This is a genomic window from Roseivirga sp. AWQ4_251 (assembly GCF_056158225.1).
The window spans coordinates 343256-458598 of sequence record NZ_JBSWSW010000001.1 but is presented as its reverse complement, the minus strand read 5'-3'; the positions used below and the strand labels follow the sequence as shown (position 1 = coordinate 458598).

Sequence of the window (115343 nt, the reverse complement as noted above, 5' to 3'; positions counted from 1 at the left end):
AAGAAGGAAGAATTTCTGACATCCAAGTAACACGTGGTATCGGAGGAGGATGTGATGAAGAAGCCAAAAGGGTTCTTGAAATGTCTCCAAGATGGGAACCAGGTAAACAAAGAGGTAGAGCCGTTAAATCTAGAATGGCTATTAGAATTGTATTCAGATTGAAATAATATTTATAAGGCCTGTTCATTCAGGCCTTTATTTGGTCTTATTTAACTAAAAATATAGTTATTACTTCAAGTACCTCCTTAAGCGCTATGCGCTTTTTTAACTAATCTTATAACTAAAACAATAGTTTATGGAAGCCAAAAAAACAAACTTCGCTAATATTCAGAATAAAAGATTTCTATTCTTAGGCATAGGCCTTACTTTCAGTTTAGGTTTAGCCCTATTGGCATTTGAATGGAAAACTTATGACCCTACTGGCATCAAAGATTTGGGATCTTATATTTCAGACTTTGATGAAGAATTTGACATCCCTCCTACTGTTATCGATCCCCCTAAGCCACCAGTAATTTCACAGCCAAAATTGATTGAAATACCTGATGATGTAGAAATTGATGAGGAAATCCCCTTCGAAATAGATGTAGAAACATCAGAAGAAATGATTGTGGACGAAATTATATTAGAGAATGATGAAACCGCTGAAGAAACACATGATGAGATCGTTTTTGCTGAAGAGCAAGCTTCTTTTCCTGGCGGTAGAGAAGCATGGAATAAATATTTGAAAAAGAACCTAAACTACCCTAGACAAGCGGTTAGAATGGGCGTACAAGGCTACGTGTATCTTTCCTTTGTCGTAAATAAGGAAGGTAAAATTTCAGATGTTCAAGCAACCCGTAAAATTGGAGGCGGTTGCGATGAGGAAGCCATTCGCGTATTAGAATCATCTCCTAATTGGAACCCAGGACTGCAAAGAGGTAGACCTGTAAAATCTAGAATGGCGATTCGCGTTCAATTTACCCTGAAGTAGCTCTATTTTTTTGAACTGTGTAACTAAAAAAATAGTCAATCATGAAAAATAAAAAGAAACCTTCAGTTGATGAACATAACAAGTATAGCCTCTTTCTTGCTTTGGGGCTTTGTATAAGCTTAGGACTTTCCCTGTTCGCTTTTAAGTTCAAAACCTATAATGGTTTAGATAATTTAGTTGTCGAACCATCGGTTTGGGAAAAGACAGATATCGAGATCGTTCCTATTACCATACAAAAACCATCACCTCCACCTCCTGTTCAGTATAAGATTATCAGTATACCAGACGATGAAGAGCCCGAAATTGAATTTACAACCATCTGTTCCTTTTATGAAGACGACATTCTCAGTGACGTTGACTTTGAACCCATTAAACCTGAAGAAACAGAAACACCTTTTATTGTTACTGAAGAGCCAGCTACATTTCCCGGTGGTAATTCAGCGTGGAGTAAATTCCTAAAGAAGAATCTTCATTATCCCAGATTCGCTCAAAAGAATCAAATTGAAGGAAGAGTTTTCTTAAGCTTTATAGTAGACGCTGATGGCAATATTTCAGATATTAAGGTTATGCGTGGTATAGGTGGTGGTTGTGATGAAGAGGCAGAGCGCGTTCTTGCAATGAGCCCTAAATGGAATGCAGGTAAACAACGTGGTAGCCCTGTTAAAGCCCCTATGTCCATTTCAATCGTATTTAAACTTAAATGAAAAAGGGAGGTTAAAACCTCCCTTCCTTATATCACATTCAGTAATTGTTCTTTGATCTTTTCCAGCTCATCCTTCATACAAACTACATGACGCTGCATTGGCGCATAATTGGCTTTGGAACCAATCGTGTTAATCTCCCTTCCAATTTCCTGAGAAATGAAATTTAACTTTTTTCCTTGTGAATTCTCTTCCTCTAGTATCTCAAGGAAGTAATCGAGATGCGCTTTCAGTCTAACGAATTCTTCACTCACATCAAGCTTCTCTAAATAATAGATCATCTCTTGTTCAAAACGATTTACATCAAATTGATCGGAATTCAGCAACTCATTTTGGTGGTTTCTAATTCTTTCTTTGATCGCAGTGACTCTTTCACCTTCAATGCCTTTAATATCATTTAAGTAACCACCTATATTGGCAATATAAGCCTGAAGTTCCGATTGAAGCTTAGCGCCTTCCTGCTCCCTAAACTCATTGCAATGATCGATAGCAGCCTGAACGTTAGATTTAGTCAAATCCCATTGTTTGTTCAGAACATCTTCATTGAAGCCAGAACCAAGCATCACATCAGGGCTATGTAACGCCAATCTGAACAAGTCGTCTGTTTTAGCATCTACTTGACCAGCCAACGCTTCATACTCTTTGTAATAAGCCTTAAAAAGCTCATGATTCACCTCTTGTTTTGACGCATTTACGTCATCACTCGAAAGCTCTATGTTGACAGCCACTTTCCCTCTTACCAACCCTGCATTCAGCATGTTTCTGATCTCGAGTTCCTTTTCCTGCAACTGCTTTGGCAAGCGTATTTGAGCATCAAGAAACTTTGAATTCAATGAGCGAATTTCAACACTCACCTGCATATCTTCTGTTTGAGCCTTTGAAAGGCCATATCCCGTCATTGATTTGAGCATGTGCTTCGAATTTAAATGCCCGTGAAGTTAGGCATTTCATCATTAACATTACTAGAAATCGTGGCCAATAGAAAGCTGAAGCCTAGGGTTTTGGAACTCATAATCTCGAATTGGCCAAACCACATCAATTCTAGAGAAGAAACCGAACAACATGGTGCGCGTTCCTACTCCTAAACTTTGAAGCCAAGGATTACTGAAGTTGTTAATTACAGCTTTGAAAGGAGAACCATCCGGCTGAATCTCCTCTGTATTCAAATTATTCTGTCTATTAAATGGAGATAAGTCATCCCATGCGGAACCTATATCATAGAACCCTAAAAATTGTAGGTTCTTCACGAAATTAGATTTGGTGTTTCCTGATGCAAGAAACTGATTCACAGGCAACCTTAATTCCGCTGAGAAAGTCATTGTATTCCTACCTCTGAATGTATTGTAGTCGTAGCCTCTCAAATTGGTGAATTGGTTGAACAGGATGTCGCTGTTGTCATACAAAGTTTGGAATCTCAACGGATTATCATCTCCAGGAGAAGAATTGGTTTTATTCAACACCCAATTATCTACACCACCCAACAAATAGCGCTTAGGAGAATTTCCAGCATATCTTCCATAGAAGAACCTTCCTGCCAAATACACCCCTGTGGAAACCCTGAAGTAATGCCTAACATCTAATTCCAAATTATTGAAACTTTCAGCGTATTGGCTCAACTTGATATGGCTTTCGTAGCTAAGTTTAGCCCGTGTTCCTTCGTGAATATTAGTTCCTCCAACAATACTGTTATCATATACCAAACTTGCATTGAAGCCTGCGTAATTGGCAGCTTTTTCAGCAATTGCACCTGGTGTAGGATTCACAATCAACACAGGGTTTGAATCTATATATCTAGTTTGGCTAAAGAATGGAGAAAGTTCTATTCTAAAATTTGGAGTTCCAGCCACAGCCGCTCCCACTTCAAACCTATTTAGGTTATAACGTTGAGCATCTCCGCTACCATTATTACTCTGCCTTACAATTGACTTTCTATAATATTTGGTATGCAAGTCAATTCTTTCTTTTAGGTAATCATATTGTAGGAAAGCATCGAAACCGCTACTGAAATTATAGGGCACTAAAACCCCACCTTTAAATCTGTGATTCTCCAATAAGTCATTCATTTGAACCTCAATAAGCTGTGAGAAAGACCTGATTTCGTCAATCACAAAGCTGGTAACCACGTTATCTGTCTGGAATTTCGGAGCATAAGCCAGCGGTCCCTGCAAAGCGTTTTCAACATTTCTATTCTGATAAATGCTCAAAAAAGATTGTTGTTGCTGAGGTGCCTGACTTTCCTCGGTTTCAAACTTATAATCTTTAGAATCTACCTTAGATTCGTTTTTAAAGACATAATTTTCGGTATTGATAGCTCCCTCTTTTAGCGAATCCAATTCCTGCGCTTTAATGGTAGTCTGTTCAATAGGCTGAACTTTTGCAGTATCTACCACGCCCTCTTTAATCAATCTTTTCCTTCGTATTTCCGCTAAAATCTTTGCGGTTTCTTGTGCTCTTCTTGGAGTTACAGGTGTAAATGCCTGCTGTAGATAGGCCATGCTTTCCAAATAGATTACATCATGTCCTTCTTTTAGCGAAACAAAAGCGATCTGATTGTTCTTCAAATCCAAAGAGAAACTCTTCATTCCAACATTGTAATTGCTGAGCTGATTGCTTACACTATCTCTTTGATGATATCTGTATAGATTATTAATACCCTGCTGATCGCTTAGGAAATAAATATAACCATCGCCTCCACCCATTGGCTGAGACTCCACGGCCAGCGCATTAGTAAGCTTATCGAATGTGCTATCTACAACATCTAAATCGTAAGTGAATAAATTGAATTGGTTCACGTTAGCATCTTTCATTTCTGAAGGTCCAGCAACATAAACACTGTCCGTTGGGCGGTTTGAAGTGAATACCACCACGTTGGATTCAGGCATAAAACTGATGTCTCTATCATCGAAATTATCATTGCTTATGCGCCTTACCACACCTCTGTTTACCTGAAAAAGATAAGCATCACTAACTCCATTTAAGGAACCTGTTAGCACTGCCAATCGGCCACCCTCTTTAAATTCAAAGCTTTGAATTTGCGCTACAGTTGGAATATATAGCACCTGCTCGCCTCGGCTTCCTAACCTTTTTATCGTTACCATATTCCTTCCATATTCATTGGAAACAATACCGAGCGTAAACTCATCGACCCAGCTGAGTAGAGGATAATTGTAATTGACCTCTTGGTCTAACAACTTAAGACCTTTTTTGTAGATAACCTTTTCTTGCTTGTTCTCTAGGTTGATTACACGCACTTCGATTTTGCCCATATCCATAACGGAATAGGCCAGAAATGTACCTTCACGATTGAACTTCACATGCCCAATCTGCTCCATTCGAGAAAGTTGGGTTGAAATCACCTTGTCATCTGGCGGAGTAACATAACTCTGAAGAATAGCTTGGTTTTGTTGAGTGTAGAATGCCCTCCACTCTTTTAAGAACTGGCCAAAAGGAACGCCTAAAGTCTTTGCTATACTTGCTTCTTCATCTCGAATAATTCGAGCCAAATTCAAAATATTGGAAACACTTCGTTGCCCGTAACGCTGAACAATGAAATTCCAAATCGATTCACCTAACAAGGTATTCGTTTCCTTATTGAACTTGTTGAATTTAATCTCTTGGCCTTCCTTTGAACTGATCAACTCGCGGGCAACATCATCCGAATCCTTGCTCCATCCATAGGCTACATAGGAAGAAATTCCTCGGGTAAACCAAACAGGAATGGGACTGCTAAAAGAAGACTGAAACATTTCGGCTATATTTCCTCCGAAGAGCATTTCTTCAATCAACATTTCAGACACACTGAAAATCAATTTATCATTAAACGAAGTGAAATCACCTGAGTAGGCAACTTCAACCTGAGACTTTACAAAGTTGGTTTGACCACCAACACTGAAATCTTGAGCTTTTAAGCCCACGTTGCTTTGTTGCTTATCGGCAATGGAATTATAAAGGAAAATTCGAATTTTAGAATAAGGAAAATACCCTACAATTTCTGTTACTCTGCTAAATTCTAACTCCAAAAATTCGATCGTCTTCTTTGCAAGGTTTTCACCCCCATCGTAGTAATAAACCTGAAAATTGTTGGTTTCGTAATACTGCCAGTTAAAGTATTTGTACTGAATTCTGTTCTTCCCAAACTCTTCTCTAGAAACCTGAGCATGGGCCTGTGAAGTAAGGCCTAGCAGACCAATAATGAATAAGCAAAAAACAGAGGTTAATCGTAGAGTACTCAGCATATAGTTTCTTTACAGAAAAGACTTTTAAGTTAACGAAAAAAAACGCTCAATATTGACCTCGGCATCCAAGGAATTGCCATTAATCAAATGATTGGTCATTTGGTTGGCATAAAAAGGAATTAACGACACTCCTTTGGTGCCAAATCCATTGAAAGCCAACAACTGACTTTCCTTAGGATGTTGACCTATAATCGGCCTTCTATCTTTTGTTGCCGGCCTTACTCCGGCTAGCTGATCTACAATTTCGTATGGAAATTTAACCAACTCCTTCAACTTAGCATTTAACACACTTTTCGCACCTTCGGTTGGAATTTCATCCAAATTTTGATGATCATAAGTGGCGCCCACTTTACACAAACCGTGCTTTTGAGGAATTACGAAAACTCCTCGGTTGTGGATTACTTCTAATTCTTCCTCAGTTTTGATAATCAACAGTTCACCCTTTACAGGCCTTAACGGAATCCAATTGAAGTATTGTTGTTCAAGCGCTTTATGACCATTACAAAAGATCACAGCTTTGGCTTTCATTCCTTTGTAGGTGACGTCCGTTTTGGATAACGTTAACTCATCCGCGTCAAATAATTCACGAGAAAGGTATTTCTTCTTTTGAAGCCACTCTGCTGATGCCTTCAGCAAAGCAGAGGTGTCTAAAAAGCCAGACTGATTGAGTAGAAGACCACCAAAATCGTCATTTACCTGACTTCCATAAGCAGATCGATTGTGGACTGACTTCAAAAACTGACCATAATCGATATCAGCGCTTTTGCCCATCCATTCATTTAATTCTTCAGCAGAAATAAATGGCCTATAAATCGGAATATCATTGATGAACGAACCATCGATTCGGCTTTCAAAATCAGGGTAATAACTAGTTAAGTAGCCGAAAAGCTCTTCAGCTTTCCATGTTTTAACCATTACACGGCCTGTAACTGGATTGTAAAGGCCGCCTGCAATTTTAGAACAGTTAGAAAGTGCTGGATCATCATAAACCATCACCGAACAACCCGCGCTAATCAAATGATCGGCCAAGATACTTCCTGCCAATCCCTGCCCCACAATAATGTAATCCACAGCCATGGTTCGAATTTAAACCAACATTTTTTGAATAATGGCTATTATTAAATGAAATTTGGCAAAAAGCACTTTACATGATTCAAATCAAACCCTTCACCTTCAACCCATTTATGGAAAACACTTATGTGTTGTTTGATGAAAGCAAAAAAGCGGTAATTATAGACCCAGGTTGCTACGAAAATCACGAACAACAAGAGTTGGTGAAATTTATTGAAAGTGAAGATTTAAATGTTCAGTTGCTACTCAATACACATGGCCATATTGACCATGTTTTAGGAAACAGTTTTGTGAAAGATCGTTTTGGCGTTGAATTTTGGATTGGTGAACATGACTTGGATACGCTTAGGTCAGTCAAAGCTTATGCGCCAAGCTATGGCTTTCAGCAATATCATGAGGCTGAACCCGATCATTTTCTGAAAGAAGGAGACACGGTAAGTTTTGGCAATAGCACTTTAAAAGTTTGGTTTACGCCAGGTCATGCACCTGGGCATATTGTTTTTGTGAATGAAGAAGAAAACATCTGCATCGGTGGCGATGTTCTTTTTCAAGCCAGCATAGGCCGAACTGATTTACCGGGAGGTGATTTCGACACATTGATTGACAGCATTCATAACAAGCTATTTCAGTTTAGTGATGAAATGACCGTTTTCCCAGGTCATGGCGGCCCAACAACGATTGGAGAAGAAAAAATATCGAACCCTTTTTGCGCAATAGCCAGATAAATGCAACAAATTAAAAAAGCAATTCCGAACCTTTTTACCCTAGGCAATTTAGCCTGCGGAGCCATTGGCATTATTCTTTCTTTTCAGGGGGAAATTGAAACGGCATGCTACCTTATCTGGCTTGCAGCAGGTTTCGATTTTCTGGATGGCTTTTTAGCGAGAATGCTTAAAGCTCAGTCTGAAATTGGCAAACAGCTCGATTCGCTAGCCGATTTAATCACTTTTGGGCTTTTACCTTCCATGCTCTATTACCATATGCTGAAAGGCCATATTGAAACTCCATTAGAGTTTTCAGGGATTTTAATTGCTCTTTTTTCTGCCCTCAGATTGGCTAAATTCAACATAGACGAAAACCAAAAAACGAGTTTCACAGGCCTTACCACTACAGCAAACGGCCTTTTCACAAGTACACTTCCTGTAATTATAATAGGTGATAGCTTTTTAAGCGAATTCTTCGCCAATCCCAATGTAATTTTGGTTTGTGCAGTGATATTCTCATTGCTTATGGTTGCGCCAATTACTCTGCTATCTTTCAAATTCTCTAATTTTAGATTTGCGGAAAACTGGTCTCGCTTTCTACTCATCATCTTAAGCATTGCACTCATTGCCATTTTACAGACTGCGGCTGTGCCAGTTATCATTGTGGTTTATATATTGCTGTCCGTTGTCGATAATACGGTAAATAAGAAAGCTTCATAAAAAACGTTGAGCATTTGATCATGTGCCGTTTTTCACTATCCAAACTTATTTTTATTCCTGTCGCATTTTTCGTCTTAAATGCGTTGAGCTTTGCTCAAGAATCAAGCGTTTTGAGCAGCGGGCAATGGGTTAAAATGAAGTTCACCGAAAGTGGAATTTATAAAATAGATCGTTCTACTTTATCAGAAATGGGTTTCGATGTGAGTTCCATCGACCCGAGAAACATAGGCATCTTCGGAAACCGAGGCGGCATGTTGCCACAGCCCCTTTCCATTGAACGCGAAACAGATTTACACGAAAACCCAGCCGTGGTTAAAGGGGAAGAAGATGGTGTTTTCAATGCAGAAGACTACATTTTATTTTACGTTGACAATCCCAATGAATTGACTTTCAATCCCCAATTGAACCTCTATGATTGGACAAAAAACCTTTATTCAGAAGAAATCTATTACTTCATTACCATCAAAAATGAAGACGGATTAAGAATTGCAAATGGCTTGAATTTGGGCAGTAACCTACCCAAAATTACACTCTACGATCAACTGATTGCTCATGAAAAAGACATCGAAAACATTCTGACTTCTGGAAGAGAATGGTTTGGCGAGAGTTTTATTGATCAAAATCCAATCAGCTTCAACTTCGATATCAGATCCCCAGCTCCAAACCAAGAAATCGGATTTCAGATCAAGGCAATGTCCGAAGCTTACGTAAACACTTCAATTGAAGTAAAAGCAGAAGATCAGGTTTTGGGCGAGCTACAGATGATCAATATCCCCAATGCCAGATATGGAGTAAAAGCCAACGAGCAAACCAGAAATTTCAAGCTTTCAACGAATCAAATTGCGGATCAAACCTTCAATTTACAGTTTGAATATGACAACGCGGGCCAATCAACAGCCTTGGCCAGATTGAATTCGTTCGTCATTTCAATTCCCTCAGAACTTTCATTCACCAATGCTCAAACTCCCTTCAATAGCCGATATGCAACTGCGGGAACCAGCACTTTTAGCATAAAAAACACAAATACTGAAATGTTGATTTGGGATGTTTCCAACCCCGTAGAAGCAGTAAATATCCCTTATCAAACCAACGGAACTGTCGCTACGTTTGGCGCCTTTACAGATCAAATCCATGAATACATCATGTTCGATGCAGGTTCAGCGAATAGCGTTCAGGATTTTGAGTCCATCAATAACCAAGATTTACATGGAATTGCTGTGCCCGACTTGGTAATTGTTTCTGCTCCAGAATTTTTATCAGAAGCCGAAAGGTTAGCTGATTTCCGAAGGAATCATGACGGTTTAACTGTAGTTGTTACTTCTCCTCAAGAAATTTACAATGAGTTTTCTTCAGGCAGGCAAGACATAACAGCCATCCGCGATTTCATGCATTATTTAAAGTCCAAAAGCGACAAACTGAAATATCTCTTACTCTTTGGCAAAGGATCTTACGACTATAAAGACAGAATTGAAGAAAACACGAATTTTGTCCCCACCTACGAATCGAGAAATTCAATCCACCCACTTTCTACATATTCCTCAGACGATTATTATGGCTTTTTAGAAGAAACCGAAGGCGAGTGGAAAGAGAGTTCTTCGGGAGATCATACTTTAGATATTGGCATTGGCCGAATTCCGAGCACAACCATTGAGCAAGCAAAAACTGCGGTAGATAAAATCATTTCTTACCAAACCGCAATTAAAAGCATCGGTGACTGGCGAAGAAGAATTGTGTTTGTTGCCGATGATGGCGACAACAACTTACATCAAAGAGATGCCGATAAGCTTGCCACTTTGGTAGATACTTCTTACGCTGATTTTAATGTTCGAAAAATATACTTGGATGATTACGAACAATTGAGAAATCCAAACGGAGAAACTTCTCCTGCTGCCCAAAAGGCCCTGTTAGACGCTGTTGAAAAAGGAGTTTTGATCTTGAATTTCACAGGACATGGTGCGGAAACGGATTGGATGCAGGAGCAAGTTCTTACTGAAGAAACCATTCAAGAATGGGAAAATCTTGACAAGCTGCCTTTAGTGGTCACAGCTACTTGCGAATTTGGAAGAAATGATGACCCAGCTATTTTTTCTGGCGCAGAAAGGCTTTTACTAAAGTCAGATGGAGGAGCCATTGCAATGGTCACGACAGCCCGTCCGGTTTTCTCTTCTTCAAATTACAACCTCAATCAGGCTCTATATGAAAGCGTACTGGAAAAACCAGAGGGAAAATTCCAGCGCTTGGGAGATGTGATTCGCTACACCAAAAACAATGCGCTTAACGGAGCCAACAATCGAAATTTCATTCTATTGGGCGATCCCAGCATGCGACTGAGTTACCCTAAAAATGAAATTGTAATTACGTCCTTAAACGGGAATATTCCCGATGGAAAAACAGACACTCTAAAAGCGCTTCAAAAGGTTAGAATTATAGGTCAAATTGAGTTTGAGGGCCAGCTACTTCAAAACTTCAATGGCGAATTAAACTTTAGCCTTTACGACAAACTCACTGAGCAACAAACTTTAGGCACAAGCGGTGATCCTTTTTACTTTAAAGAAAGAAGCAGTCTCCTTTTCAATGGAAAAGCTCGCGTAAGAAATGGTCAGTTTAGGGTAGAATTCGTAGTTCCGAAAAACATTAACTACCAATACGGGCAGGGCAAAATGAGCTTATATGCCTATGAGAAAAACAGCTTGGAAGATGCCTTTGGTGCAAAAATAGACTTCACTTTAGGTGGAACAGCGGAAAACATTGATGGAGACAATCTACCTCCACGCATCAATGCCTTTATGAACGATTCAACTGCCATTTCTCCTTTCATCGTGAAAAAAGATGCCAATCTTCTGCTTAAACTCTGGGATGAGAGCGGAATCAATATTTCGCAAAGCGGCATTGGCCAATTTCTTTCTGCTACTTTAAACGACAGCATTACCTACAACCTGAACGATTATTTTGAAGCCGCAATTGATGATTTCACCCACGGGGAAGTTCTATTTCCACTGAGAAACTTACCTCTGGGGCACAACCAGATAGAAGTAAAAGTTTGGGACAACCATAATAATTTGGCAAAAAGTATAGTTGAATTTGAAGTGACGGGAGAAAATTCTACCATAATCACAGAAATAAATTCGTATCCAAACCCGTTGGTAGATCAGACCGCGTTTAAAATCGCTCATAACTGCGCAGGTGAAGCGTTGGAAATCGTGGTTGACATTATCAATGCCAGAGGTGAAAAGGTAACATCGATTTATTCTGATATAGAAAATGCCTCGAACACCGAAAGTTTGAACTGGGACGGAACCAATAATGTAGGCGCAAAATTGACCAAAGGCATCTATGTTTACAATGTTACTTTAAGGTCGAAAAACAGCGGTAAAACGCACACAAAGCGCAAAAAACTTATTATTTCATATTAGCTTTATAATAGTATCTTTGAAAAAAATTTCCATGAAACCCAACTTTAGGATAGCCATCATCCTGGTGTTAGCCATTACTTTTTCAGTTCCTACATTCGCACAAAACTCAGGTGTGATTTCAGGACAAGACACTACCCGAAACGTAATTACAACCGCGGTACCTTTTTTAACAATTGCCCCTGATCCAATTTCTGGCGCAATGGGAGACGTGGGAGCAGCCACCGAACCCAATTCGAATGCTATTCACTGGAACCCAGCAAAGCTTGCTTACATGAATAAAAACATGGGTTTTGCGGCATCTTATACGCCTTGGCTGAGCAAATATGTAGACGACATGTCTATTTCTTACCTTTCTGCATACAAAAAGGTAGACGACACTCAAGCCTTCGGTATTGCCATGACCTATTTCGATTTAGGCGATATTCAATTAACGGATGGAACCGGAAAGAACCTTCAGATTATCAATCCTAAAGAATTTGCCTTTGCAGGTACTTACTCTAGAAAATTGAGCAATCAATTGAGCATTGGTGTCACAGGAAAGTTCATCAACTCCAATCTTTCTGGCAATATCACTACTAGCCCAGGCTCTGACCCTAAACCAGGCACCAGTATTGCAGCCGATATTGGCTTATATTACAGAAATGAGCTTACCTTTTTAGGCAAACAAAGTAGAGTTTCTTACGGAGCGATTATATCGAATATCGGTTCGAAAATATCTTACAACTCTGCCGATGAAGAAGATTTTATACCCACGAATTTAAGGTTAGGTGCCGCCATGGCAAGCTTCCTAGATCCTTATAACAAATTCACATTCGCAGTTGACCTAAACAAGCTGATGGTGCCAACACCGCAGCCCGATGGCAGCCATAGAGACAAGTCTTTGATCTCAGGAATTTTCGGCTCATTTGCCGATGCTCCAGGTGGTTTTTCAGAAGAACTTCAGGAATTTATGCTGTCGGTAGGGACCGAATATGAATATCGCGAAACTTTTGCTGTTAGAGCAGGTTATTTCACGGAGAACCAGAAAAAAGGTAACCGAAAATACTTTACTATGGGGGTAGGCTTCAACTACAAAGACATTGGAGTTGACTTTGCTTACCTTGTTCCAACATTGCAAGAACACCCATTGGCGGAAACCCTCCGATTTGGCCTCAGATACAATCTGGATAAAAAAGGACAGTAAAATTACCTCATGATAGATAGAAAAGTAGCTCCGGCTTTTAAGCCTGTTCAGCTGGTACATATACCCGAAATCGAACGCGCTGAACTCTCCAATGGAAGAAAAGTATTTTTCAGAAACGATCCTTCTGTTGAAGTTTTTAAAGTCGAACTATCTCTTCAAAGCGGAAGCTGGTTTTCGAAACATTACAGCTACATTTCCTTAGCACTAAAAATGCTCAATGAAGGAACTGTTTCTAAAAATGCTCAACAATTAGCCGAAGCAGTAGATTTTGTAGGCAGCTTTTCTGAATTCACTCCCGGTTTCGATCAAAGCAATATATCATTCTATGGGCTCTCTCGGTTTTTCGAAGAGAATATCAATTTATTGGCTGAAATCATTTACGAACCTCGTTTCGATCAAAGCCAGTTTGATTTACTTAAAAACAAGGAGTTAGAACGATTGAAGCTAAACCTTGAAAAAGGGAGTTACCTTTCTTCGGTTTCACTACGAAATATGCTTTTCGGGTCTAATCACCCTTACGGAAAGTTCAATACCATTGAAGATTTTGAGAAAGTTGACCTAAACGAAATCAAAGTATTCTTCTCAACACATTTCTGCGATTTCGATATTCTAATTACAGGAAAGCTGCCTGATAACTTTATGGATTTGCTAGAAGCCAAATTTGGCCATGGCCCTATTCTTAAAGTTGAAGAAGGGACATTTACCCCTCAAGCCAGTACCGAAAAACACAGAGAAGATAGAAAAGCTGCTTTTATTCAAAGTAGTATTAAAATGGGTAAAAGGCTATTCAGCAGAAACCACCCAGACTACATGAAGTTCGCTGTAATGAACGAGCTCTTTGGTGGGTTCTTCGGGTCGAGGCTCATGAAAAACATTCGTGAAGAGAAGGGTTTTACCTATGGAATTTACTCTCATCTCTATTCATTAAACCACGAAGGTTACTTTTCCATTGGAACGGATGTGAATGGAGAGAATGAACAAGAAACCTTGGATGAGATTTACAAAGAAATCAAGGTCCTTCAAAGCCAAACCATTGACGCTAACGAGCTTGAAACGGTAAAGAACTATATGGCAGGTTCTTTTGCTGGTTCCTTAAATTCTCCTTTTGCGGTCATGGATAAGTTCAAGGCGGTGTATTACCAAGGACTTAGCATGGATTTCTACAACAATTATTTACCAACCATGTATGCTGTTACCGCAGAGGAATTAAAAGAAATGGCAATCCAATATTTACAACCCGACAGCTTCCATATCAGTATTGCCGGCCCGGTTAAATAAAAACTTCTATAAAAGAAAATAAGCCCTGAAACTTAGTTTCAGGGCTTATTTTTGAATGACATCTAAGTATAGAATTAACTATTACTCGTATCTCAACGATTCCACAGGGTTTCTTCTGGCAGCATTAATCACTTTACCCGAGATAGAAAATAAGGTAATAAGAAGAATCGCTACAATCGGTACCAGGGCGCTCAAAAGCCCAGGATTCACATGGTAAGTCCAAATACTACTCATCAGCGAGTTGGAAACATAAATTCCGACTATCCCTCCTATTACTGACGCAATAGCCACAATAATCAAAAACGGCTTATTAATTAGAGTCGTAATTTTGGTAATGGAAGCCCCCAACACTTTTCTGATGCCAATCTCTTTGGTTCGGCTTTGAATATTAATAGAAACCAACGTAAACAAGCCTATAGCAGAAAGTACCACAGCGATTACCGCTAAGAATAAGAACATGTTTACAATATTTTTATTCACATCACGAGCTTCTCCAAGCACATTGATTTCGTGCATATAAACTCGGGAAGGCCGATCAGGGATTACTTGAGTCCAAGTAGATTCCATAAAATCAAACGCATTACCTAATTGCTTTTCATCAACTTTTGCAATTACCATAGCCAACTGTTGATCATCCCTCAAGCGAATCATCATAGGATCAATAGGCACCCAAAGGCCGAAGGTGTAAAAATCCTTCACCATACCTACCACTGTATATCGAATGGAATCACTTACAGTAACATGTTGCCCAATTGGTTCAGTCCAACCGAAACGCGCAGCCATCTTCTGATTAATAATAATACCATTATGCTGATCAGTTTCTTGGTTTTGAGCCGTAAAAGATCTTCCATCAATTACCTCAAGCCCCATCGTTTCCACATAATTAAGCCCAACGTCCATCATATCCACCATGCCTTCATCGCTATCGGTCTTTACCGTTCCTTCATAGGTATTCCATCCTACATGGCCATTCGTAAGGCTCACTTCCTGAATCATCGGATTCGACTGAATGGCCGAACGAATTCTATTAGCTTCATTCGCACTGTTGGTTTGCACCATCAGAATCCCCTCTTTGTCATAGCCTAAATCCAAACTCTCCTGATAACTGGAATTCTGTAAAAAGGTAAAACCGAAAACTAGAGCCATTACAGAAATCAACATTTGAAAGCCTAGAAGAATTTTGGAAAGAATGCTTGACGAACCCACTCTCAAAGTCCCTCTTAAAATGGCCACTGGTCTGTATTTACTAACAAAAATAGCGGGATAGCCACCAGCCAATAGTGCTGTGAGAAGCAACGTAGCCACAAGAAAGACAATCATTCCTGGGTTATCTAGAAGTGTAACTTTAACATCTACAGTTGGCCACATTCCATTGTATTTAGGTACCAACCATAACGAAAACAAAAAGCCCATACCTAAAGCCAGCAGACAAAGCACCAAGTTTTCACCTAAAAACTGAAACGCCAATTGTCCGCGCGAACCACCAACCGTTTTTCTAATCCCGATTTCCTTTAGCCTTTTGTTCGACATGGCTATGGCAGTATTCGTAAAATTGAAACAAGCCAGTAGTAAAATGAGCACAGCCATTACATTAGGCGCTAAAATATGCGCTGGATGCAGTGCTTCGTTCCCCAAATTCGTTGAGTTGATATCTCTTTGGTTAAAAGCGACATCTTTCATGGGTTGCAACCAAAAACCGCTGGCTTGATAATCCTTTCTAGATTCCGCCTGAACTTTTGCATATTTCTGAAGCAATGCCGGTGCAGTTTCTACAATCGAAGGGTCTTTGCTTTGAATGAACAAACCATCCGCAAAGCGTTTCCAATCGCCTTTTTCAGCTCCAAAGTTTCTGTAGAAGTTTTCGAAATCTGCCAGAAGCTGAAATTGCAAAGAGCTTTTCAGTCCTGGTTCTTCAAAAACGCCTCCTACAGTCAACAGAAGATTGGGTTGGCCGGAACGTACCAATTCTACGGTTTCACCAACCGCATTTTCTTTTCCAAAAACTGAAATGGCCGTTTTATCCGAAATGAGAACTGTAGACATTTCGTGGTAACTGTCAGCATTTCCATGTAGCATAGGGAAAGTGAACATTTCCAGAAAATCTGGATCAACGAAAGCCATGGTTCGGTTAAACACATTGTTATCCTGCTTCATGGTAATCCCAGTTCGTTCAAAGCGGCTAACCTTTTCAGCACTAGGGATTTCTGATTTAATGATAGGCCCTAGTGGCATAGGCACAACCCCTAAGGGCACTTCCGAACCATTTTGGTCTATGCGGACAGAAACTTCGTAGAGCTCATCAAAATTTTGATGTTGCCTATCGAAAGTGGTAGAGAATTGGTAGTTGAGAAAGGCGATGATGCAACAAGAAAGTGCGAGCCCCAAACCTACAATGTTGATAAAAACAAATACTTTGCTTTTAAGCAGGCTCCTGACGGTAACCTTCAAAAAATTCTTAAACATGATTTTGACCTTTTGTTTTGAGTGATTGAATTGAAAGACAGACGAAAAAGAAGTTTAAAGGGTTGCTTGAGTTTCAAATTTTCTTCTCTAAACAACTGAAGCACAGCACGATTCAGAAAAGGCATAAGCTTTAGCTTTCAGTCAGCGTTTTTGACAGGTAATTGTTACTTTTGCCAAAAAAACAGACATCCCTATGGAATTGAAAAAAGTAGCCCTTAACGACCTCCACGAAAAGCTTGGAGCAAAGATGGTCCCTTTTGCGGGATTCAATATGCCAGTTCGTTATTCTTCAGACCTTGAAGAACATAAAACGGTTAGAAATGGAGTTGGCGTTTTTGATGTTTCACACATGGGTGAATTTGTTTTGCAGGGTGCCGATGCACTTGATTTGATCCAACGTGTTACCAGTAACGATGCTTCAAAATTAGTGGACGGTCAGGCGCAATATTCTTGTTTACCTAATGAAGATGGCGGAATTGTAGACGACCTTTTGGTTTACAGATTCAATGAAGAAAAATACATGTTAGTGGTAAATGCCTCTAATATTGAAAAAGACTGGAATTGGATCAGCAAGTACAACACCAAAGGTGTAGATATGCGCGATGTATCTGACAACCACTCTCTTTTTGCAGTTCAAGGACCAAAAGCCACAGAGGTATTGCAGAAGCTTACGTCTGTAAACCTTTCTGAAATTAAGTTTTACACCTTCGTTGTTGGCCCAATGGCTGGCGTGGAACATGTAATCATTTCAGCTACAGGATACACCGGAGCTGGTGGTTTTGAAATCTATGTTCATAACGATTACGCTGAACAAGTTTGGAACGCCATATTCGAAGCAGGCGAAGAGTTCGATATTAAACCTATCGGCTTAGGAGCAAGAGATACACTTCGTTTGGAAATGGGCTACTGCTTATATGGCAACGATATTACCGATGAAACTTCTCCTTTAGAAGCCGGATTGGGTTGGGTAACCAAATTCACTAAGGATTTCACCAATAGTGAAAATCTTAAAAAGCAAAAAGAAGAAGGGGTAAGCCGCAAACTAATTGCCTTCAAAATGATTGACAAAGGCATTCCTAGAAGTCATTATGAATTATTGGATGCTGATGAAAAGCAGATTGGCGAAGTAACCTCGGGCACCATGTCTCCTTCTTTAGGTTATGGCATTGGGTTGGGCTATGTAACCACTGAAAACGCCAAAACTGGAACAGAAATATTTGTGGCTGTTCGTAATAGAAAACTTAAGGCTGAAGTTGTTAAACTTCCATTCTTTCAAAAATAAAACTCACTAGCTCTGTTTGAATTTTATTTTCAAGCAGAGCTATTTTCATTCCGCGTTAGCGGTAAATAGTCAATTCCTCAAAATGCAAATAGACGTTTGTTATACTCCCGACCTTATCCATCAGTATGATGTTAAGGGAAAAACGGTGGTTGTTATCGATATTCTCAGAGCTACTTCGTGTATGGTGGCTGGTTTAGGCTCAGGTGTAGCATCTATTACTCCTGTGGCTACGGTTGAAGAGTGCGAAGCCTTAGGACAAGCCGGTTATATAATGGCTGGAGAAAGAGGCGGAGAAAAACTCCCTCAGTTCAATCTTGGCAATTCGCCTTTCGATTATATGCAGCCCGAAATGAAGGGCAAAAAAATAGCAACTACAACTACAAATGGCACTCGGGCTATCGAGCTTTCTAGAGAAGCCGATGAAGTGCTAATTGGAGCATTTCTCAACCTAAGTGCTGTAGTTAAGCATTTAGCCAAGTCAGAAAAAGATGTGCTTTTATTTTGTGCAGGTTGGAAAGGCCGTTACAATTTGGAAGACAGCCTTTTTGCGGGAGCGGTTTGTCACGCTCTAAAACAAGATGCAGAATTTGAAAGCGATTCCGCTATCAGTTCTTTCTATTTATACCAGAGCATGGCTTCGGATATAGGCTACTACATTAACAGAAGTAATCACGCAGCCCGATTGGCCAAATTCAACATTCACAAGGATATTGAATATTGTTCTCGTGTAAACGAATTCAACGTTTTACCCAAACTACAAGGCAAAGAGTTGGTAATTTAAAATTCAGAAAAGACATAAAACAAAAGGAGCGGCTTAATCATAAACCGCTCCTTTTTTATTTATACGTTATTAACTAAAGTTCTTATGCTGAATGGCTCAATGCCGGTTCTGCGTTTTGTTTTGGTGCTGGCGCGAAATCTTCTGGATCTAAATCCACTTGAACTTCTGCATTTTTCAACACCGATTTCAAACGGTTACTCTTCTCTCTTAAGCCATAAACCCATTTGTTCAATGGTTGGAAGATTTTTGGGAGATCCGTTCTGAACACATCGCAGAATAATACTACACGAGTTTCATTGGTTTTGTTCCAAACTGCATGCTGAAAAGTATCATCGAAAAGAACTTCTTCTCCTTCTTTCCAATCATAGCGTTTTCCACCGTTCACAATGTAGCACTCGCCCTCCTTAGGAATGATCAGCCCCAAATGGTAGCGCCAAACACCTTTATAAAATCCGTTATGCGGTGGAATATGTTTTCTTGGACCAATGATAGAGAACATAGCCGTTGTAATGCCTGGAACTTGCTTCAACAAAGCAGCTGTTTTTGGCGCCTTTTCGCAGTTTCCATCTTGCCAATTGTCGTAGGCTTTGAACATGAAAACTCTCCATGCTGAACTATCCTTGTCAGAAATAAAACGCTGAATTTTATCTACTTCGTGAAACTTCGGAATGCTGTTTTCATTTTTCAGCACCTCCACAAGCTCTTCTTGAATCACATGCCAATTGTCTTTTAAAATTTGATGTTGAGGAAAGTATTCGTCCAAATCTACCATTGGCGGATTTCGCTTAAACAACCTCAAAACAAGAGAAAAGGTGATGGCAATGAGACTGGGCTCTAAAAAATAGAGCACCACATTTAATAGTAAAAAGGCTAAAACGATTATGCCTAGAATCTTTAAAACAATCATAATTGGGCAATCAGAAAGGGCTTTTAATAGTTCCTTCCTTTGGTTTAAAAGTTAGAATTAATGACACTTCAATACTTAAAAAGGTTGATATACCAAGGCAATCGATCCCAGTTTGGCCTTGCTATTCAACATATTACTTACCCCTTTTTGTAGAACTGATCAGTTTTAAAAACGTTCAAAAAAATTTAAGAATTTAACTTTTCATTATTCTTATGACGATCCTTATCTCGAGAAGTTTTCTCAGCCATTCGCTTATTCCAAGCTTCTTGCAAATCCACACCAGTTTGATTGGCCAAGCATACCACCACGAACATCACATCAGCTAATTCCTCACCCAAATCCTTCGATTTATCAGACTCCTTTTCTGACTGTTCTCCGTATCGTCTTGCTATAATTCGCGCCACTTCACCCACCTCTTCGGTAAGTTGAGCCATATTGGTAAGCTCATTAAAATAGCGCACTCCAAATTCCTTGATCCAGTCGTCTACTTCCTTTTGAACGGCTGTTATTCCTTTTGATTGTTCAGTCATTATTTTTTGTCTTTAGTGTCTATAATTATGGTCACAGGGCCATCATTTATGAGCGCCACTTTCATGTCTGCTCCAAATTCTCCACAGCCTATATTTTTGCCCAAATCTTCAGTTAATTTAGTTTTAAAAGCTTCATACAAAGGTATAGCGATATCGGGTTTAGCTGCTTTGATATATGAAGGTCGATTTCCCTTTTTTGTACTCGCGTGAAGTGTAAATTGACTTATCACCAAAGCTTCTCCATTTACTTCCAGAAGGCTTTTGTTCATCACCCCGTTTTCATCTTCAAAAATTCGCATGTTGACAATCTTCCTGCTCAACCAATCTATATCCTCTTGATTATCGGCCTCTTCTATTCCCACCAGAATCATTACTCCTTTTTGAATGGCAGCTTTTACAACACCATTAATGGTAACCGATGACTCCGAAACTCTTTGTATTACAGCAATCATAGGGTGCAAAAAACCTTATTATTGAAATAGGATTCAAGTAATTTGGCTAAATTTCAAACTATGCGAATTAGGTTATTTTGGCTTCCCATTATTTGTATTGTCGCTGTAGGGGTCTTCTTCTTTTATCAAAATCAACAGCCAAACCTGACTTATGCTTTTGCTCCGAAATTCGATGGAAATGACTACACCCTCATTTACAATTATTTCTATGAGCCTCAGCAAGAAAATTATGACGTACCTTTTCCTTTCAATGGAAGGATTTTAGTGCCATGGCTCGCTGCCAAACTTGGATCAGGAGATGTCATTCAGGATTTTCAAAACATCAATTTAGGCTTCACGCTTTTATCCGTAGTCATGCTTTTTTTGCTCTGGAGACAATTAGGGTTTGATCTGAAATGGGTTATTGCTGGCTTTTTATGGCTGCTTTTTCATTGGAGTGGACTCATCAAACTCAATGCTTTCGACCCAATAACCGTTGATTTACCGCTTTACCTTTTTCAAGCCTTATTGCTCTGGCTGGTTTTAAAAAGAAAGTTCTGGTGGCTTCTCCTTCTCAGCCCCATCGCAACAGCTCAAAAAGAATCATTTTTAGCCTTGTTAATTGTGCTTTGTTGCTATGCATTTTGGCATAACAGAAAAACCGAAGAAGGCTATTACCAAATGCTTCCTTTGCTGCTTGCTCTTGCATTTAGCTTCACTACAAAATGGGTAGTTAACCATTATTTTCCTCCCCTAGAAACGGGTAAAGGAGCCGTAATTACCTTGCTGTATCATGCCAAAGAAGTGGTTTTACATCCGCTGAAAATTTGTCGGTGGATACTTGCTGCATTTGTTGCGTTTGGCCCAAGTTTGTTTTTAGCTGCCAGACATTACGCAAAAACAAATCGCTACGACAACAAACGAAACCTCCTTCTTCTTTTTAGTTTGACTTATTTAGTTTTTGGCATTTTGGCTGGTGGAGACATGACCCGCATTATCTTTTTAGGATTCCCATTTATCGCGACTTGGATCATGTTTGAGATGAAAGAAACTTCCAAAAAGAACTTCTGGCTGATTGTTGTTTTCTCGCTGCCCATCATGATGTTACATGCAAAAATCCCAAACCCAGCTTTTCAATGGGATGCTTGGCAAAACTGGTATCCTGAGTTCGCTTCTTTTCAAACACTTTTGATTATCGGGATCTATTGGGTCATCTCAGTTGGGCTTTCAGTCTTTAACCTCAAAAAAATGGGTTAATAAATTCATTAAGACAAATCAAAAATATTAACAACACCACAATCTGATCTAGTTTTTTTATTAAAAATCAGATTTCATCTTAATCCTTTTAAGGAATAAATATCTCCCCAGAATTATAACATTGATTAACAAAAAGAGGGATAAAGTACATTGGAGATAATACAACAAAGTATTTACATAAGAAGGTTCGCTAGAAAGATATTCCCTAACCCTTTCTAATGCCACCATGCTTCTCTTCATAAGATGTATTCTGAATAGACCAGCCAAAGATAAAAAAGCAACTACTAAAGCATAAACCCACCCCTTAAAGCGAACTAGTATTTGATATATAAGTGATAGTAAGGCTAAAAAGAAATAAAAAAGGCCTACCGCAAAAGTACCCCAATCAATCACAAAATAAGTATCATAAAACTGCAAATCTATGCTATTAACTGATACACCATTAAAATTCAAATAACCTATTGCAGCAAATAGAAAGGCTAAAAGAACAGGCCATAATTTCTCCAACTTGAATACCATTTACATCTTTCTCATAATCTCAAACTCATAGAAATAACAGCCCTTATCTTGTTGACGAGCCACTTTTAGCATGGCATCAACCACTTTATCGGCATGAATTGGATGGTATTTTTTCAAAGGGCCTACAAAAGGAATGATTCGGGTAATGAACTGAGCGAATTTTTCTCCTGGACGATTCTCCTTTCTATCTCCCCTCAGTAGCGAAGGCTTAAAAATGTAAATCGTACGATAATCCAGAAAAGAAACTTTGTCTTCTAATTCTCCCTTTACCCGATTATAAAAATACCGTGACTTTAAATCAGCCCCCATGGCCGACACTAAAAAAAACCGGCTTGCACCTTCTCTTAAAGCCTTTTTAGCAAGCTCGTAAGGATAAGTAAAATCGACTTTGTAAAAGGCTTCTTTAGAGCCTGCGTTTTTCATAGTAGTACCCAAACAACAGAAAACATCATCTGCTTTTGGGAAATTCAAGGTTTCACTGAGTTGATCGAAATCAATTATTAACTCTGAAAGCTTTTCGTGCTGAATGCCAAGTGGCTTTCTGACCAAAGCCACTACCTGACCGTAGTTTTTGTTGTTGAGAAGTTGTTGAGTTAATGACCGACCAATCAACCCGCTTGCACCGGCAATGATTGCTGTTTTGTTTTCCATACATCTAAAATAGCCAAAAAATCATTCTGCAAAGCAATGCCCTTATTTTTCGCGTACCACAAATGCATGTACTCAACAAACTCTTTCCCAGTGAGTTGCTGACTTTTTTTATTCTCCAAAAATTCAGATTGAATGAAAGATGGCCTTGGTCCCCAATCGCCTAAAACAGATAAATCCCATGCATTGATGGCTACAATTTTAGGAATAGACCTCCCTCCATTGGTAAGAAACTGATCGATTACCTCAGGGTGTTCATCTCTCAGCAATACTTTCAATTCAATGTTAGGATTGATAGCTGCCATTTTTTCAATGAAAGGTAAGTTTTGAGCTGCATCGCCACACCAGCCTTCGGTTATGATAAGCCAAATCATGGGCTTATTTACCTCCAAAAGTTTTTCTTGAAGTTCAGGATTTATCTTTCCAATCTTCTCCCACTTACGCATTCGCTTATCGTTCAAGCGTGCATAATTCAACTTCGATTCCGACTGATCTAAACCAGTGGTTTTTCCTTCAGCCATGAGCGCATCTAACAGTTCGCGGTATTGCGCGTAGCTCATAGCACTTTGAATCAACTCGGGGGTAATGACTTTATTTTGCATAATTTTCTACTCTCCAGCAGAAAAACCAAAGCCTATTTAGAAACGTTCGAATCTTCCCACTTTTTATAGTTCTGAAGGTCTTTCTGAAAACATTTCCCCAACCAAACTAGAATAGTAGTATCGTCTATAAGACCCGCAACAGGAATAAAATCAGGTATTGCATCAATAGGCGTTAAAAAATAGAGCAACCCCGCCACAAACATAATGAGTGTTTGCCAAGGCGTATCAGGGTAAACACCTTTGACCGTATTTGAAACCATCCGGACAAGAAGAGAAACATACTCTACCAATTTCGACTTCAAGGAATCATCCTTATCGGTCAAATCCATTTTCTCTTTGGTTTTATGAAGCACTTCTTTCAGCCTTTGATTGTCGTTGACAATCTTGGCAGCCTTCTGCTTCATTTTTCCAAATACTTTCTTTTCTCTTTCGTTAGGTTCTTCAGTTCTGCTCATAAAATCTTAAAATACCTGTCTGATTTCGTTCTTCACAAAAGATAAGGTTTCTCCCACAGGATCGGCATTCAGCGTTATCATTTTATCGAAAATACGTTGCGCCAAATCGATGGAATTGTTTTCTGGAGTCATTTCTTGCGCTGCTTCTTGTACAATGGCAATAATCGCATTTACAGAGCCTCTCACGCGTCCCCAAGCCTCATCTGTCATATAAACCTGCTGAGAAAGGTTATGGTTAAATTCTTCTCGAATTTCTGTTAAAAGAATTTGCTGAAACTCATAGGCGCTCAGCGATGGATCGCTTAACCTTAGCAACATATTATTGGGTGAAATGCGCTCTAAAAGCAAGCAAATTCGCTCGTAGGCCTGCAATCTGGTGGGCAAAACAGTCTCAATATTTTTTGCTTTCAATTGAATTAACTGAGCGTCAAATTGTTTCTGCAAAAAACTTCTCACTATTAAATACACCGCATAAAGCACTAGGCCAGCAGGTAAAAGAATTTGAATAAAGTCGATTAAGTGTTCCATAAGTAAGCTGTGGAAGAACAACGCATTGATTCTTCAAAATTGTGAGTGAAAATAAAGAGAATCTTTCCCAATGCCATTCATGAAGTAAAAAAAGCTCTCCCATTTTCATTTTTGGCATTTTATGGAACAAGATGTTTTCTCTTTAAGTTTGCATGTATAAAATCAGCATATGTCCATGATTCTTGAACCCGTTAGCATAACCCCAAAAGCCATTGAAGAAGTAAAAAACATTATGGCGAACAAGAGTATTCCTGAAGGATACGGTTTAAGAATTGGGGTTAAGGGCGGAACTGGCTGCGGAGGTTTGGGTTATATGCTAGGTTTTGACCAACCCAAAGAAGGTGACATCACCTATCAGGTGGACGGTGTTACAGTTCACGTAGAAAAACGACAAACCATGTACCTTTTGGGGCTTGAAGTGGATTTTTATGAAGGAGCCGATGCGAGAGGCTTTACTTTTGTAAATCCAGAACAGGAAAAGGCAGAAGAAAGTTAAGGCAAGGAAGTTTCATCAGAAACTGTAAGTAAGTAATTGGAAAGCCAATCGTTGAGATTCATGTCTAATACCATATGAATACGATCGTCCGTTCCGTTGTTCACCACGCTGTGTGGATCAGACAATCGTAAGTACCAGCACTCACCTTCCTTCATAATTACCCTTGTTCCGTTAAGGTAGAATTCCACTTTATCGTTGGTAATTACCGGTATATGCAAGCGAACAATCCCTTCTTCTTCGTCCAAATCATAGTCCCTGTGTTCTTTAATCACAGAACCCGCTCCTAACTTCATCAGTCGAACACTGGTAATATAGGTTTCGAAAGTCCCGATTACTTCTTTAAAATATGGGCAAGCATCTAAAAAATACGTATCGACAAATTCTTTGACCGTTGGGTTAGAATAAATCATTTGAACAGGATGTGTAGCTCCTTTAGGGCCTCTTAAAGGTAAAGCCGACCAGTCTCCTTCATAAAGATTTGAACCAAAATGATCGGTCCAGACCTTTTCTAAATTTGAAAAATCATGATGTAAACGGGCTACATCAAAGTTGAACGGAAGCTTTATTTTTTCTGGTAACATTGCCATGAATTTAAACTTCTGGCTTACATTAAGAAACTATATTTGCCGAAAATTTTTGAAGATGTCCCGCTTTGATTTAGTTATAGCTACCTGCGATGCTTACGAAAACCCAACCAATATCACACCTTACGTGCAGAACATTCTCACCGAAGACGGGTTGGTGCAGAAAGCTTTTGAAGCCAAAGGGCTAAAAGTAGGCCGAAAGTCATAGAGTAATTCTGATTTTGATTGGGCCAGCACTAAAGCGGTTTTAATCAGAACCACCTGGGATTATTTTGATAAGTATGCCGCATGGCAAAAATGGTTAGATCATGTTTCAGAGGTAAGCCAGCTATTCAATCCGATTGATTTGGTTCGGTGGAACATGGACAAACACTATTTGGGCGACTTACAACAAAGAGGCATTAACATTCCTGAAACGCTTTACATAGAAACAGGAAGTAAAACCACGCTCGAAAAACTTCACCAGCAAACAGGATGGAAGGAAACCATTTTGAAGCCTTGTGTTTCAGGAGCAGCTCGCTACACTTATAGATTGACTTCTGAAAACCTTAGTGCGCATGAAGAAACATTTCAAAAATTGATTGCACAAGAAGCTTTTATGCTGCAGCCTTTTCAAAAGAATGTGGTTGAGAAGGGTGAAATATCACTGATGGTGATGGGAGGAACCTATACGCATGCTGTTCTCAAAATAGCCAAACCGGGAGATTTTCGGGTGCAAGATGATTTTGGAGGAACCGTACACGATTATGAGCCTTCGAAAGAAGAAAGGGAATTTGCTGAAAAGGCCGTGGCAGCTTGTCATCCTGCTCCTCTCTACGCCCGAGTAGACATTATTCGAGATAATGAAAATCAACTGGCTGTTATCGAATTAGAGATGATAGAGCCTGAATTGTGGTTCAGATTAAAGCCTGAAGCAGCTGAAGTTCTCGCAAACGCCATTCACCACTCCTTTTCAAAATAAGATTTTCACAAGCTAATCTTATACATTATATTGTTCTTTTAACTAAGAACATGAAAAATATCATCTCTATAGGTATGCCAGGCGGCCCTGAAATACTGTTCATCCTTTTCACACTTATGATCTTCGGAATCATCCCATTATTTATTGCTTATAGAATAGGCTATAACCAAGGCAGAAAAGCTGAGAAAATAAGACAGATGGAAGAAAGGCTGGGGCAACAATTATAATTGTCGCAGTTATTTTTTCAACTGCGACATAATCATATTTCTGTAGGTCATTAAAGCCGAAAGAGTTTCATCCAAATTCGCTTTGAAAGCAGCTTCATCTTTAGGCTCTAAGTCCAAAGTAGTTTGAAAAACATTTCGGTAATAATCGGCCCAAGTATCCAAAACATCTCTTTCGTCTTTTACATCCGCCCCTTCTGAAAGTGCCTTTTTGCTCAAATTAAGTTCGGCTTGTAATCTCATTGTAGCAGCCATTGAAGCTTGATAGAGCACATACTGAGATAGCATATCGTGATTTTCAGTCAACATCAATGAAATCATCATTGCACCAATTCCAACGTTATTGAGCGTTTCAGGCGACACTTTATCGATTCTATCTTGATCGGTATGGTAAAACTGATCGGTAAAATGCCAAAGCAACACACCAGGAATATTCCCTTGTAAGAAAGGTACGTGATCGCTTCCGCCTTCAAAAGGATTGTACTTTACTACCCAATCTCTTCTTTCGCCAATTTCTTCAAAAACCTTAATGCTTAGGTCATTGAAATAGTGAGGCTTTAAATCCTCTTTTTTCAAAGGTCTTCCGCCCCACTCCGTATGTTTTTCATTTCCTCTGGTCCAAATCGCTCCTGGATCAGGCATTTTTTCAATCAAAAAAGTACCTCCAGTTAAATCCGTATTCTGACCTACCATATCCAAACTCATTCCCCATTTAATATCCTTGGCGCGCTCCTTGTCTTCCTGAACATATCTTCTGGTTGACACGATTTCATCTCCGAACAAATAGGTTATTGTGCGTTCTGGATTGGCCTTTCCAGCCCTTATTAAACGAGCGGTAGCAGAGGCCACTTCACCCAAAGTACCAACCCCACTCGCATTGTCGTTTGCCCCAGGTTCTTGAACATGTGCACTGAATACAAAACGCTCTTCAGGATGTTTACTACCTTTAATTTCGGCCACTAAAGTCAATTCTTCTGAAGGGTAAACCTTGGTGTTCAAATCAACTTTCACCTTGTTTTTGCCAGAAGCTAAATACTGCTTCATGGTTTGGAAAGCCTTATATGACATCAGAATTCCGAACGCTTTTTTCTCTTCGTCAGAAGGTACTCCGCTAAATGAAATTGAATTTTGATTTTTTTCTGGTTGGTTGAAATCGGGAATGCGATAAGCCAAAACCCCTGCCGCATTTTTTTGCTGAACGGCCATTCTGAAAAGTTGCCCAACGCTTGCTTCTGCCATCACCACTTTTCCTTCTACATCAATCCCTTCTAAGGCATCGCGCCCAAACTCTTTGATGTAAACCACCTCAAATTCCTTTTCCCCATTTGTGGGGTAAGAACCTGAAGCTATCATGTTGAAGTTGGTTTTGAGGTTCAAAACTTCTGTTCCATCGGCCAGAGACAAACTTCCTGCAAACGGCTCCCAAGTAGGTCGCTCCATTTCTCGGGTTTCAATTCTGTAAGTCATGCGATCGGAAGCCGAAGCTTCAGATTCTAACACATAGCCATTTCTTTTCAGATTTTCTTCCACAAAGCGAATGCTGTTGTTGAACCCTTCATTGCCTGCTAATCTCCAGAATTGCTGAACATAGGCCACGGTTTCGTATGCCGATTTAGCATCAAATTCCGATTCAGCATTTTGGTAATATGGTTCAAGGAAATTGTTAAACTGAAAAGCTTGCGCTTGAAAAGCAAAGGCCATAATGATGGCCAAAACTGCAAAAAGTCGTTTCATAAAATTAAGAGTGTCTTAAACGAATCCCCAATATTCGAGCTTGCGGTAAATTTCTAAGCAAATCCATGCATCCGTAGCTGCGTAGCTCACTTGCTTTGGGCTTAATTCAACAACCTCCCAATTAGAAGTTTGTGCAGATTTGGAAATTCTGATATCCAAGATCATACCTGCTAAATTTCTAGCCCCAATGTTTTGCGCACCTAGCTCGACAAATTTCTTATTTAAATCTAAAAATCCCCTGTGAATAAAAGGGTTCAAATTATTCAGGAGGTTAAAATCGTCATCGAGGCCAATACCCACCTTTGTGTAGTTTTCATCTTCCATAAAGGATACGATGGATGGAAGAAGTCCCGTTTCCATAATCCTTAACAGATATACCTTTTCAACCGTGGCTATTTGAATAAGCGAAATTTGCCTGATTTGCCCTTTTTTAAAAGTAGGTCTCGCCTCTGTGTCAAACCCCACAACATTAAATTGTGAGATTTCACTCATGGCTTCGTTGATAGCATTTTCAGTATTTGCAATAACGACTTTGCCCTCATAGCCTGAGAGCGGCAATTTCATCAGCTCGTCTTTGCTGATCGATTTAGGAAATATCATTCTACAACTTCAGGTTCTAACGCCTCTGGCTTAATTCTTCTAATCTTGATATTCAGGTATGCAAATATGATGGTCATTATTGGGCTAATGATATTGAAGAAGGCATATGGCAAATAAGCGCCAGTGGCCACTCCCAAAACATTAGAATGATAAGCTCCGCAGGTGTTCCAAGGTACCAATACGGAAGTCACCGTTCCTGAATCTTCTAGAGTTCTGGAAAGGTTTTCTGGAGCCAAGCCCTTTCTTCTATAAATATCGGCATACATTCTTCCTGGAACTACAATGGCCAAATATTGATCGGATGCTGTAGCATTAAAGAAAATTGTAGTTAATGCTGTAGATGTCACGGTTGACCCCGTTGATTTTACTTTAGAAATTACAGCCTCTGCAATGCGCTTCAACAAACCACTTGATTCCATTACCCCGCCAAAAATCATGGCAGAAACAATCAACCAAACCGTACCCAACATACCGGCCATTCCGCCTGAACTCAAAAGCTCATCTACAATCTCATTTCCAGTTACAATACTGATGTCACCATATAGCGACTTCATAATTCCTACAAAGGTTATTTCCCAACCAGCACCTTCCCAATCAGCCACACTTTGAACAACTTCAGGCTGAAAAACAAGTGCAAAAACGGCTCCCAATAATGCTCCGATTAAAATCGCAGGTACTGCAGGCATTTTCTTCACAATCATTACAATCACCGCAATCGGAACCAAAAACAACCATCCGTTAATATTGAATTTAGAGCTTATCGCAGTTAAAATGGTTTCGGTCTCAATAGCCGCCCCATCTCCAGAAGCAGTAAACCCTAGGATCAAGAACAGAATTAAAGCAATACTGATAGAAGGTACGGTAGTGTAAACCATATACCTTATATGAGTAAACAAATCTGTACCCGCCATAGCTGGCGCTAGATTAGTAGTGTCTGAAAGTGGAGACATTTTATCTCCGAAATAAGCACCTGAAAGCACTGCTCCTGCTACCATTCCTTCATTCAAACCCAATGCTTGACCAATACCTATCAATGCAATTCCCACAGTAGCGGCTGTGGTCCATGAACTACCAGTGGCCATGGAAACAATAGAGCAAATGATGCAAGCCGCAAAAAGAAATATGGTGGGATTCAAGATTTGGAGCCCGTAATAAATCATTGCGGGAACAATTCCGCTCAACAGCCATGTACCGGCCAATGAACCTATCAGCAATAAAATGATGATAGAGGCCATCGCTGAACTGATACTTTTTACAATACCATTCTGAATGGTTTCCCAATTATAGCCCAATCTCATCGCCACCAGCGTTGCTACACCAGCAGAAAGAATAAGAATTATTTGATTTGAGCCATCTAGGGCTGCGTCACCAAAAATTCGAACATTAATAAATAAGGCTATTACTAAAAAGATAATCGGGATAAAAGCCTGAAAAAGAGTAGGCTTTTTATAGGTTTTCGTCATAGTACTTTTGAAGTCAGGATTTGAAGATAAGAAGATTTATTTTATTCGAGCAGCAAGCCCGCTAATCGCTGACCTACTTTGCTTCCAATGGCGACTCCCATGCCACCTAATCTAACACCTAAAACGATATGCTGACTATGTCTTTTGACAATCGGCTGTTTGGTTTTTCCGAATGCCATAATACCAGCCCAAGACATATCAATTTCGGCCTTTTTACCGGGAAGAATCAAAGTTTCCAAATCCGATTTCAACTTGTTTAATATCAGATCTCGAACCTCAAATTCAGTACTTTCTTCGCCAGCAATATCCAGATTTCGGCCTCCACCAAAAATCACTCTGTCTTCAAAATTTCTGAAATAATAATAACCTTCATCATAATGAAAAGTACCTTTAAAAGGTAGTTCTTGAATAGGTTTGGTTACTAAAACTACGCCACGCCCAGGGTTCAACTCCGTTTCGGGTAAAAGCTTTCGGGTAAAGGCATTGCTACAAATAGCCAGTTTTTTTGCTTTGAATTGAACTCCATTCGCAGTTTGAATTTCAATGCCATTAGATTTTTCTTCGAAAGAAAGAACTTCAGTATTGGTAAATACTTTAATGCCTAATTGTTGAGCATAAGCCTCCAAAGACTTCATCATTTTACCCGTATCGATCTGCGATTCCAACGGATTAAAAATCAAAGCCTTGGTTTTATCCTGATCAAAACCAAATTGGCCAATCAGGTCTGTTCTATCATGATAAATCTTTTGATTGAATAAAGGCTCAAGCAAATCGTTAACACGGCCCAATTGATGTAATGCTGCCAAATCCTTTTCAAAGAGCAATTCATAACCACCAAAGTTTTTGAAGCCAATATTCTCATCGCCCAACCTTTCACGAAGCAAGGCCAATCCACTCCATCGGAACTCAACCAGATCACGAACTTCTTCATCAGACATGAGACTTAAATCAGTCAAAATCTCCGTAAGGCTTCCAAAACAGGCGAATCCGGCATTTTTTGTACTTGCTCCCGAAGGAAAAATCCCCCTTTCTAAAATCGCGACTTTTGCATCAGGTTCCTTTTCCTTTATAGAAATGGCCGTAGAAAGACCAACAATTCCTCCACCAATAATGAGGCAGTCGTAAGCCAAAAAAGACTGCCTTTCCCAAAAACTCAACATCTACATTCTTTTTAAAGAAACTTGGCTAAATTAATTCAAAAAAACAGAATCATGTTCGATCCTACCCTTCTCCTCGAAAAAGCGAAGCATTCAAAGCGCCATCTTTCTCTTCTCAATTTTGGTTTATTAAGACTTATCCCTTTCAATAAAGCTCACGGAATTAAAATCGTGGAAATAAAAGATCGAAGCATCAAAACCATTTATCCTTACAAACGCATGAACCTTAACCACATTCGAGGACTCCATGCTTGCGGACTTGCTACCGTTTCTGAATTCACTACAGGAACTGTTCTACTTTCAGCGCTTGATTCTCAGAAGTACAGAATTATCATGCAGAAAATGGAAATGGAATACCATTATCAGGGAAAAATGGATGCCTTTGCTTACTTCGAAGTAACGGAAGAGTGGCTTACAGAAACCGTAATAGAACCGTTGAAAACTAATGATTCTGTAATTGTAAACTGCGAAGTAAAAACACACGACAAAGATGGCAACCACCTTACCACAGGGCACATTTTTTGGCAAATAAAGGATTGGTCGAAAGTAAAAACCAAAGCCTAACCAACAGCAAAAAGTATTTAACAGAGGTTGATGTTGAATGTAAATTCAGTACAAAGCATCAACCATGATTTTTTTAATCCAATTTAAACGCTGGGATATGTTTTGGTTGCGTGAAAAAAGGAAAGCCTGAATTCGGTACCGGGGCAGAACAGATAATCTTATAATAAAGATATGGACATTATTAGAGTGCCTATGTTCCTTGAACATATACAAGGCTTTGTAGAGACTTTTACAATTGAAATCGTTCCCACAGAAAGCCGAGGTTAAATACAACTTATTTGGGGTCAAACCCTTTTCTCAATAGACTTTATTATTGAAGAATGATACAATAAAAAATATCAAAATTTTATACATACTCTTTTTTGTTATTCACATATAGTTACATGTTGAGAATTAGAAAAACATCGATTCCATTACTTTAAACGCACTTTTTGACCATTTATGAACCTTGGATTTGAAGCTTGAACTTTGTTAATTTCGTATGAATTCGATACCAAAATAGTTTCGAGCAACTAAAACAACCTAAACACGAGTTTGTATGCGCCTTGACGTGAATTCTATTTTCGCGAGAGTTTTCACTATTAGTAAAAAAAGCCTGCAGTATAAAGCTAGCCGCAGGGATTTTTACGAAGGGCAAAACTATTTATCGAATCAAACAAGAGTCCTCAACCTTACAGATAACCTAAGGAACACCACCGAGATCAGAACCGAAAAAGATATTCGGTTCTATGGTCTCAAATTCGGCAGCAGTAAAAAGGAAGCCCTAAAACATTTAGGCAAGCCAAACTATACCTCATCCCAAAAGTCTATCCTTAATAACCACAAAGTGCTTTTTTACAGGCTTACTTTAAGCAAAGTGAAATGCATTTTACAACTACACTTTCTGGACGATGATTTCTTTCTTGGCGTGATTGAAGCAAGAACGAATACCAGTCAAGTGAGTAGGGAAATCACTGACCTAATCAGAAAAAAATATGAGATTGACAATCCGAACTGGCAAGGCCTTATTCGAGATAAAGACAATCATTCTATTGAAGTTTCTGAGGGTATGATTCAAAGGATTGTTTACCAGTCGGGCATGCCCGAGCATATGGAAAAAATCGCTGAGCGCGTAGAAAGACTTAAGCAGATTAAAGAAAAACACGGCCTTATTAGGCATGAGGTTATTCTTGAAATGATCTGACGATTCCCTTACACCTAAACACTACTCATAAAGACCAGCCTCACCTCTGGTCTTTTTTTATTTTCCATTTTGGCAAATCACGGCAAGCCTTTATCTTTAACTTTTCCTCAAAACGATTTTTCATGAAATCCAAAGAACGCAGAAGTACGCATTGTAACAACTGCGACAGCAAACTAGAAGAGCATTATAATTTTTGCCCTGTTTGTGGCCAATCCAACACCGACAATAATGTCACTTTTTGGGTGTTGATAAGAGAATTTATGGACAACTACTTGGGTATTGAATCAAAAATGGCTCATAGTATTATGCCCTTCCTTTGTAGGCCTGGCAAATTGACCAACCGTTTTCAGGAAGGTAAAATCAAGCATTTCATTCATCCTGTTCGGTTATACCTAGTTCTCAGTGTATTTTACTTTTTTGTGATTTCCTTTTTGCTTGACTTCGACTTAGCAGATTTAGGTAATAACGACTTCACCATACCTGCTACCGCAGACATCACTGATTTGAAAAATGACGAGCGATTACAATCCTTTTCTGACTCATTAAAAATTGCCAGCTTAAGTGATAGTTTGGTGTCTCAATTTCCGGAAGTAAAAGAATTCAACAATCTCTATGATTCTCTGGTTTCTAAATACGGAAAAGCCGATATAAACTCTCTGAATGTGAAAATCAACCTTTTTGAGCTTGCTAAAAAAGATGACGAACCATTTTTCGATAGAGTTCATCGATATGCCAGAGACAAACGACTTACCGATGATCAATTTTTGGATTCTTTAACTCAAGGTGGCAATTGGGAAATTGGCTTATTCAATGAAGGCGGTAGCGAACAAGAACATTTAAAAAGTCAGATTAGAAGAGTTTTCGAAGACGAAAAAGGCTTTCGAGGTTTCGTTCTTGGAAACTTACCTTTAATGATGTTCTTATTGATTCCTCTTTTCGCGGCAATTTTGAAGTTGATTTATGTGAGAAGAGAACACCTGTACATTAAACACATTGTGCATGCTTTACACATTCATTCCTTTGCTTATTTAGTATATGGTTTGGGACTGCTGATTATGTTCAAACTGATTACAGAAAGTAATTTCCCGTCATGGAACATTGAATTGGCAAGAATTCTAATAGGTGTCGCTTTCTTTGTTGGGGTAAGTACCTATGTTTATATATCATTTTTGAATGTATACAAACAAGGTTGGTTCAAAACCTTGATCAAATTCAATATTGTTGGATTCATTTATAGCATTTTGCTACAGATGTTCTTCTATACTGAATTAGCAATAAGCTTCTGGTACTTTTAATGAATTGCTTTTAGCGCTTTCAAATTTGCCTCAATAATCCTATCGGCCAATTCTTCCGTAATGGCTTCTGAAATGAATAATGATTCGAACTGAGAAGGCGCCAAATAGATACCTTGATTAAGCATTTCTCTGAAATACTTACCAAATAAAGCTGTGTCACAAGTTTTGGCCGATTCGAAATCAACTACTTCTTGATCTGTAAAGAAAAAACTCACCATAGATCCGATTCTATTCATCGTGTAATTCAAACCCAGTTCGTCAAGATTTTCCTGAAAACCAGCCTCAATTCTCTCCGTTATGGAAGCCAACTTATTATATAAGTCAGGTTTCGCACAAATTTGCTTCAGCATAGCCAAACCAGCCGCCATTGCAACAGGATTACCAGAAAGTGTTCCTGCCTGATAAACAGGTCCCATTGGAGACACAAAATCCATGATTTCTTGTTTACCGCCATAAGCACCTACAGGCATTCCTCCGCCAATGATCTTGCCTAGCGTGGTTAAATCTGGCTGAATTCCATAATGACCTTGCGCTCCAGCTTTAGACAAGCGAAAACCAGTCATTACTTCATCAAATATCAAAACTACACCATGCTGATCACACAGTGTTCTTAAACCTTCTAAATAACCTTCTTTCGGAAGAATACAGCCCATATTACCCGCAACAGGCTCAATGATTAAAGCAGCAACCTGATCGCCAGCTTCGGCTAACAAATCTTCTACTTTTTGTAGATCATTATAGGGCAAAGTAATGGTATCGGCAGCGGTGCCTTTGGTTACACCTGGACTATCTGGGTCGCCCATCGTCATTGCTCCTGAACCTGCGGCTATCAAAAATGAATCGCCATGACCATGGTAGCAACCTTCAAATTTGATGATCTTATCTCGGCCAGTATAACCTCTAGCCAAGCGAATAGCCGACATGGTTGCCTCCGTTCCCGAATTCACCATTCTCACCTTTTCCACAGACGGAACCATCTCGCAAATCAGGTTTGCCACTTCTACTTCAATGCCTGTTGGTGCTCCAAAAGACAAAGAATTCTTTATAGCTTCAGATACCGCCTTTTCAATTCCCTCATTTCCGTGGCCCAAAATCATTGGCCCCCAAGAGTTAATCAGCTCGATATATGCATTATCATCTTCATCGTACATGAATGCACCCTTCGCCTTTTTGATGAAGAGAGGATTTCCTCCTACAGCTTTAAAAGCCCTTACAGGGGAGTTTACACCACCTGGAATATGTTTTTTAGCTTGATCAAAAAGATTTTGACTGCGTTCAGTATTGAGCATGATTGTAATTAATTATCTGAAATTCGAATTTTAGAATCGGTCATTTTTAGGATTGGGATAAACCGATTATCGTTGGTAAAGCGGTAGTTAAACCCATCGGTGAGTTCACCTTCTTCTTTACCTTTTGACTTTAAAGCCAACTGAAAATACTTGCCATATTTATGGAGCAAACGCCCATAAGTAACCATAATATCATAACCCGTATAAACCCCAGCCAAACGTTCTTCCCTTCTTGGAGAGGAAGCGTATTTAGCTAAGAAACGTTCTCTAAACTCTTGAACACTGGGCTTATCATAATCTATCCAATTGGAACCCGTGAAAACCGCATCCACCCTTTCCAACTGTTCAAATAGAATGGACTGTTCAGCGGTCAACCAACGAGAAGAACCGATGTAATAAATGGTATCAGGTCTGGCATCTATGCCACTAATAGCACTCGCTGAAAGAGTTGGCACATCAGAAGCCACAAAAATATGACCTATGCTATCGGTCAATATTCCGAGTACTTTTTCTTTGAAGTCGGTATCTTCGTAGATTTTCCAATCTTCAACACCAGCTTCTAAAAGAGAATCCATTTCATCGATCATTCCAACAACAATGGCAGAATCCTTATCGATTTCAACTTCTTCAACTAGCATCTGCTGAATTCTAACCGATTCATTTGGCCTCACCATCTCATAAATTACTACTTCGAAAGAATCCTTTTGAATCAGTTTTCTATATAATTCTGCTCGCACTCTATCCAACTCAGAAGAATAGAATATGGCTGCTTTCTTATTTTTAGTGAAGTGCTTTTTAGTATACTCGGCAGCGCTGATTGCCAAAGACTCGTTACTTGGATAATAAAGGAAAGCGAAAGGATTATCGATAAGAATTTCGCTATTAGAAGAAATAGGATTCAGCATATTCACCTTATTCTCCTTGGCATATTTGGCAACTTCAGAAGTTGGCCCGGCATAAACAGGTCCAACAATAAAGTCCAAACCTTTCAACTTTTGATCTTCCAGAATCTGTTTTGTTACCGCAGCATTCACTTTGGTATCGAAACTCATTAGGTTGATATTAATACCTTCCTCAGCCAACTTTTCGACTCCCAACTCCATGCCTTCCAAAAACTTGATAGGCCAATCGTTCATCACCCTAACTAAACTGGCTGAATCATTTTGGTATTGAAATGGAAAGAAAAGACCAACATTGTATACATCCTTTTTTGGAGAAAACTCGATACCCGCTAAGTCTGGCTCGGGAAAAACTTCATAGTCTGCAATTAATTGCTGAATCAAAGCATGATTTTGATATGCCACTGGGACTTTTAAAAGTTCAGTCAAAAGTCTTTTTGCTACGAGCGTATCTTCTTGCTCCAAAAGCAAATCTTTAAGCTCTACCGTATCAGCAACAGATGCCAAATAAGACTTCTTCAAATCAACAATGTCATTTGTAAATGATTGATCATTGATTCCCTTTAAAACATCAAAACCATCGGAAGCTAAACCTTCTTCAAAATTGATTTTAGCAATCCAAAAATCGAGTTCTTCCTTAATCTGCCAGTCAGGATATTTGGTTTTTATGGTTTCAAATACCCTTTTAGCCTCTCTTGCATCGCCTGATTTAAATGCACTGACACCATAATAGAAGTTAGCAAAACGAACCAAATCGTTGTCTTCGTTCAAAGACATTATTGGCTTGAATTGCCCCATGGCTAGAGCATATTGCTCATTATCAAACAAGGATTTAGCCTTATTAAATTCGGTTTTGGTGCCTTGCCCTAAGGCCGACACAGAAAAAATCACCAGACAAAACAGGCTAAAAACTGCTCGGTTTATTAATGTCATATTTGTTATTCCCATTCAATGGTGGCTGGGGGTTTAGAGCTGATATCATAAACTACCCTGTTCACACCTTTTACCTGGTTTATAATTTGGTTAGAAACATCTTGTAAAAACTCGTATGGCAAGTTGCACCAGTCCGCTGTCATTCCATCTACGCTGGTTACGGCTCTCAAAGCAACAACTTTCTCATAAGTTCGCTCATCGCCCATAACGCCCACAGACTGAATTGGCAATAACATGGCTCCTGCCTGCCAAACATCATCATAAAGACCGTTAGCCTTTAATCCATTAATGAAAATAGCATCTACTTCTTGAAGAATGGCTACTTTCTCGGCTGTGACATCCCCTAAAATCCTTATACCAAGTCCTGGCCCAGGGAAAGGATGACGTCCCAAAATACTTTGATCAATACCCAAGGTTTTTCCAACAGTTCTAACCTCATCTTTGAAAAGTGTATTCAAAGGCTCAACAACTTTTAGGTTCATCTTCTCAGGCAAACCTCCAACGTTGTGGTGCGATTTTATTGTTGCTGAAGGTCCCTTAACTGAAACAGATTCAATCACATCAGGATAAATTGTTCCTTGCCCTAACCATTTCACATCAGAAATTTTATGAGCTTCTTGATCGAACACTTCAATAAAGACTTTTCCAATGGCTTTTCTCTTTCCTTCAGGATCGGTTATGCCTTCTAAAGCCTTGTAGAATTGATCTTTTGCATCAACACCTTTAACGTTCAGCCCCATACATTTGTATGATTCTAAAACTGCTTCGAATTCATTTTTTCTAAGCAATCCGTTATCTACAAAAATACAGTGAAGATTTTCTCCAATTGCTTTGTGGATCAAAACCGCTGCTACGGAAGAATCTACCCCGCCTGAAAGGCCAAGAACCACTTTATCGGTCCCTAATTTACCTTGCAGTTCAGCTACAGTAGCTTCTACAAAAACATCAGGAGTCCAATCTTGAGCACAGCCACAGATATGAACTACGAAGTTTCTCAAAAGTTCTTTCCCTTCGGTAGAATGTGTTACCTCTGGGTGAAACTGAATTCCGTAAGTTTTTTCGTTTTTAACTTTATATGCCGCAACTCTTACACTTGGTGTGCTAGCAATTACCTCAAAGTTTTCTGGCAAAGAAGAAATGGTATCTCCGTGCGACATCCAAACTTGAGAATCGATACTTATTTCTTTTAGTAAATCGAAATGTCCATCTACATGGCTCAATTTTGCTCTTCCGTATTCTCTAATTTCCGAAGGAAGAACATTTCCCCCATATTTCTGAGCCATAAGTTGGGCGCCATAACAAACCCCCAGCACAGGAACCTTTCCTCTAAATTGATCCAAATCTAAATCAGGAGACCCCTCATCTCTAACCGAGCAAGGACTACCCGAAAGGATGATCCCTTTAATATCGTCAGTGATTTCAGGAAGGTGATTATAAGGGTGGATTTCGCAGTAGACATTTAGCTCTCTAACCCTACGCGCAATTAGTTGCGTGTACTGAGAACCGAAATCCAGAATAAGTATCTGTTCAGCCATGCGCAAAAATAATATTAGAGTCGAGTAATCACTAATATTTGGTAAGTAATTATGTACTTTAAAGCTAAGAAGCCTTAATGGTAAAGCCTTGTAAATATCTGAATATAAGCATGTAATACTCACACCTCGAATTCAGAACATTATTTGGAATATATAAATATTTAAAATATTATTCCGAATATGTAACTATTTCGGAATATAATTCGTAAAAACTATCATAACAACAAAACAATGGCAGGCTATTCTAGCACACCTTTAATAAAGAAACTTGGCATAAAAGAAGGGGATAAAATATTAACCTTCAATACACCAAGTAATTATTGGCAGTTGCTAGAAAACTTACCGCAGAATGTTGAAAACAAAGCACCTGATGAACAAGATGAAGTCGACTTCATCCATTTCTTCGCCCTATCCGAGGAGCAAATCAAGAAAGAAATATCAGGTTTAAAGTCTCGATTAAAAAAAGATGGAATGCTATGGATTTCTTGGCCCAAGAAAGCATCCAAAGTTTCAACTGACCTAAACGACATGGCGGTTAGAAACGCGGGACTGGAAACTGGACTTGTTGATGTCAAAGTATGTGCAGTTGACGAGATCTGGTCAGGACTTAAATTTGTCTTCAGAAAAGAGGACAGATAGTCCTCCACCTCTAAACCCCATTTTCCTTCATTAAATCTTTAGAAAAAACATTGGGCTATGCCCTAAAAGAAAAACTATGTATAACCATAAACTCAAACAACTATGACAATTTTTGGAGTAATTTTAATTTTAATTGGTTTATTCACCTTTATACTCAGGCCACAACTATCTGAAGAAGATAAATTTGAGCCGAGCTTGGGAGGCCAACCCTTAAAGGTAAAATCGAAAGCTCCTCCATGGCTATTAATGTTTACCAGAAGGGTTTCATTAGCCGTAGTAGGATCAGGCATAATGCTCATTCTGCTGCCTTACTTATTCTTTTGGGCAGAACCAGGTTATCAATATTTCATTGTTTACCCTAATGGAAAGAAAGATGCCATTATGACTGAAGGGATAAAATTTCGCGGATTCGCACAAATCACCCCTTGGCAAAAGTTCATTGACGTTAAAGTGGTGGACGAAGGAGAAGATTCAGATGAAATCGAAGGAAGAATGGACCCCATTCCCATCCGGTTCATCGACCAAGTTACAGCCACAACAAAGCTATCAACTAGGTTTCAACTTCCTGCTGACAAGGAGTTGTTTATTGAAATGGCAATTGAGTTCCGTTCTTTACAAAACCTTGTACAAAACACCTTAATCCCAACAGTGAGAGAGGTGGTTTCTAACACAGGTTATATGTTTGCGGCTCAAGATTACATCTCTGGTTCCGCTTCGGACTTTAGAGTGGCCATTGATGAGCAACTGAAAGACGGAACTTTCAGTGTGGTAAAAACTGAATATCGTGACACAGTTATCACTGCTATTGAGCAAGACAGTCGCGAGATTAAGGAAATACAAACTCGCTACGAGGTAAACAAAAGAGTTGATGACAATGGGCAATTCATTAGAATTCCACACGACATTAATGAAAACAAAATCATTGTAGCACAGGTGATCGTAGACGATGTATCACTAGAGCAAGTATTTAAGCAAAGATTGGAAGCCCAGAGAGATGAATCTGCCAAAAGACAACTAGAGCAGCAAAAAATCAAAACGGCTAAAGATGCACAGGCAAGAATTATCGCAGAAGGTGAAAGAGACAAAGCTGCTGAGCGAGTAACTCAGGAGAAAGAGCAAGTGAAAGCTTTAATTTCAATTGAAACTAAGCTTAAGCAAGAGGAAACCAACAAGAAATTGGCTCTGATTGCACTAGACACTGAAAAACTGAAAGCTGAAGCTCAAAAAGTTAAAGCAGACGCAGAATCTTACCAGAATGCTAAACTTGTTTCCGCAGGACTTACTCCTCAACAAAGAGCTGAAATTGAGAAAGAAACTGCCATTGGAGTAGCAAAAGAGCTGGCTAAAATCAAATTCCCTAACACCATGATTATGGGTGGTGATTCAAAAGGAGGAACTCCATTAGAGTCATTGATTGGAGCGGCCATGGCAAAACAGCTAACTACGACAGACGGAAGAGGTAACTAACAAAAAAGAGGAGCGAATTCGCTCCTCTTTTCATTTATACTTATTGTAATCAGTCCTTTATTTCACTAACGTAGATTCTGTAGTTGATGTAAAAAGTATTCCAATCCCAACTATTTAAACCAACATTATACCCTAAAGACAACTCCCCTCCTTTCAGCATTCTTTTAATATTTGTTCTAAAGAATATTGGATCGTCTCTGTGATTTTGATAACCATCATATTGAGTTACATCGGTTGAAAAATGCCAACCTGGCCTAAAATACTCTAAGCCCATCCCATATAGCGGAGCATCATTTTGCCGTTCAGTAGCTCCATTAATTAAATGATTCACATTGGTCTGATAGGTGTAAAAACCCATCATGACTTTAGCCAAAAACCTGGTTTTTTCAGTTTCAAAAAACGACCTACTAAAGTGTCCTTCCCAATAAAACATTCCCGCATCAGTATACCGAGCATTTGCAATATTACCACCAGTTGTGGTTTTAGAATGGGCTCTTATGGTGAAGTTGAAAGGAAGCACTCCACCTTTTTCATCAAATATTTTGTACACCACCCCAAATGCAATATCACCTGTTGTTTTCCCCTTTCCACTTAGCCCCATCATTCTACGTTCATCCCTTGTTTCGGGCGTAACATCCCAATATTCAAAAGGAATACTGTTTACATAAAAAAATGAGCGATCCTTTTTTATCGGTAAATAGAATTGAAGAAAAGCATTCGATGTTCTATCTCCATGCCCCGCATGACTTTCCCACCTTACATCAAAAGAAATATGATTATCGATAATTCCGTTGCCCAATTCAGGCATTCTGAGCGCATTAGGCCCCATATAACCTGGGCTAATGGAAATGTAATCAAGCCGATCGGGCCCAGCAGCTGCTGGGTAATTATGGAGTTGATCCCACCAATCTAAACTTTGTGAAGAAACATTTATGCAAAACACTCCGAGTAAGAGCGAAAGAAAAAACCTCATAGTAGTAATTGAATCACCATTCAACGTCAAATCCGATTTTCCAGTTCATCACTAGCAAAAGAAGCTGCTAATGTAAAACACAGATCAACAAACCTCTTCATTTTTTTCTCCAAATGGCATTGAGACACCAACATCTTCAGTAATAAAGCATATCGATAAATATTTTTATCTTTCATAAGCAACCCTATTTCAATAAGGCTGTCTTTAGAGCAAGGATTACAAATTTGGAAACCAAGTACCAAAATCTTCATCAACAGGTTATAGACGGATGCATGCAGGGCGACCGCAATGCACAACATCAGCTTTATAAGCTATATGCCAAAGCGATGTACAACGTGTGCCTTCGCGTAACTAATAATGAGATGGAAGCTGAAGATGTTTTACAAGAGTCCTTTTTGAGTGCCTTCAAAAACATCCATAGCTATAAAGGAACGGCTTCTTTTGGCAGTTGGCTTAAGCGAATCACCTTGAATAACGCTATCAACTTGGTTAAAAAAAGGCGGTTAGACATCCAATCCGTAGAAGATTATGGCGAATTGGACGAACAGTTTGATGAGGCCAACGATAATGAATATGCATATGACGTTCAAAAAGTAAAAAGCGCCATATCCATTCTACCAGAAGGTTATAGACTGGTGTTGACTTTATATTTGATTGAAGGGTACGACCACAAGGAAATAGCTGAAATTTTAGAAATCACTGAATCTACTTCAAAATCTCAATTCAATAGATCTAAAAAGAAGCTTAAACAGATTTTAAAAGAGCAATTTCAAAATGCAGGATAATTTAGAAAAATTCATCAGAGAGAATAGAGAGCAATTTGACACTGCTGAACCAAACGATAAGATTTGGAACAACATTGAAGAAGATCTTAATCGCCAGATCCCAAAAGAGATTAAGCAACACAACAATTGGTACTGGAAAATTGCCGTTGCCATTCTTCTAATTGCTGTGGGCTACTTGAGTTACGACAAATTCAACACTCCAGAGCCTACCGAAAACCTCTCACTTGTTGAAGAATTCGAAGAGCTTGAAAGCTTTTACACTTCCATGATTGCCGAAAAGAAACTTGAGCTTTCTGAAGAAATGAGTGAAGAAGATTTCTTCAATTACTTGGAAGCTGACATCCAATCTTTGGATGACTTATATAAAGAGTTGAAAATTACTTTTGAAGAAAATCAGGAAACTCCACAAGTGAAAAGCGCATTGGTGCATTTACTGCGACAAAAGCTTCATTTGATTAACAAGCAACTTGACATTTTGGAAAGCATGAAAAACCCAGAGGTTGACAGAACTGAGGAAGGCCTTAGCTCACTTTAAAAAGGCTTAGCTCTACTTCATTAGAATCAAGAACTGCTCCTTTTTCACATTTCAGAACACGCTTTGGATAGTTTTTAATGAGATTATAATCGTGAGTAGCCATTAAAATAGCCGTTCCGCTTTTGTTAATCTCCATAAAAGTCTGGAAAATTCCATCAGAAACTTCGGGGTCTAAATTTCCTGTGGGCTCATCTGCAACCAACAGAACAGGGTCATTAATTAACGCTCTGGCAATTACAACTCGCTGCTGTTCACCTCCAGAAAGTTGATGAGGCATTTTATTCGCCACAACACCTAGGCCGACACGCATTAGAACTTCAGCTAATTTACTCTTCATTTTAGCCTTGTTCTTCCAGCCTGTAGCCTTCATTACAAAGTAGATGTTCTCAGCTACACTTCGATCGGGAAATAACTGAAAATCTTGAAAAACTATGCCCAATTTCCTTCTCAAATGAGGCACATCTTTACGCTTCATTTGCTCTACATCGTAGCCAGCAATTCGGATTTTCCCGAGCCTCAAAGGCAAATCGGCATACAATGTTTTTAATAGAGAACTTTTCCCACTTCCCGTTCTTCCAACCAAATAAACAAACTCACCTTTGTTGATACTCAGGTTAATATTGTTCAAAACGGTTTTATCGTCTTGAAAAATGGTCGCATCATCAATGCGCACTATAGGTTCTCCAGAAAAAGACATAATTTAAATCTCCAGCTTTTGAAGTTTTCCGAAAGGCAATCCATTGATCACTTCTTGAAGTGCATCTTCTTTTCCTTCCAGACCGTACTTCTCTAACTTTTTCAACGGTCGGTCGGCACGAAAGTATGCGATGAGCACAAAATTCTCGTCCCTTAACTGAATATAATCAGGGATTTTCGCCTTCCCTTTTACTTTGATGATATACATATTCCATGGAAACTTCGGGCTTTTTGAATAACCCGAAGTTGGAACTAAAGTTTTATCCATTCGCTTTTGCGTGATCGGCCAAGAACTGAGCAAGTCCTTTGTCAGTTAATGGATGATTCACCAAGCTGGTAATTACTTTCAATGGGCAGGTAACCACATCAGCACCGATTTCAGCACACTGTAAAAGGTGCATGGTATGACGAACAGAAGCAGCTAGTACTTCAGTAGCATAGCCATAGTTATCATAAATTTGAACGATTTGCTCGATCAACTCAAGGCCATCGTATCCAATATCGTCAAGTCTGCCAATAAAAGGAGAAACATAAGATGCTCCAGCCTTAGCCGCCAACAATGCTTGCCCAGCAGAAAACACTAAAGTACAATTGGTTCTAATTCCTTCTTCTGTAAAAGTTTTAATCGCCTTAATGCCATCTTTGATCATAGGCACTTTTACCACGATTTTGTCATCGATTTTAGCCAATTCTCTACCTTCTTTAAGCATTTCTTCATACTCGGTAGCAATTACTTCGGCACTCACATTGTCATCTACTATATCGCAAATGGCTTTGTAGTGGGCTATTACATTATCATGGCCAGAAATACCTTCTTTCGCCATTAACGATGGATTTGTTGTTACTCCATCCAATACGCCCAAATCATAGGCTTCTCTGATTTCATCGAGATTCGCGGTGTCAATAAAAAACTTCATCTGGTTTATTTTATTTGATTAACAATGCCATACAAAGCTAATGGTTTTGTTTGCTCTACGGCCTTTTCTGAAGAAGTTTTCTTAGCCGAACCACATTTGAATGGAAGATCATCAATACAATAACGAAAACGTGTTCAGTTCAAACTTTCTAACTTTTTCACTAAAGCAAAAGCTTCACCCTGAAGAGGCAAATAGCCATATTCGTAACAGAAGAAATAAGTTACTCCGGCCTTTGTTGTGTAGGTAGAAGTATGATAATCAAAATCGAACCCTTTCTCCAATAGTTTAGCACGCGAGGTTTTAGATTTACCAGAAGGATTCAGTTCCTCCAAAACCCTGCGGTTTCTTCTTAAAATATTATGAACGTTTCTTACATAATTATTCGCATCGCTATTCTGCCTATTATTGAAAGTATTTCTGCATTGGTCGCAACAGAATTTCTTATCGATTCTGCCATAAATAGCATCTCCGCATTCTAAACATTGTCTTTCTTCCATAATATTTCAGGAAATTCAATTTCAATAACCTACTGAAATAAAGACAGATATCCAATTACAAACGGATATTAACCGACAACAAACGTTTTTCAACCGACTTCCTCATAAAGACAGACCTTACTTTGCCCTTGTCAATCTGACAACCTCAACACACTTGAGTAATTCACTTTATAAAAACTTTAATCATGAGAAATTTAAGAAACAGCGTACAATTAATGGGAAGACTAGGACAAGACCCAGAAGTAAGAAATTTGAGCTCAGGAAAGAAATTGACTACGTTTTCTTTAGCAACTACAAACGCCTACCGTAATGCAAATGGCGACAAAATAGAAGAAACTCAATGGCACAATATTGTTGCTTGGGGCAAAACAGGAGAAATAGCCGCTGAATACTTAAAGAAAGGTACTGAAGTATGTGTAGAAGGAAAATTAATTCACCGCTCTTACGAAAATGGCGCTGGTGAAAAAAGATATGTTACCGAAGTTAACCTAAATGAGTTGGTAATGATTGGAAGCAAAAAATAAAATATGCTTACAACTATCAACCGAAGAATGCGCTGAATACAAACTGTGCATTCTTTTCTTTTTTATTAAGCCCCAACTAAAGAGATCAAAGCGTGATAGCTCATGAATACTGTTAAAGTCACTACTACGAAGCGAACAAGTTGTGATCTCTGTGACTTGCTTTTTTTGTTTGTTTTTGATTTTCCGAATCCCATGTCTGTAAATTTTATATGCCAGACATATTCCAAAATCCAGACCATAGCGTTTAAACGCCAAAAACGGCCTTTTTATCGTGCCTAAAATCCCAAAATGGGAAACGAGCTATTCTTTGGGAATCATCATAGATTTTAGGCTTTGTTTTTCAGCTCTTCAAAAACCGCAAAAACAGCTATCAATACACTCGCTCCGATACACCCCCAAGCCATCGAACCCGTACTGCCCTTGAACGAGAGTTGATAAAGGCCTGCCCCAAGGCCTCCACCCACAAAAGGCCCCACTATAGGCACCCAAGCGTAGCCCCAATTAGAACTTCCCTTTCCCTTTATGGGCAATAAAAAGTGTGTAAACCGCGGCCCGAAATCTCGTGCCGGATTAATCGCATATCCCGTACTTCCACCTTGTGCCATTCCAATCACTACAATAAGCCCGCCTACCACTAATGGATTAAGCCCTTCGGTGAATTGATTCGCTCCAATGGTCAACAAACCAAAAATCAAGACCATTGTACCTAAAATTTCGCTAAGCAAGTTTGAGCTCTTGCGATCGATTGCACCCGAGGTGCAAAAAACGCCAAGCTTAGTCGCTTGATCTTCCGTTTTACCCCAGTGAGGCAGGTACTGCAACCAAGTAAGTGTAGCTCCCGCCATTGCCCCCAGAACTTGAGCTAGAATATAACCGGGAACCAAATTCCATTCGAAATCGCCAGCAATGGCCAGAGATAAAGTTACAGCAGGATTTATATGTGCTCCGCTAATTTCGCCTACAGCATAAATCCCAAAAGTAACGGCTAGCCCCCATCCTAAAGTGGTGACAATCCAACCTGCGCCTTTTGCAAATGAATAATTAAGATTTAGAGCGGCATTAATTCCATTCCCCAAAAACATCAGAACGGCCGTGCCAATAAATTCGGCTAGATAAACAGACATAAGTGATAAAAGTAAGGGAAGTAATAATAACGAAAGGGGAGGAAATAAAAAAAGGCATCGGGATGTCGCACCGCTACAACCGCCTACCCTTGCTCTGTTCCCAGCCTGGGGGAGTTCAGCAGGAGCTGGTCGCATCCCTTTGCCGGGCGCAAAGGTAGTAAGAAAGTCTTAATTCACACAAGAAGAACTAAAAATTCATACCTAACACCACAATTCCAAACGATTTCCATTGATAATCAAACGATTACTTCACTAGCCCCATTTGTTTGTTCAACACAAAAAATGACCTATTCCACAAATACGATAATTCTAACCCATATAAATCCCCAGATTTCGGTATTTCTTCCACTATAAAAGTTAACTTGTTTTGGGGACACACTTCAACAGCTTAATGAGTAACCTGGTATCATTTTTCTAAATCTTTATTAACCTTTAAAATTTAAGCTATGTTAAAGCGACCAATCAACAAACTTTTACCAAATCGCAGTGCAGTTGCCTACAATGTTTCTATGGTTTTTCGTAAGCCCGACACTGACCCAACTGACCCTGATGAGGAAGAAGATCCTGATCCAGTTATCGAAGAAGATCCCATTATTGAACCTCCTTCACTAAGTTAATTACCACACCGTATGAAATTAACTTTTCATATTATTATAGGCCTATTCCTTTTTTCCAGTGCAGTTTCTTTTGCTCAAGAATTTGACTACGCAGGAGAAAGTGAAGAAGCCGAAAGACTAAGGGCTGAATCGCAATACGATTCAGCCCTAGCCATTAATAAATTAATCTATAAGAATGCGCTTCAAGAAGGCAACCTAGAATACCTAATGACTTCTTCAATACACATGGGCTCCGTATTTCTAGAACTCAGAGAACTGGACGTTGCTAGAGATTATTACCTAAGGGCCATTAGTATTGAAGGTTACTTTTCAGGAAAAGAAATACTTATAAACAAGGCCCTTATGGGGGTAGGAGGAACTTTTCACGCAGAAAACTTTTTAGATTCGGCCCTCTACTATTATGGTTTAACCCAACAAGGATTCATTGATCAAGGAGACCCAAAAACTGCAAGTGCCCTCCTTACCAATATGGCTTCTATATATTATTTACAGGCCACTCAAATAAAAGGAACTCAAACAGATGCTCTCTCATTAAATATTGAAAGAAGTGACAAAGCCTATAAGTTGCAATTAGGCCTGGAAGCCGCCCTTAAATCAAATAAGCTCAAAACAGAAATAGAAGACCAAAGAGGACTAGGCAGAAATAACCGATTAATCGGGAGGATATTCCGCGAAAAAAGACTTTACGATAGTGCGCAATTATATTTTGACAAGGCCTTTAATGTTGCTGATTCATTAGGATATAAAGATGACGCCAGAGCTGCACTAATTGATCTTTCCTATCTATCAACTTTAAAAAAGGATTACAAAAAGGCTTACGGATACAGAATTGAGACCGAAAAACTAACTCAAGAAATTTTTGAAGAAGGCAAAACCAATGCAATTTTTAAACTCAGAGAAGAATACAGAAACACCTCTCTTGAGCTAGAAAAAGAACGACAAGAGAGTTTAGCGTTAGCTCAAAAAAGATACAAAACAATAATTCTTATCACTTCTAGCGGTCTCATCATTGGAATTTCTGCCCTCCTCATTATAGTTAATCAAAGAAGAAAAAGTATTCAAGCGCTTTCGGAAAAGAACGAATTAATAGCGAAGCAAAAGATTGATGATCTGCTTCAGGAACAAGAAATATCTTCTCTTCAAGGCATATTGGAAGGTCAAGAGACTGAACGCAAGCGAGTTGCCATGGATTTGCACGATAGGCTTGGTGGTATTCTTTCCATGGTGAAACTTCACTTCAGTTCCTTTGAAGAGAAAATTGATGATTCTAATCCGAACAAAAGTAAGTTTGAAAAAGCTTCAGAACTTTTGGATCAAGCCACAAAAGAGGTTAGACATATTTCCCACGATTTGATGTCTGGAGTCCTTACAAAATTCGGCATTGTTCCAGCCTTAGAAGAGCTAGCCGAAAAAATTTCGAGCACGGGACAAATCAAAATAAACCTTTACACTTCTGACCTTCAGGGAACGCTGGACTCTGAACAGGAAATTCAAGTTTATAGAATTGTTCAAGAGCTTATTAGCAACATTCTAAAACATGCCAAAGCTAGTGAGGCTAATATTCAATTGAATAAAAATGAAGACAGCATCAACCTTATTGTTGAGGATGATGGTGTAGGTTTTGATTATAAAAATCAAAATGGCAGTGGTGGCATTGGACTTATTAATCTCAAAGCCAGAGTCTCCAAATTAAACGGATCTTTCCATGTAAACTCCGGAAGAGGTGCAGGCACAACAATTTCAATAGACATTCCTATTTCAAATGATTAGAGTATTCTTAGTTGATGACCATCAAGTGGTTATAGACGGTATTTCATCCATTTTGGGAGAAGACGAAAACATCAAAGTCACGGGCAATGCCCTTAATGGCAAAGAAGCCTTACGAAAACTTCAAACAGATCCAGTTGACGTTCTTCTTTTGGACATTAACATGCCAGAAATGGATGGGATTGAAGTGGTTGAGCAATTGTTAAAGAACGGAAATAAGCCCAACACATTGGTATTAACCATGCATAACAACCCTCAATTCACAAAGCAACTTATGGAGCTAGGTGTGGAAGGCTGCATTTTAAAAAACGCTGGAAAAAAGGAGCTCACTTTTGCTATTAATGAAGTTTCTCAAGGCAAAAGATATTATGGCGAAGATGTAACAGGTTCTTACTTCGATTCTTTAGAAAAAACTCAAAAGGCTGTTCAAGAGGTTCAACTCACGAAAAGAGAGGTGGAAATCATTAAGCTGATCGCCACAGAATACACCACAAATGAAATTGCTGAAACTCTGTGCATTAGCTCTTATACTGTAGACACTCACAGAAAGAATATCGTAAATAAACTTGGGGTTAAGAACATTGCAGGGTTAGTGAAATTTGCTTACGAAAATGCTTTGGTTTAAGGCTGATTTGATTTTATCAGCCTTTTCCGGATGTATTGGCCGTTTTCAAGTTTGATAATAAGCTCATAAATTCCATTCTTCATGTCTCGAATATCCAAAACTAACTGCCCTACTTTCAAGGTCTCTACCTGTTTTTCTATATTTCTTCCGTAGCTATCCATCAAGGTGATGGCCGTAGCACTTACAGGCCCTAGTAGATTCAAGTATTCGTTGGCAGGGTTAGGAAACATAGATACCTCGTTTTCTTCAGCAGAATATTCTACAGAAACAACTTCAAAATATTCTGACTTACCATTGAAATCTGTCTGCCTCATTCTATAGTAAGATCGCCCTTCCAAGGGTTTATCATCAAAAAATTCATAATACTTTTGTTCCGAAGAATTTCCATTCCCTGGAATTAGAGCTATTTCTTCCCAGCTTTTTGCGTTTTGAGATCTGAATAAAGAAAAATAATGATTATTCTCTTCAGAAGCTGTTTCCCAATTTACCAATACCCCCTTTCCAAAAGGAGTAGCTTTAAAAGAGGTTAAAGAAACGGGTAAAGCCGTGTTATTAGTAGGTGCACAACCAGGAAAGTTGCTGTAAATAGAACCAGCCCCTCCCCCATCATTCCAAGAAACATAATCACCATCTGTATCGGTAGACCAACCATCAATGTAAGAGAAGTCAGTTACTGTACCATTGATGGTGGATCTAAATAATCTTGTAGAAGGAGGTGAATTTCTGAAAGTTCCTAATACCCCAGTTACCGACCAATGTATGTCGTTTGAAAACATGACATAAATATCTCCCAACCCTTGCCCACATAAACCTGAAAAATTAAAAGGAATAGTTACGGCTGAATTCATAATTAAAATATGACTTCCAGCAGGTATTACTGTTGAGCCTGGAGAAACCGTTTGGAAAGAAAAATCACACCCTGTTAAAAGGGAATTTAAACTGGAAACTAAACTAACCAATCCTGCAGAAGTGAAAAAGTCCGTTACACCAAAAAGATCACCGGTACTGGATGTATTAGCATATTCTATATCAATTGTTGAAGCACCAGCCGTAAAACTAGTGGAGCCACTGTAAACTAAGAGATATTCCCCCAAACCGTCCACTTCTAAAGATAAAACTTTGGGGCCACAACCATTCACCATAGCGCTCACCAACTGCGCTCTCTGTGCTCTTGCTTCTGCATAAACAATAGCAACGCAAAGCCCAATAAGAAAACGACATGCACTACTTTTATTTAGCATAGACTAATTATTTACATAAAATAATATAACAAATAATAACTTTTATTAAAAATATTTATTCAAAATTCTTTGAACAAGAAATGACGACAGTAGAAAGGAATAGGCTTGCCTTTAGATGAAAGAAATTAAGAATGGCAAACGGGAGTCTCTAGATTATAATACGTGTAACGTATTTTTTACCCTCAGGATACAAAAAAGATATTTTCACAAACCGTTTCTTGGCTTTAAAATCCCTTTAAAAAAATTAACCTAGATTTTTCTTTTAATCGGGAACCTTTAAGTCTACTAAACGATTGAACGTTCATTCAATCACTCATTCCCAATCAACTCAACGCATGGAGCCTTTAGCCGAAAAAAAGAAGCTCATATTAGAAAGTACGCTCGATCGGATCAAAGATCACGGCTTTCATGCATGCCCGTTAGCACGGTGGCCAAGAATGCGGGAGTTGCGGCTGGAACAGTTTATACCTATTTCGAAAGTAAAGACGAACTCATTAATGAGCTTTACAATTATGTAAAAAACACGATCTACGGACGCGTAAGTAACAACGACAATCCCGATTTAGATTATAAAACAAGATTCTTCAACTTCTGGAACTGTTTGGCCCAACTCTATTTAGAAAGACCTGCCATTCAAAGGTTTTTCGAACAGTTTATGAATTCACCCTATAACACACCAGAAGTTCAACATAAAGAAAGTACCTGGCACAAATGGAGTGATGCCTTTTTCAAAGAAGGCATTGAAATGGGCTACTTACGAAATCTAGACCCAAGAATAATCTCGATTATGGTGCTGGGAAGCATCAATTCTTTAACCCGTATTCAAGCAGCTTTCGGAAACTCCCTTTCGAAAAAAGGAATCAATCTAAACTTGGTTTCCGAAATGGTTTGGGACGGAATTAAAGCACAATAGCCAAGGCTATTCTCAAAACAGTAATTAAAACCAATAACAACTCAATACAGATGAACATTAAAAAGCAGTTATTGCTTGCGGTAATAGGAGTTTTGCTTCTTCCGCGATTGGTCTCGGGACAGACCAATGTATCTGGGCCGTCAAACTTGTCATTAGAACAGTGTTTGACATATGCCCTGGAAAACAGCCCATTAATCAAAACCAGCTCAATAGACGAAGAAATTGGCGAAAGACAAATCAAATCGAGTCTTGCAGGATGGTTACCTCAAATTTCGGCTACGTTTAATGCTACTCACAACATTAAGCTTCAAACGCAAGCCATTGGCGGTAACCTGATCACACTAGGACAGAAGTATAATTCAAATTTGATTCTTCAAGCCAACCAGACTTTATTCAGCAGAGATCAGTTTTTTGCTTCAAAGTCGGCAGATGTGGTAAGAAAGCAGCTTGATCAAAACACCGAAAACAGCAAAATCAACACGGTTGTAACGGTAAGCAAGGCTTATTACGACATTCTACTTACCTACGAGCAAATTAAAATTCTGGAAGAAAACCTTAGCCGCGTAGAAAAGCAGTTTAAGGATGCCAAAAGCAGATACGAATCAGGAATAGTAGACAAAACGGACTATCAAAGAGCCAGTATTTCTCTTTCTAACCTAAGAAGCGATAGAAACAGAGTTGAAAATTCCATCAAGTCGAAAAGAACATTCTTGAAGCAGCTTATGGGTTTTCCTGTAGAACAAACTTTGGAACTAGACTTTGATTATCAGCTTATGCAAGCCGAGATTCAAGTTGACACTACCTCGGATTTACAACTTGAGAACCGAATTGAATATCAGCTTTTACAATCTCAAATTGAAGTTTCTAACCTTAGAACCAATTATGAAAAGTGGGCTTTCATCCCTAATGTTTCTGCTTTCTATAATTACAATTGGATTTTCTTCAACAAACAGTTTGGTGATTTATACAACCAATCGTACCCAACATCTGCAGTAGGTCTTTCTTTCGGAATTCCTATTTTCCAAGGAGGAAAAAGAACCCAGCAAATCAAATTGGCTGAGTTAAACCAAGAGAAGAATTTGGTTCAGTTAGATAACCTTAAAAAGCAGATCAGCACTGAGTACCAAACCGCTTTAGCCGAATACAAAAGCAGCCTTTTCGAGTGGCAGACCATTCGCGAAAACATGCAAATGGCAGAAGAAGTGTACGACATTATTAAGCTACAATACGATGAAGGCATAAAAGCTTATGTGGATTTGGTAGTTGCCGAAACCGATTTAAGAACGGCTCAACTCAACCACTACAACGCGCTTTACAAAGTTTTGGCAAGCAAAATCGACCTTCAAAAGGCCTTAGGAAATATAAAAATCAATTCATCACAGCAATAAACACAACATATATAATGAAAAAACAGACTATTCTACTAGCTCTGGGAACGGCCCTGATCGCCCTAACCTCTTGCGGAAGCAAGCAAGAAGTAGCACAACAGGCCGCTCCACCACCAGCCGCGGTAAAAGCCGTTGCGGTTGCTGAAAAAACAGTAACGGGCACAGACGAATATCCAGGCACACTAGTACCCTTAAATGAGGTTGAAGTAAGACCACAGATTAGTGGCTACATTACTAATATTTATGTGAAAGATGGCCAGCAAGTAAGCAAGGGACAAAAGCTATACGAAATTGACCGCAGAAAATACGAAGCGGCCAAGCAACAAGCTGAAGCTAATGTTTCTATTGCCGAAGCCAATCTAGCGAGAATCAAAAAGGACGTTGAGCGTTATGAAAACCTGTTGAAGCAAGATGCGATTGCAAAACAACAAGTAGACTACGCCAGAGCCGATCTTCAAACAGCTCAAAGCCAAGTGGCTTCGGCAAAAGCTCAATTACAAAGCGCCACTACTGATTTAAACTACTCGATCATTACAGCTCCTTTTGCTGGAACTATCGGAATTTCAAATGTGCGTTTAGGTTCTCAAGTAAGCCCTGGACAACCTTTGTTGAACACTCTTTCTTCAGTAGACCCTATTCAAGTGAACTTTGTGATTAACGAGAAAGAAATTCCTCGTTTCAACAGATTGCTTAGAGAAAAAGAAAGCTTAGACTCCCTTTTCACCATTCAGTTTTCAGACGGAACATCTTATCCTTTCCCAGGAAAATTAACCACAATAGACAGAGCTGTTGGTCGCCAAACGGGCACCATCAATTTAAGAGTGGAGTTCCCAAACCCAAACAAAGAATTGGTGCCAGGAATGACTGTAACTCTTGCTGTAATCAATCAAGATTACGGAAACCAGTTAACCATTCCTTATAAAGCTGTTACCGAGCAGATGGGTGAATACTTTGTGTATGTGGTAGAAAGCAGCAATACAGTTCACCAACAAAAATTAGAGCTTGGAACGCTTTTGGGAAGCGAAATCGTAGTCAGAAAAGGCTTGAAACCGGGTCAAAAAATTGTGACCGAAGGTATTCAAAAGCTTCGCGAAGGAGCTCAAGTTTCTGTTCAATAAACCATTCAACTCACTTATTGAAGATTTAGAATGATATCAAAAGTATTTATAAACCGGCCCATTCTGGCCATGGTTATCTCCATCGTAATTGTATTGGTGGGAACCTTGGCTGCACTCAACCTGCCGGTCACTCAATATCCGGACATCACTCCGCCAGTTGTGTCCGTGTCTGGTAACTACACAGGTGCCGATGCACTTACGGTAGAACAAACCGTGGCTACTCCGATTGAAACGCAAGTAAACGGAACCCCGGGCATGTCGTACATCAGCTCGAACAATACCAGTACGGGGCAAATGCAAATGAACGTGACCTTTGATGTAGGTACCGACATTGAACTTGCTACCCTTGACGTTCAGAACAGGGTAAGTATTGCAGAACCTTCTTTACCTGAAGCTGTAAGAAGGCTGGGAGTCGTGGTAAGAAAACGAAACCCGAGTATCATGATGGTAATCAGTCTTTACTCGCCAAACGGAAGCCATGACACAAAATTCCTTTCCAACTTTGCCAATATTTATGTAAAAGATGCCTTGGCTAGGGTAAAAGGAGTTGGAGATATTCGCGCCATTGGCCAAGACTTTGGAATGCGCGTTTGGCTTCAACCTGATAAGCTTGCACAATATGGAATTTCTACCGCTGAAGTTACCGCTGCCATTCGCGAACAAAACGTTCAGGTAGCAGCCGGAACCGTAGGCGGAATGCCTCAGTACAATAGCCAAACTTTCGAATACCCAATTACGGTAAATGGAAAGCTTGAAAACGAAGACGAATTCGGTGACATCATTTTAAGAACCATTCCAGAAGATGGATCAATCGTATACTTAAAAGATGTGGCTCGCATAGAGTTAGGCCAGTTTGATTACGGAAGGCAGTCGACCGTAAACGGAAAAGATGCTGCTATTCTATTGGTTTACCAAGCACCTGGAAGTAATGCCATCGAAACAGCAGAAGGTATTTATGCCGCTCTTGAAGAACAAAAAGTGGCTTTCCCAGCTGACGTAGATTATGTAGTTCCTTTCGAATCCGTTTCTGTAGTTGAAGTTTCAATCAAAGAGGTATTGAGAACGTTTGGGGAAGCGCTTCTACTTGTAATTCTCGTAGTATTTCTATTCTTGCAAAGCTGGAGAGCCACATTGGTTCCCGTTTTGGCCATTCCAGTATCCATTATCGGAACCTTCATTTTCTTTGTTCCTTTAGGATTCACCATCAATACACTAACCATGTTCGGCTTCGTACTGGCGATTGGTATTGTAGTGGATGACGCTATTGTAGTAGTGGAAGCTGCCCAACATTACATAGACAGCCTCAAACTTTCAGCAAAAGAAGCGACAACTCGCGCTATGAAAGACATTACGGCTCCTGTAATCGCCATTGCATTGATTCTTGCCGCAGTATTTATTCCTGTAGGTTTTATTCCTGGTATCGTGGGTAGAATGTATCAGCAATTCGCAATCACAATTGCTATTTCTGTATTGATTTCTGCTTTTGTGGCTTTAACACTTACACCTGCTCTTTGTACCATTCTTTTGAAAGAATCGAAAGTAAATGAAAACGGGAAAGGCTTGAACAAAGCTTTCTACCGCTTCAACATGTGGTTCGAAAGAGTTACGGGTTCATACACTAATGGCGTTCGCAAAAGCATCAAAGGAGCTCCTTTAGTCTTGATTATTTTGGCTTGTATTTTCGTTGGAACCATCAGCCTCTTCCAAGCAAAACCAACAGGTTTTATTCCTACAGAAGACGAAGGAAGACTTTTCGTTTCGTTGGAATTGCCAGAAGGCTCTTCAAGTGCTAGAACCAGAGCCATCATGGACAACATGGTTGAAATGATGCAGTCTACGGAAGGCATCAACAACATCACTGGTATTGGCGGATTGAATGCTATCAACTTCTCTTTCAAACCCAATGCAGGCACGTTCTTCGTGCAAATGCACCCTTGGGAAGAAAGACAAGATCCAGCTTTGCAGCTTCAGGGAATCATTGGCACTTTAAGTCAAAAATTTGCTGCGGTAAATGAAGCAAGCATCCGAGTAATTCCTCCTCCTGCGATTCCAGGTTTGGGACAAACAGGTGGTTTCAGCTTTATGCTTGAACAACGCGCTGGTGGCGACATTAAAGAGTTAGAGCAAGTTATGGGGCAGTTCTTAGGCGCTGCAAATCAACGCCCTGAAATTGCTATGGCTTATAGCTTCTTTACTGCGAAAACACCAGGTTACCATATCGATGTTAATCGTGAAAAGGCGAAAAAGCTTGGAGTTTCTCTCACAGATGTATTCTCAACACTTTCTAACTATATGGGAAGTAGCTACGTGAACGACTTCACCCGTTACGGCCGTAATTTTAGGGTTGTAGCTCAAGCAGACACTGCTTATCGCGGTGAAATTAGCGACATTAATCAGTTCTATGTGATCAACCGTCAAGGCGAATCAGTTCCGTTAAGCGCTTTGGTTGATTATAATGTAGAAGAAAATTCACCTGTAATTTCTCACTACAACCTTTTCCGTTCTGTGGAAATCAACGGAAATGCAGCCCCAGGCTACAGTAGTGGTCAGGCGCTTCAAGCGTTAGAAGAAGTTGCAGATCAAGTGTTGCCTGCTGGTTATGGCTACGATTTCTCAGGCTTAAGCAAAGAAGAATTGGCTTCAGGCAACAGTACCATTTGGATTTTTGCTCTTGCTATTGTACTTGTATCATTGCTCTTGGCAGGTTTGTACGAAAGCTGGTCCGTGCCATTTTCGGTACTATTAGCATTGCCTTTGGGAGCCTTCGGAGCTATTGTGGCGCTCACCTTCTTACCAAAACTTGACAACAACGTTTATGCTCAAATTGGTTTGATTACCCTAATTGGTTTGGCTGCTAAAAATGCCATTCTGATTGTTGAGTTTGCTAAAGAAAGGGTTGACAGAGGAATGCCTTTGCTACAATCCACTTTGGAAGCTGTAAAACTTAGATTGAGACCTATCATCATGACTTCCTTAGCCTTTATTTTAGGGGTTGTGCCATTGGCTCTAGCTCATGGAGCTGGTGCTATTGCTCGTCAAACTATCGGTTGGACGGTAATTGGAGGTATGTTGGCTGCAACTTTCTTGGCAATTTTCGTGGTACCGGTACTTTATGTGGTTATCACAAGAATAGCATACGGTAAGAAAGGTCTTGCAGAACTAGAAGCTAATTACAAGCCTGAAGGCGCATAAAAAACATCATTGTGTTTTCTTAAATATGGTTGTTTTAAGGCCGGTCAGTGAAAACTGATCGGCTTTTTTATTGAGCGGAATAAAAAAAAGACAAGAGAAAGATTAATTCCTTTCAATCAGTAATTTTTCTATATAGGATTGTTTTGATGTAGAAATTCGGATCAGGTACAGCCCCTCTTTCAAATCTGTTAAATCAAGCTCCACAGCATTATTAATTCCTATGGAAGTTTTTTCTTTCAATGAAACGGTTCTACCATCAGAAGAATAAACTCCGATTTTTGGCCTTTCGGCAGAAGTGTTTTCCCATGAAACTAATACTTTGCCTTCCGATGGGTTTGGAAATACCTTAAGTTTTGGTTGGTAAGTTTGGTCGTCTAAAGAAGTAACATAATCTCCCTGTACAATTTTGAGCCTTTGATTAGCTTGAATGTTTTTCACCATCTCTTTTTCTCCGCCTGGCCACGTAATTTCTAATGAATCCGCTTTTGCGGCAGTTCCCAAACCAAAATGAGCAATAGTACTATGTTGAGATCGGAAGCTTGAGCCACCATCAATTTCCTTAATCCAAGAATCTTCCCCTACAAAAATCCGCAGCCTTGCGCCAAAAGCATCCCTATTCACAGAAACTCCTTCCAACTCAATTTGCAACCAGTTGTGATCGCTATCTAGATCATTTCGATACAACAAAACGTGAGTAGTAGTAGGAAACTCAGGATCAATCGTGGTAATTAAAGCATCTAAATCACCATCATTATCATAGTCTGCATAAACTAAAGTTCGGTTTCTGTCGGTCACATCAATGCCAGCACTTTCTGAAATATCAATAAAGCCTCCATTTCTGTCATTCAGAAACAGTTTATTTGGATCCTCATTAGCCGTTCTAAAATATGCCGTCACCTTTCCATTGGCGACAAATAAATCATCAAATCGATCATTATCTATATCCATAAATGCGGCTCCCCAACTGGTGGCCACAGCAATGGTTCCATCATAAAGGGAATCATTCTGAACACCTAATTCCGTGGCGATATCCTTAAAAGTATTATCGCCTTGGTTTTGCATAAAGAAGTTATGATCGATGGAGGTGAAATAATAATCAAAGTCTAGATCGTGATCATAATCACCAATAGCGACACCCATGCCATACATTTCTTGGTTCATGTGAGTTTCCTCACTAACGTCAACAAATCCCTCTGTTGGGTAAGTATTCTCGTACAGAACATTGGGTGAAACCCACATTCCGAAATCATTCACCACCAACAAATCCATATCATTGTCTTGATCATAATCAGTAAAAGTAGCAGCTAGCGTACATCCCGCATTGTTCAACCCAAACTGCTCTGAAACCTCAGTGAATGTTAAATCACCATTATTGATATAAAATTTATTAGGATAACAATTATGATCGTAACCTATGGTTTTACCTTGACCGTCATCTACTGTAATATAATCCTTTATCCAGCCAAAGAGATAGAAATCCAAGTAACCATCTAAATTGAAATCACCAAAAACAGCACCATGGCTATCCATATCTCGATCGTTTATTCCAGCCTGATTTGTGATATTAGAAAAAGTGCCATCACCATTATTCAGCATTAAATAACTTGGGTAATTTCTTTCTGAGGCCAACAGAACATCTCTGTCTCCATCATTATCAATATCAGCGGTTACTACACCATAAATTGGAACGGAAAGTGTAAAACTAAAACCTGCTTCCTGAGTAATATCGGTGAACGTTCCATCACCATTATTTCTAAAAAAGCCATCACGAATATTATCGCCCCCTGTCAAATACAGGTCGATAAACCCATCGTTGTTATAATCAAAAAAAGCAGCACCAGCACCATCCATTCGTCTGGTTGGAGAAACAAAATTGATACCTGAAGACTCGCTAACTTCAGTGAATGTGGTTTGAGCATGCGAGTTAAAACACGAAAGAAGGCCAAACCCTAATATTAAAAGTTTCAAATGATGTTTCACGGTGATTGTGTCTGATATCTTATTCGAATTAAATCATTTTTCACTGCTTTTTATGGTTCATAGAATGATTATTTAACTGAAAATTGCAGCTCAACAGCATTGGTATCCCTTTTAGATTCACAAATATTTCTCATATTTAAGATTAACTTTTTAGGTATAAGAAGGTGCTATTCAACTCTATTCACTTTGCCATATTCTTTCCGATAGTAGTCCTACTCTACTACAGAATTCCGCATAAATTCAGATGGATGTTTTTGCTTATAGCCAGTTATTACTTCTATGGTAGTTGGCATGCTTGGTACCTTTTGCTTATTGTGGGCTCTACTTTAGTCGACTATTTCTCCGCATTAAAAATCAGCCTTTCTGAAGACGATGTCATACGAAAAAGATGGCTTTACTTAAGCTTAATTGTCAATCTGGGTGTACTTTTCATTTTCAAATACTTCAACTTTTTTGCCGATGGAGTTCATGAATGGGGTTTAGCAATTGGCTGGGATATACCTAAAATTTACCTTAACCTAATTTTGCCCATTGGAATTTCTTTCTACACGTTTCAAACCATGAGCTATACCATTGACGTGTACCGAAGGCAAATTGAACCCGAAAGACATTTGGGATACTTCGCACTGTATGTATCGTTCTTTCCTCAGCTTGTAGCCGGGCCAATCGAAAGAGCCAAAACGCTGCAACCTCAATTGAGAAATCCAGAAAAATTGACCTTGACGGATGTTCAAGAAGCACTTAACCTCATTGCTTATGGCTACTTTAAAAAACTGGTAGTTGCTGATAGGCTGGCAACTTATACCAGCAGTGTTTTTGCCGACACCCATCAAGCTACTGGCCTTTCCATTCTTTTCGGCTGTCTCTTTTTTTGTGTTCAAGTCTATTGCGATTTTTCAGGTTACAGTGACATTGCTATTGGTACGGCTCGTTTATTTGGTATCCGGTTAATGGATAATTTCCATAGACCTTACCTTTCTAAATCGTTGAGAGAATTTTGGAGGCGGTGGCATATGTCTCTTTCCCAGTGGATTCGTGATTACGTTTATATTCCTTTGGGAGGAAGCAGAATTAGTAACCCAAGAACAATTGTCAACCTGTTTATTACTTTCATTTTGGTTGGCCTTTGGCATGGCGGCTATTGGTCGTTGGTCGCTTGGGGCGCAGCACATGCGCTGGGAGTAGCGATTGAACGAGCTTTTATTGGTGTGGATATAAAGCTTCCCAAATTCTTGAAAACATTATTTGGCAGGTTATGGACATTGACTTTCGTGGGTATCACCTTTATTGTGTACGTAGCCAGAGACTTAAATCAGGCCTTAGTAGGATTATCCAAATTGTTCTCTTCAGAATGGGACATGAGCAGAAAATCGCTATTTGCAGGCTTAACATACCTGGAATTCAATTTCTGTATTTTAGCTGTCTTCTTGCTGGCTCTCAGTTATCTTTTGCCTGAAAAACCTGTTTATAAAGGCCCTTATAGTTCAGCCAAAAACACAGCTTATTTTCTTTTATTTACCTTGTTGACATTCATATTGAGCACCAATGAGCAAATTGAATTCTTCTACTTCCAGTTCTAAACAAATCGCAAAGTATTTGCTAGTTTGTTTTGCCTTAGGCGCAGGAATGCTCTTATTGCTCGATGTTGCATGGTCTAAATATGTAGTATATCAAAAAGAATGGTTTGGCTCAAGTATTGTAAAAAGAGCTTTTACCAACACCGACCCGGATGAAATACCAATTTTTGGAAGTTCAATGGCCCAAAGAAGTTATGTACCTGAAATTTTAGGATCTAACTTTTACAATTATGGAAGAGCTGGCTCTAACTTTCAGAAAATCTATCCATTGGTAGAGGCTGAGTTTCAGAAAGAAAGAACCTCCCCCATAATCATCGACTTCTACAGTAATTTTTTGAATTATAAAGAAGATTACACCATTCGAATGAGAGATTTCTTGCCTATGGCAAATGAGCCCTTAGCTGAAGAAATCCTCAAAGACTTCGATATGTATAGTCCAGCATTTAAAATTCCGGGGCTACGGTATTTTGGCTTCTTCACGGATTATTGGGCCGATTTAAAAAAGACACCTCGGGAAGAACAGGAGAATTACTTTAACAACGGTGGGGCTTTTTACTTACCCAAAACGCCAAAAAAAGAATTCGACCAATATGTAGAAGAAAGGCTAAGTATGTATAATCCGTTCACTGCAAGCTCTCAACTAGAAGAGCGTTTTTTAAAACTCTTAGCAAGCAGGCCCGATAGAAAAATCATCTTAGTCATAACCCCTAGTCATAAATCCGCCTATGGCACCGAAATACAGTTTGACGAAATGGTTAGCTACTTAAAAGATCTTGAAAAGAAATTCCCTAATGTGAGAATGGTAGCATTTGACGGGCGAAACTACCCTGACAATTGCTTTAAGGACAGCCTCCACCCCAATTATATTGGTGCTCAAAAATTCAGTCATGAATTTAAAATCTGGCTACTTGAAAACGGAATTATTAAACCATAAATCATCGAGAAGTGCTGTTTAATTCCGTTCATTTTCTCATTTTCTTCCCAATAGTGCTTATTGCTTATTATAGCTTAGCACATCGCTATCGCTGGATTCTGCTCTTAGCAGCCAGCTACTACTTTTACATGAATTGGAATCCGTGGTACCTAAGCTTGATTTTGCTTTCTACGGGAATAGATTATTTGGCTTCTCACAAAATTGAATCCTCAATAGACCAGAAGTTTCGGAAAAGCTGGCTTATGGTGAGTATTCTCTTAAACCTAGGCATCCTTTTCACTTTTAAATATTTCAACTTCTTTGTCGATTCATTTCATTCAATGATGCTGAATTGGGGTTTAGAAACCTCAAAAGTTTACTTAGAAGTCATTCTGCCTGTGGGTATTTCCTTCTATACTTTTCAAACCATGAGTTATACTATTGATGTTTATCAAGGTAGGCTCAAGGCTGAGAAGCACCTAGGCTATTTTGCATTATATGTGGCCTTTTTCCCTCAATTAGTAGCAGGGCCTATCGAAAGGGCTGGCCACTTACTCCCTCAATTCAAGAAAAAGGTCAATCTAGAAATGGATGATATTTACATTGGCGTGAATAGAATTCTTTATGGCTATTTCAAAAAAGTTGTCATAGCAGATAGGCTCTCCATTTATGTTGGGCATGTTTTTTCCGATGTAGAATCGGCCTCTGCTGTCGCTATTTTCCTGGGTGCTTTTTTCTTCCTAATTCAGGTTTATTGCGACTTTTCTGGTTATAGTGATATTGCTGTTGGCATTTCAAGACTGATGGGCTTTGACTTGATGATCAACTTTTCAAGACCCTTTATTTCTACATCTTTTGCAGAATATTGGAAACGCTGGCATATATCTCTTTCCCTGTGGGTTCGCGATTACATCTATATCCCTTTGGGAGGAAATAGAGTCCAGGAGTGGAGATGGTACTTTAATTCAGTGTTTGCCTTTACCATTATGGGCCTTTGGCATGGCGCCAATTGGACTTATGTTCTTTGGGGACTAATGCATGGCATATTGCTAGCATCTGAAAATGGACTCAAAAAACATGGCATTCAAAAACTCCCTAGTAGCTTTAGAAAGCCTGTGGGATGGGGCATCGTTATGTCCGCGTTTGTACTCTCAATGATTTTCTTCAGATCAGAAAATCTTTCTGATGCGTTCACTGCATTCGATCGTCTGTTTTCCCTTCAAGGTTCTTTCGATACTAAGAGTATACGTTCGGGCATCACCATGGGGGAATTCTATATCAACTGGATGGTCATATTCATGCTGGCGATAAGTTATCTACTTCCTCAAAGCTTTAAATTCAGATTCAATCATCTCTATATTTTCACTATACTATTTTTGATTTTAGTGCTCGGAACCTATGAGAAAATCGAATTCGTATACTTCCAGTTTTAAAAAGCGACTTGCCTTTTTGCTAGTTGCTTTCTTTGCGATATCGATCGTCTTTGTCTTTGTGTTCGATCACTTTTTTACGCAATACGTGGTACTGAAAAATGAAACCACTAACTACCATAAGCTATATAGACTTATGCATGAAAACCATACTGAAGAAATCCCAATCATGGGCTCTTCCACGGTTTTAAGAGGCTATATTCCAGACAGTCTTGGCGCGAACTTTTACAACTATGGAATTACAGCTACCAACTTTCAGAAAATCGAATTTCAGCTAAAAATGGAGCTGTCCAAAAACAAAAACACTCCCATTATCATTGATTTACCACCGCCCTTCTTTTATGACAAAGAGCAGCCCAACATAAGAATGGAGGATTATTTACCAATTGTAGACCTTCCGGAAGTCAACGATTTCATGCAAACCTACGACCTTTCCGAACCTTGGCATAAAATCCCAAGCCTTAGGTATTTCGGCTATTATTTAACCTATATAGGTGCTTATAAACGCGAAGATGAATTACCAAAAAAAATGATCTTTAATAAGGGAGCAAAAGTGGTAAGAACGAAACAAACGAGTGAAGAATTTAAAGCGCTAGAAGCATGGAGAAAAGAAAACCCAATGCCTATTGTTGTTTCTAATTCTCTCGTAAATCAATTTGAGAATTTGATTGAAGCCCACCCTGAACGCACTTTTGTCTTAGTGGTTTCTCCATTTCAGAAAGCTGCTTACGAGTCTGGTACCGACCTGAACATTTATCGTTCTCTCCTCAAAAAACTAGAAGCCCAACACAAAAACCTCAAAGGCCTTGTTTTCGATGGAAGTCTTTACCCTAATGACTATTTCTTAGATACATCGCACCTTAACTACTGGGGAGCTGCCAAATTCTCTCAAGAACTAAAAGAAAAACTTCTAGAATTGGGCATTATTTAATTGCTCCTTTTCAGAAGCTTTATAGCCTTGTTCAATTTAGGGTTGCGCACATTAAGAATATAAAGCCCGTCAGGTTGACTCCTTAAATCGAATGGAACTGTTTCTTCTGTATTGAACGATTTTTTCTGACCAGATGAAATTTGCTTTCCTTTGCTGTCGATGATTACATAATCAAATCCACTAGCAAAAGATTGATCAAAAAGCACATTAAAAACACCAGAAGAAGGATTTGGACTCACTGTTGCCACCAAATCCAAAGGATCATCAATACCTGTTACTTCACCTTCTAAATTCAGTGTGATTTGGTTCGACATAGCTACTGGCCCCAACTGATCGCTTACACGGCACTGGTACGTTCCTGATTCATCCACGTCAATTTCACTATCTGTTTCGCCCGTAATTTCTTCTCCGTCTTTGAACCATTTAAAAGCGAATCCCTGACCTGAAACATAAGACTTCGGAGCTCTAATTGTTGCAGCTCCAGTTCCAATAAATGAGTAGTTAATTTCTGGATGGAAGGTCACATCATACTTAGCTGAAAAAACACCATTACCATGCGTTGCCGCTACAACAAGGCCATCCACAGGCCTAACTTTCACCATGTTTACTACGGCCTTGCCAATTTCTTCAGGAGCTTGTAATGTCCATTGAGTTTGCATACCGTTAATGTTTTCGGTCATATACAAACCAGTACTGGTTCCCACAAATAGCATTTCACCACTTTCTCCATTGGGTAAAATCTCGATAGATCTTACTGAAGGCCCTCTTCCTGAACCATCACTGTTTTCCTCCAAGTTTCCTGCAATCGGAGTCCATGTTCCTCCTCCGTTTTCTGACATCCAAACGCTTACGATTCCATAATTACCATAAGTCAAGAAAACGCGGTTGGCATCACGAGGGTCTACAGCGATACTGCTCACAACCGCAGGCGATGAACTTCCAGAAGGCAAACTACCACTAGTAATATTTATTGCTTGACCAATATCTCCTTTAGTACTACTTACTTTATAAACTTTACCTGCTCTGGTACCAAAATACAGCACACCTTCTGGTTGAACCGAAGTAGCCAATGCCGCAACAAAATCGCTGGAAAGGCCGCTTCCTGTAAAGCTCTTCCAAGCGCCTTCTCCTGGATTTTCTCTGATATCTTGGGTGTAAAACACTTTCCCTTTAGCTCCAACGAACAGTTTGTCTTGATTTACCCTATCATGAATAAATGGATTTACGAACAGAAAATTATCTGAATCACCATCAGGACTCACTTCCCCTTGATACACATAGGTATTATCTTCTAGCGCTAAACGGTAAACCTGCCCCTCTTGCGCAGATACATAAATTGAATTGTAAGTAAAGGCAGAATAAGAACCATCGCCTCCTAAAATCCTTTGCCAAGCACCTATAGAACTTTCCGGGTCAGTAATCCAGCTACCATTATCCTGCATCCCACCAACCAATATCGGATTTCCTCTGCCTTCACGCATAAGATCAACGGCATAGAACTGACCTGTTACATAACCATTGTTCAGCGGAGTCCAGATCACTGGATTTTTAGTAGCGTCTCTTAAGTTATTTGTGGTTAAGTGCACACCTCCATCAGAACCCGAAAGCATTTGGTTTGGGTTTGAAGGAAAAATGCTTAGCGCATGAATATCGGGGTGATGATTAGGGTAATTTGGATAAGCATTCGGATTATCATCTTTTTCGTAACCACCGATATTTGTTCTCTGTGTAGCGGTAGCAAATGCATTTTTAGAACGCAATAGATTCGTTCCTCCCACAAAAACGGTAAAGGAATCATCAGGATGCACTGCTCCGACCAAATTATACCCTCCTTGGGCATTATGGCCTTGGCCTGCATCTTCAGAAACACCAAGATTGTTCGTTAAACTCAACCAAGAATCTTGGTCAATGGTATACTTGTACAAAAAGTTGTTCCCTAAAGTATAGAGAATGTTTTCATCTTGAGGATCTAAGAAGAGTTCTACACGCTGATAACTCGATGGGAAATTTTCTGGAAGTGCAATTGATGTCCAGTCAGTGCCATTTTCTGAAATGAAAATCCCTTCTTCTGCATTTGTACCATTTCCGTCACTATTAGAAATGCTTGCAATTACTTTGCCCGTTGGGCTCACCACAATGTCCGAAAAGTTGTAACCTTCATTGCTAACGCCCAAAACGGTTTGGTAACTCTGAAAATCATCGGTAGTTCGGATGATTTCAGAAACACCAGCTACATAAATTTCTGTTTCAGAAGTATTTGAATAGTCGATGGCCATATCGTGAACAAGCCCAAACTTGCCCAAACTCACATTTTGGCCGGTGCTCGTTGCTTGAATAAGAGACCATGTTTTTCCACCGTCTGTAGATTTATGAATGCCATCACCCAAATAAAACGCGCCACTGAAATTGGCTGAATTTCCAAAAAATTCGCCTGTTCCGTAATACCAATTCGAAGTTTTTCCTGCTCTTTTATCTTGAACTATCGTTGTTACTGAAGGCAATTGGCTAACTGAAGAAGTACGAGTCCAAGTAGAGCCCTTATTTGTACTACGCCAAACCCCACCTGAAACGGCTCCGGCTAAAATCACGTTTTCATCGGAAACATCGATGGCCAAAGCGCGCGTTCTACCTCCTACATTGTATGGCCCCCGATTCACGAAATTTGAAGCGTTGGATTGCTCCACGCCTGCGGCCGATGACCTTAAAGCTTTTCTATTGTTTTGAACGGCAATGGACTTTACAAACTCTAGCTCCTTTGTTCGAATGTTCTCAGGAACCTCTCCCGTTGAAGGATTTTTCAACATTTCATATTCAAACAGAATTCGCTTTAGTGGATTTTCTGACTCCTCTTCTTCCTTCTCGTCCTCTTCAAATTCGAATTCGTTCGATTCATCTTCAACTTTAAAAGCACTAAACTTTTCAACCTTATAAGCTGAGCTTTTTGAACCAAACGGGATCAACCAAATTGCTAGCAAAGCACATAGGCACCCTAAAACCAAAACTCCAATTCTGCTCTTTTTCATGTAATCTCAATTAGTTCAGGTGCGGATGATCTTTTCATCATATCTTCCAACTCCCTAAAAGATAGAAAAGTATTTTATTGCTCTCTTTTCAATAGTTTCAATGTTGTGGTGGCTTTTCCTGTATCAATTCTCAAAAGAAAAACACCGTCACTGAAACTCGATAAATTCAATTTTATTTCATCGCCAATAAAGGCCGAAGGTTTCTCATTTTCTAATACCTGAGCCCCTCCATTATCAATAACTGCCCATTTGAAACCACTCGGGAAATCGTGCCCTACTTTAAGCGTAAATCCACCTTCCGAAGGGTTTTTCAAGATGATAAACGCACCTTCAATGTCTTGTGGATTATCTATGGATGTGACCACAATATTTGCTGTGTAAGTTTGTTCTTGAGTAATCACACCAGAGAAGAAGTTATTATCAGAACCGACAATATTGTTGTCGCTGCTAATATCTAAATCAACCAACCCACTTTCTTGAATATTCACAATTTGAATACGGTAAACTGAACCAGAAACAGATTGGCGCGCCTGAATAGTAGCCGAAACAGAGTTATCCGCCATTTTGAAATCTGAGAGATCGACATTCTGAACGTTAGTAGAGAAAGTGACTTCGAAAATCGCAGTGGTTTGATCAATTTCTTCCTGAGCGGGGTTATGCCTCAAGATCGTGGCCGTTGCGCCTGCTGTTGTTTTAAAAGTATAGGTTTGCTCCGAATCAATGATGCCTGTAAAAAGGTTGCCATCCGAAGTGTTCACAGAAAGGCTTTCTGCAAAATTCAAATCAATTAAACCCTCGCCACCAATGTCGGTGATTTCAACTCGATAAAGTGAAGCTGAATTTTGAGTTACTTCGGAAATGGTAGCATCCACCGAATTTGAAGAAAGTGTAAAATCATCAACATCTAAATTCTGAACGTCACCTGAGAATGAAACCAAAAATGTGACCTCTGTTCGGTTGATTTCTTCAACGGTAGGGAAAGCCCTTGTGATGGTTGCCTTGGGAGAAACATCTGCTGAAATCATGAAAGTCTGTTCACTCAACACAAAACCTTCGAATGCATTTCCAGAAACGTCTTCAATGTTATTCGAAGCGGAAATATCTAAGTCAATAATCCCATCTTCTTCATAACCTGTTACGGTAACCGCATATTTTTGGGCATTTACTTTTTCTACAGAAATGTCATTAGCTGTTATAGAAGTTGCAGAAAGGGCAAAATCTGAAGCGTCTACATTTTCAACATCTTCATCGAAAAGCACGTCAAAAGTTACACTTGGCAAATTCGTTGTGGCCAAAGTAGGTGCCGAACGAAGAATTGAAAGAATTTCAGGAGCCGTAACGTCTATCAAGGTATAGCTTTCTTCCAAAGAAATAGTACCTGTAAATTCGTTCCCGAATTCATCTACAATACCAGAGTCATCCGCAACATCCAAATTCAAGGTTCCAAGACCTTCAATTCCAGTCACCATTACATTGAAAGTTGTATTATCGGCCACTTGTGTTACCGAAGACACAATTCCCGTGGCATCTCCATTGAGTTTAAATGAAGTGGTTTTCACATCGAAAGTTGGTTGATCGAAGATTAGCTGGAAAGTAACTTCTTCAGCTTCGATTTCTTCTTCCAAAGGAGTAAGCCTTTTCAAAGAAACAAGACTTGGCCCCACCTTGTCCAAGCCAATGTTGATGGTATTGCTCAAAAGTTCGCCACCAAATTCATCGCTCACTTTTAATTGATAACTACCCGAACTTTCGGTTACATAATTTGCGTCTTGAGCCCCTTCTATTTCTTCTCCATTTTTCAGCCATTGGTAAGCAAAACCTCCTCCTGTGATGTAAGATACCGGCCCGCGAAGTGTGGCAATTTGGGTGCTCTTATCAATAGAATAATTGATATTAGGCAGAAAACTGATATCATAATTGGCTTGAAAAACGCCATTTCCGTGTGTTGCTACTAAAACCTGCCCATCAATAGGTTTAGCTTTCACCATAGTGACGATAGAACTGCCTACGGTTTCCTCTGCTTCTTTCACCCAAACCGTATTATCACCATCCAATTGGCCAGTCATATAAAGCCCGAGCGAAGTACCTACAAAATACAGTGAAGCATCTGTTCCGTTTGGCAAAATCTCGAAATAGCGAATAGAAGGCCCGCTTCCAGAACCATCAGGATTTTCTTCCAAATTCCCAGAAATGGACTCCCAAGAACTACCTCCATCATTGCTCATCCAAATGCTTACAATGCCATAATTACCGAAAGTCACATATACATTATTAGCATCTCTCGGGTCGACTGAAACGCTAGTTATGGAGCCTTCAGGGAAATTATCAGGCGTAATATCCTCCACTTCTGTGGAAGTGATATCTGAAATCTTCATCAAATTTCCAGCTCTTGTTCCGAAATACAGCATTCCTTCTGGTTCAATAGAAGCCGATAAAGCGGTCACAAAATCACTCCCTAAAGCCTGAGACATATTAAGATTCGTCCAATCTATTTCTGAAGGTTCTTCACGAATATCATTGGTATAAAAAACTCGGCCTTGAGCACCCACATACATTCTATCTTGTTTAACAGGATCGTATATAAATGGATTTATAAACAAGAAGTCATCTTCATCGAAACTTGGAGAAATATCGCCTACATAATCATAAGTTTGTGTAAACTCATCCAGCACAAACCTTCTCAATTGGCCTTCTTGAGCAGAAACATATAGAGAATTATATGTTGCAGCATTATATGAACCATCTCCGCCCAACAAACTCACCCATTTTTCATCAGCGGCAAAAGTCTGAGAACCAACTGAGCCATTATCTTGAAGACCAGCCAGTGTTAAAGCTTCACCTCTATTGAATTTGTAAGAATCGACCGCATAAACTTGCGAGGTAAGATATCCATTGTTCAGCAACTCCCACTTCACAGGACTATTTCCGCCCGAAGCCAAATTATCTATTGTCCTCTGAATACCGCCATCGTTACCTGAAAGCATTTTATTCGGGTCAGAAGGGTAAAAAGCAAGTGCATGTTGATCGGAATGATGATTACTATACTGCGGGAAATTATTGGGGTTATTATCTTCAAGATAGCCACCAATATTTACTCGGTTTACGCTAGTCTGAAAAGCATCCGTAGACCTTAAAAGGTTTGTTCCTCCAGCAAAAACAACATTACTATTATCAGGGTGAACTCCTAAAATCAAGTTGTAACCACCTTGACCATTATGACCCTGGCCTGGGTCGGAAGAAACATTGAGATTTGGCGTTAAAGTGAGCCACTGACCTGCGTTAATACTGTATTTCAATAAAAACGAAGTACCAAGAATGTAAAATACATCTTCATTATTGGCGTCAAAAGCGACCTCAATTCGACCATGATTTGATGGCAAACCCGAAGGCGGATTGATTTTCACCCAACTAGTACCATCAGAAGAAAGATAAACGCCTGTTTGTGCATTTGGACCATTGTCGTTATCGTTTGCGATTGTAGCCACTAAAACTCCTGTACTCGAAATGGCCAAATCAGTATAAGAGATACCCGTATTATTCGCGCCAAGCACCACATCAAAAGTCTGGAAATCGTCTGTGGTTCTGTATATTTTACTGAGAGAAGCCGCATACATTTCTCTTTCCGAAGCATTCGAGTTGTCAATTACAATCGCATTAATCAATCCGAAATCGCCCAAAGTTGTGTTACTTCCTTGAGTTGTTGAAGGGATTACATTCCAGCTAGCACCATTATCGGTTGACTTAAAAATGCCATCGCCTAAATAGAAAGCTCCGCTTGCCGAAGCAGAATTTCCAATCAGTTCTCCTGCTGCATAAAACCATGTATCGGTTTGACCGCTTCTCTGATCCTGAACCAATGCAGAAACTGCTGGCAATTGAGTAACACTCGAAGTTCTTGCCCAGCTTTCTCCTCCGTTTGTCGTTCTCCAGATTCCTCCCGAAACCCCTCCAGCCAAAATTATTTCTTCATTGGCCACATCAATCCCAATGGCTCTGGTTCGGCCTCCAATATGATAAGGCCCACGGCTTTCAAAAGTAGGAGTTTGAACACTATTCGCCCCAAAAGATTGAGTGGGTAAATTGAGCAGATTTTGCCTTTCCAGCTCCTTCTGGAATCTAAATTCCTTTAGCCTAATGCCTTCTGGGATTTTACCCGTTGAAGGATTGGCCAACATATAATATTCGTACTCTAATCGCTTTTCAGGATTTTCTCTTTCATCTTCTTCCTCCTCATCATCGCCCTCAATGGTAGCTTTTTCGAACTTGAATTGCGGCTTTTGTCTTACTTCAAATTCCAGTTTGTGCTTTAGAAAAGAAGAAAGAAAAAGAACGATAAAGAAAGTAAGGAAGCTAGAAGGTAAATACCATTTTTTCATGACAGAGAAGTTATTTCACCATGCTCACGGAAAGCAATTCACCAGATTTTTTAAGTGGGGTTTTTACATCAACGATAATCTCTTCACCTACTTCAAAAAGTGATTCATCGGAAAAGGTGTGAAGCAAAACTCTTTCTCCAATTTGTGGCTTGATGGTCGCGAAAGTGGAACCATATTTCATGATTTCCTGAACAATAACGCCATACACATTACCTCGGCCTGAAGGATCGGATACCGATTCAACTTTGCCTTTGATGCGAAGTGCGTCTTTATTCATGGTAGAAACAGAAGCATCTTTGATTCCATCAGTGTTGATTTCAACTTGTTCTTGACTGCCTTTTTCAGTGGATTTGCACCCCGAGAAAAGCACAAGAAACAGAAACAAAATCAGATTAGCCCAACGATATTTTCTTACCATCATTTCGCAAAATTAACGTGCTTCAATATACGACTTATCATATTGAAGAATATCATAATTAGCTAAAAACTAAGCCATTCCTTGTTTTACTAAGGCTTGATTCCACGAACCATTTCCTTCTTTCCAGGAGGACCAGGCAAGGTTTCTACCTCCAAACCGAGAGAAGCCAAATCTCGCTTGAATTGCCCTTTAGCACAATACGTTACTAAAACAGCTTTGGCTGCCATCAACTGAACAGTTTTTTCAAGAACTTCGATAGCCCACATTTCCGATTGTTTGCTGGGCGCGAACGCATCGAAAAACACCAAATCGAAGTTTGACGAAGCCGAAAAATCCTGAAGTCTAGCTTGTGACTTGTACAAAGTGAAAAATGGATGGGCTTCATAATCTCTTTCCCAATCCGCGGCATGTAAATCGATAAGTTGGGATTGAACGTTTTCTCCATCGATAAACTCGTGGTAATTCAAAGCCGAATAAACCTCTTCTTTCAAGGGAAAAGGCTCCAAAGTGGTGAAATGAATTTGAATTTGGTTTTTCTTAGCCCAAACTGAGGCCAGCACAGCATTTAATCCCGTACCGAAACCAACCTCTAAAATCCTGATTTCACTTGGTCCATATTTCTGAACAAAGAAATCGAGCCCTTCTTTGATAAAAACATGGTTCGATTCGCGAACCGCTCCATGGAAAGAATGGTAAGTTTCGTTTAGTTCTGGATGGTAAAGCGAATGAGAACCATCTTCAGTAACGATGATTTTAACCTCAGTCATTATTTCTGAATCAAAACTGTAGCAAAAGCCGCCACGCCTTCTTCCTTGCCCACAAATCCAAGCTTTTCTGTTGTGGTAGCTTTAATAGACAAATCCTCTTCATCAATTTCCATCACTTGAGCTAAGCAGGCCTTCATTTCAGAAATATGTGGATTCACCTTTGGTCTCTCTAAACAAATGGTGCTATCGATATTACCGATAGAAAAACCTTTTTCTTTGATAAGATCAACTACTTCTTTCAATAAAATTTTGCTATCAATTCCTTTGAATTTGGGGTCTTTATCAGAAAAATGGTAGCCGATATCTCGAAGATTAGCCGCTCCTAAAAGTGCATCGCAGATTACATGAATCAACACATCGGCATCGGAATGGCCAACGGCTCCATGCGTATGAGGAACTTTAATTCCGCCCAACCAAAAATCTTTGCCTTCTTCTAATTTATGAACATCGTATCCGAAGCCTACTCTTATCTTCATTGTTTATTTTTTAGCGTGGTAATGTAGTACCGAAGCGTTTTCTTTTCTCAAAATTTTCGTGGCTTGCTCAGCAATGTCCTGCACTTGAACGGCTTGGATTTTCTCTCCTTCATGATTCACCAAATCAGGATCGCCCAAAGTCCATGCATAAGCTAAATTCATAGCACGATTAAGCACCTCCACTTCGCTAAATACAAGAGTTGATTCTGCTTTATTCTTTACTTTTTGAAGGGTATGTTCTTCAACTAATTCACTCTTGAAATGCTCTAGCAACTCCCAAATAGCGTCTTCTCCTTGTTGAATGCTTACTCCTGAATTCAACTTGCCATTGATTACCATCAAACCAGGATCCGTAGACCCCATAACATAGACATTCAACGCATTGAAAAGCCTTTTTTCGTCAACAAGTTCAGTATATAGCAATGAAGATTTACCCCTACCCAATACGTCACTCAGCAAATCGGCAGCATAATAGTCATCATCATTTCTGCCTGGCATATGGAAAGTCATGTAAAGTGAATCTGAAGGCACAGCTGCTTCAGTTTCCAACAGCCTATAACCCTCTTGTTTCGGTTCTAAAGGAAGATTTCTCTCGTATTTCTCCCCTTTAGGAATTCCACCAAACCACTTTTCAGAAAGTCGCTTTACTTCTTCAAAATCAACATTTCCAGCTACTACTAAAACCGCATTATTAGGAATGTAAAAGCGTTTGAAAAATGATTTCACATCTTCCATGGTTGCCTTTTCGATGTGTTCAATTTCTTTACCAATAGTAGCCCATTTATAAGGGTGCTTTTGATAAGCCAACGGCCTTAATTTTAGCCAAACATCGCCATAAGGTTGATTTAAATAACGCTGTTTAAACTCTTCAATTACCACGGAACGCTGCACTTCCAACACTTTAGGATCAAATGAAAGGCTCAACATTCTATCTGATTCCAGCCAAAAAGCTGTCTCTATATTTTCGGCAGGTAGTGTGATATAATAATTGGTAATATCCGGACTGGTAAAAGCATTGTTATCGCCTCCAACTTTCTGAAGTGGCTCATCATAATTGGGTACATTGGCTGAACCGCCAAACATTAAATGCTCGAAAAGATGAGCAAAACCAGTGCGGTTTTCATCTTCATCGCGAGATCCAACATCATAAAGTACATTCACCACAGCCATTGGTGTGGTTCGATCCTCATGATATATCACCTCAAGTCCGTTCTCTAATCTAAATCGTTCAAATTGGATCATACGCTATAGGTAGGCTGGCAAAATTATAAATTATGCCATTAATTATTGTCAATTGTTCCTATACTTTACTGATTGACTAAGAAGATTGTTCCGTATTATTTACGTTTCTACAAAAGTGGAAATCACACGCAGCTAAAAACGACATTAACAGCGGCCAAAAGCTACCCTGAAATTAAAATCCCCTGCTAAACAAATTGATTTCACAACTTCAAAAAGTCAGTTAATTTTGCCTCACACACCTACGGAACAAGTATGAGATTTAAGCGCGAAGGTTACTCCGATCAAGAACTCCTCTCTCTTTACGAGCAAATTTTGAGACCCCGAATGATCGAAGAGAAGATGTTGATTCTTCTTCGGCAAGGGAAAATCAGCAAATGGTTTTCAGGAATTGGTCAAGAAGCCGTTTCTGTAGGCGCGGTAAATGCCATTGAGCAAGAGGAATTCATTCTCCCCATGCACAGAAACCTTGGCGTTTTTACGGGAAGAAACATCCCTTACCATAGGCTTTTCGCACAGTTTCAAGGCAAAATGAGCGGCTTCACTAAAGGAAGAGATCGTTCTTTCCACTTCGGAACCAGAGAATACAATATTGTGGGAATGATTTCGCACCTAGGCCCGCAAATGGCCTTGGCCGATGGTATTGCCCTTGCGCATAAATTGAAGAAATCGAACAAGGCCACTTTAGTTTTTACGGGTGATGGAGCTAGTTCCGAAGGTGACTTCCATGAAGCGCTCAATGTAGCTGCCGTTTGGGATTTACCGGTGATTTTCGTGATTGAAAACAATGGTTACGGACTTTCGACCCCAAGCGAAGAGCAATTCCGCTTCAAAAACTTTGTAGACAAAGGGCCAGGATATGGCATAAAAGCCGTAAAAGTAGATGGCAATAATTTGCTGGAAGTGCACAGCACCATCAAGCAATTGGCTGAAGAAATTCGTCTTGAACCTAAACCCGTGATTCTGGAAGCCATGACTTTTAGAATGCGCGGACACGAAGAAGCTAGCGGCACCAAGTATGTTCCAAAAGAACTGATGGAAACCTGGGCGAAAAAAGACCCAGTGGAGAACTACGAAGCTTATTTGAAAAAGCAAAAAGTCCTAACCCAGGAAATTGAAGCTGAAATCCGCGAAAAAATCAAAGCCGATATTGAAGAAGGTTTAAACTTGGCTTACGAAGAAACCATTCCAGAAGCCACGCAAATCGAATTGGATGACATGTATGCGCCATTTGAGCAAACTGTCATCAATCCTAATTCAGATAACAGCTCAGAAAAAAGATTTGTTGATGCCATTTCTGATGGATTAAAACAAAGCCTCGAAAAACACGAAAACCTAGTGGTTATGGGGCAAGACATTGCTGAATATGGTGGTGTCTTCAAAATAACCGAAGGCTTTGTGGACACTTTCGGCAAAGATAGAATCCGGAACACTCCACTTTGCGAATCGGCCATTATTGGAACTGGATTAGGGCTTTGCATAAACGGTTACAAAGCAGTAGTAGAAATGCAGTTTGCAGATTTTGTCACCTGCGGTTTCAACCAAATCGTAAATAACTTGGCTAAAATCCATTACAGATGGGGTCAAAATGCAGATGTGGTTGTGCGTATGCCTACGGGCGCTGGTGTTCAAGCGGGTCCATTCCACTCTCAAAGCAACGAAGCTTGGTTTTTCCATACGCCTGGCTTAAAAATCGTTTACCCTAGCAACCCATATGATGCGAAAGGTTTATTAGCAGCAGCCATAGAAGACCCAAACCCTTATTTATATTTCGAGCATAAAGCACTTTATCGCTCTATATCCGATACAATTCCTGATGATTATTATACGGTAGAAGTTGGGAAAGCAGCTATTGCTCAACAAGGCTCTGAGCTTTCTATTATCACTTATGGAATGGGCGTTCATTGGGCTAAAGAAATCAGCGCTGAAATGGAAAGTTCTATAGAAATTATTGACCTAAGAACCCTTCTGCCTTGGGATAAAGAAGCTGTTGAAACTTCTGTAAAGAAAACCAACAAGGTTTTGGTATTGCACGAAGACACACTAACAGGCGGAATTGGAGCCGAAATCGCGGCTTGGATCAGTGAATATTGTTTTGAGCATTTAGACGCTCCTGTCGTTAGAGTTGGTAGTTTGGACACTGCCGTTCCTTTTGGCAAAAACCTAGAAGCAAACTTTCTTCCCAAACAAAGGTTGAAAGAGAAATTAAACGATCTATTAACATACTAATTTTAAGCATGTTCTGGAACAAAAAAGAAAAAGAGGGAGGCGAATCGAAAAGCGTAGAATGGCATAAGCTGGAGGATCTTGCACAGCTTGACGAGATTGTGAAAGAAAGCAGTTCGCAACCTGTAATGATATACAAACACAGTACTCGATGCGGTATTAGTAGCATGGCACTGAACAGGCTTGAAAGAGGCTGGACTTCAGAAGGAGACAACATTAAAGCCTACTACTTAGACCTTATTCGCTTTAGGGAAATCTCAAATGCTGTCGCTCAAAAATTTGAGGTTTACCACGAATCCCCTCAAGTTCTATTAATAAAAAATGGTAAAGCGATTTTTGATGAATCGCATATGGGCATCAGCTTTGAAACCATTATCAAAAATGCTTAAACAAAAATGGCGCCCTTTCGGTACGCCATTTTCAAACTATTATCTATTTACTAACTTCTCTTTTTAAAATACTCTTATCCAAACTCCAGGAACCCAAATCCTAATACCTCCGATAACGGAATATCTGCCTGGTTGCCATCTGTGATAATCCCTCTTGATAGTCCAATGCCCGGCAATCCAAACATCTCTTCTCAACCTTCTATCGTATTGCCAATAGCCATTTACCCAAATATGTCTTGAGCTAGGGGCAGCACTTCTATGTATGCTGTGTCTTCTTCCATTGCGGAAGTCATAATCGTAGTAAACATTGGTTACATGAACATTCCTGTTTCCTCTTGGCTCACTCTGGCGATATCCTCTTCGGGTAACCACGGTTCTTTTTACTACTTTTTCATTTCTACCATTTCTGGTTTTAGTAGTGTAAACTTTAGTTCTGTTACCTCTTCTATCGTCATTTCTTGCATGCTGTTTGTTATCATGCTTCTTTTCTACTTTATGACGATCGTTTTCTTTCCTTCTGTCGTTACCTCTTTTTTGAGCGTACATTTGACCTTCTGCAAACAACCCAAGAGATAAGATTCCTATAAACAGTATCATTCGTTTCATAACCTTTGATATTTAGTGTTCAACATCAGGTCCGGACCACTTTATTAATGCATTGAACTTGCTTTACTCCATTACCGTGCCAAAAAAGAAAATGGAAGGAAATTTTAGGTAGCCCTCAAGAAACAGCCCTGTTTTAACAACAACTTTTCAGTTTTATAATAACTTTGAAGTTCAGAGCCCTTCTTTTTAACAATTCCAAAAAATGAGATTCATTTATCCAAACCTAGTACCCAGGGCTTTCTTATTTGGCTCCAATTTTGATCGCAGTTCAAAAATATTCGCGTTAATAGATTTTCATTAACCAGAAGCCATTTTTAAAGAAGTACCAGAAGAAGGAATATGTAATATTATTCTGAATTCGTAAATTGTTAACTATTCCCCAAAAACCGCATTTGCGACAAAACCATGAAAAAACTGCTTATTCTAGCGCTTTTAATATTCTCACTATCCGATGCTTTTAGCCAATTCCGTGTAGTGGTAACCTACGGAGGCAGCATATCGAACCAGAGATGGAAACGAAGAGAAACTTTCCCCAAGGATGACATTTCTAAAGATTGGGATGATGATTTTTACCTAACCAGCGTCAGCTATAACGATGGCAATTGGAGCATTATATCATCCAAAGGAATCGGATATACAACTCAGGCATGGAGAACCCGGGAAGAATTTCCAGAAAAAGAAATAGATGAACTTTGGGAAGATGGCTATGCTATAACCGACTTAACCTACGGCAATGGAGTTTGGGCCTTGGTAATGTCTAAAGGAACAGACTACAATAGCCAGTCATGGTCTACAAGAAGTGAATTTCCGAAAGAACGAATTAAAGAATTTTGGAATGATGACAAAAACATTCTGAAAATCGCATATGGTCAAGAAAAATGGGCGGTGGTGGCCACAAAAACCGACAATATTATCACTCAGAAATGGGAAACCTCAGCTGATTATCCTGCCAAACAAATCGAAGAAGCAGATGCTGATGGCTACTCCATTACTCAATTAGAATACCTTAACGACAGATGGGTTTTGATTCTTTCTAAATACAAGGGCTATAGAGACCAATACGTAGTTAAAGGTGATGATTACCCTACCGATGGCATAAGAGGCGCTTGGGACAACGATTTTTACATAACAGGCGTGGGCTACTACGACAGTGATGATGATTATATTCTGGGCTTGCTTGATGCAATGGACCCAGATACTCCGACAACTACAACAACCAATACTACTACAGAAACACGTCCTGAGAGCACACGAGACCCCAGATTGTACGGGAAATGGGTTGGCAAAACACCTGGAGATGAATTAGAAAGTTACCTAACCTTCTTCGATGATAACCGAATTATATTCGAATCTGGCGATCAAATACTCGGAGGAAAAGACTATGTAATGGATGGCATTAAACTGGACATCTTTTACGAATTGAATACTCAGGTTCGCCCACATCAAATTGATATAGTCTATGAAATAGACGGAGAAGAAAAGAGTAGGCTTAAAGGCATTTTTGAATTTGTGGGAAAAACGGAAATGGTTATGGCTCTGGCCACTGATGCTGATAATGACCGCCCAAACAGCATCACTCAAATCAGTAAAAACGGCCCTACTCCTACTAGATTTAGAAAAACAAATAAATAGCGTGTACAACTCCCTTATTAAACTCAAACAAATTTACCTACAGCTATTTGTTAATAAAGGAATTAACCCTATCTTTGCATCCCAAATTTGAGAATCGTAAGTAATAAATAGATGGCAAATCACAAATCTGCATTAAAAAGGATACGTTCTAACGAGGCTAAACGCTTGAGAAACCGTTACCAGCACAAAACTACACGTACCTTCATCAAAAGATTGAGAGCGACTTATGACAAAAATGAGGCTCAAGAGCTGCTCAAAACTGTGATCAGCATGTTAGACAAGTTGGCTAAGAAAAACATTATTCATAAGAATAAGGCAGCTAACAATAAGTCTAAATTAACCAAGTTGGTTAACGGCCTTTAATTAAAAAAGGCTTAAGATATTGTAACCGAACTCCGCTAAGGGGTTCGGTTTTTTGCATTATACCATACACTCTTCCAGTGGATTTCTTATATTCATTCTCTTTTTACTCAAATTTCAATGGAGAAAGGCTTGAATATTCTAAGTTGGGCTGAAGAAGATCGTCCCAGAGAAAAACTTCTTTTAAAAGGCAGATCCACTTTGACCGATGCCGAACTCATTGCCATACTCATTGGCTCAGGCTCCAGAGAATTAAGCGCAGTCGATTTAAGCAAACACATTCTAAACCACGCCAGCAACGACTTGAATCAACTGGCAAAATTCACAGTGAGCGAACTTCAAAAGTTCAAAGGAATTGGAGAAGCAAAAGCCATTTCCATAGTCAGCGCGCTTGAACTTGGCCGAAGACGGAAGAATACCGAAGCCAGAACAACCCCAAAGATTACCTGTAGTGAGGATGTTTACCACCTTATGAAACCTGATTTGATGGATTTACCAACCGAGCAATTCTGGACAATAATGCTCAAAAGGAACAATCAGGTAATTCAAAAAAGAAGAATTAGCGATGGCGGGGTTTCAGGTACCGTAGCCGACCCAAAAGTCATTTTCAAAAAAGCGATTGAAGACCTAGCCAGCGGTATCATTCTCGTCCACAACCATCCTTCTGGCAACCTAAGCCCGAGCCAGGCCGACATTAGGCTCACCGAAAAACTTCAATCGGCCGGAAAACTGTTAGAAATCCCTGTGCTTGACCATATCATTTTTACCGATCATGGCTACACCAGCCTAGCTGACAAAGGATTGATGTAAAGCTTCATTCAGCTTTCGGAATACCAATTTTCAACCTTAAATTGCGGCCATGAAAAGGAGCACCATTTTCACAATTCTGGTAATTCTACTTTTGGGCGTTACCATCCTCAACTTCCTAACGATTGGCGAAAGCGAAGAAGATTATATTGAGCGTATAGAAACGGAGCGCAAAGATAGAGATGGCAGAATGCTCGCCTCCTCTTCACCTATTCCAGAAAATGAGAGAAAGGACTTTAAGGGATTGAATTACTACCCTGTAAATGAAGATTTTAAAGTAAGAGCTAAACTCATTCCGGTTGAAAGAAAGCAACCAATTTTCGTTCCTACTACTACGGGCGATAAAGAGAAATACCTCCCTTGGGCCTATGCACAATTTGAAATGGGTGGCAAAGAAAACAAACTTCTTTTGTATGAAGCATGGGAAGACGCCAATCCCAATCGCATCTTTTTAATGTTTGCCGATGAAACCAGTGGAGAAGAAACCTATGGAGGTGGGCGCTACATGGACCTTGAAAAAACGAACACCAATTCCATTGTTCTGGATTTCAATACGGCCTACAATCCTTACTGCCATTTCAACCCAGACTACAGCTGCCCTATCCCTCCGAAAGAAAATATCCTGTCTATCCCAATTAAAGCTGGCGAAAAACTGTACAAAAAGTATTAAGCACATTGACGGAAAAGTTAAATCACTAATTTTGCTTTTCATCAAAAACTGATGATCAAAGTAAAATTGTTGGTATGAAGATTTCCCTTAATTGGCTTAAACAATATATAGATCTTACTGAATCACCTGAAAAAATCGCAGCATTGCTTACTGGCTCTGGGCTAGAAGTTGAAGGCTGGGAAGAAATAGAATCGGTGAAAGGCGGCCTTAAAGGCCTTGTGATTGGCGAAGTTTTAACTTGCGAAAAACACCCAAACGCAGATAAGCTAAGCGTTACCACTGTAGATATTGGCGCAGAAGAACCTTCTCCCATTGTTTGTGGAGCTCCGAATGTAGCCGCTGGGCAAAAAGTTGTGATCGCCACAGTTGGCGCTACACTTTACCCAAACGAAGGCGAACCATTCCAAATCAAAAAGGCCAAAATAAGAGGAGAAGCTTCTCAAGGAATGATTTGTGCCGAAGATGAAATCGGCTTGGGCAATTCTCATGCAGGAATTATGGTGCTTGACACCGATTTACCCAACGGAACTCCAGCGGCAGAATACTTTAAGCTAAGTTCTGATTTCGTTTTCGAAATAGGCTTAACGCCAAACCGCGCTGATGGAGCCTCACATTTAGGCACAGCACGCGACCTAAAAGCGCTTCTTTCAAAAGAAATCATTCGACCAAGTGTCGAAAATTTCAAAGTAGACAATGAAGACAGAACAATACCCGTCTCAGTTGAAAACACTGAAGCGTGCCCTCGTTATTCTTCCCTTACCATTTCGGGTGTTACGGTAAAAGAATCTCCGGATTGGCTTAAGGAAAGACTAAAAGCCATTGGAATCAACCCAACAAACAATGTGGTTGACGTAACCAATTACGTGCTACACAGCTTTGGCCAACCAATGCACGCATTCGATGCCGATGAAATTTCTGGCGGAAAAGTTATCGTAAAAACGCTTCCAGAAGGAACTCCATTTATCACGTTGGATGAAAAAGAACGAAAACTTGCTGAGACAGATCTTATGATTTGCAATGGCGAAGGAGTAGGCATGTGTATTGGTGGGGTTTTCGGAGGTATAAAATCTGGGGTAAAAACTTCTACCAAAAACATTTTCTTAGAAAGTGCTTATTTCTCTCCTGATTACATCAGAAGAAGTGCTCAAAAACACCAACTCAAAACAGATGCTTCTTTCCGTTACGAAAGAGGAACCGACCCTGACATCACAGTTTATGCTTTGAAATATTCGGCACTATTAATTCAAGAATTAGCTGGGGGAGAAATTTCATCACAAATTTCCGATATCTACCCTAACCCGATCAAGCCTTTTGAAGTACCGGCCAAATATTCCAGAATTGCTCAACTTATGGGCAAGGATATTGGAAAAGAAAGCGTCAAAAGCATTCTCAATAGCCTAGACATTGAACTGACCAACGAAACAGAGGAAGGGTTTACCGCTATTGTTCCGCCTTACAGAGTGGATGTTCAAAGAGAAGCGGACATTGTTGAAGAAGTGCTTAGAATTTATGGATACAACAATATTGAAATCCAGGATCACTTAAGCAGTTCTTTCCTATCTGAATTTCAAGCGAAAGATGCGGACAGCATTCAAAAAGAGACTACAAGAACTTTAGCCGGAGCTGGTTTTAACGAGATTGTAACCAACTCTTTAACTAAGGATGGTTATTCCAACGAAGTTGAAAGCATTGACACCGAAGAGAACGTTAAAATACTGAACTACTTGAGCGAAGATTTGAACGTTATGCGTCAAAGTCTTCTGTTCCATGGGCTGGAAGTAATTGATAGAAACATCAAAAGAAGATATACCGACCTTAAATTATTTGAGTTCGGCACTACTTACCACCTGATCAATGGCAAATATGTAGAAAGAGCTCGATTGGCAATTTACATGACGGGCCAAATAACTCAAGAAAGCTGGTTATCGCCAAGCAGAAATGTAAACTTTCATGATTTAGCCTCAATCGTATATAAGCTATTGCACAAATTCGGTGTAACCAGAACGGACTCTGAAGACGTTCAATCTGATTTATTCAGTTACGGGCTCACCATTTCGGTAAACAAAAAGCCTTTGGTTCATTTGGGCAAGGTTGGTAAAAAAGCAAGTCAGCTAGCCGATGTTTCAAACGAAGTTTTCTATGCTGACTTTGATTGGGCATACCTGAAAAAACTATCTTCTCCAGACTTTACCTTCGAACCAATTTCTAAATACCCTGAGGTAAAAAGAGATTTATCGTTGGTAATTGATAAAGCCGTGAAATTTGATGACATTAGAAAATTATCGGCAAAACTTGAGAGATCTCTGATCAACCGTATTAACGTTTTCGATGTGTACGAAGGAGACAAAATTGACAGTGGCAAAAAAGCTTACGCGATGAGTTTCTACCTTCAAGACCAAGAAAAAACGCTTACCGATAAAGTTATCGACAAAACCATGTCGCGCTTAATGCAAGGTTTTGAAAGAGAATTAGGCGCTATCATTAGAAAATAAAAAATGGCAGAACTATCACTTTTTGATCGCTTAAACCATGTACGCCAACAGTTGAAAAAACTAGTGGATGCACATGAGCTTTTAAAGGCCGAGCGCAATCAGCTGATAGACAAAAACAAGGAACTGAATCAGGAAATCAGCAGCCTTAAAGGGCAATTGGCTGATTTTCAAAATCAGTTTAAAATCACTAAAATTGTAGCAAACACAACCGTAGAGAAGGAAGAATCTACAGAGTTGAAACATAAGTTAAACGAGTACATTAAGGAAATAGATAAATGTATTGCTCATTTAAGTGAGTAGTATAATCATATGGTAGATATTCTATCAATAAAAATCAAAATTGGGGACAGAGAGTACCCTATGAAGGTTAAACCTGAAGAGGAGCAAAGGGTACGAAGTGCAAGTAAAATTATCAACGAAAAGTTGAGGTCTTACAGAGACCAGTTTGGAATAGACGACAAGGAGGATCTTTTGGCCATGGTGGCATTCGATTGTCTAGTGTCTAAAATGAAGGTAGAAGATGATTTTGCCTCCGTAGACAACACCACTGCAAGCCAAATTGACCAACTTGAAAACATGATAAAAAGCGCCATCTCCTAAAATCCTTATAGCTGTTTCAATACGTAATCACTTCCCAATCTACCTATAAATATACTTATGGGAGATACATTAACAATCCTCATTACAGCCATCGTAGCGTTGGGTGTTGGGGTGTTCATAGGGCGAATACTTCTTCAGAAGGTCAACCAAAAAGCCGCCAAAGAACTTGAAGAAAAAGGTAAACTTATTATTAAAGAAGCTGAATTAACAGCCGAAACCCTCAAGAAAGATAGAATTCTTGAAGCCAAAGAAAAGTACCTTAAACTGAAATCAGAGTTCGAAGACGAAGTAAATCGCAAGAAAAATCAAATTATCTCTAACGAGAATAAATTAAAGCAAAGAGAATCAAATCTTCAGTCGCAACAAGAAAAAACCAAACGCAAGGAAGCTGAGCTAGACAGCTTGAAAGAGAATGTTGAAGCTCAATTGGAAATTGTTAGAAAACGAAGAGAAGAGCTCGACAAAAAGCTTGAAGAGAAAATCAAAGAGCTTGAAAAAATAGCTCAGTTTTCTGCCGATGAAGCTCGTGAACAATTGATTGAAACGCTGAAAGTTGAAGCAGAATCCAACGCCTCTGCCTTGATCAAAGATATTGTTGACGAAGCCAAACTGACTGCAGCAAAAGATGCCAAGAAAATCGTGATCGAATCGATTCAGAGAACTGCTACAGAGCATGCCATTGAAAACTGCGTGTCTATTTTCAATATCGAAAGTGACGACATCAAAGGTAAAATCATTGGTAGAGAAGGTAGAAATATCCGTGCTCTCGAAGCAGCAACAGGTGTAGAAATTATTGTAGACGATACTCCAGAGGCAATTATCATTTCAGGTTTCGATCCTGTTAGAAGAGAAATTGCAAGGCTTTCTTTGCACAGATTGGTTACTGACGGAAGAATTCACCCAGCAAGAATTGAAGAAATCGTTCAGAAAACGACCAAAAATATTGAAGAAGAGATTGTTGAAATCGGAGAAAGAACCGTTATCGACCTTGGTATTCACGGTTTACATCCTGAGTTAATCAAGCTTGTAGGCCGTATGAGATTCCGTTCTTCTTATGGTCAAAACTTGCTTCAACACTCACGCGAAGTTGCGAGACTTTGCGCTACTATGGCCTCTGAACTAGGCTTAAATGCAAAAAGAGCAAAAAGAGCAGGTCTTCTTCACGATATTGGAAAGGTTTGGCCAGATGAGCCAGAAATGCCTCACGCACTTTTGGGAATGGAACTGGCTCAGAAATACAAAGAGCACCCAGAGGTTTGCAATGCCATTGGAGCTCACCACGATGAGATAGAAATGACCTCTATGATTTCTCCTTTGGTTCAGGCTTGTGATGCTATCTCAGGTTCAAGACCAGGCGCAAGACGCGAAGTGATGGAATCGTACATTAAGCGATTGAAAGAACTAGAAGCTTTAGCGTTGGATTTTGAGGGTGTTAATAAATGTTATGCAATCCAAGCGGGTAGAGAGCTTAGAGTTTTGGTAGATGCCGAATCTGTAACCGATACTTTAGCAAGTCAGCTTTCATTTGATATTTCTCAGAAAATCGAGAAAGACATGCAATATCCAGGACAAATTAAGGTGACTGTAATCCGAGAAATGAGAGCCGTAAATTACGCTAAGTAATAAACTTTCAATTTCGTAAAATACTGAAAAGAGCCTTAGGGCTCTTTTTTATTGAGCTTCAAACAACCATCAATTCCCCTTCTAAACTACGATCTTTTGATAAATTACTTGTAAAACTAGGCCTAGAGGTCTATTTTTCGATAAGTGTGCCAATGTAGTGTAATGATGTTAGGTAGAGGGAGAGCTCTTCTTATTTTGCTTCTATTTTTTCTTTCAACCACCATAAAAGGTCAAGAAAGAGACTTTCAACAGATCAAGGATGAAATCCTGAACGCGAAATCTGAAAGAGACAGAATCATCAGTTTGATCAATCTGGGAAGTTCTTACGCCAGACAATATCCCGACAGCATTATTTTCTATGCCGATTCGATTGGCAGAATGGAACTCTTAGCTCCTGATTTAGCAGATGCAGGAGAAACTTACCTCGAAGCCCTGGCGCTTTATCAATCAAACCGCATCCAAACGGCTATCCCCCTTTTTGAGGAAAGCGCTCAGAAATTCGCCAATATTGAAGAGAATGACTTGGAATTTGGAAGCCTAAACTTTTTGGGCGTTGCATACATTCGAACCAATCAACTCGACAAAGCAGTAATTGCATTTAATCAAATTTTGGATAGCGATTTAGTTCTAACCCCGATTCAAAAAGCTGGAGTGCATGCAAATTTATCTAATGCTTATCGCAGAATTGGTGATTTCGTAAAAGCCATTCGCCATTTGGAAGAAAACATTGAGCTGACTTAAAACAACCCAAACTCGTTGGCTTTTGCTTACATGAATTTGGGCACCATGTACATGCATTTAGAAATGTATGACGAAGCCCTCTCCACACTTTTGACTGGAGAAGATTTTCTATCGCCAACTCAGCAAAGCTCAATGAGAGCTTCGTTTAAAACCAATATTGGAGAAACCTACGCATCACTTGACAAACCTGCCGAGTCATTTCGCTATTATCAAGAAGCCATAAAAATTGCTGAAGAAAATAATCAGACACCTCAGCTCATAAGGCCTTATACTTTAATGGCTTCAGCATTTCTAGAAACGGGAAATATGGATAGTTCTGCCTACTACATAGGAAAAGCAAAACAAATTCCAGAGAACTTCTCTCCTCCACCATTATTAATTCAGCTTATGCTCGTTGAATTGAAATTAGAAGCGGCACAAAAGAGGTATGAAGATGCCCTGAAAGTCGGGTTAGAATTGCAGGATTATGCCAATAGCAAAAACTTGGTAGTTCAAACTCAAGATGCTTTTGGAGAGATCGCCTTACTGTACGAAAGGTTGAATAATCCAGAAAAGGCGTTGGAATACAAAAAGCTTCAAGCTGATTTATTAGCATTTTCAGCAAGTCAAGCGGATGAAGGTCAAATAAGTGTGGCAAGGGCCGCACTTCAACAAGCTGAACACGAAAATGAGCTTCAAGAAGAACGAAGTTCAAAAGCCTTTTATCAGAAACTCAGTTTTCAAATAAGCGGCTTAAGTTCTATCACCATATTTCTTTGCCTGTTTCTTTATCGCAAATTCAAGCATCAGAAAAATGAAACAGAGTTGAAGGAGTATGAACTGGCCGAATTAAACAATCAGATTCAATCAATAAAGGATACTCATCAAGCCAAAAATGATGCTTTTATAACCCTGAAAAGTAAGGCCGTAATTACCTTAAGTGACATCATTTATATAAAATCAGATGGTCCCTATTTAGAATTCTTTCTTTCAGGGAAAAACACTCCAGAAATTGACAGGAATAGCCTTAAAAGCATCATTAGCTTATTGCCAGAAGATTATTTCATACAAACTCACCGCTCGTACATTGTGAATATCGATCATATTAAAGCGGTATATTCAACCAAATTGACCTTGAGTAACCACAGCGAAATTCCCGTTTCCAGAAGTTTTAAAGACGATGTGAACAGACTGTTCAAAGGAAAGGCATAACCTAAATTCGAAATCCAGAATATCGTTGAAAACAAAGCCAGTAAGCTCAGAAATTTCTCTGTATAAAATTTCATTTTTTTAGGATATACTTTCTAGCTATTGATTTGCTAAAAAATATTTCACTAGATTTATTTTTAGTTAGCTAGCCTCAATCTCCTTAAAATCAATGGTTAAACTTTTTCGATTCATCGGATTTACTTTTCTCGTTTTCTTAGCAAGTATTCTTTCTATTCAAGCGCAGAACGATGCTCGAATCAAAGAGCTTTTAGATTTATCGAGAAAAAACTCACGTTACCCCGATAGCCTTGAAGTTTACGGGCATAAACTTCTTGAAATAAATGATGACATGGCCCAAATTGAAGGGCATTTTGCCATAGGGTATGCCCATTATCAGAAAAGCAGATTAGATTTAGCTGCTAGCCATTACGATTCCGCTTTGGCCCTCTTAACCCCTCAGAAAGAATACACCACTTACGTAAGGATCAAAAGAAACCGGGCAATTGTGGACCAAAGAATGGGCGAGTTCGATAAAGCTAAAATTGGTTTTGAAGACTTAATGAACTTGGCCGTACAACAAAAAGACCAACGTGGTGAAGCCAGCATGCATAACCATATGGGGATTGTTTATGAATTCAAAGGCGACTTCAATAGTGCGGCAGAATCATTCATCAAAGCGGTAGAAATTCAAGCAAAAGACTACCCTCAAGACCTGACCAATTCTCTTTTGAATCTGGGTACGATCTATGGAAGAATGAACTTGATTGATGAATCGAACAGGCAGCTGAAAAAAGCCGCTCAAAATGCCATAGACACCAGGCAATCAACTTTACTTGCGCGTTGCTACAACAACATTTCGGTCAACTTCAGAAAAAATCACCAGCTAGATTCGAGTAATTATTACCTGGCCTTTTGTGAAAAACTGTACAAAGCGCAGAATAACAGTGCCCAGCTAAGTCTTACTTATCAAAATAAGGCGCATAACTTTCTGGAATTAAAGCAACCGGACAGCGCAAGATACTACCTGAACAGTGCAAGAATTATCAACGACAACTCAGGTGATATCTACATTGGCTCGCAACTCGACTTTATCAATGCTGGAATTGAGCTGGAATTCGGAAGCCCAGAAAAAGCCATAGTACTCATCAACAATTCCATCACTAAAATGCTGAAGCTAAATAAAATTGAAGGAATTGACGATCGATACACCCTCCTTTCTCAAGCCTATGAAAAGGCCGGAAATGCTTCTGCTGCGCTTGCTGTAATGAAACAGTGGAAAAACCTAAAAGACAGTTTAGATTATTATCAAAACATAAAAACCATTCAGGAAATTACTTCTGCTTATGATTTTGCGCGTTCGGAAGAAATGATAAAGCAGAGCCAAGCTAAGAGCAGTTTCTTTCAAAAGCTCAGTACTCGTTTAGGCATTGGTTTGGGTGTTTTAGCTATCATTTCAGGGATTCTGATTTTTAGGTATAAAAAGAAAAGCGAAGAAGCTAATCTGAAGTCTAACGAGATTGAAGAACTCAATCAGAAGATTGAAGAACTTCAGCAAATCAATACGCAAAACACCACCAAGTTTATTACACTAAAAAGCAAGGCCGTTATTCCGTTAGAAAAACTAATGTTCGTTCAATCTGATGGCCACTACTTAGAGTTTTTCTTGAATGAAAAAGATAGACCCGAAATTGACAGAGGGGCTTTGAAAGAAGTGAAAGAAGATTTGCCACCTCAGTCGTTTGTTCAAGTGCACCGCTCATCTATCGTCAACATCAACTTCATCAGAGAGATTTACGCGAACAAAGTGATTTTGCAAAATGGTCAAGAATTGAACATTTCAAGGAGCTTTAAAACAAATATCGATCAGGTATTTCAGAAAAGAGCTTCTTAAAGCATGTTAACAACTTGGATTGACTAATCATTTTTTCAGCAACACACAAATAATTTGGTTCCACATTTCCTGTCATTCATAACAAAATTCTGATTTCCTTAATTCTCCAACTCTTTTGCTCTTGTCATTCATGATAAGCGAAGCGTAACTCGTGACATTTTTTTTGAAATAGGCTGATCAATGGACTAATTGTATCACAACTATAACCACCCGAATTAGGGGGTATTCACAGATACAGCTACTCATGAAAATTGGACGATTTAGGGAGACCAGAAAATCGATTACGTCAAAGCTCTCGGCTAGGGAAATGGAAATCCTCCACGCCCTATCTCAAGGAGCCACCCGTAAGAGTATCTCTGAGCATTTCTCCATTTCTGTTTTGACTTACGATGAACATCGAAAAAACATCAAGCTGAAGTTGGGGCTAAACAGCCCTGCCGACTGGGCCTCAGCTATGGTACTGTTCAGAAATGTGAACATCGAAGAAGTCATGGAAAGCAGAAAGTAGAATCCAATTCCCTATAAAAGGAAACTTTTAACTAAGACACTCTTCAATTCATTAATCATTTCACTCATGAAAAAACATTTACTCTATTTAACACTTTTAACGGCCCTGTTCATCGGCACAGGGAACCAGTTAAGCGCACTTCCTTTTCAGGATCCCTCAAAGGGAACTGAGGCTCCCGATCCAGGGAGAAAAATGAATTTCCAAGGAACTCTATATGAGAATGGCCAGCCTGTGAACGGCAACAGAACTATGACCTTCTCTATTACAGTTGGCGAGAATACTTGGACAGAAACAAAGTCAATTCAAGTAATTGAAGGTCTTTACTCAACTACTTTGGGATCGGAAACATTGCTTCCAGAAGAACTCTTCTATGATGTAATAGAACGAGAAATGACCATCAGTGTGGGTAATAACACACTAGGCACGATTAAGTTATTTGCTCCATTTTCTCCCAAAGAAATTGGTCCAACTGATGATCTTCCTCGAAGAATTTCTATCAACAACGAGAACGTAGAATCTGACACCGTTTTCTACTTCAATATCTCAGCCGAGAATGTATCGGAAGGTTCTCAAAGAGGAATTCAGGTTGACATGACTGGCGTGGGCTCTAAAATTGCCCTCAGAGGTAACACCCTATCTCAGGAAGGAGACGACAAAATTAAAATTGCGGTTCTTGGTAGCGCCACCGGAAACGGCATTGGAAATCATGAAGGTGTCCGCGGACAAGCCTTTGGTGCAGGGCCAAGCAATGCAGGTGTATTAGGTTTAGCTGGCGGACCTGGAAACGGAGCCACAGGATACGAAGAAGGTTCATACAATACTGGAGTTGTAGGTTATGGGCAGTCTAACTCTTGGGGTAACACTGGAGTTAGCGGCTGGGCAGTAGGGTCTGTTGGAGTTGACAACATTGGTGTAGCGGGTATTTCATCTGTAGGCTCTGAAGGCGATACACAAGTAGAAAACAAAGGTATACTAGGTAGGGCTGAAGGACTCGGAATCAATAAAGCGATTTGGGGTAGAGCCATAAATGGTGTTGAAAACTGGGCTGGTTGGTTCGAAGGTGATGTGGCCGTAAGAAACGGTGGCAATCTAAACCTATATGGACCAAATGAAGGAGATAGCCTTCGTGTTCAGTTAAATTATTACGAGCCAAATGCATCTGGTTCTGTATTGACTTTTGGCCATAACAATACAAGAAGGGCCTTAATTGGTAGTGATCCTGCGAGAACTGGTGGTTTATTAAGCCTTTACGATTCATTAGATAGAGCAACCGTTCAAATCAGAGGAACTTCCAGACCTGGCGATTGGGTAGCTGACAAAAGACCTCACGGCCAAATGACACTTTGGGGCCCAGAAAGCCAAAACTTTTACTTGGGTTCGAAGGTATGGGAAGAAGACGGAGCCAATCTGCCTGTATTCCAGTTGTTTGGTAGACAAGTTGAAAACACTGAAAATCCAGAAAACACAACTCCTTTCGAAGGCATATTTATGTCGGTTCAAGACAATGGAGACGGCCAACAAGGCATGATTCAATTAGGTAAAGAAGGAGAAGGTATTGCCATCTTAGACTTCGATAAACTTTCTAACTTACTTGCTCTTTCAGGTTCTGAAAGATACAATTTAGACATCAACGAAGAAGATGCTGGAAGGCTTCAACTCTTTAGCCCAGATAATCAACCTAATGTTCTTTTAGGTTCAAACGGACCAAAAGCTGGCTTACTAAATCTGAATGATTCCCTAGGAAGAGCCGCTTACAGAATGCTTTCTTACCCTCAAGGTTCGGCTTATATGGAAATGAGCGCAGGCATTCCGGAGATTGGTGAGACAAGAGTAGTATATCAACATGCCGGCTACATGAATCCATGGTCAAATATGATTGCTAGAAATGCTGATGGAACAGCCAAAGGCCGTGTTCAAAGCGGATGGCTATCTGGTGGTGGTGAAGACTTCGGTCAATTCAGAATTTCTGATGCATCAAACAGAACTATGGTTTCCATTCATGGTAATGAAACTCTTGGAGGCAGAATTTTACTAGAAGGGCCTAATTCATCTAACTTCTTCCTTGGAGGAAAAGAATGGGAGAATTCTGACCTTGCATTTTTTGCCATGAGAGGCGCTGCCGCTGTTGATGACGGAAATGGTGGAACTTACTTCCCTGATCTTTTCACCTTGAACATCAATCAAAAAGATGGGGTGGATTATACCTCTCTGGACATGAATAACTCAAGTTTGTCAAGTATTAATCTTGGGGTTAAATCATGGGAAGATGATGGCTTGAAGAAACCTATCTTCCAGATGGCTAGCGACTATGAAGAATCCGATGGTAACGGAGGAACATACAGACCTTCGCTAATAGATGCACAAGTAAATATTTCTGGTGCCAATACCTACTCAGGAGATTTCAACCTGAAGAGTTCGGTAGGAACCGGCATTAGAATGTATGGCGCTGCTGACTTCAACAACAATGGTGTCGATGTTTACAGCCACATTGCATTGGATGGCCAAAACGGAGAACATGTATGGTTGAACGGAAATGGTTCTGGAGAATTCTCAGGAAGCGTATCAGCCTTCGCCATCAACCAAACTTCAGATGCTCGATTGAAAAAAGATGTAAAACCACTTTTGGGTGCCTTGGCGAAAGTAAACAGCTTGAGAGGTGTTCGTTACAATTGGATTGACGAAAACAAGCCTGAAAACAAAATCGGTTTCATTGCTCAAGAAGTTGAAAAAGTACTTCCAGAATTGGTAGTAACAAAAACTGATGGTTACAAAGCTGTAAACTATGCTGAAATGTCGGCTGTGTTGGTTGAAGCGGTTAAGGAGCTTCAGCAGCAAATCGAAGATTTAAAGAAAGAAAACACCACTTTGAAAGCAGAACTATCTGGTGTAAAAGCTATGGAAGAGCGTTCTTGCTAAAATCGAAGCGCTTTTAGGTTCTTCTACTCAAACCACTCAATCAACAGATAAAAAATAATCTGCAATGATTAGCTTAAAAGGAATACATAAAATGTTCCTGAAGCCATTATTCACTTTGGGGCTTCTTGCCTTGGGATTCGTTACTCACGCCCAAGAAGTCAATAAAGATTCGCTTCGTAACGTTCGGGTTAACACAAGCGCCAGAGGAGGTAAATGGATTTCAGGAGGTATTTATACCGGCTATGCATCGGTGGGTCAAATGGGGGCTTCAGGCTTTTTGTCTGTAACTTCTAGCCAGGATGAAATCAAAGGGTCATTCGGCTTTGTACCACCGCTCTTCACTGTAGAAGAGAACAATCCACCAGTTGCAATTGTACCCGATGCCGCTATTTTTCTAAGCGCATCTACCAATATTGAATTGGAAGGCTACGACCCTGATGGAGATGAAATTGAGTTTATCATTATCGAAGAACCTACTTCAGGTTCTATCGAAATAGTAGGCACAGAAGGCAATGAATTCAAATTCACTCCTTCCCCTAGCCTTACTCCAGGCACAGGCTTTAACGATATTTTGAAGTTTAAAGTGAAGGAGAAAGATGGAACCCTTGAATCAGAAGAAGCAACATTTAGTTTCACCTTCAATGTGGCCGATAAACCGCATCAGGTTGAAGGCTTTGAGGTAATTGAAAGTTCATCTGAAAGCAAAACGTTGGGTTTGTCTATAAAAGACGATCAGTTTAACAGTAGCTATACGGTTAAAGTAAGCTTTATAGATCTGTCTAACCCTGTTGCGCCTAGTTTGGTGACTTTAACGGAAGAAACTTATATGCTAGGAGACTTATCGGTAGAAGGAAATATCCTTACTGCTGACATCGATGCTCTTCAAGCTCAGTTTCCGTATTTATTTTCTGCATCTCAGGTATTTATTACTGCGGAAGTTTCAACACCAACGGGATATACAGATGACGCGGCTTTTATTCTTAACAACACCAGCAGCGGAAGCTCTGATGCAGGCTTGGTCAATAAAGAGTTTAGCGTATCTCTCTTAACCATGATTTCTGCCGACCCTGTTCAGAACAGTGAAAATGTAGATCCAGAAGCTTCGGAAGATGGTCAATTCTTCACTTTCGCGACACGAAGAACCACACCTGAAAACGAAGAAGTAGAACTGAATTTGTATGCTGTGGAATTAGGAGGTTTTGATCTTTCTTCTTCTAAAATAGACATCTCAGCTCTGCCAAAAACAGGAGCAAATTCTACTCCTGTTAAGGTAAAAAGTTCAGCGAACTTGGCTCAATGGAGCGTGACTTACACTCCAAGTGGAGAAACAGGCTACTTGGATTCACTTCAGTTCGCGGTAATGAACACGGAAAGGGATTTTACGGCTAAATCATATGCCGTTGTTCAAGTGATGGACGTTAATGATCCTCCACAATTGCAGGCCATTGCCAATCAGCAATTGGATGAAGACCAAACGCTTACGCTCGACCTGAATTTTAGCGATGTAGATAGTGATGTTACCGTAACAGCAAGTTCTTCGGAAAGCACAAATGTCCCAGTTTCAATCAACGGAAACCAGGTGATCATAAGCCCTAAAGCAAATTATAACGGCAGAGCAAAAATCACGGTTAAAGTAAAAGAAACAGGCACCAACGAAGCTTATACAGTATTCAAAAGTTTCGATGTAAAAGTGCTTCCTGTTAACGATAAGCCTGTTGTAAATGCTCTGGATGACATTTCAATTGATGAAGACACTCCGCTTACAATCAACCTCTCTGCAACCGATATTGACTCTAACTTGTCGATATTCAGCTTTGCGGCCGCGGCAGATCAAACAGGCGTTGTAAATGTATCTATTACCGATAATATATTGAGCATAACGCCCAAGGCTAACTACAATGGCGTGGTTAATTTAAGTGTAACAGCAGACGATAGATTAGGAACAGACCAGTCTATTTCGGATGCGGAGAGCTTTAAACTTACCATCAATCCTATTAATGATGCGCCTGAAAATGAAGCTGTAATTCCTACTCAGAAAGTCTTGAAAAACTTCCCTAGTTATAATCTAAACTTGGGTAAATTCTTCAAAGATGTTGAAACTTCAGATGCGGATTTGGAATATACCATCGGTTCAAGCAATCTATTCGATTTAGTGGAAGTTGATGGCGTTTTGACCATAACGGCTAAAAACGTAGCGGCAAATAATGAGGATATCATCATTACTGCCAGCGATGGAGAAGAGAGCGTAAGCCAAACCGTGACCTTTATTCTTTCAGATATTTCAGCAGACATTGTGGTAGCCAATACTATCGACAACCAAACTGAAGATGAGGATTTCGGAACATTGTCGATCAATTTGGCAGGAGTATTCGCTGATAACAATGATGCTAACGCTGAATTCACTTATCAAATCACAGGAAACTCTTCAATATCGGCAACCATTTCAGAAGACGGCAAAGATTTGATCATTTCAGCTCCAGAAAATTTCTCAGGTTCTGATAAGATTTTCCTCATTGCTGAAACCAATGGAAAAGCTGCATATCTCAACTTTGATGTTACCGTAAATCCAGTGAATGATGCGCCAGAACTTGATGACATCGAAGATCAAACGGTTCAGGAAGACTTCGAACTTTCAGGCCTTTTTGTGAGCTTTGAAGATATTGACAGCGAACTTTCTGATCTATTATTCACGGCTTCATCATCGGATCAGGCCCTAATTAAAGATGGTTCAATTGCTTTAACTCCAAGTAATGACGGTATTGCGATTTCGCTCAGCCCAGAAGCTAACAAATCGGGTAAAGCAACGATTACCGTAAATGTAAGCGATGGAGAATATACTGCTACCAAAACTTTCGAGGTTACAGTTCAATCTGTAAACGATAAGCCAACCGTAGTTGGAACCACCATTGCTGATGCGACTGAAGACGTTTCTTATCTTCTAAATGTTAGTGAGCTGTTCGCTGATATTGATGAAGATCAACTCAGTTTCACCTTCGAAAACCAACCTGAATGGCTCACTTATGCAGAAGGAAAGCTTTCAGGAACGCCAACAAACGATTATGTGGGTAAAACATCATTCTTCATAACTGCTGATGATGGAAGTGGCGGTTCGGTTCGTCAAGAATACACTTTCAGTGTGATTAATGTAAATGACGCACCTAGCTTAGTTTCTGATTTACCAGAAATTAATGCAACCCAAGATGTGCTACTTAGTGTAGCCTTGGATGAAGCTGCCTTTGAGGATGTTGATGGTGATAAGCTGACTTATCAAGTTTCGTTTGACGGAAATACATGGCTAAGTTTTGACCAAGACAACAATACGTTTGTAGGAACACCGAGCAATGATGATGTTGGATCAGTTGTGATAACCGTTACCGCTTCTGACGGAGATGAAGCTAATGTTTCAACAACTTTCACATTGAATATTGCGAATGTGAATGACGCTCCAACGGAAATTAGCCTAGCTGCATTGACCATTGCTGAAAATACGGCTATCGGCACTACTCTGAGTGCGCTTTCTACTGCTGATGTCGATGCTGGCGATAGCCATACATATTCCTTAGTAACAGGAACAGGTTCTGACGACAATGCTCTGTTAGATATTGATGGTAATAGCTTAATCATTGCTTCAGACATTGACTTTGAAACCCAATCTTCTTTAAAAATCCGAGTAAAAACTACAGATGCTGAAGGAGCAAGTTTTGAAGAAACCTTTGAAATTTCTGTTACCAATGTGAACGAAACTCCTGAATCTATTGCGTTAAGTGCTTCCGCTATTGAGGAGAATAAGGCTTCTGGAACTGAAATAGGTTTATTGACCACGGAAGACCCTGATACAGATGATAGCCATACTTATGCATTAGTCGCTGGTTCTGGAGATACCGATAATGACAAGTTCGAAATCAGTTCAGGGAAACTAGTGAATAAAGTGCAATTGAATTTTGAAGAAAAATCAGAATACTCAATTCGCCTTCAAACTATGGATGCTGAAGGCTTAAGCTTCGCTAATTCTTTTACCATTTCGGTTGAAAACGTAAACGAAGCTCCTTCTGCTCTTGCACTTGCCAACTTAACTGTTGCAGAAAATGAAGATGCTGGCGCTGTGGTTGGAGGATTAAGCACTACTGACGAAGATGCAAACAACTCTCACACTTACAATTTGGTCAGCGGAGATGGTGATACAGACAACAGTTCATTCCAAATTGTGGATAATCAGTTGGTAACGGCTCAAACTTTCGACAGAGAAGCAAAAGCTGCTTATTCAGTTCGTATTTCAACAACCGATGAAGGTGGTCTCTCTAAAGAAGGTGTCTTCACCATAGAAATTACCAATGTGGCAGAACCATCGCTGTTGGTTGCTTCAGAAGCCAATGGACTTGAGTTTGGAGAAGTGGACGTAGATGCTACAAAAACTTTGACATTCGCAGTAAGCAATAATGGTGACGGAGATGGGCTTGAGATTAGCAAAATCGAAGTTCCGGCAGGCTTTAGCGTAGATAAAAGTTCAGTGAGCCTTGCCGCAGGAGCTTCAGAAGAAGTGACCGTTACATTCGCTCCAACCGATGGAGTTACATATTCCGGTGAGGTAACCATTACGTCTAACGTTGGCAATCAAACCATATCATTAAGCGGTGTCGGCTTACTCGTAACTGCACTAGACGATGACCTGATTGACGAAGATGAGGTAAAAATCTACCCTAACCCATCCATTGATTGGGTTACAATAGACCTCACCGAAGCACCAGCAATTGTACCTGATGTAAGCATCATTGATATGAGCGGAAATGCGGTTTGGTCGAGAACTAAAGTCACAGATCGTCAAATTAAAGTGAATGTGAGCACTTATGCTGCAGGAACCTATTTAATCAGAATCGCATCCAAAAAAGGCTCTGTTCTGAAAAAACTCATGGTAATAAAGTAAGACATGGAACAGTTGAAATTAAAACTTCATAAACATTTAGAATTACTCATTTTGCTGATTGTGTTATTGTTCATCGTCTCCTCCTGTGGTGGAGGAGGCGGTGATGACACTCCACCTGGCCCAACAGAACAAGAGCTTGCCTTTGAAGAATTGGCAGGAGCTTGGACTTTAGAGAATGGTGGCTTCATCAAAGTGGACAATGAAGATGTAAGCCATAACTACGCTGGCTTTACTTTATCCTTTACTAACGGAGGTTTCACCACCACCAATGCAGGTGATTTATTTCCTGCAACGGGCACCTGGGACTGGGTTGGTGAAAGTTCAACACAGATCACCACAGGCAATGGCAAACAAGTGACAATCACTTCGCTTTCTGCCACCACATTTGAATTCACTTTTACCAAAACCGCCAGTAATAGCGTAGCTGGTGTAAGTGGCAACTATGCAATTAAAGTAACCAAATAGTCTAATTATTTGAGGCTCTGAAGAACGGTAGTGCAGACGGCATTACCGTTCATTTTACACACTTCACTTCAATATACCGACTATTTGGTATTGAGCTCAGAGCCTTAAAAATCTACATTTGAATTAAAACAGGGAACATACATTAGTAGTCTGGTTTTAGTTGAGTCTCTAAGGGTATTGCATACGGCAATACCTTTTCTTTTTTATAGATACTCCAAAAACTCCTCACCTATTTTTTATTCAGAAAAAGTATGAACATAAAAAAAGCCTCACTAGGAGGCTTCTTTCAAATTGAATATTTTCAATCTTAAGCGTTCAATACCTTCGCCATTGTATCTCCAATATCAGCAGGAGATTTCACAACATGTATTCCACACTCAGACATAATTTTCATTTTAGCTTCTGCAGTATCTTCTGCTCCACCGATAATCGCACCAGCGTGTCCCATTCTTCTACCCGGAGGCGCTGTTTGGCCAGCAATAAAGCCTACAACAGGCTTCTTATTACCTGTCTCTTTAATGTATTCAGCAGCCATAGCTTCGTAGTTACCTCCAATTTCACCGATCATAACGATAGCATCGGTTTCAGGATCGTTCATCAAAAGCTCTACAGCATTTTTTGTAGGAGTACCAATAATTGGGTCCCCACCGATACCAATAGCAGTAGAAATTCCCAAACCAGCTTTAGCCAATTGGTCTGCCGCTTCGTAAGTCAAAGTACCTGATTTCGATACCAAACCAACTCTACCTTTTTTGAAAACGAAACCTGGCATGATACCAACTTTTGCTTCGCCTGGAGTAATTACTCCCGGACAGTTAGGGCCAATCAAGGTTACACTCTTACTTTTAATATATTCTTTGGCTTTCACCATATCCTTTACAGGAATACCTTCAGTAATAGTAATGATCACCTGAATGCCAGCATCGGCAGCTTCCATAATCGCATCGGCAGCAAATGCAGGCGGAACAAAGATGATAGAAACATCGGCACCAGTAGATTTAACTGCATCTTCAACGGTGTTGAAAACCGGCCTATCTAAGTGTTGTTGGCCTCCTTTTCCTGGAGTTACACCACCTACTACATTTGTACCATACTCGATCATTTGTTCAGCATGGAAAGTACCTTCGGAACCGGTAAATCCCTGAACAATTATTTTAGAATCTTTATTTACTAAAACACTCATTTCAGCGGGTTTAAATTTGAGGCAAAAATAGAACAATAAATGGCTCATCCAAAGGATTAGTTTACCGAGATGCACACCCTTCTATTTCTGCGTAAGCCTTAAGCTTTTAACTTTCTTTAACTAAAAATTAAGAAACGTTTCGAAACAAAATATTGACTTAAACTGTATATCTATCATATACAAACTTAGAACGGAAATGGTTGATAACTCCGTTAGAGGTTAAAACGAAAAAATTAGATTAAGTAAGTTAGTTTTTAGTATTTTAAGGTTGAAGCAGAGGAGAGCATAACGATGTTCTCCTCTTTTCTTTTTAACACCTTTACCTTAACCAGACCGACTACAATTGTTGGAAAATACTATTTTAGCAGTTCACATGAAGCTAAAGTTTTGAACAATCCTGATTTTAAAGCAGCTCGCATTTTTGGGCTTGTGGCTGGCCCCACTCTTTTTCTTCTCGTTTTATTGATCAGCCCTGAATTCTGGATTTCACCACAGGCGTGGAAGGTTGTTGGTGTAGCCCTTTGGATGATTACTTGGTGGATAACCGAGGCAGTTCCTATTCCTGTAACGGCCCTTCTCCCCATTGTAATGTTCCAAATTCTAGGCGTTTTCGGCTCAAATGAAGCCACAGCACCATATGCCAATCCGATTATTTTTCTATTTATGGCTGGCTTCATTTTAGGACTTGGCATGGAGCGGCACAACCTACATAAACGCATAGCTTTAAATATCATCAGGTTTACGGGCACAAAACCCAACGGAATTATTCTTGGGTTTATGCTAACTACAGCTTTTTTATCCATGTGGATTAGCAATACCGCCACTACGGTAATGATGCTGCCTATAGCGCTTTCCATCACCAGCTTGCTCCATGTAGATGAAAGTCAAGATAAAGGCATTAAGCGATTCGCTCTAGTCCTTATGCTAGGCATTGCCTATGCTGCCAATATTGGCGGCACGGCAACCATAATAGGAACTCCCCCGAATGTGGCTTGGGTTGGGTTTATGAGCGAAATGATGAACATTGAAGTGAATTTTGCCACCTACCTCAAGGTTGGAATCCCAACTTGTATTATCATGTTGGCAGCCACATATTTTCTGCTGACCAAAGTTTTATTTCCGAGCAAGGTGAAAAACCTTTCGGAATCCAGTAAAGTCATTCACGATCAGTTGAAAGCATTAGGCCCTATCAGCAAAGCTGAAAAATTGGTGACCTTAATTTTTGTAAGTACAGCATTGGCCTGGATTTTCAGAAACAACCTGAATAACTGGTTTAATACTTCTCTGCTTAATGATACGCTCATAGGAATGGTTGGGGCGATTTTGATGTTTGCCACACCTCTGAATTTTAGAAAGGGAGAATTTCTATTAGACTGGACTTACACCAAAAAATTGCCTTGGGGAATATTACTGCTTTTCGGGGGCGGACTTACCCTTGCTAAAGCCATGGAAACGACTGACATTGTTCAAATTGTAGGGGAAGGAATTGCCAGTTTGGGAGATTTAAATCGATTGGTTTTGGTTTTAGGCTTAAGCGCCTTTATGCTGTTTATGACAGAAATAATGAGCAATGTTGCCCTCGCTGTAATTTTTGTACCCGTGGTTCTGGGCATTTCTGTTAGCCTAGACTTAAACCCAATGTACCTTTCACTACCCGTCACTTTGGCCTCCAGCTATGCCTTTATGATGCCCATTTCGACACCGCCAAACGCTATTGTTTTTTCTTCAGGAATGATTGAAATGAAAGACATGATTAGAGCTGGCTTCATCTTGAATTTGGTAGCCATTCTTTTATTAGCGGTTCTATCGGAAACCTTAATTCCTTTGGTTTATTAAAATGAAAGAAAGCGCAGAAATCTTCAACCAAATTGTAGAAGAGCGAAGGTCGGTCAGGATTTATGACGCCCAAGCCGATTTCGACCACGAGGCTGTTCAGCGCAGCTTAGAAAGAGCTATACTTTCGCCCAACAGCAGCAACATGCAGTTGTGGCAATTTTACCGCATTCATTCTGAAGAGGCAAAAGAACAAATAGCGTGGATGTGCATGAATCAAAAAGCGGCAAAAACTGCTCGCGAATTGGTGGTCATTGTTGCTCGAAAGGACTTGTGGAAAGAAAGGCAAAAAGCTCTTCTCTCAGAAATGGAAAGAGTTTATGAAGGAAGAACGGATAAAGCCGCCAAGCGGGCTTTTCATTATTACCAAAGTCTGATCCCTAAATATTATTTCAACGACTCATTTGGAATATGGGGCTTTATTAAAAAGTGTATCTACTTTTTTGTGGGGCTTAAAAAACCGATGGTGAGGCATGGAAATGCAACTGACGTTAGAATTAGCGTGCATAAAAGCGCAGCTTTAGCAGCCCAAACCTTTATGCTCAGCATGAAAGCCGAAGGTTACGATACTTGCCCAATGGAAGGAATGGATTCTTTAAGAATCAAAAAGTTTTTGAAATTACCTCACAAAGCAGAAATCGTAATGGTAATTGGCTGTGGCCCATCTGCGGAAGGCGGTATTTATTCTGAAAGATTCAGGGTTCCCAATGAAGAAGTAATTTTTAAGGTTTAGAAAACTTCTTCGTTGGAGGGTAGACATCGTTAAACAATGAAAAAGGCTCTGTAACTAGAGCCTTTTTCATTGTCACTTACCTAATCTATTTTTTCTTCAAGCTCATATCTGCATCACGCTTGGCTTTAAATTCTGAACCTTCACTCCATTTTGGGAAGTAAGTTTCGTTTGCCAATCTCTTACCAATATTGAATAGCAATTGTGCATCTTGAGCAATTCCTTTCAAGTCCCATTCTTCAGGTACATAATTATCTTGCGGCTGATGGTATTTTACAGCCTGATATTCAGCCGTCTTTTCTTTGATAAACTCTACCCCTTTTTCTTTCGATTCATAAGAACCTGAAGCAAAAAGCGCTGGAATTCCAACTTTGGCAAAACTGAAATGATCGGAACGGAAAAAGTAGCCTTTTCCTGGATCGGGATCAGGAATTACATATCTTCCTTGTTGCTCTGCAGCTGCTTTGGCATAGTTGTCCAATTCAGATTGACCATAACCTGTAATGGTTAAATCCTTCATTTCGCCATAAGCGGGAAGGCCATCTATATTGATGTTTGCTACGGTTTGGTTAGGTGGAAAAATTGGGTTTTGAGCATAATATGCAGAACCTAATAGGCCTTGTTCTTCTGCCGTTACAAAAAGAAAAACCACAGAACGTTCAGGTTTGGGGTTCATTTTAGCGAAAGCCTCAGCAATGGCCAGCTGCCCAACGGTTCCGCTAGCGTTGTCGTGAGCTCCATTGTAAATGGAATCACCATCAATCGGCTCTCCTACGCCTAAATGATCCCAGTGGGCAGAATAGATGATGTATTCATCGGGTCTCTTGCTTCCTTCAACCATCGCCACCACATTGTGAGACATATCTTTTTTAATGGTATTACTGACAGAAACCTTGGCTTTTAGTCCTAAATCCAAAGGTTTGAAATCTTTGCTTCGCGCCAGTGCCGAATAATCTTTAATGCCGGCTGCTTCAAAAAGCTGAACAGCGGTCTTTCTGGTTATCCAACCTTGAATGGCACACTTGTATGGAGGGTTTTCATCGTTCAAATTCAGCTTTGCTCCTGTCCAGCTACTTTGAACCACAAGCCAAGGGTAACCAGCAGGAACCGTTTCGTGAACAATGAGCACACCAGCCGCACCTTGGCGAGCCGCTTCTTCATACTTATATGTCCAGCGGCCGTAATAGGTCATCTGATCGCCTTTGAACAGTGTACTATCTCCACTGCCAAAACCGGGATCGTTCACCAAAACCACCACGGTTTTTCCTTTCACGTCCAATCCTTCGTAATCATTCCAGCCATATTCTGGAGCCACAATACCGTAACCCGCAAAAATCAATTCAGAATTCTTTACACCAACTTCATCCTCAACCCTTTCGGTGTAAACCACGACATCTTCATTTGTATTGAATTTCATGGTCTTTCCCCTTCCAGAAACAGTCATTACATCCGATTGATGCCCAGTAATTTCCACCATGGGCACTTCTTGGAAATAGCTCTTTCCGTTACCGGGCTTCAGTCCCATTCTTTTCAGTTCAGACTCTAAATAATGAATGGTTTTTTCTTCGCCTTCGGTGAAAGGCTTTCTGCCCATAAAATCATCCGAAGCCAAAACACTCATATGTTGATCTATTGCTAGCGTATCAATAGTAGTAATTGCCTCAGTTTGCGTTTCAGTATTCGATTTACAACCGAAAAGAAACAGCAAAGGCATTACAAAAAACGTGATCCCACTTTTCTTCATAATTCACTTTTGGTTTGAAAACGAATATAAAGATTTTTCAGAGCCTAAAAGATGGAATTGATTAACTAAACAATTCGTTCTATATTTCAACATGAAGCATTGGCTCCTTATATCTCTTCTAATTTTGATCTTTCAGGTTTATGCCGAAGCTCAAAACGCAGCTCATATTGTGAGTGAAAAAACAGGGAACTTCAGCTACGAAACTCCGGAACTCTTAGGCCTATGGAAAGTGGACAAAGTCACCGTTGGCACCGAAGATGTTACACCTACAGCAAAATGGTTTTCTTTTGAAGAAGATGGAAGTTTTACAGCCGGTAATGGTTGGCTACAAAATGCCTTAGGAAGTTATCATTACGACAACCAGCAGCAAACGCTTTTACAGTCAAGCGAAGGAAAAGTTGATGAATTTGGAGCTTTCAATATTTCTTTTGAGAACGGAACCATGATTTGGGAAAGAATGGAAGAAGGCCAAAAAGTAGTTGTACTTCTTTCAAAAACACTGCGCAAACCATTAGCTCCTTGGGACAAAATCATTGGCGTTTGGGAGCTCATAGGCATGGAGACTTTAAGTAAAAGCACTAACACTTCTGTGATAGCGGATGTTGAAACTGAATGGTACTTTTTTAGATGGGACAGACGCTACAACAAGTTCAATGCATCCAAAAAGCGAGTAGCATCCAACTTTTGGCAAATTGATGCTCATTCCCCCTGGCTTACACTTTTGGGTGATTCAAATTCTAAAAACGAAGAATGGTCCATCTATTTTAATGAAGATCAAATGTATTGGGAAAGAAACGAAGAAGACAAAGTCATCAAACTTATCTTCAATAAAGGAGAACTCTAAAGCTGTATCAAGCGGCATGCTCAACACAGCTTTCAAGATGAATTATTTCTTTTTGAAGTTGAATGTAATCGGAGCCGTTACATTCGAAGAAATACCTAGCAAGCCGTGAACAGTTTCACCTGGTTGAATAGTGAAATTCAACAAGTTATACTGAGACAATTCAGCAGTTAAATTTTTATTTGCTCCACTGGCAATGGCAAGGTTAGTTCCGCCAATCGCAAGCCCCAGTGGAATCGGGGTTGTATTGCAGTTTCCATTGTCGCAGCTCCCAACCTCAATCCACAACAAACCCCAAATCAATTGTGTAGCAGGAATCTGTTTAAGGTTCTGTCTAATAATTGAGGTTTCCAGCGGATAGATATTGTCACCACCAATTTTTACTTCAATGTCGTTTCTGAAGTTTACAGAATTTGCTGTGTTATTGGTAAGCTCCACAGCCACCAACCTTATGCCCTTCCTTTTCTCCTTTCTTGCATATTTTCGGTTTTTGTGATCGGCCAAGACGTCATAACGGTAAGAATACTCTAAACCATCGTTGTTGAAACCTTTTGGGTAATCCAAAGAAGCTGGCATTATAGGTTTGTAAGATCCGGCACAAGAAGAAATAGCAATTAAAGCGACCAGTAAAAGTGTGTGGTAAATGTTGAATTTCATAAAATTACGTGAGTACAAACAATGAGTGTGAACAGCAAAAAATAGTACGCAAATAAAATATTTATTAACGTAAACTCCCCATTGTTTAAATTAATTTTTAATGAAATTCGATATACCCAATTAATAAAAAATAGGTAATCATTTACTTATTTTTTATTAACACTCAGTGAATTAAAATCAAGAAAACTAGGCTTAGAGCATGGCCAAATTGGCAGAAAAACATCTGCGGAACAACAATTGTTGGTAGCCGATAATGCCTTCTCTGAAACATCAGAAAATTCTTCAAAAACTAAGAAAGCAGCTAAAAACCATCATAGTAGCTTGGATGATTGGCATAGCAAATTGTGTAAAGCAAGAGAACCGCTTTATAGATGATACACATTACGAAATAGAAATCAACGAAGAACAATCGGATGATGATCCTTTCTTATAAAAGAAAGTTGGATCTACTCAATTGAACTAATACCCATACTTTTCTTTCCAAAGCGCCTTGAGCCTTTTTCGCATTTCTTCTTCTCTGGCATTTTTACCTGGGTCATACAGTTTTGTGCCTTTTATTTCAGCAGGCAAAAATTCTTGATCCACAAAATTGTTTGGGTAATCATGAGCGTATTTATAGCCCTTTCCGTAGCCTTCATCTTTCATTAATTTGGTTGGAGCGTTACGAATATGTAAAGGCACAGGCAAATCACCAGTTTTTCTTACCAAACTCTGCGCCTGATTAATGGCCATATAAGCCGCATTACTTTTTGCCGAAGAAGCCAAATAAGTCACTGCTTGCGCCAACACGATTCTACCTTCAGGGTAACCGATCATACTAACGGCCTGAAAGGCATTGGTAGCAATTACCAGCGCAGTGGGGTTTGCATTACCGATATCTTCCGAAGCCAAAATCACTAACCTTCTTGCGATGAACTTGATGTCTTCGCCTCCTTCAATCATTCGAGCCAGATAATAAACGGCCGCATTGGGGTCGCTACCGCGAATGGATTTAATAAAGGCCGAAATGATATCGTAATGTTGTTCGCCAGATTTATCATAAATGGCCACCCGTTGCTGGGCAATTTCAATTACCTTTTCGTCCGTAATTTCAACTTCATCGCCACCAAGGTTTTCCACCACCAATCCCAACAAATTGAGCAGCTTACGGGCATCTCCGCCTGAAATACTGAAAAGTGCTTGGGTTTCGGTCAAATGAACTTTCTTCTTTCTTAGGATTTCATCTTTAGCCAAAGAAACCTCCACCAATCTGAGCAAATCTTCCTTAGAAAGTGCCTTAAGCGTATAAACCTGAGAACGGGAAAGCAAAGCCGAATTCACCTCAAATGACGGATTTTCCGTTGTAGCTCCAATCAAAGTGATATCTCCCTTTTCTACAGCTCCCAACAAAGCATCTTGCTGTGATTTATTGAAGCGGTGAATCTCGTCAATGAACAAAATGGTGTTTGATTGAAAGCGAGCCTTTTGAATTACCTCACGCACTTCTTTAACACCTGCGCTCACTGCGCTCAAAGTGAAAAAGGGAGCTTTTACAGAGTTAGCAATAATGTTTGCGATGGTAGTTTTCCCTACACCTGGGGGCCCCCAAAGAATCATCGAAGGAATGCTGCCCGAGCGAATTGCCCTACGCAAAACACCGTTTTCGCCCACAAGATGTTCTTGTCCTATTAAATCTTCAAGGCTTTGTGGCCTTACGCGCTCCGCCAAAGGTTTCTGAGAAAAGTCCATAAGGTGAAATTAGGAATGTTAAATGAGAGATTTTGTTGAAAGCAGAAATTTCGGTGTGCGTAATTTCAGAACCTTCTCTCCCACTGACTGGCTCGCTGTTTTTTCGCCATTTCGCCTGAATCTATCATTTCTTGGAGGCGCGGCAAGCGTTCTGCGTTTTTGGAGGTCATATGCCAATAGCCACAAACTTGGCATTCATATACATTCTGTGGCCCCTCATGCGCGGCAAATCCTTTGTAGATATGCTGATCGATCAGGGCATCTTCAGCCAGTTGCTGAGAATCGTATTGAATTTTTCCGGAAGAACAGCGCATTGCGCAAAGATAAGGGATAATTGAAAGAGATGGTTGACATCTCTTTCAATCTATAAGCTTAAACCGAAGCAGATGCTTTTACGGTTTAAGTGATTTCAGATGAACCTTCGGCTGTTTTCACCAAATAAATAGAAGGCTCAACATTAAATTTTGCTTGATAAGCAGCTGTAACTTCAGCTTTAAAAGTTTCTACATAAGAAGCTTCAACAAGGTTGATGGAGCAACCTCCAAAACCACCTCCCATCATTCTGGAACCCAGAATCTGATCTTTAGCCCTGGTAAAATCAACCAAGAAATCTAGTTCATCGCAGCTAATTTTAAATTCATACTGAAGGCCATAATGTGTTTCGTACAATAGCTCTCCCAGCTTAGCTAAATCGCCACTGTCCATGGCGGCACAGGCCTCAGAAACCCTTGCAATTTCTTCCACCATATATTTACAGCGATCGAAAACGTTGCTTGGCATTTCTTCTTTCACTTGAAGCACTTGGTCAATGGTTGCATCACGCAATGCTTTTATACTCGGATCAATTTTCTGTAAAATGGCCACGCCTTCTTCGCACTCAGCTCTTCTTACATTGTATTCCGTAGAAGACAACTCGTGTTTCACCATGGAATCCACCAAAACCAGCTGATAGCCTTCCAAATCAAGGCTATAGGTTTGGTATGATAAATCGCGGCAATCCAATTTCAAAGCGTGATCCTTTTCTGCAAAAACGCTAGCAAACTGGTCCATAATCCCACAATTCACCCCCACATATTGGTTTTCGGCCTTTTGGGCAGTAAGCGCAATTTCCTTTCTCTCATAACCCAAATTGAAAAGGCTATTCAGGGCAAAAAGGGTAGCACATTCTATTGCGGCAGAAGAGGACATTCCAGCTCCCATGGGAATATCGCCAGCAAAAACGCAATCGAAACCCGTAATTTCATGATCGGCCTTTACCACTTGATCTACCACGCCAATGATAAACTGCGCCCAACCCGTCTTTTCTTCTCGGTAACTCTTCAATTCGAACGAAACGGATTCGCCAATATCGAAGGAATGGATATTAATGGTGTTGGAATTATTGGGTGATATGAGCATGCAAATCTCCTTATCCACACCCGCTGGCAACACAAAGCCATCGTTGTAGTCGGTATGCTCGCCAATAATGTTAATTCTACCCGGAGAGCGAAAAACTCTCGGGGTAGTGTTATATTTTGAATGGTATGCTGAAAGTAATTCGGTGTAATTCATTACCAATAAATAGCGTATAAAGCTCCTAGAATAAGAATGATACCCATAGAAAGGGCATTGAATACAGAAGTAGTTTTAAACTCATCTGTATTGATTTTGATGGCTTTAGGCGACTCTCCTTTGCTGGTAGCCAATGAAACTCCAATCATTAAAGCCGACAACATTAAGAACACCAAGCCCATTTGGTTCATAAATGGAATATGAGGGAAAGTCATATCGATGAACACACTGAAAGGCACCGATGCAATGGCCGACCAAAGGGCTCCAGTTCCTGTTGCCCTTTTCCAGAACATTCCGAAAAGGAAAAGCACCACGATTCCTGGGCTAACATAACCTGTATATTTCTGAATAAACTGAAATACCTGATCTTGACCTCCCAACAAAGGTTGAGCGATAAAAACGGCCAACAGCATACAGCAAACGCCAACAATTCTACCCACAGTAACCAATTGCTTTTCAGAAGCCTTATCGTTCATAAAAGGCTTATAAATATCCATAGTGAAAATGGTGGCCGTACTGTTCATCATAGAACTGAGTGAAGAAAGCGCAGCAGCAATCAATGCCGCAAAGGCCAAACCTTTGATTCCGGTTGGTACTAAATTGCTCAACAACCAAGGGTAAGCTTCATCTGGTTTGGCAATGTCTGCGGAAAGCACGTAAGCAGCAATTCCAGGAATTACCACCACCAAAGGAATGATAAGCTTTAAATAACCTGCGAAAGCCAAACCTTTTTGTGCTTCAGGAATACTTTTAGCCGCAAAGGCTCTCTGAATAATATATTGGTTACAGCCCCAATAACTCAAATTAGCGATCCACATACCGCCAACCAATACGCTGATGCCCGGTAAATCTTTATAAGCAGGGTTATCCTTGCTCAAAATCATATCGAATTTCTCGGGTGCTTTTTCGAACAAAATTTTCATTCCTTCAACTGCTCCATCAGCACCGCCAACAGCTTTCAATGCTAAATAGGTTGTTACCAAACCACCGAAAACCAAGAAGATTACTTGAATAACGTCCGTCCAGGCTACAGCCTTTAAACCGCCATAAATAGAATAGCCAACAGCCACAATCGCCAAACCAATGATTGACTGCGTCATGGTGATGCCTAACACCAAGCTTAAGGCAAGGGAAGAAAGATAAAGTACCGTGGTAAGGTTTACGAAAGTGTATAATAGCACCCAGAAAACGGCCAAAATAGTTCTGATGCGACTATCGTAACGAATTTCCAAAAATTGTGGAAGGGTGAAAATTTGCTTTTCGATAAAGATCGGCAAAAGGTATTTGGCGACTATTAGTAGAGTAATTGCTCCCATCCATTCGTAAGAAGCGATCCCTAAACCGATGGCATAGCCCGAGCCAGACATACCAATAAATTGTTCGGCTGAAATATTTGAAGCAATTAGTGATGCTCCAATCGCCCACCAAGGCAACGCTTTACCTGCTAAAAAGTAGTCGGAGGAATTTTTGGTATGCCCTTTCTTTTCGCGCGATACCAAAAGACCAAATGTGATGATCAGCACTCCATAGCTGATAAACACAATAATGTCTACGGTTGAAAAATTCATAAATGTGTTTGATTAATAGTTTTTAGTTGACTCATTCCCACCGTTTTATTCGGGTGATGTTTTCTATTTTCTATGCTGAAATTGAATGCTGTTTTTGAAGTGAATTTCTCTTCAGGTTGGAGAAGAACGCTTGGGAAATTTGGCTGGTTTATAGCGTTTGGAAAACCTTGTGTTTCTAAACAAACCCCTCCGTTCTCTACCAAATCGCCATTTCTACCCTTCACCGCACTATCCCAATAATTGGCTACATAAATATGTAATGCTGGTCTATCCGTACTCACCGTCATTATGCGTCCCGATTCTTCACAACTCAATTCCGCCACAGCATTTTGCCCTTTCAGTACAAAAGAATGATCGTACCCTTTAGCGATTTTCAATTGGTTATTCATAACGTTGAGATCGGTTTGCAACGCTTTCGGCTCAGTAAAATCAAAAGGTGTTCCCTCCACTTTCATGAGTTCTCCCATAGGTATCATCTCACCACTGACAGGAAGAAAATCTTCAGCCTCGATTTTCAGTTTATGATCTAAAACATTCCTATTGCTTCCCGATAGGTTGAAATACGAATGGTGGGTAAAATTTGCGATTGTAGTCTTGTCGGTTTCGGCCTCATATTGAACCTCAAAGCCAGTTTGGGAGAAAGAGTAAGTCACAAAAACTTTCAGGTTTCCAGGGTAACCTTCTTCTCCATCTATACTTAAATAAGAAAGCTTTACTCGAACGGCTTCTGGGGTTAAAACTGTATCTTCCACTTGCCAGACTTTTTTATCGAATCCTGATATTCCTCCGTGCAAATGATTACCTCCATTGTTCACAGAAAGCTGATAATCAACATTATCAATGGTCATTTTGCCATGAGCGATTCGGTTACAGCACCGCCCAACAGTTGCTCCCAAGCAATAAGTATCCGCGATGTAAGCCTCTAGGTTATCGTGACCGACCACTACATCTTCCAAAACACCTTCGGCATTAGGCGTTTTCAATTCCATAAGAATCGCTCCGTAATTCGTAAGCTTAGCCTTTAGCTTTCCAGGGAAAGAAATATGAAAGCAACTGACGGATTTGCCATTGATCTCTCCAAAATCCTGAACATTCAAAACGGGGGCCTCAATCGTTTTCAACTTTTCATCATTCAGCCGCATTCCTCACCTATTTTCTTCAGAAGTTAAAAGTTTATTTTCTCCCAATATTCGATTAAAAAACCAAAAACAGGAGCACAAACCGGAACAGTTATAAACGTAATATTAACGTTTATCTGTCATAAGAAAAAGCGATTTAGGAAGAAATGAAGGCTTTGCAAACGAATGAAACAGGCTTAGCGAAAAGCTGAAATTGTATAATTTGTAACCGAATTAGCCATTCGATTCGATGGCAAATTGTATTTTCACACCAAATCGTTGAAGACAAAGCGTTTTGAACAGTACTTATCAAAAGAAATATGAGAATGTAGAACCGATTCTGATTGCGGTTGACTGCATTATTTTCGGGGTTCAGGATAACAATTTGATGCTGCTAACCTTTAAGCGGGAAGTAGAACCATTGGCAGGCGAATGGTCGCTTTTGGGTTCGTTTGTTAGGCAAAATGAAGCTGTATCAGACGCTGCTCACCGTGTTCTAACCGAACTTACCGGAATTAAGGATGTGTTTATGGAGCAGTTGCATTGTTTTGGCGACCTGAACAGAGACACTGGAGGCCGTGTAATTTCCGTAGCTTATTGGAGCTTAATAAAGGTTGATCAAAATCACCTTGAATTTAATGTTGAAAACCATGAAGCGAAATGGATTCCGATTAATGAGCTGCCTAATTTGATTTTAGACCACTCAGAAATGGTGAATTTGGCCATTAACAACTTGAGAGAAAGAGCGAAATTTCACCCCATTGGTTTTGAACTGATTCCTGAAGAATTCACAATTCCTCAACTTTTAAAAGTTTACGAAGCCATTTTCGGGCATAAAATTGACGATCGGAATTTTAGGAAAAAACTGCTCAACTCAGATTTACTGATTCGCTTGGCTAAAAAGGACAAGAGCACTTCGAAGAAAGGCTCTTACCTCTACAAATTCAATGAAGACACCTACAAAAAGCTTCAGAAGGAAGGATATAACTTTGGGTTTTAACCCACTAAACATTGAAGAAAGCTTTCCAAAAGCTTAAAGCCTTTGGAAAGCATATAGACTCACCTTACTTCAATTTCCGTAGTCGCTTTTTTCAAGCCACCGGAAGTTACCGTTAATTCCGATTTACCTTTTTCGAACCCTGAGCCCACAATAATTATGGCTTTGCCGTAAAACAGCTTTACTCTATTCGATTGAAAAGGCTCAAAACTCTGTGGATTTCCATTACCCACTCCTGCGATTTTCGCCTGTCCCTTTAACTCAATGTCGATTGAATTATCTGCCAAAGGACATAGATTTCCGTCTTTATCATAAGCCTCAACCAGAACATACGACAGATCTTCTCCATCAGCGTTAATAACTTTTCTATCAACAGTAAGCTTGAGGTGGTGAGGTTTTCCAGCCGTTTTGATTGTCTCTTCTGCTATCTTTTCTCCCGACTTATACGCGACTACCTGTATTTCTCCGGGCTGATATTCCACTTCTTTCCACATTAAGCGGAAACGTTCTGTAGAATTCTTAGAAGAAGGCACTTTACACTGTTTGCCTTGAGAAACCCCGTTCACAAAAAGTTCAGCGCAGTCACCATTGGTATATGCGAACACAGGAACATTTTGGCCTTCTTTCCCTTCCCAATTCCAATGAGGCAGAACGTGAACCATGTTTTCATTTGGTTTCCAATAGCTCTTATACAAGAAATATCTATCCTTTGGAATGCCCACTAAATCCACAATTCCGAAGTAAGAACTTCTTGAAGCTTCTTTATCCGTCATTCCCATTTTCTTCACGGACATATTCATATACGGAGTCGGTTCTCCCAAATAATCAAACCCTGTCCATACAAATTCACCCGCTACGTAAGGTTCATCTTGCTGCCACATAAAATCATCATCGGCAATTTCGGCCCAAGAAGGCGCATTCAAGTCGTATGAACTCACCTGCAGATTTTTGCTTACTTCGGTTTTATCTTCTGGCAAAGTGGTTTCGTAATACCCCCTTGTACTCAATGTTGAAGCTGATTCACTAATGATCACCGATTTATTGGGCTCCATTTGACGCGCCAAACGATATCTTCTACCATAATTCCAGCTGTGAACATCGTAGTAATCGAAATGACGTATGGTGGCACTTTCAGTATTATCGGTAACCATGGTTACAGGTCGCGATGGATCGTATTTATCAACATAATTGATCATGGTGTGCAGCTTTTTGAAGCCATTATCGATATTCCATTGAATATCGCCCATTTCGTTGCCAACACTCCAAATGAAAACCGATGGGTGATTCCTATCGCGCATCACAAAATTCTTGACGTTTCTGTGAGCAAACTCTTCGAAGTCAGTGTTTTCCGAGATGTCGGCTTTACCATCATATTTATCGAAAATTTCATCGAAAACGAGAATCCCCATTTCATCGCAAAGCTCTAAAAATTCGGGAGCTGCCACGTTGTGGCTGTTTCTGACCGCATTAACGCCCATAGATTGCATGATTTCTAGCTGACGCTGCATTGCTCGTTTGTTGAAGGCTGCACCGAGCGGGCCATGATCGTGGTGCAAATTCACACCTTTAAGCTGAACTCTTCTTCCGTTTAAATGAAAACCATCGTCTGGTGTGA

General features: G+C 39.8%; 100 protein-coding genes and 1 other RNA gene (2 of these 101 running past the window's edge). 56 read left to right on the top strand and 45 right to left on the bottom strand.

The genetic code is table 11. The annotated features are described in order from the left end of the window. From ACXACJ_RS02135 to ACXACJ_RS02125, 3 genes are all read left to right on the top strand, one after another. Positions 1-167 carry the 3' portion of an energy transducer TonB gene (locus ACXACJ_RS02135; protein WP_475132616.1) on the top strand. It extends 508 nt beyond the left edge of the window, so the window shows 167 of its 675 coding nt (coding positions 509-675); its start codon lies beyond the left edge, outside the window; its stop codon occupies positions 165-167. A gap of 128 nt (positions 168-295) precedes the next feature. Continuing rightward, a complete protein-coding gene (locus ACXACJ_RS02130) occupies positions 296-970 on the top strand; it encodes an energy transducer TonB (RefSeq protein ID WP_475132615.1) in 675 nt (224 codons plus the stop codon). A gap of 41 nt (positions 971-1011) precedes the next feature. Further along, entirely contained in the window at positions 1012-1674 is a 663-nt protein-coding gene (locus tag ACXACJ_RS02125) for an energy transducer TonB (RefSeq protein WP_475132614.1), read from the top strand. A 26-nt stretch (positions 1675-1700) separates the two neighbouring features. Here the strand turns inward: ACXACJ_RS02125 and ACXACJ_RS02120 are convergent, their stop codons facing one another. Genes ACXACJ_RS02120 through ACXACJ_RS02110 form a run of 3 tightly spaced genes read right to left on the bottom strand, consistent with a single transcriptional unit; the run spans position 1701 to position 6983 of the window. Continuing rightward, a complete protein-coding gene (locus ACXACJ_RS02120) occupies positions 1701-2582 on the bottom strand; it encodes a YicC/YloC family endoribonuclease (RefSeq protein WP_475132613.1) in 882 nt (293 codons plus the stop codon). Positions 2583-2633: 51 nt separating this feature from the next. Further along, positions 2634-5906 carry a TolB family protein gene (locus tag ACXACJ_RS02115; RefSeq protein WP_475132612.1) on the bottom strand — a complete coding sequence of 1091 codons (3273 nt, stop codon included), beginning with the start codon at positions 5904-5906 and terminating at the stop codon, positions 2634-2636. Positions 5907-5930: 24 nt separating this feature from the next. Then, on the bottom strand, positions 5931-6983 hold the full coding sequence (locus tag ACXACJ_RS02110) for an NAD(P)/FAD-dependent oxidoreductase (protein WP_475132611.1): 1053 nt from the start codon (positions 6981-6983) through the stop codon (positions 5931-5933). A gap of 71 nt (positions 6984-7054) precedes the next feature. Between ACXACJ_RS02110 and ACXACJ_RS02105 the strand changes: the two genes are divergently transcribed. The 5 genes from ACXACJ_RS02105 to ACXACJ_RS02085 are packed head-to-tail and all read left to right on the top strand — an operon-like array spanning position 7055 to position 14275. Then, complete coding sequence (locus tag ACXACJ_RS02105; RefSeq protein ID WP_475132610.1) at positions 7055-7702, top strand: MBL fold metallo-hydrolase; 648 nt, start codon at positions 7055-7057, stop codon at positions 7700-7702. Then, positions 7703-8401, top strand: coding sequence for a CDP-diacylglycerol--serine O-phosphatidyltransferase (gene pssA, locus ACXACJ_RS02100; RefSeq protein ID WP_475132609.1), 699 nt, complete (start codon positions 7703-7705; stop codon positions 8399-8401). 20 nt (positions 8402-8421) lie between these two features. Further along, on the top strand, positions 8422-11814 hold the full coding sequence (gene porU, locus ACXACJ_RS02095) for a type IX secretion system sortase PorU (RefSeq protein ID WP_475132608.1): 3393 nt from the start codon (positions 8422-8424) through the stop codon (positions 11812-11814). Between the two features lie 31 nt (positions 11815-11845). Continuing rightward, on the top strand, positions 11846-12997 hold the full coding sequence (porV, locus tag ACXACJ_RS02090; RefSeq protein WP_475132607.1) for a type IX secretion system outer membrane channel protein PorV: 1152 nt from the start codon (positions 11846-11848) through the stop codon (positions 12995-12997). Between the two features lie 9 nt (positions 12998-13006). After that, on the top strand, positions 13007-14275 hold the full coding sequence (locus ACXACJ_RS02085; RefSeq protein WP_475132606.1) for a M16 family metallopeptidase: 1269 nt from the start codon (positions 13007-13009) through the stop codon (positions 14273-14275). 81 nt (positions 14276-14356) lie between these two features. Here the strand turns inward: ACXACJ_RS02085 and ACXACJ_RS02080 are convergent, their stop codons facing one another. Then, the gene (locus ACXACJ_RS02080) at positions 14357-16738 is read right to left on the bottom strand and encodes an ABC transporter permease (protein WP_475132605.1); all 2382 of its coding nucleotides are present in this window, start codon (positions 16736-16738) and stop codon (positions 14357-14359) included. A 193-nt stretch (positions 16739-16931) separates the two neighbouring features. Here ACXACJ_RS02080 and gcvT point away from each other — a divergent pair, with 193 nt between their 5' ends. Both gcvT and ACXACJ_RS02070 read left to right on the top strand, forming a co-directional pair. Next, on the top strand, positions 16932-18020 hold the full coding sequence (gcvT, locus tag ACXACJ_RS02075; protein ID WP_475132604.1) for a glycine cleavage system aminomethyltransferase GcvT: 1089 nt from the start codon (positions 16932-16934) through the stop codon (positions 18018-18020). An 82-nt stretch (positions 18021-18102) separates the two neighbouring features. Next, positions 18103-18801 (top strand): 2-phosphosulfolactate phosphatase, encoded by a 699-nt coding sequence (locus ACXACJ_RS02070; protein ID WP_475132603.1) that lies wholly within the window; start codon positions 18103-18105, stop codon positions 18799-18801. An 82-nt stretch (positions 18802-18883) separates the two neighbouring features. On the opposite strand, the gene ACXACJ_RS02065 is transcribed toward ACXACJ_RS02070, so the two are convergent. From ACXACJ_RS02065 to dtd, 3 genes are all read right to left on the bottom strand, one after another. Beyond that, complete coding sequence (locus tag ACXACJ_RS02065; protein WP_475132602.1) at positions 18884-19708, bottom strand: aspartyl/asparaginyl beta-hydroxylase domain-containing protein; 825 nt, start codon at positions 19706-19708, stop codon at positions 18884-18886. Positions 19709-19893: 185 nt separating this feature from the next. Next, entirely contained in the window at positions 19894-20238 is a 345-nt protein-coding gene (locus ACXACJ_RS02060; protein WP_475132601.1) for a nucleotide pyrophosphohydrolase, read from the bottom strand. Beyond that, on the bottom strand, positions 20238-20690 hold the full coding sequence (dtd, locus tag ACXACJ_RS02055) for a D-aminoacyl-tRNA deacylase (RefSeq protein WP_475132600.1): 453 nt from the start codon (positions 20688-20690) through the stop codon (positions 20238-20240). The genes ACXACJ_RS02060 and dtd overlap by 1 nt, the downstream gene beginning before the upstream one ends. A gap of 60 nt (positions 20691-20750) precedes the next feature. Between dtd and ACXACJ_RS02050 the strand changes: the two genes are divergently transcribed. Next, positions 20751-21926 (top strand): hypothetical protein, encoded by a 1176-nt coding sequence (locus tag ACXACJ_RS02050; protein ID WP_475132599.1) that lies wholly within the window; start codon positions 20751-20753, stop codon positions 21924-21926. Between the two features lie 60 nt (positions 21927-21986). Here the strand turns inward: ACXACJ_RS02050 and ACXACJ_RS02045 are convergent, their stop codons facing one another. The 5 genes from ACXACJ_RS02045 to ACXACJ_RS02025 are packed head-to-tail and all read right to left on the bottom strand — an operon-like array spanning position 21987 to position 24678. After that, complete coding sequence (locus ACXACJ_RS02045; protein ID WP_475132598.1) at positions 21987-22433, bottom strand: hypothetical protein; 447 nt, start codon at positions 22431-22433, stop codon at positions 21987-21989. 12 nt (positions 22434-22445) lie between these two features. After that, positions 22446-23096: an NAD(P)H-binding protein gene (locus ACXACJ_RS02040; RefSeq protein WP_475132597.1), complete on the bottom strand. Its 651-nt coding sequence runs from the start codon at positions 23094-23096 to the stop codon at positions 22446-22448. Next, positions 23054-23695 (bottom strand): thioredoxin family protein, encoded by a 642-nt coding sequence (locus ACXACJ_RS02035; RefSeq protein WP_475132596.1) that lies wholly within the window; start codon positions 23693-23695, stop codon positions 23054-23056. The genes ACXACJ_RS02040 and ACXACJ_RS02035 overlap by 43 nt, the downstream gene beginning before the upstream one ends. A gap of 32 nt (positions 23696-23727) precedes the next feature. Beyond that, complete coding sequence (locus ACXACJ_RS02030; protein WP_475132595.1) at positions 23728-24150, bottom strand: YkvA family protein; 423 nt, start codon at positions 24148-24150, stop codon at positions 23728-23730. Between the two features lie 6 nt (positions 24151-24156). Next, a complete protein-coding gene (locus ACXACJ_RS02025; protein ID WP_475132594.1) occupies positions 24157-24678 on the bottom strand; it encodes a DUF7935 family protein in 522 nt (173 codons plus the stop codon). Positions 24679-24856: 178 nt separating this feature from the next. Here ACXACJ_RS02025 and ACXACJ_RS02020 point away from each other — a divergent pair, with 178 nt between their 5' ends. Beyond that, complete coding sequence (locus ACXACJ_RS02020; protein ID WP_475135064.1) at positions 24857-25174, top strand: HesB/IscA family protein; 318 nt, start codon at positions 24857-24859, stop codon at positions 25172-25174. Here the strand turns inward: ACXACJ_RS02020 and ACXACJ_RS02015 are convergent. Beyond that, positions 25171-25755, bottom strand: a complete 585-nt coding sequence (locus ACXACJ_RS02015; protein ID WP_475132593.1) for an aspartyl/asparaginyl beta-hydroxylase domain-containing protein — start codon at positions 25753-25755, stop codon at positions 25171-25173. The genes ACXACJ_RS02020 and ACXACJ_RS02015 overlap by 4 nt on opposite strands. A 61-nt stretch (positions 25756-25816) precedes the next feature. Here ACXACJ_RS02015 and ACXACJ_RS02010 point away from each other — a divergent pair, with 61 nt between their 5' ends. The 3 genes from ACXACJ_RS02010 (at position 25817) to ACXACJ_RS02000 (ending at position 26946) form a co-directional block, all read left to right on the top strand. Next, positions 25817-25966 (top strand): hypothetical protein, encoded by a 150-nt coding sequence (locus ACXACJ_RS02010; protein ID WP_475132592.1) that lies wholly within the window; start codon positions 25817-25819, stop codon positions 25964-25966. Between the two features lie 153 nt (positions 25967-26119). Then, positions 26120-26719, top strand: a complete 600-nt coding sequence (locus ACXACJ_RS02005) for an ATP-grasp domain-containing protein (RefSeq protein ID WP_475132591.1) — start codon at positions 26120-26122, stop codon at positions 26717-26719. A gap of 50 nt (positions 26720-26769) precedes the next feature. Continuing rightward, positions 26770-26946 carry a hypothetical protein gene (locus ACXACJ_RS02000; protein WP_475132590.1) on the top strand — a complete coding sequence of 59 codons (177 nt, stop codon included), beginning with the start codon at positions 26770-26772 and terminating at the stop codon, positions 26944-26946. Between the two features lie 9 nt (positions 26947-26955). Here ACXACJ_RS02000 and ACXACJ_RS01995 read toward each other — a convergent pair whose 3' ends face one another. From ACXACJ_RS01995 to ACXACJ_RS01980, 4 genes are read right to left on the bottom strand one after another with little or no spacing between them, the layout of a single operon-like run. Then, positions 26956-28677: a M28 family peptidase gene (locus tag ACXACJ_RS01995; protein WP_475132589.1), complete on the bottom strand. Its 1722-nt coding sequence runs from the start codon at positions 28675-28677 to the stop codon at positions 26956-26958. A 15-nt stretch (positions 28678-28692) separates the two neighbouring features. Beyond that, positions 28693-29277 carry a 3'-5' exonuclease gene (locus ACXACJ_RS01990; RefSeq protein ID WP_475132588.1) on the bottom strand — a complete coding sequence of 195 codons (585 nt, stop codon included), beginning with the start codon at positions 29275-29277 and terminating at the stop codon, positions 28693-28695. Further along, positions 29274-30740, bottom strand: coding sequence for a Na+/H+ antiporter NhaC (nhaC, locus tag ACXACJ_RS01985; RefSeq protein ID WP_475132587.1), 1467 nt, complete (start codon positions 30738-30740; stop codon positions 29274-29276). Before nhaC ends, ACXACJ_RS01990 begins: the two co-directional genes overlap by 4 nt. Positions 30741-30781: 41 nt before the next feature. Next, positions 30782-31900 carry an NAD(P)/FAD-dependent oxidoreductase gene (locus tag ACXACJ_RS01980; RefSeq protein ID WP_475132586.1) on the bottom strand — a complete coding sequence of 373 codons (1119 nt, stop codon included), beginning with the start codon at positions 31898-31900 and terminating at the stop codon, positions 30782-30784. A gap of 51 nt (positions 31901-31951) precedes the next feature. Here ACXACJ_RS01980 and ACXACJ_RS01975 point away from each other — a divergent pair, with 51 nt between their 5' ends. The 3 genes from ACXACJ_RS01975 to ACXACJ_RS01965 all read left to right on the top strand — a co-directional run bounded on the left by ACXACJ_RS01975 (position 31952) and on the right by ACXACJ_RS01965 (position 34939). Continuing rightward, positions 31952-32461, top strand: coding sequence for a DUF4442 domain-containing protein (locus tag ACXACJ_RS01975; RefSeq protein WP_475132585.1), 510 nt, complete (start codon positions 31952-31954; stop codon positions 32459-32461). Between the two features lie 538 nt (positions 32462-32999). Continuing rightward, positions 33000-33644: a hypothetical protein gene (locus ACXACJ_RS01970; protein ID WP_475132584.1), complete on the top strand. Its 645-nt coding sequence runs from the start codon at positions 33000-33002 to the stop codon at positions 33642-33644. A gap of 122 nt (positions 33645-33766) precedes the next feature. After that, entirely contained in the window at positions 33767-34939 is a 1173-nt protein-coding gene (locus ACXACJ_RS01965; protein WP_475132583.1) for a DUF3667 domain-containing protein, read from the top strand. On the opposite strand, the gene hemL is transcribed toward ACXACJ_RS01965, so the two are convergent. The 3 genes from hemL to guaA are packed head-to-tail and all read right to left on the bottom strand — an operon-like array spanning position 34936 to position 39595. Then, positions 34936-36228, bottom strand: coding sequence for a glutamate-1-semialdehyde 2,1-aminomutase (hemL, locus tag ACXACJ_RS01960; protein WP_475132582.1), 1293 nt, complete (start codon positions 36226-36228; stop codon positions 34936-34938). The two genes, ACXACJ_RS01965 and hemL, sit on opposite strands and share 4 nt — an antisense overlap. Before the next feature lie 8 nt (positions 36229-36236). Further along, positions 36237-38075, bottom strand: a complete 1839-nt coding sequence (locus ACXACJ_RS01955) for an ABC transporter substrate-binding protein (RefSeq protein WP_475132581.1) — start codon at positions 38073-38075, stop codon at positions 36237-36239. Further along, positions 38066-39595: a glutamine-hydrolyzing GMP synthase gene (guaA, locus tag ACXACJ_RS01950; protein ID WP_475132580.1), complete on the bottom strand. Its 1530-nt coding sequence runs from the start codon at positions 39593-39595 to the stop codon at positions 38066-38068. The genes ACXACJ_RS01955 and guaA overlap by 10 nt, the downstream gene beginning before the upstream one ends. Positions 39596-39826: 231 nt before the next feature. Here guaA and ACXACJ_RS01945 point away from each other — a divergent pair, with 231 nt between their 5' ends. Together ACXACJ_RS01945 and ACXACJ_RS01940 are read left to right on the top strand one after the other, a co-directional pair. Continuing rightward, entirely contained in the window at positions 39827-40234 is a 408-nt protein-coding gene (locus ACXACJ_RS01945; RefSeq protein WP_475132579.1) for a DUF3052 domain-containing protein, read from the top strand. Between the two features lie 102 nt (positions 40235-40336). Then, positions 40337-41701, top strand: a complete 1365-nt coding sequence (locus ACXACJ_RS01940) for an SPFH domain-containing protein (protein ID WP_475132578.1) — start codon at positions 40337-40339, stop codon at positions 41699-41701. Between the two features lie 49 nt (positions 41702-41750). Here ACXACJ_RS01940 and ACXACJ_RS01935 read toward each other — a convergent pair whose 3' ends face one another. Continuing rightward, positions 41751-42674, bottom strand: coding sequence for a hypothetical protein (locus ACXACJ_RS01935; protein ID WP_475132577.1), 924 nt, complete (start codon positions 42672-42674; stop codon positions 41751-41753). 224 nt (positions 42675-42898) lie between these two features. On the opposite strand from ACXACJ_RS01935, the gene ACXACJ_RS01930 reads away from it, so the two are divergent. Further along, the gene (locus ACXACJ_RS01930) at positions 42899-43459 is read left to right on the top strand and encodes an RNA polymerase sigma factor (RefSeq protein WP_475132576.1); all 561 of its coding nucleotides are present in this window, start codon (positions 42899-42901) and stop codon (positions 43457-43459) included. Continuing rightward, the gene (locus tag ACXACJ_RS01925; RefSeq protein WP_475132575.1) at positions 43449-43994 is read left to right on the top strand and encodes a hypothetical protein; all 546 of its coding nucleotides are present in this window, start codon (positions 43449-43451) and stop codon (positions 43992-43994) included. Before ACXACJ_RS01930 ends, ACXACJ_RS01925 begins: the two co-directional genes overlap by 11 nt. Here ACXACJ_RS01925 and ACXACJ_RS01920 read toward each other — a convergent pair. The 4 genes from ACXACJ_RS01920 to ACXACJ_RS01905 all read right to left on the bottom strand — a co-directional run bounded on the left by ACXACJ_RS01920 (position 43981) and on the right by ACXACJ_RS01905 (position 46104). Then, complete coding sequence (locus tag ACXACJ_RS01920) at positions 43981-44691, bottom strand: cell division ATP-binding protein FtsE (RefSeq protein WP_475132574.1); 711 nt, start codon at positions 44689-44691, stop codon at positions 43981-43983. The genes ACXACJ_RS01925 and ACXACJ_RS01920 overlap by 14 nt on opposite strands. Before the next feature lie 3 nt (positions 44692-44694). Continuing rightward, positions 44695-44898 carry a fructose-6-phosphate aldolase gene (locus tag ACXACJ_RS01915; protein ID WP_475135063.1) on the bottom strand — a complete coding sequence of 68 codons (204 nt, stop codon included), beginning with the start codon at positions 44896-44898 and terminating at the stop codon, positions 44695-44697. A 52-nt stretch (positions 44899-44950) separates the two neighbouring features. Next, entirely contained in the window at positions 44951-45607 is a 657-nt protein-coding gene (fsa, locus tag ACXACJ_RS01910) for a fructose-6-phosphate aldolase (protein WP_475132573.1), read from the bottom strand. Positions 45608-45741: 134 nt separating this feature from the next. Continuing rightward, entirely contained in the window at positions 45742-46104 is a 363-nt protein-coding gene (locus ACXACJ_RS01905) for a hypothetical protein (protein WP_475132572.1), read from the bottom strand. Between the two features lie 185 nt (positions 46105-46289). On the opposite strand from ACXACJ_RS01905, the gene ACXACJ_RS01900 reads away from it, so the two are divergent. Beyond that, positions 46290-46628 carry a single-stranded DNA-binding protein gene (locus ACXACJ_RS01900; RefSeq protein ID WP_475132571.1) on the top strand — a complete coding sequence of 113 codons (339 nt, stop codon included), beginning with the start codon at positions 46290-46292 and terminating at the stop codon, positions 46626-46628. A gap of 326 nt (positions 46629-46954) precedes the next feature. On the opposite strand, the gene ACXACJ_RS01895 is transcribed toward ACXACJ_RS01900, so the two are convergent. After that, positions 46955-47752 (bottom strand): MIP/aquaporin family protein, encoded by a 798-nt coding sequence (locus tag ACXACJ_RS01895; protein ID WP_475132570.1) that lies wholly within the window; start codon positions 47750-47752, stop codon positions 46955-46957. Positions 47753-47800: 48 nt separating this feature from the next. Continuing rightward, positions 47801-47898: signal recognition particle sRNA small type (gene ffs, locus ACXACJ_RS01890), an RNA gene on the bottom strand. A gap of 300 nt (positions 47899-48198) precedes the next feature. On the opposite strand from ffs, the gene ACXACJ_RS01885 reads away from it, so the two are divergent. The 3 genes from ACXACJ_RS01885 to ACXACJ_RS01875 are packed head-to-tail and all read left to right on the top strand — an operon-like array spanning position 48199 to position 50761. Then, positions 48199-48369 carry a hypothetical protein gene (locus ACXACJ_RS01885; protein ID WP_475132569.1) on the top strand — a complete coding sequence of 57 codons (171 nt, stop codon included), beginning with the start codon at positions 48199-48201 and terminating at the stop codon, positions 48367-48369. Positions 48370-48381: 12 nt separating this feature from the next. Then, complete coding sequence (locus ACXACJ_RS01880) at positions 48382-50139, top strand: sensor histidine kinase (RefSeq protein WP_475132568.1); 1758 nt, start codon at positions 48382-48384, stop codon at positions 50137-50139. Beyond that, positions 50132-50761, top strand: coding sequence for a response regulator (locus ACXACJ_RS01875; protein ID WP_475132567.1), 630 nt, complete (start codon positions 50132-50134; stop codon positions 50759-50761). The genes ACXACJ_RS01880 and ACXACJ_RS01875 overlap by 8 nt, the downstream gene beginning before the upstream one ends. Here the strand turns inward: ACXACJ_RS01875 and ACXACJ_RS01870 are convergent. After that, a complete protein-coding gene (locus ACXACJ_RS01870; protein WP_475132566.1) occupies positions 50758-52002 on the bottom strand; it encodes a T9SS type A sorting domain-containing protein in 1245 nt (414 codons plus the stop codon). The genes ACXACJ_RS01875 and ACXACJ_RS01870 overlap by 4 nt on opposite strands. A 412-nt stretch (positions 52003-52414) precedes the next feature. On the opposite strand from ACXACJ_RS01870, the gene ACXACJ_RS01865 reads away from it, so the two are divergent. The 4 genes from ACXACJ_RS01865 to ACXACJ_RS01850 are packed head-to-tail and all read left to right on the top strand — an operon-like array spanning position 52415 to position 58613. Beyond that, entirely contained in the window at positions 52415-52915 is a 501-nt protein-coding gene (locus ACXACJ_RS01865) for a TetR/AcrR family transcriptional regulator (protein WP_475132565.1), read from the top strand. A 50-nt stretch (positions 52916-52965) separates the two neighbouring features. After that, complete coding sequence (locus ACXACJ_RS01860; protein WP_475132564.1) at positions 52966-54303, top strand: TolC family protein; 1338 nt, start codon at positions 52966-52968, stop codon at positions 54301-54303. Positions 54304-54317: 14 nt separating this feature from the next. Next, positions 54318-55421, top strand: a complete 1104-nt coding sequence (locus tag ACXACJ_RS01855) for an efflux RND transporter periplasmic adaptor subunit (RefSeq protein ID WP_475132563.1) — start codon at positions 54318-54320, stop codon at positions 55419-55421. 30 nt (positions 55422-55451) lie between these two features. Further along, positions 55452-58613: an efflux RND transporter permease subunit gene (locus tag ACXACJ_RS01850; protein WP_475132562.1), complete on the top strand. Its 3162-nt coding sequence runs from the start codon at positions 55452-55454 to the stop codon at positions 58611-58613. 102 nt (positions 58614-58715) lie between these two features. On the opposite strand, the gene ACXACJ_RS01845 is transcribed toward ACXACJ_RS01850, so the two are convergent. Beyond that, positions 58716-60593, bottom strand: a complete 1878-nt coding sequence (locus ACXACJ_RS01845; protein WP_475132561.1) for a T9SS type A sorting domain-containing protein — start codon at positions 60591-60593, stop codon at positions 58716-58718. Positions 60594-60757: 164 nt separating this feature from the next. Here ACXACJ_RS01845 and ACXACJ_RS01840 point away from each other — a divergent pair, with 164 nt between their 5' ends. From ACXACJ_RS01840 to ACXACJ_RS01825, 4 genes are read left to right on the top strand one after another with little or no spacing between them, the layout of a single operon-like run. Beyond that, positions 60758-62173: an MBOAT family O-acyltransferase gene (locus ACXACJ_RS01840; RefSeq protein WP_475132559.1), complete on the top strand. Its 1416-nt coding sequence runs from the start codon at positions 60758-60760 to the stop codon at positions 62171-62173. Continuing rightward, complete coding sequence (locus ACXACJ_RS01835) at positions 62139-63104, top strand: SGNH/GDSL hydrolase family protein (RefSeq protein WP_475132558.1); 966 nt, start codon at positions 62139-62141, stop codon at positions 63102-63104. Before ACXACJ_RS01840 ends, ACXACJ_RS01835 begins: the two co-directional genes overlap by 35 nt. Before the next feature lie 11 nt (positions 63105-63115). Further along, the gene (locus ACXACJ_RS01830) at positions 63116-64516 is read left to right on the top strand and encodes an MBOAT family O-acyltransferase (RefSeq protein WP_475132557.1); all 1401 of its coding nucleotides are present in this window, start codon (positions 63116-63118) and stop codon (positions 64514-64516) included. Beyond that, positions 64482-65444, top strand: a complete 963-nt coding sequence (locus ACXACJ_RS01825; RefSeq protein ID WP_475132556.1) for a hypothetical protein — start codon at positions 64482-64484, stop codon at positions 65442-65444. Before ACXACJ_RS01830 ends, ACXACJ_RS01825 begins: the two co-directional genes overlap by 35 nt. Here the strand turns inward: ACXACJ_RS01825 and ACXACJ_RS01820 are convergent. The 6 genes from ACXACJ_RS01820 to ACXACJ_RS01795 all read right to left on the bottom strand — a co-directional run bounded on the left by ACXACJ_RS01820 (position 65441) and on the right by ACXACJ_RS01795 (position 75746). After that, complete coding sequence (locus ACXACJ_RS01820; protein ID WP_475132555.1) at positions 65441-68467, bottom strand: T9SS type A sorting domain-containing protein; 3027 nt, start codon at positions 68465-68467, stop codon at positions 65441-65443. The genes ACXACJ_RS01825 and ACXACJ_RS01820 overlap by 4 nt on opposite strands. Before the next feature lie 74 nt (positions 68468-68541). Further along, positions 68542-72843 carry a hypothetical protein gene (locus tag ACXACJ_RS01815; protein ID WP_475132554.1) on the bottom strand — a complete coding sequence of 1434 codons (4302 nt, stop codon included), beginning with the start codon at positions 72841-72843 and terminating at the stop codon, positions 68542-68544. 10 nt (positions 72844-72853) lie between these two features. After that, the gene (locus ACXACJ_RS01810; protein WP_475132553.1) at positions 72854-73264 is read right to left on the bottom strand and encodes a hypothetical protein; all 411 of its coding nucleotides are present in this window, start codon (positions 73262-73264) and stop codon (positions 72854-72856) included. A gap of 86 nt (positions 73265-73350) precedes the next feature. Next, positions 73351-74028, bottom strand: coding sequence for a tRNA (5-methylaminomethyl-2-thiouridine)(34)-methyltransferase MnmC2 (gene mnmC2 / locus ACXACJ_RS01805; RefSeq protein ID WP_475132552.1), 678 nt, complete (start codon positions 74026-74028; stop codon positions 73351-73353). Continuing rightward, positions 74028-74504, bottom strand: a complete 477-nt coding sequence (gene ispF / locus ACXACJ_RS01800) for a 2-C-methyl-D-erythritol 2,4-cyclodiphosphate synthase (protein ID WP_475132551.1) — start codon at positions 74502-74504, stop codon at positions 74028-74030. Before ispF ends, mnmC2 begins: the two co-directional genes overlap by 1 nt. A gap of 3 nt (positions 74505-74507) precedes the next feature. After that, positions 74508-75746 carry a M16 family metallopeptidase gene (locus ACXACJ_RS01795; RefSeq protein ID WP_475132550.1) on the bottom strand — a complete coding sequence of 413 codons (1239 nt, stop codon included), beginning with the start codon at positions 75744-75746 and terminating at the stop codon, positions 74508-74510. 252 nt (positions 75747-75998) lie between these two features. Here ACXACJ_RS01795 and ACXACJ_RS01790 point away from each other — a divergent pair, with 252 nt between their 5' ends. Next, complete coding sequence (locus tag ACXACJ_RS01790; protein WP_475132549.1) at positions 75999-77972, top strand: alpha-ketoacid dehydrogenase subunit alpha/beta; 1974 nt, start codon at positions 75999-76001, stop codon at positions 77970-77972. Between the two features lie 8 nt (positions 77973-77980). Continuing rightward, the gene (gene ytxJ / locus ACXACJ_RS01785) at positions 77981-78358 is read left to right on the top strand and encodes a bacillithiol system redox-active protein YtxJ (RefSeq protein WP_475132548.1); all 378 of its coding nucleotides are present in this window, start codon (positions 77981-77983) and stop codon (positions 78356-78358) included. Positions 78359-78421: 63 nt separating this feature from the next. On the opposite strand, the gene ACXACJ_RS01780 is transcribed toward ytxJ, so the two are convergent. Beyond that, positions 78422-78964, bottom strand: a complete 543-nt coding sequence (locus tag ACXACJ_RS01780; RefSeq protein ID WP_475132547.1) for a hypothetical protein — start codon at positions 78962-78964, stop codon at positions 78422-78424. Between the two features lie 405 nt (positions 78965-79369). On the opposite strand from ACXACJ_RS01780, the gene ACXACJ_RS01775 reads away from it, so the two are divergent. From ACXACJ_RS01775 to ACXACJ_RS01705, 15 genes are all read left to right on the top strand, one after another. Then, complete coding sequence (locus ACXACJ_RS01775; protein WP_475132546.1) at positions 79370-80596, top strand: DUF7477 domain-containing protein; 1227 nt, start codon at positions 79370-79372, stop codon at positions 80594-80596. A 111-nt stretch (positions 80597-80707) separates the two neighbouring features. After that, positions 80708-80959, top strand: coding sequence for a 30S ribosomal protein S20 (gene rpsT / locus ACXACJ_RS01770; protein WP_475132545.1), 252 nt, complete (start codon positions 80708-80710; stop codon positions 80957-80959). 117 nt (positions 80960-81076) lie between these two features. After that, positions 81077-81766, top strand: a complete 690-nt coding sequence (gene radC, locus ACXACJ_RS01765; RefSeq protein WP_475132544.1) for a RadC family protein — start codon at positions 81077-81079, stop codon at positions 81764-81766. Positions 81767-81815: 49 nt separating this feature from the next. After that, on the top strand, positions 81816-82433 hold the full coding sequence (locus ACXACJ_RS01760) for a DUF1684 domain-containing protein (protein ID WP_475132543.1): 618 nt from the start codon (positions 81816-81818) through the stop codon (positions 82431-82433). Between the two features lie 74 nt (positions 82434-82507). Further along, entirely contained in the window at positions 82508-84925 is a 2418-nt protein-coding gene (gene pheT / locus ACXACJ_RS01755) for a phenylalanine--tRNA ligase subunit beta (protein ID WP_475132542.1), read from the top strand. A 3-nt stretch (positions 84926-84928) separates the two neighbouring features. Beyond that, entirely contained in the window at positions 84929-85225 is a 297-nt protein-coding gene (locus tag ACXACJ_RS01750; protein ID WP_475132541.1) for a hypothetical protein, read from the top strand. A gap of 60 nt (positions 85226-85285) precedes the next feature. Further along, a complete protein-coding gene (locus tag ACXACJ_RS01745; RefSeq protein WP_475132540.1) occupies positions 85286-85525 on the top strand; it encodes a cell division protein ZapA in 240 nt (79 codons plus the stop codon). A 57-nt stretch (positions 85526-85582) separates the two neighbouring features. Continuing rightward, positions 85583-87148, top strand: coding sequence for a ribonuclease Y (gene rny, locus ACXACJ_RS01740; protein WP_475132539.1), 1566 nt, complete (start codon positions 85583-85585; stop codon positions 87146-87148). Positions 87149-87310: 162 nt separating this feature from the next. After that, a complete protein-coding gene (locus ACXACJ_RS01735; protein WP_475132538.1) occupies positions 87311-87889 on the top strand; it encodes a hypothetical protein in 579 nt (192 codons plus the stop codon). A gap of 15 nt (positions 87890-87904) precedes the next feature. Further along, the gene (locus ACXACJ_RS01730) at positions 87905-89080 is read left to right on the top strand and encodes a LytTR family transcriptional regulator DNA-binding domain-containing protein (RefSeq protein WP_475132537.1); all 1176 of its coding nucleotides are present in this window, start codon (positions 87905-87907) and stop codon (positions 89078-89080) included. 166 nt (positions 89081-89246) lie between these two features. Beyond that, on the top strand, positions 89247-90968 hold the full coding sequence (locus ACXACJ_RS01725) for a LytTR family transcriptional regulator DNA-binding domain-containing protein (RefSeq protein WP_475132536.1): 1722 nt from the start codon (positions 89247-89249) through the stop codon (positions 90966-90968). A gap of 244 nt (positions 90969-91212) precedes the next feature. After that, entirely contained in the window at positions 91213-91476 is a 264-nt protein-coding gene (locus tag ACXACJ_RS01720; protein ID WP_475132535.1) for a LuxR C-terminal-related transcriptional regulator, read from the top strand. Positions 91477-91542: 66 nt separating this feature from the next. Then, positions 91543-94392 carry a tail fiber domain-containing protein gene (locus ACXACJ_RS01715; protein WP_475132534.1) on the top strand — a complete coding sequence of 950 codons (2850 nt, stop codon included), beginning with the start codon at positions 91543-91545 and terminating at the stop codon, positions 94390-94392. 64 nt (positions 94393-94456) lie between these two features. Continuing rightward, positions 94457-99313 (top strand): tandem-95 repeat protein, encoded by a 4857-nt coding sequence (locus ACXACJ_RS01710; protein WP_475132533.1) that lies wholly within the window; start codon positions 94457-94459, stop codon positions 99311-99313. A 3-nt stretch (positions 99314-99316) separates the two neighbouring features. Beyond that, the gene (locus tag ACXACJ_RS01705; protein ID WP_475132532.1) at positions 99317-99778 is read left to right on the top strand and encodes a hypothetical protein; all 462 of its coding nucleotides are present in this window, start codon (positions 99317-99319) and stop codon (positions 99776-99778) included. A 307-nt stretch (positions 99779-100085) separates the two neighbouring features. Here the strand turns inward: ACXACJ_RS01705 and sucD are convergent, their stop codons facing one another. Continuing rightward, the gene (gene sucD / locus ACXACJ_RS01700) at positions 100086-100961 is read right to left on the bottom strand and encodes a succinate--CoA ligase subunit alpha (protein WP_475132531.1); all 876 of its coding nucleotides are present in this window, start codon (positions 100959-100961) and stop codon (positions 100086-100088) included. A gap of 387 nt (positions 100962-101348) precedes the next feature. On the opposite strand from sucD, the gene ACXACJ_RS01695 reads away from it, so the two are divergent. Further along, the gene (locus ACXACJ_RS01695) at positions 101349-102797 is read left to right on the top strand and encodes an SLC13 family permease (RefSeq protein WP_475132530.1); all 1449 of its coding nucleotides are present in this window, start codon (positions 101349-101351) and stop codon (positions 102795-102797) included. 1 nt (position 102798) lies between these two features. After that, positions 102799-103527, top strand: coding sequence for a nitroreductase family protein (locus ACXACJ_RS01690; protein WP_475132529.1), 729 nt, complete (start codon positions 102799-102801; stop codon positions 103525-103527). 85 nt (positions 103528-103612) lie between these two features. Here ACXACJ_RS01690 and ACXACJ_RS01685 read toward each other — a convergent pair whose 3' ends face one another. Then, the gene (locus ACXACJ_RS01685) at positions 103613-105268 is read right to left on the bottom strand and encodes a M28 family metallopeptidase (protein WP_475132528.1); all 1656 of its coding nucleotides are present in this window, start codon (positions 105266-105268) and stop codon (positions 103613-103615) included. A gap of 91 nt (positions 105269-105359) precedes the next feature. Between ACXACJ_RS01685 and ACXACJ_RS01680 the strand changes: the two genes are divergently transcribed. Continuing rightward, positions 105360-106112, top strand: coding sequence for a hypothetical protein (locus ACXACJ_RS01680; protein WP_475132527.1), 753 nt, complete (start codon positions 105360-105362; stop codon positions 106110-106112). A gap of 42 nt (positions 106113-106154) precedes the next feature. Here ACXACJ_RS01680 and ACXACJ_RS01675 read toward each other — a convergent pair whose 3' ends face one another. After that, entirely contained in the window at positions 106155-106766 is a 612-nt protein-coding gene (locus ACXACJ_RS01675; RefSeq protein WP_475132526.1) for a hypothetical protein, read from the bottom strand. A 253-nt stretch (positions 106767-107019) separates the two neighbouring features. On the opposite strand from ACXACJ_RS01675, the gene ACXACJ_RS01670 reads away from it, so the two are divergent. Beyond that, the gene (locus ACXACJ_RS01670) at positions 107020-107199 is read left to right on the top strand and encodes a hypothetical protein (protein WP_475132525.1); all 180 of its coding nucleotides are present in this window, start codon (positions 107020-107022) and stop codon (positions 107197-107199) included. A gap of 26 nt (positions 107200-107225) precedes the next feature. Here the strand turns inward: ACXACJ_RS01670 and ACXACJ_RS01665 are convergent, their stop codons facing one another. From ACXACJ_RS01665 to ACXACJ_RS01645, 5 genes are all read right to left on the bottom strand, one after another. Then, positions 107226-108494, bottom strand: a complete 1269-nt coding sequence (locus ACXACJ_RS01665) for a replication-associated recombination protein A (protein ID WP_475132524.1) — start codon at positions 108492-108494, stop codon at positions 107226-107228. Positions 108495-108559: 65 nt separating this feature from the next. Next, positions 108560-108808: a hypothetical protein gene (locus tag ACXACJ_RS01660; RefSeq protein WP_475132523.1), complete on the bottom strand. Its 249-nt coding sequence runs from the start codon at positions 108806-108808 to the stop codon at positions 108560-108562. Between the two features lie 85 nt (positions 108809-108893). Beyond that, entirely contained in the window at positions 108894-110045 is a 1152-nt protein-coding gene (gene galK / locus ACXACJ_RS01655; RefSeq protein WP_475132522.1) for a galactokinase, read from the bottom strand. Continuing rightward, positions 110045-111613, bottom strand: a complete 1569-nt coding sequence (locus ACXACJ_RS01650; RefSeq protein ID WP_475132521.1) for a sodium/sugar symporter — start codon at positions 111611-111613, stop codon at positions 110045-110047. Before ACXACJ_RS01650 ends, galK begins: the two co-directional genes overlap by 1 nt. Then, a complete protein-coding gene (locus ACXACJ_RS01645) occupies positions 111610-112755 on the bottom strand; it encodes an aldose epimerase family protein (RefSeq protein ID WP_475132520.1) in 1146 nt (381 codons plus the stop codon). The genes ACXACJ_RS01650 and ACXACJ_RS01645 overlap by 4 nt, the downstream gene beginning before the upstream one ends. A 271-nt stretch (positions 112756-113026) precedes the next feature. Here ACXACJ_RS01645 and ACXACJ_RS01640 point away from each other — a divergent pair, with 271 nt between their 5' ends. Further along, the gene (locus ACXACJ_RS01640) at positions 113027-113731 is read left to right on the top strand and encodes an NUDIX hydrolase (RefSeq protein ID WP_475132519.1); all 705 of its coding nucleotides are present in this window, start codon (positions 113027-113029) and stop codon (positions 113729-113731) included. Positions 113732-113790: 59 nt separating this feature from the next. Here the strand turns inward: ACXACJ_RS01640 and ACXACJ_RS01635 are convergent, their stop codons facing one another. Continuing rightward, positions 113791-115343 carry the 3' portion of a glycoside hydrolase family 2 TIM barrel-domain containing protein gene (locus ACXACJ_RS01635; protein WP_475132518.1) on the bottom strand. It continues 895 nt past the right edge of the window, so the window shows 1553 of its 2448 coding nt (coding positions 896-2448); its start codon lies beyond the right edge, outside the window — the gene reads right to left on this strand; its stop codon occupies positions 113791-113793.

What these genes read in the sequence shown, in the direction of transcription:
- ACXACJ_RS01920 (WP_475132574.1), bottom strand. Translation starts at nt 44,691, where the DNA reads ATGTCTTTTTCTGGAGAACCTATAGTGCGCATTGATGATGCGACCATT.
- mnmC2 (WP_475132552.1), bottom strand. Translation starts at nt 74,028, where the DNA reads ATGACTGAGGTTAAAATCATCGTTACTGAAGATGGTTCTCATTCGCTT.
- rpsT (WP_475132545.1), top strand. Translation starts at nt 80,708, where the DNA reads ATGGCAAATCACAAATCTGCATTAAAAAGGATACGTTCTAACGAGGCT.
- ACXACJ_RS01880 (WP_475132568.1), top strand. Translation starts at nt 48,382, where the DNA reads ATGAAATTAACTTTTCATATTATTATAGGCCTATTCCTTTTTTCCAGT.
- ACXACJ_RS01710 (WP_475132533.1), top strand. Translation starts at nt 94,457, where the DNA reads ATGATTAGCTTAAAAGGAATACATAAAATGTTCCTGAAGCCATTATTC.
- galK (WP_475132522.1), bottom strand. Translation starts at nt 110,045, where the DNA reads ATGAATTACACCGAATTACTTTCAGCATACCATTCAAAATATAACACT.
- ACXACJ_RS01955 (WP_475132581.1), bottom strand. Translation starts at nt 38,075, where the DNA reads ATGGGAATAACAAATATGACATTAATAAACCGAGCAGTTTTTAGCCTG.
- sucD (WP_475132531.1), bottom strand. Translation starts at nt 100,961, where the DNA reads ATGAGTGTTTTAGTAAATAAAGATTCTAAAATAATTGTTCAGGGATTT.
- porV (WP_475132607.1), top strand. Translation starts at nt 11,846, where the DNA reads ATGAAACCCAACTTTAGGATAGCCATCATCCTGGTGTTAGCCATTACT.
- ACXACJ_RS01990 (WP_475132588.1), bottom strand. Translation starts at nt 29,277, where the DNA reads ATGATATTTCCTAAATCGATCAGCAAAGACGAGCTGATGAAATTGCCG.
- ACXACJ_RS02115 (WP_475132612.1), bottom strand. Translation starts at nt 5,906, where the DNA reads ATGCTGAGTACTCTACGATTAACCTCTGTTTTTTGCTTATTCATTATT.
- ACXACJ_RS01820 (WP_475132555.1), bottom strand. Translation starts at nt 68,467, where the DNA reads ATGAAAAAGAGCAGAATTGGAGTTTTGGTTTTAGGGTGCCTATGTGCT.
- rny (WP_475132539.1), top strand. Translation starts at nt 85,583, where the DNA reads ATGGGAGATACATTAACAATCCTCATTACAGCCATCGTAGCGTTGGGT.
- ACXACJ_RS01875 (WP_475132567.1), top strand. Translation starts at nt 50,132, where the DNA reads ATGATTAGAGTATTCTTAGTTGATGACCATCAAGTGGTTATAGACGGT.
- ACXACJ_RS02085 (WP_475132606.1), top strand. Translation starts at nt 13,007, where the DNA reads ATGATAGATAGAAAAGTAGCTCCGGCTTTTAAGCCTGTTCAGCTGGTA.
- ACXACJ_RS01810 (WP_475132553.1), bottom strand. Translation starts at nt 73,264, where the DNA reads ATGATGGTAAGAAAATATCGTTGGGCTAATCTGATTTTGTTTCTGTTT.
- ispF (WP_475132551.1), bottom strand. Translation starts at nt 74,504, where the DNA reads ATGAAGATAAGAGTAGGCTTCGGATACGATGTTCATAAATTAGAAGAA.
- ACXACJ_RS02080 (WP_475132605.1), bottom strand. Translation starts at nt 16,738, where the DNA reads ATGTTTAAGAATTTTTTGAAGGTTACCGTCAGGAGCCTGCTTAAAAGC.
- ACXACJ_RS01680 (WP_475132527.1), top strand. Translation starts at nt 105,360, where the DNA reads ATGAAGCATTGGCTCCTTATATCTCTTCTAATTTTGATCTTTCAGGTT.
- radC (WP_475132544.1), top strand. Translation starts at nt 81,077, where the DNA reads ATGGAGAAAGGCTTGAATATTCTAAGTTGGGCTGAAGAAGATCGTCCC.
- dtd (WP_475132600.1), bottom strand. Translation starts at nt 20,690, where the DNA reads ATGATTGCTGTAATACAAAGAGTTTCGGAGTCATCGGTTACCATTAAT.
- ACXACJ_RS01855 (WP_475132563.1), top strand. Translation starts at nt 54,318, where the DNA reads ATGAAAAAACAGACTATTCTACTAGCTCTGGGAACGGCCCTGATCGCC.
- hemL (WP_475132582.1), bottom strand. Translation starts at nt 36,228, where the DNA reads ATGCTCAATACTGAACGCAGTCAAAATCTTTTTGATCAAGCTAAAAAA.
- ACXACJ_RS01860 (WP_475132564.1), top strand. Translation starts at nt 52,966, where the DNA reads ATGAACATTAAAAAGCAGTTATTGCTTGCGGTAATAGGAGTTTTGCTT.
- ACXACJ_RS01760 (WP_475132543.1), top strand. Translation starts at nt 81,816, where the DNA reads ATGAAAAGGAGCACCATTTTCACAATTCTGGTAATTCTACTTTTGGGC.
- ytxJ (WP_475132548.1), top strand. Translation starts at nt 77,981, where the DNA reads ATGTTCTGGAACAAAAAAGAAAAAGAGGGAGGCGAATCGAAAAGCGTA.
- ACXACJ_RS01705 (WP_475132532.1), top strand. Translation starts at nt 99,317, where the DNA reads ATGGAACAGTTGAAATTAAAACTTCATAAACATTTAGAATTACTCATT.
- ACXACJ_RS01935 (WP_475132577.1), bottom strand. Translation starts at nt 42,674, where the DNA reads ATGAGGTTTTTTCTTTCGCTCTTACTCGGAGTGTTTTGCATAAATGTT.
- ACXACJ_RS01825 (WP_475132556.1), top strand. Translation starts at nt 64,482, where the DNA reads ATGAGAAAATCGAATTCGTATACTTCCAGTTTTAAAAAGCGACTTGCC.
- ACXACJ_RS02005 (WP_475132591.1), top strand. Translation starts at nt 26,120, where the DNA reads ATGGACAAACACTATTTGGGCGACTTACAACAAAGAGGCATTAACATT.
- ACXACJ_RS01675 (WP_475132526.1), bottom strand. Translation starts at nt 106,766, where the DNA reads ATGAAATTCAACATTTACCACACACTTTTACTGGTCGCTTTAATTGCT.
- ACXACJ_RS02070 (WP_475132603.1), top strand. Translation starts at nt 18,103, where the DNA reads ATGCAAATAGACGTTTGTTATACTCCCGACCTTATCCATCAGTATGAT.
- ACXACJ_RS01815 (WP_475132554.1), bottom strand. Translation starts at nt 72,843, where the DNA reads ATGAAAAAATGGTATTTACCTTCTAGCTTCCTTACTTTCTTTATCGTT.
- ACXACJ_RS02010 (WP_475132592.1), top strand. Translation starts at nt 25,817, where the DNA reads ATGTCCCGCTTTGATTTAGTTATAGCTACCTGCGATGCTTACGAAAAC.
- ACXACJ_RS02030 (WP_475132595.1), bottom strand. Translation starts at nt 24,150, where the DNA reads ATGAGCAGAACTGAAGAACCTAACGAAAGAGAAAAGAAAGTATTTGGA.
- ACXACJ_RS01870 (WP_475132566.1), bottom strand. Translation starts at nt 52,002, where the DNA reads ATGCTAAATAAAAGTAGTGCATGTCGTTTTCTTATTGGGCTTTGCGTT.
- ACXACJ_RS02125 (WP_475132614.1), top strand. Translation starts at nt 1,012, where the DNA reads ATGAAAAATAAAAAGAAACCTTCAGTTGATGAACATAACAAGTATAGC.
- ACXACJ_RS01965 (WP_475132583.1), top strand. Translation starts at nt 33,767, where the DNA reads ATGAAATCCAAAGAACGCAGAAGTACGCATTGTAACAACTGCGACAGC.
- ACXACJ_RS01645 (WP_475132520.1), bottom strand. Translation starts at nt 112,755, where the DNA reads ATGCGGCTGAATGATGAAAAGTTGAAAACGATTGAGGCCCCCGTTTTG.
- ACXACJ_RS02040 (WP_475132597.1), bottom strand. Translation starts at nt 23,096, where the DNA reads ATGGAAAACAAAACAGCAATCATTGCCGGTGCAAGCGGGTTGATTGGT.
- ACXACJ_RS01720 (WP_475132535.1), top strand. Translation starts at nt 91,213, where the DNA reads ATGAAAATTGGACGATTTAGGGAGACCAGAAAATCGATTACGTCAAAG.
- ACXACJ_RS01715 (WP_475132534.1), top strand. Translation starts at nt 91,543, where the DNA reads ATGAAAAAACATTTACTCTATTTAACACTTTTAACGGCCCTGTTCATC.
- ACXACJ_RS01665 (WP_475132524.1), bottom strand. Translation starts at nt 108,494, where the DNA reads ATGGACTTTTCTCAGAAACCTTTGGCGGAGCGCGTAAGGCCACAAAGC.
- ACXACJ_RS01670 (WP_475132525.1), top strand. Translation starts at nt 107,020, where the DNA reads ATGCCTTCTCTGAAACATCAGAAAATTCTTCAAAAACTAAGAAAGCAG.
- ACXACJ_RS01775 (WP_475132546.1), top strand. Translation starts at nt 79,370, where the DNA reads ATGAAAAAACTGCTTATTCTAGCGCTTTTAATATTCTCACTATCCGAT.
- ACXACJ_RS01750 (WP_475132541.1), top strand. Translation starts at nt 84,929, where the DNA reads ATGGCAGAACTATCACTTTTTGATCGCTTAAACCATGTACGCCAACAG.
- ACXACJ_RS01780 (WP_475132547.1), bottom strand. Translation starts at nt 78,964, where the DNA reads ATGAAACGAATGATACTGTTTATAGGAATCTTATCTCTTGGGTTGTTT.
- ACXACJ_RS02000 (WP_475132590.1), top strand. Translation starts at nt 26,770, where the DNA reads ATGAAAAATATCATCTCTATAGGTATGCCAGGCGGCCCTGAAATACTG.
- ACXACJ_RS02025 (WP_475132594.1), bottom strand. Translation starts at nt 24,678, where the DNA reads ATGGAACACTTAATCGACTTTATTCAAATTCTTTTACCTGCTGGCCTA.
- ACXACJ_RS01725 (WP_475132536.1), top strand. Translation starts at nt 89,247, where the DNA reads ATGGTTAAACTTTTTCGATTCATCGGATTTACTTTTCTCGTTTTCTTA.
- ACXACJ_RS01660 (WP_475132523.1), bottom strand. Translation starts at nt 108,808, where the DNA reads ATGCGCTGTTCTTCCGGAAAAATTCAATACGATTCTCAGCAACTGGCT.
- porU (WP_475132608.1), top strand. Translation starts at nt 8,422, where the DNA reads ATGTGCCGTTTTTCACTATCCAAACTTATTTTTATTCCTGTCGCATTT.
- ACXACJ_RS01980 (WP_475132586.1), bottom strand. Translation starts at nt 31,900, where the DNA reads ATGTTGAGTTTTTGGGAAAGGCAGTCTTTTTTGGCTTACGACTGCCTC.
- ACXACJ_RS02015 (WP_475132593.1), bottom strand. Translation starts at nt 25,755, where the DNA reads ATGTTACCAGAAAAAATAAAGCTTCCGTTCAACTTTGATGTAGCCCGT.
- ACXACJ_RS01690 (WP_475132529.1), top strand. Translation starts at nt 102,799, where the DNA reads ATGAAAGAAAGCGCAGAAATCTTCAACCAAATTGTAGAAGAGCGAAGG.
- ACXACJ_RS02050 (WP_475132599.1), top strand. Translation starts at nt 20,751, where the DNA reads ATGCGAATTAGGTTATTTTGGCTTCCCATTATTTGTATTGTCGCTGTA.
- ACXACJ_RS01795 (WP_475132550.1), bottom strand. Translation starts at nt 75,746, where the DNA reads ATGATCCAATTTGAACGATTTAGATTAGAGAACGGACTTGAGGTGATA.
- fsa (WP_475132573.1), bottom strand. Translation starts at nt 45,607, where the DNA reads ATGAAGTTTTTTATTGACACCGCGAATCTCGATGAAATCAGAGAAGCC.
- ACXACJ_RS01790 (WP_475132549.1), top strand. Translation starts at nt 75,999, where the DNA reads ATGAGATTTAAGCGCGAAGGTTACTCCGATCAAGAACTCCTCTCTCTT.
- ACXACJ_RS01735 (WP_475132538.1), top strand. Translation starts at nt 87,311, where the DNA reads ATGATGTTAGGTAGAGGGAGAGCTCTTCTTATTTTGCTTCTATTTTTT.
- ACXACJ_RS01915 (WP_475135063.1), bottom strand. Translation starts at nt 44,898, where the DNA reads ATGTATATCATCAAAGTAAAAGGGAAGGCGAAAATCCCTGATTATATT.
- ACXACJ_RS02035 (WP_475132596.1), bottom strand. Translation starts at nt 23,695, where the DNA reads ATGCAAAATAAAGTCATTACCCCCGAGTTGATTCAAAGTGCTATGAGC.
- ACXACJ_RS01975 (WP_475132585.1), top strand. Translation starts at nt 31,952, where the DNA reads ATGTTCGATCCTACCCTTCTCCTCGAAAAAGCGAAGCATTCAAAGCGC.
- ACXACJ_RS01850 (WP_475132562.1), top strand. Translation starts at nt 55,452, where the DNA reads ATGATATCAAAAGTATTTATAAACCGGCCCATTCTGGCCATGGTTATC.
- ACXACJ_RS01865 (WP_475132565.1), top strand. Translation starts at nt 52,415, where the DNA reads ATGCCCGTTAGCACGGTGGCCAAGAATGCGGGAGTTGCGGCTGGAACA.
- gcvT (WP_475132604.1), top strand. Translation starts at nt 16,932, where the DNA reads ATGGAATTGAAAAAAGTAGCCCTTAACGACCTCCACGAAAAGCTTGGA.
- ACXACJ_RS01995 (WP_475132589.1), bottom strand. Translation starts at nt 28,677, where the DNA reads ATGAAACGACTTTTTGCAGTTTTGGCCATCATTATGGCCTTTGCTTTT.
- ACXACJ_RS02060 (WP_475132601.1), bottom strand. Translation starts at nt 20,238, where the DNA reads ATGACTGAACAATCAAAAGGAATAACAGCCGTTCAAAAGGAAGTAGAC.
- ACXACJ_RS01745 (WP_475132540.1), top strand. Translation starts at nt 85,286, where the DNA reads ATGAAGGTTAAACCTGAAGAGGAGCAAAGGGTACGAAGTGCAAGTAAA.
- ACXACJ_RS02105 (WP_475132610.1), top strand. Translation starts at nt 7,055, where the DNA reads ATGATTCAAATCAAACCCTTCACCTTCAACCCATTTATGGAAAACACT.
- ACXACJ_RS01940 (WP_475132578.1), top strand. Translation starts at nt 40,337, where the DNA reads ATGACAATTTTTGGAGTAATTTTAATTTTAATTGGTTTATTCACCTTT.
- nhaC (WP_475132587.1), bottom strand. Translation starts at nt 30,740, where the DNA reads ATGACGAAAACCTATAAAAAGCCTACTCTTTTTCAGGCTTTTATCCCG.
- ACXACJ_RS02130 (WP_475132615.1), top strand. Translation starts at nt 296, where the DNA reads ATGGAAGCCAAAAAAACAAACTTCGCTAATATTCAGAATAAAAGATTT.
- ACXACJ_RS01970 (WP_475132584.1), top strand. Translation starts at nt 33,000, where the DNA reads ATGCGCCTTGACGTGAATTCTATTTTCGCGAGAGTTTTCACTATTAGT.
- ACXACJ_RS01895 (WP_475132570.1), bottom strand. Translation starts at nt 47,752, where the DNA reads ATGTCTGTTTATCTAGCCGAATTTATTGGCACGGCCGTTCTGATGTTT.
- ACXACJ_RS01835 (WP_475132558.1), top strand. Translation starts at nt 62,139, where the DNA reads ATGAGCAAATTGAATTCTTCTACTTCCAGTTCTAAACAAATCGCAAAG.
- ACXACJ_RS01905 (WP_475132572.1), bottom strand. Translation starts at nt 46,104, where the DNA reads ATGGAAGAAAGACAATGTTTAGAATGCGGAGATGCTATTTATGGCAGA.
- pssA (WP_475132609.1), top strand. Translation starts at nt 7,703, where the DNA reads ATGCAACAAATTAAAAAAGCAATTCCGAACCTTTTTACCCTAGGCAAT.
- ACXACJ_RS01945 (WP_475132579.1), top strand. Translation starts at nt 39,827, where the DNA reads ATGGCAGGCTATTCTAGCACACCTTTAATAAAGAAACTTGGCATAAAA.
- ACXACJ_RS01685 (WP_475132528.1), bottom strand. Translation starts at nt 105,268, where the DNA reads ATGAAGAAAAGTGGGATCACGTTTTTTGTAATGCCTTTGCTGTTTCTT.
- pheT (WP_475132542.1), top strand. Translation starts at nt 82,508, where the DNA reads ATGAAGATTTCCCTTAATTGGCTTAAACAATATATAGATCTTACTGAA.
- ACXACJ_RS01925 (WP_475132575.1), top strand. Translation starts at nt 43,449, where the DNA reads ATGCAGGATAATTTAGAAAAATTCATCAGAGAGAATAGAGAGCAATTT.
- ACXACJ_RS01900 (WP_475132571.1), top strand. Translation starts at nt 46,290, where the DNA reads ATGAGAAATTTAAGAAACAGCGTACAATTAATGGGAAGACTAGGACAA.
- ACXACJ_RS02065 (WP_475132602.1), bottom strand. Translation starts at nt 19,708, where the DNA reads ATGATTGTTTTAAAGATTCTAGGCATAATCGTTTTAGCCTTTTTACTA.
- ACXACJ_RS01650 (WP_475132521.1), bottom strand. Translation starts at nt 111,613, where the DNA reads ATGAATTTTTCAACCGTAGACATTATTGTGTTTATCAGCTATGGAGTG.
- ACXACJ_RS02110 (WP_475132611.1), bottom strand. Translation starts at nt 6,983, where the DNA reads ATGGCTGTGGATTACATTATTGTGGGGCAGGGATTGGCAGGAAGTATC.
- guaA (WP_475132580.1), bottom strand. Translation starts at nt 39,595, where the DNA reads ATGGCTGAACAGATACTTATTCTGGATTTCGGTTCTCAGTACACGCAA.
- ACXACJ_RS01885 (WP_475132569.1), top strand. Translation starts at nt 48,199, where the DNA reads ATGTTAAAGCGACCAATCAACAAACTTTTACCAAATCGCAGTGCAGTT.
- ACXACJ_RS02120 (WP_475132613.1), bottom strand. Translation starts at nt 2,582, where the DNA reads ATGCTCAAATCAATGACGGGATATGGCCTTTCAAAGGCTCAAACAGAA.